The sequence below is a fragment of the Micrococcus sp. CH7 genome (assembly GCF_001595485.1).
GTDB classification, from domain to species: domain Bacteria; phylum Actinomycetota; class Actinomycetes; order Actinomycetales; family Micrococcaceae; genus Micrococcus; species Micrococcus luteus.
In genome coordinates, this window is sequence record NZ_LOSQ01000021.1 from 1 (window position 1) to 115343 (window position 115343).

At 73.6% G+C, this 115343-nt stretch carries 102 protein-coding genes (1 of these 102 running past the window's edge); 71 read left to right on the plus strand and 31 right to left on the minus strand.

The annotated features are described in order from the left end of the window. Nucleotides 1–144 precede the first annotated feature (144 nt). The 4 genes from AUV08_RS05735 to AUV08_RS05750 form a co-directional block, all read right to left on the minus strand. Nucleotides 145–768, minus strand: coding sequence for a CueP family metal-binding protein (locus AUV08_RS05735; RefSeq protein WP_044659994.1), 624 nt, complete (start codon nt 766–768; stop codon nt 145–147). A gap of 182 nt (nt 769–950) precedes the next feature. Next, the gene (locus AUV08_RS05740; protein WP_270618289.1) at nt 951–1286 is read right to left on the minus strand and encodes a metal-sensitive transcriptional regulator; all 336 of its coding nucleotides are present in this window, start codon (nt 1284–1286) and stop codon (nt 951–953) included. Nucleotides 1287–1297: 11 nt separating this feature from the next. Further along, nucleotides 1298–3433, minus strand: a complete 2136-nt coding sequence (locus tag AUV08_RS05745; protein WP_061867686.1) for a heavy metal translocating P-type ATPase — start codon at nt 3431–3433, stop codon at nt 1298–1300. Between the two features lie 89 nt (nt 3434–3522). Continuing rightward, nucleotides 3523–4110 (minus strand): YdhK family protein, encoded by a 588-nt coding sequence (locus AUV08_RS05750; protein WP_036382830.1) that lies wholly within the window; start codon nt 4108–4110, stop codon nt 3523–3525. Between the two features lie 501 nt (nt 4111–4611). On the opposite strand from AUV08_RS05750, the gene dxs reads away from it, so the two are divergent. From dxs to AUV08_RS05770, 4 genes are read left to right on the plus strand one after another with little or no spacing between them, the layout of a single operon-like run. After that, on the plus strand, nt 4612–6627 hold the full coding sequence (gene dxs, locus AUV08_RS05755) for a 1-deoxy-D-xylulose-5-phosphate synthase (RefSeq protein ID WP_049147652.1): 2016 nt from the start codon (nt 4612–4614) through the stop codon (nt 6625–6627). After that, nucleotides 6624–7142 carry a hypothetical protein gene (locus tag AUV08_RS05760; RefSeq protein WP_036317662.1) on the plus strand — a complete coding sequence of 173 codons (519 nt, stop codon included), beginning with the start codon at nt 6624–6626 and terminating at the stop codon, nt 7140–7142. Before dxs ends, AUV08_RS05760 begins: the two co-directional genes overlap by 4 nt. A 3-nt stretch (nt 7143–7145) precedes the next feature. Then, nucleotides 7146–8120: an aldo/keto reductase gene (locus AUV08_RS05765; protein ID WP_061873139.1), complete on the plus strand. Its 975-nt coding sequence runs from the start codon at nt 7146–7148 to the stop codon at nt 8118–8120. Then, a complete protein-coding gene (locus AUV08_RS05770; protein ID WP_020627854.1) occupies nt 8120–8449 on the plus strand; it encodes a PLD nuclease N-terminal domain-containing protein in 330 nt (109 codons plus the stop codon). Before AUV08_RS05765 ends, AUV08_RS05770 begins: the two co-directional genes overlap by 1 nt. A gap of 7 nt (nt 8450–8456) precedes the next feature. Here AUV08_RS05770 and AUV08_RS05775 read toward each other — a convergent pair whose 3' ends face one another. After that, nucleotides 8457–8969, minus strand: a complete 513-nt coding sequence (locus tag AUV08_RS05775; RefSeq protein WP_020627853.1) for a Rieske (2Fe-2S) protein — start codon at nt 8967–8969, stop codon at nt 8457–8459. Between the two features lie 94 nt (nt 8970–9063). On the opposite strand from AUV08_RS05775, the gene AUV08_RS05780 reads away from it, so the two are divergent. After that, nucleotides 9064–9720, plus strand: coding sequence for a hypothetical protein (locus AUV08_RS05780; RefSeq protein WP_036382836.1), 657 nt, complete (start codon nt 9064–9066; stop codon nt 9718–9720). Between the two features lie 41 nt (nt 9721–9761). Here the strand turns inward: AUV08_RS05780 and AUV08_RS05785 are convergent, their stop codons facing one another. The 4 genes from AUV08_RS05785 to msrB form a co-directional block, all read right to left on the minus strand. Continuing rightward, nucleotides 9762–11933, minus strand: coding sequence for a 3-hydroxyacyl-CoA dehydrogenase NAD-binding domain-containing protein (locus AUV08_RS05785; RefSeq protein ID WP_061873140.1), 2172 nt, complete (start codon nt 11931–11933; stop codon nt 9762–9764). A 76-nt stretch (nt 11934–12009) separates the two neighbouring features. Next, nucleotides 12010–13260 carry an HRDC domain-containing protein gene (locus tag AUV08_RS05790; RefSeq protein WP_061867688.1) on the minus strand — a complete coding sequence of 417 codons (1251 nt, stop codon included), beginning with the start codon at nt 13258–13260 and terminating at the stop codon, nt 12010–12012. A 71-nt stretch (nt 13261–13331) separates the two neighbouring features. Then, nucleotides 13332–13946: a DUF3000 domain-containing protein gene (locus AUV08_RS05795; RefSeq protein WP_020627849.1), complete on the minus strand. Its 615-nt coding sequence runs from the start codon at nt 13944–13946 to the stop codon at nt 13332–13334. A gap of 75 nt (nt 13947–14021) precedes the next feature. Continuing rightward, on the minus strand, nt 14022–14537 hold the full coding sequence (gene msrB / locus AUV08_RS05800; protein WP_020627848.1) for a peptide-methionine (R)-S-oxide reductase MsrB: 516 nt from the start codon (nt 14535–14537) through the stop codon (nt 14022–14024). A gap of 87 nt (nt 14538–14624) precedes the next feature. Between msrB and AUV08_RS05805 the strand changes: the two genes are divergently transcribed. Further along, nucleotides 14625–16025, plus strand: coding sequence for a S9 family peptidase (locus AUV08_RS05805; protein ID WP_020627847.1), 1401 nt, complete (start codon nt 14625–14627; stop codon nt 16023–16025). Between the two features lie 6 nt (nt 16026–16031). Here AUV08_RS05805 and AUV08_RS05810 read toward each other — a convergent pair whose 3' ends face one another. Further along, nucleotides 16032–18125, minus strand: coding sequence for a M3 family metallopeptidase (locus AUV08_RS05810; RefSeq protein ID WP_061867324.1), 2094 nt, complete (start codon nt 18123–18125; stop codon nt 16032–16034). 99 nt (nt 18126–18224) lie between these two features. Here AUV08_RS05810 and AUV08_RS05815 point away from each other — a divergent pair, with 99 nt between their 5' ends. The 8 genes from AUV08_RS05815 (at nt 18225) to AUV08_RS05850 (ending at nt 27237) form a co-directional block, all read left to right on the plus strand. Further along, nucleotides 18225–18986: a YebC/PmpR family DNA-binding transcriptional regulator gene (locus AUV08_RS05815; RefSeq protein ID WP_049147641.1), complete on the plus strand. Its 762-nt coding sequence runs from the start codon at nt 18225–18227 to the stop codon at nt 18984–18986. Between the two features lie 47 nt (nt 18987–19033). After that, entirely contained in the window at nt 19034–19669 is a 636-nt protein-coding gene (gene ruvC / locus AUV08_RS05820; RefSeq protein WP_036317938.1) for a crossover junction endodeoxyribonuclease RuvC, read from the plus strand. An 80-nt stretch (nt 19670–19749) separates the two neighbouring features. Continuing rightward, the gene (gene ruvA / locus AUV08_RS05825; RefSeq protein ID WP_049147639.1) at nt 19750–20394 is read left to right on the plus strand and encodes a Holliday junction branch migration protein RuvA; all 645 of its coding nucleotides are present in this window, start codon (nt 19750–19752) and stop codon (nt 20392–20394) included. Continuing rightward, nucleotides 20391–21413 (plus strand): Holliday junction branch migration DNA helicase RuvB, encoded by a 1023-nt coding sequence (ruvB, locus tag AUV08_RS05830; protein ID WP_061867323.1) that lies wholly within the window; start codon nt 20391–20393, stop codon nt 21411–21413. The genes ruvA and ruvB overlap by 4 nt, the downstream gene beginning before the upstream one ends. Before the next feature lie 60 nt (nt 21414–21473). After that, nucleotides 21474–21938 carry a preprotein translocase subunit YajC gene (yajC, locus tag AUV08_RS05835; protein WP_061867322.1) on the plus strand — a complete coding sequence of 155 codons (465 nt, stop codon included), beginning with the start codon at nt 21474–21476 and terminating at the stop codon, nt 21936–21938. A 70-nt stretch (nt 21939–22008) separates the two neighbouring features. Next, nucleotides 22009–23790 carry a protein translocase subunit SecD gene (gene secD, locus AUV08_RS05840; protein WP_061873141.1) on the plus strand — a complete coding sequence of 594 codons (1782 nt, stop codon included), beginning with the start codon at nt 22009–22011 and terminating at the stop codon, nt 23788–23790. After that, complete coding sequence (gene secF / locus AUV08_RS05845) at nt 23787–24827, plus strand: protein translocase subunit SecF (RefSeq protein ID WP_061867321.1); 1041 nt, start codon at nt 23787–23789, stop codon at nt 24825–24827. The genes secD and secF overlap by 4 nt, the downstream gene beginning before the upstream one ends. Before the next feature lie 115 nt (nt 24828–24942). Continuing rightward, complete coding sequence (locus AUV08_RS05850) at nt 24943–27237, plus strand: bifunctional (p)ppGpp synthetase/guanosine-3',5'-bis(diphosphate) 3'-pyrophosphohydrolase (RefSeq protein WP_061867320.1); 2295 nt, start codon at nt 24943–24945, stop codon at nt 27235–27237. Nucleotides 27238–27248: 11 nt separating this feature from the next. On the opposite strand, the gene AUV08_RS05855 is transcribed toward AUV08_RS05850, so the two are convergent. Together AUV08_RS05855 and AUV08_RS05860 are read right to left on the minus strand one after the other, a co-directional pair. Continuing rightward, nucleotides 27249–27866 carry a hypothetical protein gene (locus AUV08_RS05855; protein WP_036380977.1) on the minus strand — a complete coding sequence of 206 codons (618 nt, stop codon included), beginning with the start codon at nt 27864–27866 and terminating at the stop codon, nt 27249–27251. Nucleotides 27867–27951: 85 nt separating this feature from the next. Then, nucleotides 27952–29490, minus strand: a complete 1539-nt coding sequence (locus tag AUV08_RS05860; protein ID WP_061873142.1) for a DUF349 domain-containing protein — start codon at nt 29488–29490, stop codon at nt 27952–27954. A 174-nt stretch (nt 29491–29664) separates the two neighbouring features. Between AUV08_RS05860 and hisS the strand changes: the two genes are divergently transcribed. Next, the gene (gene hisS / locus AUV08_RS05865) at nt 29665–31041 is read left to right on the plus strand and encodes a histidine--tRNA ligase (protein ID WP_036313678.1); all 1377 of its coding nucleotides are present in this window, start codon (nt 29665–29667) and stop codon (nt 31039–31041) included. Between the two features lie 60 nt (nt 31042–31101). Here the strand turns inward: hisS and AUV08_RS05870 are convergent, their stop codons facing one another. Continuing rightward, nucleotides 31102–32394 (minus strand): APC family permease, encoded by a 1293-nt coding sequence (locus tag AUV08_RS05870; RefSeq protein ID WP_061867319.1) that lies wholly within the window; start codon nt 32392–32394, stop codon nt 31102–31104. 145 nt (nt 32395–32539) lie between these two features. Here AUV08_RS05870 and aspS point away from each other — a divergent pair, with 145 nt between their 5' ends. After that, on the plus strand, nt 32540–34354 hold the full coding sequence (gene aspS / locus AUV08_RS05875; RefSeq protein WP_061867318.1) for an aspartate--tRNA ligase: 1815 nt from the start codon (nt 32540–32542) through the stop codon (nt 34352–34354). Nucleotides 34355–34377: 23 nt separating this feature from the next. On the opposite strand, the gene dtd is transcribed toward aspS, so the two are convergent. The 3 genes from dtd to AUV08_RS05890 form a co-directional block, all read right to left on the minus strand. Next, nucleotides 34378–34830, minus strand: a complete 453-nt coding sequence (gene dtd / locus AUV08_RS05880; protein ID WP_061867317.1) for a D-aminoacyl-tRNA deacylase — start codon at nt 34828–34830, stop codon at nt 34378–34380. Nucleotides 34831–34874: 44 nt separating this feature from the next. Next, complete coding sequence (locus tag AUV08_RS05885; RefSeq protein WP_061867316.1) at nt 34875–36614, minus strand: choice-of-anchor I family protein; 1740 nt, start codon at nt 36612–36614, stop codon at nt 34875–34877. A 140-nt stretch (nt 36615–36754) separates the two neighbouring features. Next, nucleotides 36755–37345 carry a DUF1697 domain-containing protein gene (locus tag AUV08_RS05890; RefSeq protein WP_061867315.1) on the minus strand — a complete coding sequence of 197 codons (591 nt, stop codon included), beginning with the start codon at nt 37343–37345 and terminating at the stop codon, nt 36755–36757. A 52-nt stretch (nt 37346–37397) separates the two neighbouring features. On the opposite strand from AUV08_RS05890, the gene AUV08_RS05895 reads away from it, so the two are divergent. From AUV08_RS05895 to AUV08_RS12345, 26 genes are all read left to right on the plus strand, one after another. After that, entirely contained in the window at nt 37398–38795 is a 1398-nt protein-coding gene (locus tag AUV08_RS05895) for a replication-associated recombination protein A (protein WP_061867314.1), read from the plus strand. Between the two features lie 172 nt (nt 38796–38967). Then, nucleotides 38968–39531, plus strand: coding sequence for a general stress protein (locus AUV08_RS05900; protein ID WP_020621560.1), 564 nt, complete (start codon nt 38968–38970; stop codon nt 39529–39531). 282 nt (nt 39532–39813) lie between these two features. After that, nucleotides 39814–40440 carry a 30S ribosomal protein S4 gene (gene rpsD / locus AUV08_RS05905; protein WP_010078585.1) on the plus strand — a complete coding sequence of 209 codons (627 nt, stop codon included), beginning with the start codon at nt 39814–39816 and terminating at the stop codon, nt 40438–40440. 169 nt (nt 40441–40609) lie between these two features. After that, the gene (locus tag AUV08_RS05910) at nt 40610–40999 is read left to right on the plus strand and encodes a hypothetical protein (protein WP_061867313.1); all 390 of its coding nucleotides are present in this window, start codon (nt 40610–40612) and stop codon (nt 40997–40999) included. Next, nucleotides 40996–43707: an alanine--tRNA ligase gene (alaS, locus tag AUV08_RS05915; protein WP_061867312.1), complete on the plus strand. Its 2712-nt coding sequence runs from the start codon at nt 40996–40998 to the stop codon at nt 43705–43707. Before AUV08_RS05910 ends, alaS begins: the two co-directional genes overlap by 4 nt. Beyond that, nucleotides 43667–44236: a Holliday junction resolvase RuvX gene (ruvX, locus tag AUV08_RS05920; protein ID WP_061867311.1), complete on the plus strand. Its 570-nt coding sequence runs from the start codon at nt 43667–43669 to the stop codon at nt 44234–44236. The genes alaS and ruvX overlap by 41 nt, the downstream gene beginning before the upstream one ends. Continuing rightward, complete coding sequence (gene mltG, locus AUV08_RS05925; protein ID WP_061867310.1) at nt 44233–45501, plus strand: endolytic transglycosylase MltG; 1269 nt, start codon at nt 44233–44235, stop codon at nt 45499–45501. The genes ruvX and mltG overlap by 4 nt, the downstream gene beginning before the upstream one ends. Continuing rightward, nucleotides 45501–46424: a shikimate dehydrogenase gene (locus tag AUV08_RS05930; RefSeq protein ID WP_036380989.1), complete on the plus strand. Its 924-nt coding sequence runs from the start codon at nt 45501–45503 to the stop codon at nt 46422–46424. The genes mltG and AUV08_RS05930 overlap by 1 nt, the downstream gene beginning before the upstream one ends. 79 nt (nt 46425–46503) lie before the next feature. Continuing rightward, on the plus strand, nt 46504–47739 hold the full coding sequence (gene aroC / locus AUV08_RS05935) for a chorismate synthase (RefSeq protein ID WP_036380956.1): 1236 nt from the start codon (nt 46504–46506) through the stop codon (nt 47737–47739). A gap of 89 nt (nt 47740–47828) precedes the next feature. Next, nucleotides 47829–48440, plus strand: a complete 612-nt coding sequence (locus AUV08_RS05940) for a shikimate kinase (protein WP_231862079.1) — start codon at nt 47829–47831, stop codon at nt 48438–48440. Continuing rightward, entirely contained in the window at nt 48437–49606 is a 1170-nt protein-coding gene (aroB, locus tag AUV08_RS05945; RefSeq protein WP_036380949.1) for a 3-dehydroquinate synthase, read from the plus strand. Before AUV08_RS05940 ends, aroB begins: the two co-directional genes overlap by 4 nt. 120 nt (nt 49607–49726) lie before the next feature. Further along, complete coding sequence (efp, locus tag AUV08_RS05950) at nt 49727–50290, plus strand: elongation factor P (RefSeq protein ID WP_002857030.1); 564 nt, start codon at nt 49727–49729, stop codon at nt 50288–50290. Further along, nucleotides 50283–50735, plus strand: coding sequence for a transcription antitermination factor NusB (gene nusB, locus AUV08_RS05955; RefSeq protein ID WP_049159157.1), 453 nt, complete (start codon nt 50283–50285; stop codon nt 50733–50735). Before efp ends, nusB begins: the two co-directional genes overlap by 8 nt. Before the next feature lie 169 nt (nt 50736–50904). Continuing rightward, a complete protein-coding gene (pyrR, locus tag AUV08_RS05960; RefSeq protein WP_036380946.1) occupies nt 50905–51513 on the plus strand; it encodes a bifunctional pyr operon transcriptional regulator/uracil phosphoribosyltransferase PyrR in 609 nt (202 codons plus the stop codon). A gap of 3 nt (nt 51514–51516) precedes the next feature. Continuing rightward, on the plus strand, nt 51517–52500 hold the full coding sequence (locus AUV08_RS05965) for an aspartate carbamoyltransferase catalytic subunit (protein WP_036313715.1): 984 nt from the start codon (nt 51517–51519) through the stop codon (nt 52498–52500). Beyond that, nucleotides 52497–53876: a dihydroorotase gene (locus AUV08_RS05970; protein WP_061867309.1), complete on the plus strand. Its 1380-nt coding sequence runs from the start codon at nt 52497–52499 to the stop codon at nt 53874–53876. The genes AUV08_RS05965 and AUV08_RS05970 overlap by 4 nt, the downstream gene beginning before the upstream one ends. Then, complete coding sequence (locus AUV08_RS05975) at nt 53873–54499, plus strand: hypothetical protein (protein WP_036380937.1); 627 nt, start codon at nt 53873–53875, stop codon at nt 54497–54499. Before AUV08_RS05970 ends, AUV08_RS05975 begins: the two co-directional genes overlap by 4 nt. Continuing rightward, nucleotides 54496–55680 carry a glutamine-hydrolyzing carbamoyl-phosphate synthase small subunit gene (gene carA / locus AUV08_RS05980; RefSeq protein WP_061867308.1) on the plus strand — a complete coding sequence of 395 codons (1185 nt, stop codon included), beginning with the start codon at nt 54496–54498 and terminating at the stop codon, nt 55678–55680. The genes AUV08_RS05975 and carA overlap by 4 nt, the downstream gene beginning before the upstream one ends. Nucleotides 55681–55683: 3 nt before the next feature. Then, complete coding sequence (gene carB / locus AUV08_RS05985) at nt 55684–58989, plus strand: carbamoyl-phosphate synthase large subunit (RefSeq protein ID WP_061867307.1); 3306 nt, start codon at nt 55684–55686, stop codon at nt 58987–58989. Next, on the plus strand, nt 58986–59873 hold the full coding sequence (pyrF, locus tag AUV08_RS05990; RefSeq protein WP_036336596.1) for an orotidine-5'-phosphate decarboxylase: 888 nt from the start codon (nt 58986–58988) through the stop codon (nt 59871–59873). The genes carB and pyrF overlap by 4 nt, the downstream gene beginning before the upstream one ends. 138 nt (nt 59874–60011) lie before the next feature. Continuing rightward, complete coding sequence (gene mihF, locus AUV08_RS05995) at nt 60012–60326, plus strand: integration host factor, actinobacterial type (RefSeq protein WP_010078601.1); 315 nt, start codon at nt 60012–60014, stop codon at nt 60324–60326. A 71-nt stretch (nt 60327–60397) separates the two neighbouring features. Then, nucleotides 60398–61048: a guanylate kinase gene (gene gmk / locus AUV08_RS06000; RefSeq protein ID WP_010078602.1), complete on the plus strand. Its 651-nt coding sequence runs from the start codon at nt 60398–60400 to the stop codon at nt 61046–61048. 66 nt (nt 61049–61114) lie between these two features. Next, nucleotides 61115–61555: a DNA-directed RNA polymerase subunit omega gene (rpoZ, locus tag AUV08_RS12340; RefSeq protein ID WP_010078603.1), complete on the plus strand. Its 441-nt coding sequence runs from the start codon at nt 61115–61117 to the stop codon at nt 61553–61555. Between the two features lie 7 nt (nt 61556–61562). Further along, entirely contained in the window at nt 61563–62849 is a 1287-nt protein-coding gene (gene coaBC, locus AUV08_RS06010; RefSeq protein ID WP_061867306.1) for a bifunctional phosphopantothenoylcysteine decarboxylase/phosphopantothenate--cysteine ligase CoaBC, read from the plus strand. Between the two features lie 15 nt (nt 62850–62864). Further along, the gene (metK, locus tag AUV08_RS06015) at nt 62865–64127 is read left to right on the plus strand and encodes a methionine adenosyltransferase (RefSeq protein WP_036313737.1); all 1263 of its coding nucleotides are present in this window, start codon (nt 62865–62867) and stop codon (nt 64125–64127) included. A gap of 112 nt (nt 64128–64239) precedes the next feature. Further along, complete coding sequence (locus AUV08_RS12345) at nt 64240–66303, plus strand: primosomal protein N' (RefSeq protein ID WP_167755869.1); 2064 nt, start codon at nt 64240–64242, stop codon at nt 66301–66303. Between the two features lie 66 nt (nt 66304–66369). Here the strand turns inward: AUV08_RS12345 and AUV08_RS06025 are convergent, their stop codons facing one another. After that, entirely contained in the window at nt 66370–67425 is a 1056-nt protein-coding gene (locus tag AUV08_RS06025) for an alpha/beta fold hydrolase (RefSeq protein ID WP_036336590.1), read from the minus strand. 272 nt (nt 67426–67697) lie between these two features. Here AUV08_RS06025 and AUV08_RS06030 point away from each other — a divergent pair, with 272 nt between their 5' ends. The 6 genes from AUV08_RS06030 (at nt 67698) to holA (ending at nt 77323) form a co-directional block, all read left to right on the plus strand. Beyond that, nucleotides 67698–69023, plus strand: a complete 1326-nt coding sequence (locus AUV08_RS06030) for a membrane protein (protein ID WP_036336588.1) — start codon at nt 67698–67700, stop codon at nt 69021–69023. A 157-nt stretch (nt 69024–69180) separates the two neighbouring features. After that, complete coding sequence (leuS, locus tag AUV08_RS06035) at nt 69181–71688, plus strand: leucine--tRNA ligase (protein WP_061867305.1); 2508 nt, start codon at nt 69181–69183, stop codon at nt 71686–71688. Nucleotides 71689–71734: 46 nt separating this feature from the next. Continuing rightward, nucleotides 71735–72709 (plus strand): DegV family protein, encoded by a 975-nt coding sequence (locus AUV08_RS06040; protein ID WP_036313753.1) that lies wholly within the window; start codon nt 71735–71737, stop codon nt 72707–72709. A 129-nt stretch (nt 72710–72838) separates the two neighbouring features. Next, nucleotides 72839–73696, plus strand: a complete 858-nt coding sequence (locus tag AUV08_RS06045; RefSeq protein ID WP_036313756.1) for a ComEA family DNA-binding protein — start codon at nt 72839–72841, stop codon at nt 73694–73696. Then, nucleotides 73693–76293, plus strand: a complete 2601-nt coding sequence (locus AUV08_RS06050; protein ID WP_223247540.1) for a ComEC/Rec2 family competence protein — start codon at nt 73693–73695, stop codon at nt 76291–76293. Before AUV08_RS06045 ends, AUV08_RS06050 begins: the two co-directional genes overlap by 4 nt. 10 nt (nt 76294–76303) lie before the next feature. Next, nucleotides 76304–77323: a DNA polymerase III subunit delta gene (gene holA, locus AUV08_RS06055; protein ID WP_036317182.1), complete on the plus strand. Its 1020-nt coding sequence runs from the start codon at nt 76304–76306 to the stop codon at nt 77321–77323. Between the two features lie 101 nt (nt 77324–77424). On the opposite strand, the gene rpsT is transcribed toward holA, so the two are convergent. Together rpsT and AUV08_RS06065 are read right to left on the minus strand one after the other, a co-directional pair. Continuing rightward, nucleotides 77425–77691: a 30S ribosomal protein S20 gene (gene rpsT / locus AUV08_RS06060; RefSeq protein WP_002854699.1), complete on the minus strand. Its 267-nt coding sequence runs from the start codon at nt 77689–77691 to the stop codon at nt 77425–77427. Nucleotides 77692–77886: 195 nt separating this feature from the next. Then, the gene (locus AUV08_RS06065) at nt 77887–78549 is read right to left on the minus strand and encodes a type II toxin-antitoxin system PemK/MazF family toxin (protein WP_061867301.1); all 663 of its coding nucleotides are present in this window, start codon (nt 78547–78549) and stop codon (nt 77887–77889) included. A 111-nt stretch (nt 78550–78660) separates the two neighbouring features. Here AUV08_RS06065 and lepA point away from each other — a divergent pair, with 111 nt between their 5' ends. Continuing rightward, nucleotides 78661–80520 carry a translation elongation factor 4 gene (lepA, locus tag AUV08_RS06070; protein WP_036317188.1) on the plus strand — a complete coding sequence of 620 codons (1860 nt, stop codon included), beginning with the start codon at nt 78661–78663 and terminating at the stop codon, nt 80518–80520. After that, nucleotides 80521–81801: a radical SAM family heme chaperone HemW gene (gene hemW / locus AUV08_RS06075; protein ID WP_036317191.1), complete on the plus strand. Its 1281-nt coding sequence runs from the start codon at nt 80521–80523 to the stop codon at nt 81799–81801. A 15-nt stretch (nt 81802–81816) separates the two neighbouring features. Here hemW and AUV08_RS06080 read toward each other — a convergent pair whose 3' ends face one another. Together AUV08_RS06080 and AUV08_RS06085 are read right to left on the minus strand one after the other, a co-directional pair. Beyond that, nucleotides 81817–82236, minus strand: coding sequence for a DUF4870 domain-containing protein (locus AUV08_RS06080; RefSeq protein ID WP_002854682.1), 420 nt, complete (start codon nt 82234–82236; stop codon nt 81817–81819). Nucleotides 82237–82330: 94 nt separating this feature from the next. Further along, nucleotides 82331–83191 (minus strand): DUF3097 family protein, encoded by an 861-nt coding sequence (locus tag AUV08_RS06085; protein WP_036336568.1) that lies wholly within the window; start codon nt 83189–83191, stop codon nt 82331–82333. Nucleotides 83192–83362: 171 nt separating this feature from the next. Here AUV08_RS06085 and hrcA point away from each other — a divergent pair, with 171 nt between their 5' ends. The 10 genes from hrcA (at nt 83363) to AUV08_RS06135 (ending at nt 94013) form a co-directional block, all read left to right on the plus strand. Continuing rightward, nucleotides 83363–84376, plus strand: a complete 1014-nt coding sequence (gene hrcA, locus AUV08_RS06090; protein ID WP_036336566.1) for a heat-inducible transcriptional repressor HrcA — start codon at nt 83363–83365, stop codon at nt 84374–84376. Between the two features lie 75 nt (nt 84377–84451). Continuing rightward, nucleotides 84452–85585, plus strand: coding sequence for a molecular chaperone DnaJ (dnaJ, locus tag AUV08_RS06095; RefSeq protein WP_061867297.1), 1134 nt, complete (start codon nt 84452–84454; stop codon nt 85583–85585). After that, complete coding sequence (locus AUV08_RS06100) at nt 85582–86343, plus strand: 16S rRNA (uracil(1498)-N(3))-methyltransferase (protein ID WP_041103735.1); 762 nt, start codon at nt 85582–85584, stop codon at nt 86341–86343. Before dnaJ ends, AUV08_RS06100 begins: the two co-directional genes overlap by 4 nt. Before the next feature lie 40 nt (nt 86344–86383). Further along, on the plus strand, nt 86384–87457 hold the full coding sequence (locus tag AUV08_RS06105; RefSeq protein WP_036336560.1) for a PhoH family protein: 1074 nt from the start codon (nt 86384–86386) through the stop codon (nt 87455–87457). Then, nucleotides 87447–87920, plus strand: a complete 474-nt coding sequence (gene ybeY, locus AUV08_RS06110; protein WP_010078622.1) for an rRNA maturation RNase YbeY — start codon at nt 87447–87449, stop codon at nt 87918–87920. Before AUV08_RS06105 ends, ybeY begins: the two co-directional genes overlap by 11 nt. 11 nt (nt 87921–87931) lie before the next feature. After that, nucleotides 87932–89257: a hemolysin family protein gene (locus tag AUV08_RS06115; RefSeq protein WP_061867296.1), complete on the plus strand. Its 1326-nt coding sequence runs from the start codon at nt 87932–87934 to the stop codon at nt 89255–89257. Nucleotides 89258–89300: 43 nt separating this feature from the next. Then, complete coding sequence (era, locus tag AUV08_RS06120) at nt 89301–90266, plus strand: GTPase Era (protein ID WP_041103742.1); 966 nt, start codon at nt 89301–89303, stop codon at nt 90264–90266. A 335-nt stretch (nt 90267–90601) separates the two neighbouring features. Then, nucleotides 90602–92335 carry a 2-isopropylmalate synthase gene (leuA, locus tag AUV08_RS06125; RefSeq protein WP_061867295.1) on the plus strand — a complete coding sequence of 578 codons (1734 nt, stop codon included), beginning with the start codon at nt 90602–90604 and terminating at the stop codon, nt 92333–92335. Beyond that, nucleotides 92332–93153, plus strand: a complete 822-nt coding sequence (recO, locus tag AUV08_RS06130) for a DNA repair protein RecO (protein WP_036384710.1) — start codon at nt 92332–92334, stop codon at nt 93151–93153. The genes leuA and recO overlap by 4 nt, the downstream gene beginning before the upstream one ends. After that, complete coding sequence (locus AUV08_RS06135; protein ID WP_061867294.1) at nt 93150–94013, plus strand: isoprenyl transferase; 864 nt, start codon at nt 93150–93152, stop codon at nt 94011–94013. The genes recO and AUV08_RS06135 overlap by 4 nt, the downstream gene beginning before the upstream one ends. Here the strand turns inward: AUV08_RS06135 and AUV08_RS06140 are convergent. Further along, nucleotides 93953–95062, minus strand: a complete 1110-nt coding sequence (locus tag AUV08_RS06140) for an alpha/beta hydrolase (protein ID WP_061867293.1) — start codon at nt 95060–95062, stop codon at nt 93953–93955. The genes AUV08_RS06135 and AUV08_RS06140 overlap by 61 nt on opposite strands. Nucleotides 95063–95117: 55 nt before the next feature. Here AUV08_RS06140 and AUV08_RS06145 point away from each other — a divergent pair, with 55 nt between their 5' ends. Then, a complete protein-coding gene (locus AUV08_RS06145; protein ID WP_061867292.1) occupies nt 95118–96245 on the plus strand; it encodes a quinone-dependent dihydroorotate dehydrogenase in 1128 nt (375 codons plus the stop codon). Nucleotides 96246–96311: 66 nt separating this feature from the next. On the opposite strand, the gene AUV08_RS06150 is transcribed toward AUV08_RS06145, so the two are convergent. Beyond that, nucleotides 96312–96935: a DUF3043 domain-containing protein gene (locus tag AUV08_RS06150; RefSeq protein ID WP_061867291.1), complete on the minus strand. Its 624-nt coding sequence runs from the start codon at nt 96933–96935 to the stop codon at nt 96312–96314. Nucleotides 96936–97015: 80 nt separating this feature from the next. Here AUV08_RS06150 and AUV08_RS06155 point away from each other — a divergent pair, with 80 nt between their 5' ends. The 5 genes from AUV08_RS06155 to AUV08_RS06175 all read left to right on the plus strand — a co-directional run bounded on the left by AUV08_RS06155 (nt 97016) and on the right by AUV08_RS06175 (nt 102233). Further along, nucleotides 97016–98419 (plus strand): dipeptidase, encoded by a 1404-nt coding sequence (locus tag AUV08_RS06155; RefSeq protein ID WP_061867290.1) that lies wholly within the window; start codon nt 97016–97018, stop codon nt 98417–98419. A 118-nt stretch (nt 98420–98537) separates the two neighbouring features. Beyond that, complete coding sequence (gene erpA, locus AUV08_RS06160; RefSeq protein WP_002854644.1) at nt 98538–98930, plus strand: iron-sulfur cluster insertion protein ErpA; 393 nt, start codon at nt 98538–98540, stop codon at nt 98928–98930. A gap of 335 nt (nt 98931–99265) precedes the next feature. Next, on the plus strand, nt 99266–100126 hold the full coding sequence (gene coxB, locus AUV08_RS06165; RefSeq protein ID WP_065423799.1) for a cytochrome c oxidase subunit II: 861 nt from the start codon (nt 99266–99268) through the stop codon (nt 100124–100126). Next, nucleotides 100126–101835, plus strand: coding sequence for a cytochrome c oxidase subunit I (gene ctaD / locus AUV08_RS06170; protein WP_061867289.1), 1710 nt, complete (start codon nt 100126–100128; stop codon nt 101833–101835). The genes coxB and ctaD overlap by 1 nt, the downstream gene beginning before the upstream one ends. Continuing rightward, the gene (locus AUV08_RS06175; protein WP_061867288.1) at nt 101832–102233 is read left to right on the plus strand and encodes a cytochrome c oxidase subunit 4; all 402 of its coding nucleotides are present in this window, start codon (nt 101832–101834) and stop codon (nt 102231–102233) included. The genes ctaD and AUV08_RS06175 overlap by 4 nt, the downstream gene beginning before the upstream one ends. Nucleotides 102234–103352: 1119 nt before the next feature. Here AUV08_RS06175 and AUV08_RS06180 read toward each other — a convergent pair. The 4 genes from AUV08_RS06180 to AUV08_RS06195 all read right to left on the minus strand — a co-directional run bounded on the left by AUV08_RS06180 (nt 103353) and on the right by AUV08_RS06195 (nt 107669). Next, on the minus strand, nt 103353–105047 hold the full coding sequence (locus tag AUV08_RS06180; protein ID WP_061867287.1) for a cytochrome bc complex cytochrome b subunit: 1695 nt from the start codon (nt 105045–105047) through the stop codon (nt 103353–103355). 5 nt (nt 105048–105052) lie between these two features. Next, complete coding sequence (locus tag AUV08_RS06185) at nt 105053–106129, minus strand: ubiquinol-cytochrome c reductase iron-sulfur subunit (RefSeq protein WP_002854534.1); 1077 nt, start codon at nt 106127–106129, stop codon at nt 105053–105055. Nucleotides 106130–106198: 69 nt separating this feature from the next. Continuing rightward, nucleotides 106199–107005, minus strand: a complete 807-nt coding sequence (locus AUV08_RS06190; RefSeq protein WP_036315101.1) for a cytochrome c — start codon at nt 107003–107005, stop codon at nt 106199–106201. Nucleotides 107006–107090: 85 nt separating this feature from the next. Then, nucleotides 107091–107669, minus strand: coding sequence for a cytochrome c oxidase subunit 3 (locus AUV08_RS06195; RefSeq protein WP_020625607.1), 579 nt, complete (start codon nt 107667–107669; stop codon nt 107091–107093). A 250-nt stretch (nt 107670–107919) separates the two neighbouring features. On the opposite strand from AUV08_RS06195, the gene trpD reads away from it, so the two are divergent. Beyond that, nucleotides 107920–108978 carry an anthranilate phosphoribosyltransferase gene (gene trpD, locus AUV08_RS06200; protein ID WP_061867286.1) on the plus strand — a complete coding sequence of 353 codons (1059 nt, stop codon included), beginning with the start codon at nt 107920–107922 and terminating at the stop codon, nt 108976–108978. Between the two features lie 54 nt (nt 108979–109032). Here trpD and AUV08_RS06205 read toward each other — a convergent pair whose 3' ends face one another. Both AUV08_RS06205 and AUV08_RS06210 read right to left on the minus strand, forming a co-directional pair. After that, nucleotides 109033–109314 (minus strand): Lrp/AsnC family transcriptional regulator, encoded by a 282-nt coding sequence (locus tag AUV08_RS06205; protein ID WP_002854527.1) that lies wholly within the window; start codon nt 109312–109314, stop codon nt 109033–109035. 68 nt (nt 109315–109382) lie between these two features. After that, nucleotides 109383–109799, minus strand: coding sequence for a DUF3054 domain-containing protein (locus AUV08_RS06210; RefSeq protein WP_041103767.1), 417 nt, complete (start codon nt 109797–109799; stop codon nt 109383–109385). A gap of 109 nt (nt 109800–109908) precedes the next feature. On the opposite strand from AUV08_RS06210, the gene AUV08_RS06215 reads away from it, so the two are divergent. Together AUV08_RS06215 and AUV08_RS06220 are read left to right on the plus strand one after the other, a co-directional pair. Continuing rightward, the gene (locus tag AUV08_RS06215; RefSeq protein WP_061867285.1) at nt 109909–110559 is read left to right on the plus strand and encodes a hypothetical protein; all 651 of its coding nucleotides are present in this window, start codon (nt 109909–109911) and stop codon (nt 110557–110559) included. 191 nt (nt 110560–110750) lie between these two features. After that, nucleotides 110751–110996 (plus strand): superinfection immunity protein, encoded by a 246-nt coding sequence (locus AUV08_RS06220; RefSeq protein ID WP_002854519.1) that lies wholly within the window; start codon nt 110751–110753, stop codon nt 110994–110996. Nucleotides 110997–111012: 16 nt separating this feature from the next. On the opposite strand, the gene AUV08_RS06225 is transcribed toward AUV08_RS06220, so the two are convergent. Both AUV08_RS06225 and AUV08_RS06230 read right to left on the minus strand, forming a co-directional pair. Further along, nucleotides 111013–111561 carry a hypothetical protein gene (locus tag AUV08_RS06225; RefSeq protein ID WP_061867284.1) on the minus strand — a complete coding sequence of 183 codons (549 nt, stop codon included), beginning with the start codon at nt 111559–111561 and terminating at the stop codon, nt 111013–111015. A gap of 59 nt (nt 111562–111620) precedes the next feature. Beyond that, the gene (locus AUV08_RS06230; RefSeq protein ID WP_061867283.1) at nt 111621–113726 is read right to left on the minus strand and encodes an NADPH-dependent 2,4-dienoyl-CoA reductase; all 2106 of its coding nucleotides are present in this window, start codon (nt 113724–113726) and stop codon (nt 111621–111623) included. Nucleotides 113727–113875: 149 nt separating this feature from the next. Between AUV08_RS06230 and AUV08_RS06235 the strand changes: the two genes are divergently transcribed. Next, complete coding sequence (locus AUV08_RS06235; RefSeq protein ID WP_061867282.1) at nt 113876–114352, plus strand: NfeD family protein; 477 nt, start codon at nt 113876–113878, stop codon at nt 114350–114352. A 61-nt stretch (nt 114353–114413) separates the two neighbouring features. Next, nucleotides 114414–115343, plus strand: partial view of an SPFH domain-containing protein gene (locus AUV08_RS06240; RefSeq protein WP_061867281.1) — the 5' portion only. The gene runs 261 nt beyond the window's last position; the window shows 930 of its 1191 coding nt (coding positions 1–930); it begins with the start codon at nt 114414–114416; the stop codon falls past the right edge of the window.

Genomic DNA, 115343 nt, shown 5'->3' on the forward strand with positions numbered 1-115343 from the left:
TAACCCCAGCCGAGTACGCTCGGCAGTGCACCCATCAAATGGAAACCGACGACTCACAGAACGTCCGGACCGAATGAAGGGGGCGGCTCAGGACGTCTCGACGCCTGATCTGTCGGCGCTGAAGAGGAGCATGAGACCTGGGCCTTAAACCAGCTGAAGACCGGTCAAGCAGGTGGGGTCGTCGGGGCGGGTCGAGATGGCCTTTTTCGCGGTGCGGCCTTCAGCTGAGACAGTGAGAGTAGCGTCAATTCCACGCGGCAGCCAGACCCCGACGAATCCGTTGTCGTACGTCGTCAGCGTTTCATCGAGGAGGGTCTCCCCGGACGTCGCCTCGACCACGGTGACGTGGACGTCAGTATTGGCGAGTTCGCCGGTGCAGGTCGTGAGGCTGTGGAAGTAGCATTCGTGAGTCTGGCTGCGATACGGGGCGATAGAGACGTAGAATTCGTCTTCTGGCATCGGCAGGGTGGTCTGATTGTTCTGGTCGTCGGTCAGTACAAGCTGGTCCGGTTCAATCGACGCGATGAATTCAGACGAGCGATCTGTCACCTTCGTTGAGTCGAGGCGCTTGATGATCTCGCGAGCATTCAATCCGTCTAGATTGTGCTCGACCACCAGTGAGTGATCGGATCCTGCATCAGCGGACGGTCCCGCATCAGCACAGCCGCTGAGCAGGAGGACGGCGCTGGTCGCCAGACCGGTCAAGGCCGCGCAGATCCTCAGGCGGCTCCTGGAGGACTGGATCGGAGCAACAATGGCAAGTGGCATGCCCAACTCTTTTCTCAGGTGAACGTGTTCATGTCGTCAGGTTAGACAGAAGGCATCCCGAGTTCGCCGGTGCCAAGGGCGCGACGACGTGCAAAGCACGCCTGCCCGGAGACATCAAGAGCCTTGTCCTGATCTGGGGCCCACCGGTCCGAGGCACCCTGTGTTGACGAAATCGGATGGTGTCAGGAGCGCACGAGGCGATTGATGGCGTCGGTGGCCTCCTGGATCTTGGCGATGGCCGCGTCTTCATCGCCTTTCTTGGCGGCGTCGAGCACGCAGTGCTTGAGGTGGTCATCGAGCAGACCGGTCGCCACTCCCTGCAGGGCGCGGGTGAGGGCCGAGACCTGGGTGAGGATGTCGATGCAGTACTTTTCGTCGTCGATCATCTTCGTGATGCCGCGGGCTTGGCCTTCGATGCGCTTCATGCGGTTGCGGTAACGGTCCTTGTCACTGATGTAGCCGTGCCGATGGGCTCCGGTGTCGGCACCGGTCTCATCGGCTGCAGTTTCAGTGGTCACGAGTGCGTCCTTCACTTCTGGTGCTCCAGGACGGAGCGGGTGCTGGCATCTGGGGCGAGGTCGATGCGACGCAGCAGCTGGGCGTTGAGCGCGACGACGACGGTGGAGATCGACATCAGGATCGCGCCTACTGACATCGGCATGACGAAGCCGACGGGTGCGAGCACGCCAGCCGCGAGCGGCACAGAGAGCAAGTTGTACCCTGCGGCCCACCACAGGTTTTGCCTCATTTTACGGTATGCGGCACGGGAGAGCTGGATGACCGAGAGGACGCTACGCGGGTCGGAGCTGGCGAGGATGACACCTGCAGAGGCGATGGCGACGTCGGTGCCGGCCCCGATGGCGATGCCGACGTCGGCCTGGGCCAGGGCAGGGGCGTCGTTGACGCCGTCGCCGACCATGGCGACCTTCTTGCCCTCCTTCTGCAGCTGGTCGACCTTGGCGGATTTGTTCTCGGGGCGGACGCCGGCGAAGACCCGGTCGATGCCGAGCTCTCTTCCCACCTCGTTCGCCACGGCTTCCGCGTCGCCGGTGATCATGACGACCTCGACGCCGAGCTGATGGAGCGCATCGACGGCGTCGCGGGACTCTGGGCGAACCTCGTCGGCGAGCTTGAGACCGCCGATGACCTTGCCGTCGCGGAGGACGTGCAGGATGATCGCACCCTCTGCCCGCCATTCGTCGGCGACACCGATCTCGTCCTGGCCGGTCTCCTCGAGCAGACGGGGTCCGCCGACGCGGATCTCATGGTCGGCCACCGTCGCGGTGACGCCGACCGCCGGGGAGGAGGTGAACCCGCTGGCCGGTTCGACGGCGAGGCCCTTCTCCTTGGCGGCGGTGACGATGGACCGGGCGAGGGGGTGCTCACTGTCGGCCTCGGCGGAGGCGGCCAGGGCGAGGACCTGTTCGGCATTCAGGCCGCCGGTCGGCTCCACGCCGGTGACGGTGGGCTCGCCCTTGGTCAGGGTGCCGGTCTTGTCGAAGAGCACCGCGTCGACCTGGCGCATGGACTCCAGGGCGAGGCGGTCCTTGATCAGGACGCCGCCGCGGGCGGCGCGCTCGGTGGCGATGGACACGACCAGAGGGATCGCCAGACCCAGCGCATGGGGGCAGGCGATGACGAGGACAGTGATGGTGCGAACGACCGCGTCGTCGGGGAGCCCGAAGAGCGTCCAGACGACGGCGGTGATCAGCGCAGCTCCGAGGGCGAACCAGAACAGCAGGGCCGCAGCCCGGTCGGCGATGCGCTGGGCACGGGAGGATGATCCCTGCGCCTCGGCGACGAGCCTGTTGATGCCCGCCAGAGCCGTGTCGTCGCCGGTGGCGGTGATCTCTACGCGCAGGCCGGAGTCGGTGGCCACGGTGCCGGCGGTGACGTTCTCGCCCTCGCCGCGGGCGACGGGGTGTGATTCGCCGGTGATCATGGACTCGTCCATGTCGGCGCGGCCGTCGACGATGGTGCCATCGGCGGGGACGCTGCCGCCAGGCCGGACGATGACGACGTCGCCGACGCGCAGCTCTGCCGGGTCGACCTTGACGACGTCGTCTCCCTCTATACGCTCAGCCTCGTCAGGGAGCAGCGCGGCGAGGGAGTCCAACGCCGAGGTGGTCTGGGCCAGTGAGCGCATCTCGATCCAGTGGCCCAGCAGCATGATGACGATCAGCAGCGCCAACTCCCACCAGAACTCGAGCTCGGGGTGGACGAGACCGACAGTGGCGGCCCAGGAGGCGAGGAACGCTACGGTGATGCCGAGCGCGATGAGCAGCATCATCCCCGGCTGGCGGCTTTTCAGCTCGCTGACAGCACCGGTGAGGAACGGGGTGCCGCCCCAGGCGTACATGACGGAGCCGAGGACTGCGGCGACCCAGCCCGCCCAGCTGGGGACCGAGTAGCCCAGGAGCATGGCGAACATGGGGGAGAACGCGACCACCGGGATGGCGATGATCAGGTTGATCCAGAACAGCCGCCGGAACTGGCCGACGTGGTCGCCGTGGCCCGCGTGACCACCGCCGTGATGACCGTGCCCGGCGTGGTCACCGTGTTCCATGGTGTGGTCTTCGTTCTCGGCGCGCGAGTCGTCACGGTGGCTGGACTCGGTGGTCGCGACGCCGGCGTGGTCATGGTGATGCGTGGTCGGGTCCGTCATGCTCTTCGCTTCCCCTCGTCATTCCCCGATCTTTCCTTCGATCGGGTCGTATTTCGCCGCGGACCTTCAGCGCGCCCGCGGCGATCGGCTCAGGAGGCCGGCTTGAGCTCGCTCTCGACGACCCACTTGTGGTTGGTCATCGTCATGCCGTCGGACTCGTAATCGACCATGTAGACGGTCTCCTCGGTGGAGGAGGCGATGGTCGCCTTCGCGCCCTTCATGCCTTCCATGTGTTCGGCCTCGAGAGTGACCTCGGTGCCGTCGGCCAGACGTTCATCTCCGGCGTCCTTGATCTCCTGCTGGACGACCCACTTGTGATCCTTGACCGGCTCCCCGCCTGCGGACGGCGTGAAGTCCACCGCATAGGTGTACGTGTCGTACGCGCCGGCGATCGTCGCGTTCGCACCGTCCATGCCCTCCATGTGGTCGGCGGTGAGCGTGACCTCGGTGCCGACCGGGTATGTGGGCGACGCAGCCGTCTCGATGCCCTCGGGGGCGGGGCCGCCGTCCATCGGATGCTCCATCCCGCCGCTGTCAGAGCTGCTGCCGTGGCCCTCGTGCTGGCTGGTCGTCGAGGGGGTCCCTTGGTCCTGGCCGCCGCCGGTGCTGCAGCCGGTGAACACGAGCGCTCCTCCGAGCACTCCTGCGGCGACGGTGGTCATGAGGTGCTTGCGCATGAAGTCTCCTGTTCGTTCTGGTCCAGTCAACGCTATACCCCTCCCGGGTATCAAGTCGATGTCGATCGGCGGGCGTGGAATCGCCCGGCCAAGATCCAATCGACCCGGGGTGGCAGCGCTGAGGCTGCGATGGAGAACATCGGCTCGGCGGCTCTGGTCGCAGATGGAATCGAGGCCCGAACGGACGGGCTCACCTCGCTCGCCGTCGTGACGGGATCAGCTGCGTCGTCTCGTGAACATCACCGTGGTGAGAAGACGATCCCAGTACCGCCGATCACCCAAGAGAAATTGGTCTTGTACGGTTGCATCGTCGGGCGTCCCATCGAGACAGGGATCCTGAGAGCCGACGGAAGCTGTGCAACTATCGCCAGGCAGAGCGAAGCATGTCTCAGTACGTGCTCCGTCAGATCGCCGCGAAGGCCTGATCCACGGGGCCCGCCCGCGCGGGCCGCCGCCCGCGTCCCGCCCGGGTGCGGAGCCGCGGAGTAGGCTGGTCGCACCATGGAACATCTGCCCCCCACGAGCCCCGGCGCCCCGCTGCTGCCGCAGATCGCCCGCCCGGCGGACCTGTCGGCCCTCACGGAGGACCAGTTGACCGCGCTGGCGGCGGAGATCCGCGCCTACCTGATCGCCCACGTCTCCAAGACGGGCGGCCACCTCGGACCGAACCTGGGCGTCGTCGAGCTGACGCTGGCCGTGCACCGCGTCTTCGAGTCGCCGAAGGACGCGGTCATCTTCGACACGGGTCACCAGTCGTACGTGCACAAGCTGCTCACCGGACGCCAGGACTTCACGACGCTCCGCCAGGAGGGGGGTCTGTCCGGCTACGGCGACCGCACCGAGTCCGAGCACGACGTGGTGGAGTCCTCGCACGCCTCCAGCTCGCTCTCCTGGGCGGACGGCATCGCGCGGGCCTGGGCGCAGACCGGGCAGGGGGACCGCACCGTGGTGGCCGTGATCGGCGACGGTGCTCTCACGGGGGGCATGGCCTGGGAGGCCGTCAACAACATCGCCGCCGGCCGGGACCGTCGCGTGGTGATCGTCGTCAACGACAACGGCCGCTCGTACGCGCCCACCGTGGGCGGTGTCGCCGAGCACCTGGGCGGACTGCGCCGCGGGGTGCTGGACAAGGTGCGCACCCACCACCGCTATGAGCAGACCCTCGACTACCTCAAGCGCCGCCTCCAGGAGGCCGGGCTCGCGGGGGAGCTGGTGTACCGGCCGCTGCACGCGGCGAAGAAGGGCCTCAAGGACCTCTGGGCGCCGCAGGGCCTGTTCGAGGACCTGGGCATGAAGTACATCGGCCCGGTGGACGGTCACGACCTCACCGCCATGGAGGAGGCCCTGGAGGACGCGCGGGCGTACGGCGGGCCCGTGATCGTCCACGCGATGACCGAGAAGGGGCACGGCTATCCGCCGGCGGTCGCGCACGAGGCGGACCAGTTCCACGCGATCGGCGTGATCGACCCCTCCACGGGCGAGCCCATCACCTCGTCGACGGCCCAGTCCTGGACCTCCGTGTTCGGCGAGGAGATGGTCGCGATCGCGAATGAGCGGCCGGACGTCGTGGCCATCACCGCCGCCATGCAGAACCCCGTGGGCCTGGCCCCGATGGCGCTGGCCCATCCGGACCGGGTGTTCGACGTCGGCATCGCCGAGCAGCACGCGGTCACCTCGGCCGCCGGCATGGCCTTCGGCGGTCTGCACCCCGTGGTGGCCGTCTACGCGACCTTCCTCAACCGCGCCTACGACCAGGTGCTCATGGACGTGGGCCTGCACCGTGCGGGCGTGACGTTCGTGCTGGACCGCGCGGGCGTCACCGGGCCGGACGGCCCGAGCCACCACGGCATGTGGGATCTGGCCCTGCTGCAGTCGGTGCCGGGGCTGCGGATCGCCGCGCCCCGCGACGCGGACACGCTCCGGGAGGAGCTGCGCGAGGCCGTCGCCGTCGAGGACGCGCCCACCGTGGTGCGGTTCGCGAAGGGCTCGGTCGGCGAGCCGGTGCGCGCCCTGGAGCGGCTGTCGGACGGCACGGACGTGCTCGCCCGGCGGGGCGAGGCCGGCGGGCGCGACGGCGCCGAGCGGGACGTGCTGATCGTGGCGGTGGGCGCGATGGCCGAGCTCGGCCTCGACGTCGCCGAACGGCTCGAGCGGCACGGCATCAGCGCCACGGTGATCGACCCGCGGTGGGTCCTGCCCGTGGCCCGGTCCGTGATCGACACGGCCGCCCGCCACCGGATCGTCGTGTGCCTCGAGGACGGGGTGCGGGCCGGCGGCGTCGGCTCGCGGATCCGGCAGGAGATGCGCGCGGCCGGCGTGGACACCGCCCTGAACGAGGTCGGCCTGCCGGTCGAGTTCCTCGCCCACGGCAGCCGCGAGCAGGTGCTGGCCCGCGTGGGCCTCACCGCGCAGCGCATCACCCAGGACACCGTCGCCCAGGTCCTCGGCGCCAAGGTCCCGTACGCCCGGCCCGTCCCCGAGGACGCGGCCGCCCCCCACCACCAGGAGCAGGCATGAGCATCGTCCGGCTGTACCGTGAGACCGTCGGCGACGACGGCACCCGGCTCTTCGAGTACCGCGAGGCATGGGCCGACGCGGAGGCCGGGGAGTTCGTGGTCCACCACGGCCGGGTCGGCCAGCCCGGCACCGTCGGGGAGCAGCCCCTGGCCGACCAGGTCGAGGGTGATCAGCTGCTGGCCGCGTTCGTGGCGCAGGGCGCGGAGGAGGGCTTCGCCGAGGCGGACCCCGCGACCTTCGCCGTGCTGCCGGTGGCCTACCGGCTCCGCGGCCGGGAGGCCACGGTGATCGAGCGGCGCACCGTGGAACGGCTGCGCGTCGAGGTGACCCACCAGCTGGCCTGGCGCGGTCTTGGCGAGGTCGAGGACGTCGTCGAGGAGGCCGGTGCCCTCGTGCTGCGCGTCCGGACCCCCCACGCCCGCAAGGCCGCCGCCGAGATCCCGGCGGCCGCCAAGCGCGCCGACGGCGTGCAGCCGAACAAGGTGGACGTCCGCACCGCAGAGCAGGAGGGCTGACCCGTGCGCCACACCCGTCTCGGCCGCTCCGGGCTGACCGTCTCCGTCGTCGGCCGGGGCTGCAACAACCTCGGCCGCCCCGGCACCGCCACGCTGGAGCAGGCCGGCACCGACGCCGTCGTCCACGCCGCGCTCGACGCCGGCATCACCTTCTTCGACGTCGCCGACGTCTACGGCGCCGAGCCCGGCCTGTCCGAGGAGCGGCTCGGCCGCGCCCTGGGCGCCCGCCGCGACGAGGTGGTGATCGGCACCAAGTTCGGCATGGACATGGGCGGTGTCGCCGGCGACGACGGCGGCGCGCGGGGCTCCCGCCGGTACATCGTGCGCGCCGTCGAGGACTCCCTGCGCCGCCTCGGCACCGACTGGATCGACCTCTACCAGTTCCACACCCCGGACCCGGCCACGCCCATCGAGGAGACCCTCCGCGCGCTCGACGACCTCGTGCGCGCCGGCAAGGTCCGCTACGTGGGCCACTCGAACCGGGCCGGGTGGCAGATCGCCCAGGCCGAGTACGTGGCCCGCGAGCTGGGCGTGGAGCGCTTCGTGTCCGCGCAGAACCACTACAACCTGCTGGACCGCCGGGCCGAGCTCGAGGTGGTCCCGGCGGCGGCCGAGTTCGGGCTCGGCGTCCTGCCGTACTTCCCGCTGGCCAACGGGCTGCTCACGGGCAAGTACTCGCAGGGCGACGCCCCCGAGGGCTCGCGCCTGTCCCACGTGCGCCAGCACATGGTGGCCGACGCCGACCTGGAGCAGCTGGCCGCGTTCGGCCGGTTCGCCCGGGAGCGGGGGATCACCGAGGTCCAGGCCGCGATCGGGTGGCTGGCGGCGCAGGGGCCGGTGTCCTCCGTGATCGCCGGCGCCACCCGTGCCGCGCAGGTCGTGGAGAACGCGGCGGCGGCCGACTGGCTCGCCACCGCGGAGGACCTGGCCGAGCTGGACGCCCTGTTCCCGGGCCCGGAGAAGGTCGCGCTCTTCTGATGGCCGGCGCGCTGACCGGCGCGGCCGCCGCGACCCCGCTCGTGCCGACGCCGGGGGAGGCCGCCCTGGGCTGGACCGTGTCCGTCGTGGCCGGTGCGCTGTGGGTGGCCGGCTTCGTCTCGCTGGGCCGCAGCCCCCTGGACGCCCGGGCGCGCCTGCCGTGGGTCGGCCTCATGCTGCTGCTGCCGGTGCTGGGGGCGCTCATCTGGTTCTGGTGGCGGCACCGCTACTACCCGGCGCGGCGGCGCGAGCAGCCGGCGTGGGACCCCAACGACCGCTCCGCCGTCGTGGTGCCCCCGCGCCGGCGCTACGGCGCGCCGGAGGAATGAGCCGGGCTCAGAGCTTGACGACGATGCGGTCGTCGACGACGGCCGCGTCGTAGTCCATGAGGGCCTTGCGGGCCGGGCCGCCGAACGGCTTCCCCGAGGTGACGTCGAAGTGCGAGCCGTGGCAGGGGCAGGCGTAGGCCGGGCCCTCCTGCCGGTCCACGACCTGGAGCAGGCAGCCCTGATGCGTGCACACGTTGGTGAAGGCGGTCACCGTGGTCTCGTCCACGCGATGCATCATCAGCGTCCGACCCTGCACCTGCACCTCCCGGGAGGCGCCCACGGGCAGCTCGGCGGCGGGCAGCGCGTCGACGGCGTCGGAGCCGGTGTAGTGGTCCTGCGCGGTGTCCTTCTCACGCAGCCGGTCCGTGCAGCCGGCCAGCGCGAGTGTGCCGGCACCCGCGGCGGCGACGGCGGCGCCGCGGCCCAGGACGGTGCGGCGGGAGGTGTCCGGGCGGGCGTGGTCGTCGCAGCAGCCGGACCGGGAGGAGTTCGGGGTGAGGGGGGAGTCCTGCGTGGTCATCGACCCATTATCGCCCGTGGCGAGGGCGGATGCGACCGGGCCCGACGGGTGCGAGGATCGGGGGGACGGACCCCCGAGCCCCAGGAGCACCGCCGTGACCCACCCCGCCCCGCGCCCCACCGGCGCCGCCCGTTTCGACCTCACTCCCTTCGAGCGGTGGGAGGCCGTGACCCTCGACGACGTGCACGTCGGCTTCCTGCACCGGGTGCTGGAGGACGGCGTGCTGACCACCCGCATGGGCTTCGCCCCCACGCCCGCCCAGCGCGCCGCCCGCGGTGGACTGCCCGAGCGCTACCTCGCCCAGACGCAGGTCGGCTTCACGCCCGACGGGGACGGCTGGGCATGGACGACCCACGAGGACTCCGCCGGAGCCCAGCGGGTGCGCATCGACCGTGAGCGGGCCGGCATCGACGCCGCGGTGCTGCCCTCGTACGCGGAGTACCTCCTCCTCGCGCGGGTGGCCGCCGAGGGCCCGCTCGCCGTGGACCGGCTCGAGGAGGCCTCGCCCCTGCAGGGCGGGCTGCGCGTGCCCCGCGCCGAGCTGCGCCCGGCGGACGCGGGCGGGTCGGACGTGCGGGTGGCCGTCGTCGCGGACGGCGTGGAGCTGGGGGCGCACCTCGTGCGCGAGGGCGCCGTGGTCGCCTCCGACTGGGGCGGGGGCACCGCCTCGACCCCCGTGGCCGACCAGGCCGCGGCGACCGCCGGGCTCGACGCGCACGTGGTGACGTTCGCCGGGCTGCCGATCGCCTGAGCCGTGGGCCGGGCCGTCGCGGACGGCCCGGCCGGGGCCGGTCAGGCCTGCGCGGCCGGGTGGAAGCGCCGCCCGTTCACCCGCTCGGCGGCCCCGCAGTCGTCCAGGTACGGCGTGATGCCGCCCAGGTGCAGGGGCCAGTTGGCGCCGAGGATCATGCACAGGTCCACGTCCTCGGGGGCCGCGACGACGTGCTCGTCCAGGAGCAGGCCGATCTCCTCGGCCAGCGCGTCCTCGACCCGGCGCAGCAGCTCCTCGGAGGTCTGCGGGGTCGAGCCCTGCTCCAGCAGGGCCGCGGTCGCCTCCGGGATCTGCTCGCCGGTCGCGCCGGCGGCCTCCTCGTCGCGCCGGTCGGGGCGGACGTCCTTGGCCCAGATCGCGGTCTTGCCGGCGTCGATCAGGCGCTGCAGGTTCGCCGAGACCGGGAAGCGCTCCGCGCCGAAGGACGCGGAGAGGGACTCGGACACGTGCTGGGCCACGGGGATGCCGACCATGGCCAGGAGGGTGAACGGCGTCATCGGCAGGGCCAGCGGGTCCAGCGCGTGGTCGGCCTCGTGCGCGTCGGTGCCCTCGTCGAAGGAGTTCTGCACCTCGCCCATCATGCGCAGCAGGACGCGGTTGACCACGAACGCGGTGGCGTCGTGGACGAGCACGCCGGTCTTGCGGAGCCGGCGGGTCAGTTCGAACGCGGTGGCCACGACCTCGTCCGTCGTCGCCTCGGTCCGCACGATCTCCACGAGCGGCATGACCGCCACCGGGTTGAAGAAGTGGAAGCCCACGAGGCGCTCGGGATGCTCGAGGACCTCGGCCATGGCGGCCACGGACAGGCTCGAGGTGTTGGTCATCAGGATGGCGTCCTCACGCACGATGCCCTCGAGCTCGCGGAAGACGGTGCGCTTGACCTCGAGCTCCTCGAAGACGGCCTCGATGACGATGTCGGCGTCCGCGTACACCGCCTTGTCCGTGTCCGCGGTGATCAACCCGGCCAGGGCCTCGCCGTCCTCGGCGGAGAGCCGTCCACGGGAGACCATCTTCTCGACCTGCGCGCGCACGCCCGCCAGGCCGCGCTCGACACGCTCGGCGTCGATGTCCGTCATCACGACGGGCACCCGCAGGTGCCGGGCGAAGACGAGGGCGAGCTGGCCGGCCATCAGGCCCGCACCGACGATGCCGACCTTGCGGACCTCGCGGGCGAGCTCGCGGCCCGGGTCGCCGGCGGGGCGCTTGGCGCGGCCCTGGACGAGGCCGAGGAACGCGTACACGGTGCGCCGGAACTCGGGGGAGTGCAGCAGCGTCCCGAGGGCGTCCGCCTCGGCCTGGGCGGACTCGGCGCGGGTGCGCGTGCGGGCGCCGGTGAACAGGTCCTCCAGGTGACGGCGCGCCGGCAGGTGGCGTCCGGGGCGAGCGGCCTGCAGCCGCTCCAGCGCCGCCAGGGCGCGGTCCCAGGCGGCGTCGGACACGTCGCGGTCGCGGTGGGCGGCCAGTTCGGCCGCCACGGACTCGTCCCCGGCGACCAGGGCGGCGGCGAGCTCGAGGCCCGCGTCGAGGAGGTCCCCCTCCACGATCCGGTCCATCAGGCCGAGCCCGTGCGCCGCGCGGGCGTCGAGCATGCGGTTGTCGTCGAGGGGGTTCTTCAGCACGACGTCGACGGCGGCCTCCGGGCCGATCAGATGGGGCACGCGCCACACGCCGGACCAGCCGGGGATCAGGCCGAGCCGGACCTCGGGCAGGCCGAAGCCCTTCGCATCGGCGGCCACCACGCGGTGTCCGGCGGCCAGGGCCAGCTCGAGGCCGCCGCCGAGGGCGAGGCCGTTCACGAGCGCGACCGTGGGGATCTCGAGGGCCGCGAGCCGGTCGTAGACGGCGTGGCCGAGCAGGGCCAGGTCGCGGCCGACGTCGTCGGTGAGGCCCGCGATCAGGGACAGGTCCGCCCCGGCCGCGAAGGTCCCCTCCACACCGGTCACGGCCAGGGCCTGGATCTCGCCCGCGGCGGCCCGGGCGGCCTGCTCGTCGAGCACCCGGCCGAGGCCGAGGAGCGTGGCCGGGCCCAGGGTCGCGGGCCGGCGGGGTCCCTGCCCGTTGTCCAGCGTGAGCAGCGCGAGCGTGCCCGCACCCTCGGGCAGGGCGTGGTCGGTCACGGTGACGGTGGTGACGACCTCATCCGGGGCCAGGGCGGGCAGGTGGTCGAAGGAAGCAAGAGAAACGGATGTCATGCGGGTCACACTACCGGCGAGTAGCCTCCGCGTCGACGCGACGCGACGGACCGATCCGGCCGGCCGCGTCGGGGGCTCAGGCGTCGGCGGGATCGGGGTCCAGCAGCGCGACCGTGACGATCGCGCCGACGTTCTCCACCTGCCACGGGCGCGCGCCCCGCTCCGTCAGGAACGCGTCCACGGTCTCGGGGGTGATCGGGGCGGGCGGGGTCCAGCAGATCCGCCGGAGGGTGTCCGGGGTGAGGAGGTTCTCGGTGGGCATCCCCAGCTGCTCGGCCCGACGGGCGACGCGGGCCTTGGCCGTGCGCAGGCGGCGGTCCGCCACCGGGTCCCGGTCCTTCCAGGCCCGGGGTGGGGGCGGGCCGTCCCCGGTGCGGACCTGCGCCGCGGGGGCGTCGCCCCGCTCGGCGTCCTCGACGCCGGCCCGGATCGCGGCGATCCACCGCGGAGCCTCGCGGCTCGCGGCGCGGCCGTGGAAGCCGGAGGTCTGGCGCAGGGCGGGGACGGTGCGCGGCTGGGCGGCCGCGGCGGCGACGATCGACCGGTCCGGGATGAGCCGGCCGGGGGCGACGTCGCGGTGGCGGGCGAGGTCCTCGCGGGCCTCCCACAGGCGCTTGAGGACCGCGCGCTGCACGGGGCGGCGCAGTGTCTGGGAGCCCGAGGTGCCGCGCCAGGGGTCCTTCTTCGGCGTGGGCGGCGGGGCCGTGCGCACGTGCTCGAACTCCTGCTCGGCCCACGCGAGCTTGCCGTCGGCCTCGAGGCGCGCGATCAGGGCCTCGCGCAGCGGGACGAGCAGCTCGACGTCGAGCGCCGCGTAGGTGAGCATCGCCTCGGGCAGCGGACGCACCGACCAGTCGGCGGCCGAATGCTCCTTGGCGAGGGTGACCCCCAGCAGCTCCTCCAGGACCGCGGCCAGGCCGACGCGCGGCAGGCCGACCACCCGGGCCGCGAGCTCGGTGTCGAACAGCCGATCGGGGCGCAGCCCCTGCTCGGCCAGGCAGGGCAGGTCCTGGCTGGCCGCGTGCAGGATCCACTCGACGCCCGCGAGGGCCTCCTGCAGCGGGGCCAGCCCGTCGAGGGCTTCGGGATCGACGAGCCAGATGCCGGCGCCCTCGCGCTTGAGCTGGACGAGCATGGCCCGCTGGCCGTACCGGATCCCGGAGGCGCGCTCCGCGTCGACGGCGACGGGCCCGGTCCCCGCGGCGAGCGCCGCGGCGCAGGCCTCCAGGCCCGCGCGGGTGTCGGTGAGCCGGGGGACTCCACCGGCCGGTGTGGCGATCAGCCGCGGGGGCGCGTCCGGGGCGGCCGTCTCGGGGGCGTCGGTCATGCTGCTCCTGTTCGTGGAGGTCGGGGCGGGGACGGGCCGGGGCCCGGTGTGTCGGAGGCGCGGGCGCGCGGTCAGGGGCCGGCCGTGTGGACGTCCGCGGCGTGCTCGGGCGGCAGACCGGCGAACGCGCAGATCATGTCCGACCACGCCTCGAGATGCGAGCCGAGGTCCCGCGGGGCCGGGGTCCACGAGGCGCGCAGCTCGATGTCGGTGGTGTCCGGGGCCGCACTGAGCGTCCCGAAGCCCTCCGCGATGCTGCGCGTCGCGGTGCCGCCGGCGTGGGAGTGCTCGGCGTGGCGGCGCTCGAGCGCCTCCACGAGCCACGTCCACGCGACGGCGCCGGCCAGCTGGTCCAGTGCGACGTCCGGTTCCAGGCTCGCACGGATCCATGTCACCGCCCGGAAGCCTCCCGGCCACCGGGCGTCCGGGGCCGGGTCGTGCAGGAGGACGAACCGCCCCGTGGCCAGCACGCCGCCGGTCGCGCCCGGCCCGTCGCACACGTCGGCGGCGAGGGCGACGGCGAAGGGCGCCTGCCCCTCGGGTGCCGGGATCTCCCGCAGCCGCACCTCGGTCCGTGGCCGCGCATCGCGCAGGTCCGCCAGGGCACGCCGGAACACCCCCGGCGGCACGGGCGCCTCGACCGCCCCGGGGGCGGCGGAGAGGCGACGGGGCCCGATCACGCTCATGCCCGTCAGCCTAGGCTGCGGGGCCCAGCGGGCCGCGGGGGCGCGCCGTGGACGCCACGGCGCTCCCGCACCGGATCAGCGCGCCCCGTCCGGGGCCGCCGCGTCGTCGGCGGGGGCCAGGCGCAGCGAGATCGAGTTGATGCAGTAGCGCAGGTCCGTGGGGGTGTCATAGCCCTCGCCCGCGAAGACGTGACCCATGTGGGAGCCGCACGCCGCGCACCGCACCTCGATCCGCTCCATGCCCAGGGTGGTGTCCTTCAGGTACTCCACCCGGTCCTCCGCGAGCGGTGCGAAGAACGAGGGCCAGCCGCAGTGCGCGTCGAACTTCTCGTCCGAGCGGAACAGCTCGGATCCGCACGCCCGGCACGCGTACACGCCCTTCACGTGCGAGTCCCAGTACTCGCCCGTGAAGGGCCGTTCCGTGCCGGCCCGGCGCAGCACCTGGAACTCCTCGGGCGTGAGCCGTCGGGCCCACTCCTCGTCCGTCAGGCGGGCGCCGCCCGGGGCGGCCAGGGTCTGCTCGGGAGCGGGGACGTCCCGCGCGGGGTCGGGGGTGGGGCCGTCATGGGGGGTGTGGGGAGTCTCGGTCATGCCCGGTGCAACGGTCCGGAGCGCCGTCGTGTTCCCGACCGGCGTCGCATTGGCGGGCGCGCCCGCCCGTGGAGGACAATGGCGCGCATGGCCGCACGACCCCGCCGTCCCCGTCCCCACCCCGCCGACCTGCCGCCCGCCCTGGCCGCCGCCGTCACCGTGGCAGCCCGGCGGGCCGGGGGTCGCGACTCCCGCGTCCGCCGAGCGGGCCGCCTGGTCCGCCGCGGAGTCACCGGATCGGTGCGCGGCGGCGTGGCCGTGGCCTCCCCGGTGGCCCGCTGGGCCCCGCCCGTGCTCAGCGTCGCCGCGGCCTCCGCCTTCGTGCTGGCCGGGGCGAGCTCGGCGCTCGCAGGCGTGTTCGCCCGCACCGTGGTGACCCCCGTGCGCCGCCACGCCGAGTCCACGCCGATCCTCGCCGTCGTCGACACGCCCGCCGGGCAGGACGTGATCCTGCAGGCCGACGAGTACACCACCGTGCCCGGCCAGTACTCCCTCACGTTCGACGACGGCGCCGGATGCGCCCGCATCGGGGAGATCACCTCCTTCGACCCCCGGGACGGCACGGTGCAGCGCGCGGTCGAGGAGGTCTTCTCCGGTGATCTGACGACGGCGACCCGGGGCCGGTTCACCGGCTTCGTCTACCCGACCCCCGCCGACGCCGGGCTCGACGCCGAGGACGTGCAGGTGCCGGTGCCCGGCGGCCACGCCCGCGCATGGCGCATCGAGCCGGACCCCAGCGAGGACGGCGAACCCCGTCCCGCGGAGGGGCTGTGGGCGGTGATGGTCCACGGCCGCGGCGCGCGCCGCAACGAGGGCATCCGCGCCGTGCCGACCGCCCGCCGCCTGGGCATGACGTCGCTGCTGATCTCCTACCGCAACGACGGCGACGCCCCGGACGCCGCCGACGCCCGCTACGGGCTCGGCACCACCGAATGGGAGGACGTCGAGGCGGCCATCCGCTACGCCCTCGACCACGGCGCCCGGGACGTCGTCCTCTTCGGCTGGTCCATGGGCGGGGCCGTGGTGCTGCAGACCGTGGACCGCTCCCCGCTGGCCCCGCACGTGCGCGGCGTGGTCCTGACGGGCCCCGTCATCGACTGGGTGGACGTGCTGCGCCACCAGGCCCGGCTCAACCGGATCCCCGAAGCCGTGGGCCTGCTCGGCCAGTGGCTGCTGGCCAACCGGGCCGGCCGGTTCATCACGGGCCTGGCCGCCCCCGTGGACCTCAAGGCCCTGGACTGGGTGACCCGCGCCGACCACGTGCGTGTGCCCACGCTGATCCTGCACTCCGAGGACGACGAGTACGTGCCCGTCGGCCCCTCGCAGGACCTGGCCGAGCGCAACCCGGACCTCGTGCGGTTCGTCCGCTTCCACCAGGCCCGCCACACCCGCGAGCAGAACGTGGACCCGCGCAAGTGGGACACCACCGTGCGCGGCTGGCTGCGCGCCGTGCTCAGCGCCCCCCGCCCCGGCGGCCGGGGGCGCTGACCGCGCTCAGGCCGCGGCGTCCGCCAGCCCCCGACGGCGCAGCAGCGGCTCGAGCTCGGCGTCCCGGCCACGGAACGCGCGGTAGGACTCCAGCAGGTCACGCGTATCGCCCCGCGAGAGCAGCTCGTCCGCGAACCGGCGGCCGTTCTCCCGCGTCATCCCGCCGTGCTCGCGGAACCACTCCACGGCGTCCGCGTCCAGCACCTCGGCCCACACGTAGGAGTAGTACCCGGCCGCGTAGCCGCCGCCGAAGATGTGCTTGAAGTAGCCGGTGCCGTAGCGCGGAGGCACCAGGTCCGGGTCGATGCCCGCCTCGGTCAGCACCCGGCGCTCGAACGCGGCCGGGTCGGCCGTGGCGGCGTCCACCGTCTCCTCCGTCAGCGAGTGCCAGGCCCAGTCCACGAGCGCCGCGCCCAAATACTCGACCGTGCGGTGCCCCTCGCCCCACAGGTCCGCCGCCTCGAGCCGCTCCAGCGTCCCCGCCGGCAGCGGCTCGCCCGACTCCACGTGCCGCGCGTACGCGGCCAGCAGGGACGGCTCGCGCAGCCACACCTCGTTGACCTGCGACGGGAACTCGACGACGTCGCGCGGCACGTTCGTCCCGGTGAGCGAGGCGTACTCGCCCCGGGCCAGCAGCCCGTGCAGGGCGTGGCCGAACTCGTGGAACAGCGTCGTGGCCTCATCCAGCGTCAGCAGGGCCGGACGCCCCGCCGCCGGGGCCGGCACATTCATCGTGGTGAACACCACCGGGCGCTCGCCCAGGGCGTCCGCCATGTCCCGCACCGTGTGCATCCAGGCACCGCCCGACTTGGTCGGCCGCGCGAACAGGTCCGCGACGAACAGACCCACCCCGGCACCGTCCTCACCCGTCACCTCGAACACCCGGATCCCGGGGCGGTACAGCTGCCGCGCCAGCTCCGGGCGCTCGGCGAACGTGAGCCCGTACAGCGCCGTCGCCGCCGCGAACACGCCCTCGGTCAGCACCCGGTCCAGCTCGAAGTACGGGCGCAGGGCGTCCGCGTCCACCGCGAACTCCTCCCGCGCGTACGCCGCGGACAGCGCCGGCCAGTCCCATGGGGCCACCTCGGCGTCCGTCCGGCCCGCGTGCGCCGCCGCCGTCGCCGCGTCCGCCCGCGCGTTGGCCATCGCCCGCGGCGCCATCGCGGCCAGCAGCTCCTCCACGGCCGCCGTCGACGGCGCCGCCCGGTCCTTCAGCGCCTGCTCGGCCCAGCTCTGCGCCCCCAGCAGCCGCGCCTTGCGCAGCCGCAGCCGCACCATCGCCATCGCCGTCGTCAGCGTCTCGTGCTCCCCGGCCCCGCCCCGGCCCGTCGACGCCTCGAACACCTCGCGCCGCATCCCCTCGTCCTGCAGGGACGCCAGCCACGGCTGCGACGTGAACAGGGACAGCGTCAGCAGCCACGGGCCCGCCGCCGCGTCCCCGTCCCCGTGCCCCGCCTCGGCGGCCGCCCCCGCCGCCGCGGCCAGGTCGTCCTCGCTCAGACCGGCCAGGCGCTCGCGGTCCGTGACGAGCACGGCGCGGGCCGCGGTGTCCGCGACGAGGCGGCGCGTGTAGGCGGCCGAGAGGGACGCCAGCTCCGTGTTGATCCCGCGCAGCTCCTCGCGCGCGGCGTCGTCCAGGTCCGCCCCCGCCAGGGAGAGGCGCAGGCGCAGCGCCTCCAGCAGGCGGGCGTCCTCGCCCGTGAGGCCGCCGTCGTCGATCGCCGCGACGCGCGCCACCAGCCGCGGGTCCAGCAGGATCGCGTCCTCGTGGGCCGCGAGCTCGGGGGAGAGCTCCTCGGCCAGGGCCTGCCGCGCGTCCGTGCCGTCCGAGCCGACGAGCGTGAAGAACATGGCGGCGGAGCGGCGCAGCAGCTGGCCGGACAGCTCGAGCGCGCGGACGGTGTTCTCGAAGGTCGGCGCCGTGGCCGCCCCGAGGATCTGGTCGACCTCGGCGCGCTGGGCCGCCATCCCCGCGCGCACGGCCTCGGCCAGCTGCGCGTCGGAGACGGCGGAGAAGTCGGGCAGCCCGTAGGGCAGGTCGGAGGGGGTCGCCAGCGGGTGGTCGGCGGGCAGGACGGAGGGCGCGGAGGTGTGGGTCATGGGCGCGAGTGTAGTCAGCCGTGATCCGCGCCACCCCACCGGGCGTCGCTAGACTGGGCGGTCGAGCCAGCAGACGAGATCCAGACCTGAGGAGGCGTGATGGCAGGACATTCCAAATGGGCGACCACCAAGCACAAGAAGGCCGTCATCGACGCGCGGCGCGCCAAGGCGTTCGCGAAGTACATCAAGAACATCGAGGTCGCGGCACGTGCCGGCGGACCCGACGTCGCCGGCAACCCCGCCCTCGACCTGGCCGTGTCCAAGGCCAAGAAGGCCTCGGTGCCCAACGACAACATCGACCGCGCCGTCAAGCGCGGCGCCGGCCTGACCGGCGAGGTCATCGACTACGCCGAGATCATGTACGAGGTCCGCGGCCCCCAGGGCTCGGCGCTGCTGGTCGAGTGCCTGACCGACAACAAGAACCGCGCCGCCGCGGACGTGCGCGCGGCCGTCACCCGCAACGGCGGCACCATGGCGGACTCCGGCTCCGTCTCCTTCCTCTTCGAGCGCAAGGGCCTCGTGCGCCTGCCCACCGAGGGCAACACCGAGGACGGCCTGCTCGAGGCCGTGCTCGAGGGCGGCGCGGACGCCGAGGAGGTCGTCGTCTCCGGCGACTCCTTCGAGATCCTCTCGGACCCCTCCGACCTGCAGTCCGTGGCCAAGGCCCTCGACGAGGCGGGCGTGGAGTACGAGTCCGACGAGCTCGAGTTCGTCCCCACCATGAAGGTGGACCTGGACGCGTCGGGCGCCCGCACCTTCCTCAAGCTGGCCGATGCGCTCGAGGACCTCGACGACGTCCAGAACGTCTTCTCGAACGTGGACATCGCCCCCGAGGTCCTCGCCGAGCTCGACGAGGACTGATCGCGCTGAGCGCGCGCCGGCCCGCCGACGTCGTCCGGATCCTCGGGGTGGACCCGGGGCTCACCCGCTGCGGGATCGCCGTGGTGGACGTGGACGCGCGACGGCGGGCCGCGCTCGTCCACGTCGAGGTCACGGGCACCCCGCCCACCGCCCCCCTGGACCAGCGCCTCCTGCGCATCGACGAGGCCGTCTCCGCGGTCCTCGCCGCGCACCGGCCCGATCGCGCCGCCGTCGAGCGCATGTTCGCGAACACGAACACGCCGACCGTGCTGGGCACGGCCCAGGCCGCGGGCGTGGCGATCGCCGCGGCCGCGCGCGCCGGCGTCCCCGTGGGCCTGCACACCCCCTCCGAGGTCAAGGCCGCCGTCACCGGACACGGCGATGCGGGCAAGGAGCAGGTCACCACGATGGTCACCCGGATCCTCCGCCTCGACGCCCCGCCGCGCCCGGCCGACGCGGCCGACGCCCTCGCCTTGGCCATCGCCCACGGCTGGCGCGGCACCGCCCTCGGCGCGGCCGCCGGCCAGACCGGCCTCGACACCGCAGACCTCGCCTCCCGGGCGGGGCGCTCGCAGTTCGCCGCCAAGGCGCCCGCGCGCGCCCGCCCGCGGGGCCAGCTCACCGCCGCGCAGCGGGCCTGGCTCGACGCCGAGCGCTCGGCGGGCGGCGGGCGTCGCCGGTAGGCCGCTGCCGGGCCGGCGTTCGATGATATGTTCGAATCCGCGCCGACCGGCGTCCGTCCGTCCCGACAGGAGGGCCCCTCATGATCGCCTCGCTCAGCGGCACCGTCGAGCACGTGGCCCTCGACCGGGCGGTCATTGCCGTCGGCGGCCTGGGTGTGCAGTTCTCCGCCACCCCGCAGACGCTGTCCACCCTGCACGAGGGCCGGCCGGGGGCGGTGCAGACCCACCTCGTGGTCAAGGAGGACGCCCTGACCCTCTACGGCTTCGCGGACCGCGACGAGCGCGAGGTGTTCGAGGTGCTCATCACGGCCAACGGCGTGGGTCCCCGCCTCGCCCTGGCGATCCTCTCCGTCCACCACCCCGAGACCGTGCGCCGGGCGGTCACCGAGGAGGACGAGAAGACCCTCACCCGCGTGCCCGGCATCGGGCCGAAGATGGCGCGCAAGATCATCGTCGAGCTCTCCGGCCGCCTCGCGCCCACCGGGGAGCCGGTGCCCGAGGCGGAGGCCGAGGCGAGCGCCGAGCCGACCGTCGAGGCGCTCTGGCACGCCGACGTCGTGCAGGCGATGGCCGGCCTGGGCTGGTCCGAGAAGGAGGCGCTCAAGGCCGTCGAGGCCACCGTGGCGGCCCGCCCGGAGCTGGACGAGGGCCGCGACGTCGCCGCGCTGCTGCGCGCCACCCTGCGCGACGTCGGCATGGCCGGCGCGGTGCGAGGCGGGCGATGAGCGCGGAGTCCTCGCCGCTGTCCGCGGCGGCCGTCGACCCGGAGGAGCGCCGGCTCGAGGCCGCGCTGCGCCCCAAGCACCTGGACGAGTTCGTGGGCCAGATGCGGGTGCGCGAGCAGCTGGACCTCATGCTCGCCTCCGCCCGGCTGCGGGACCGCGCCGCGGACCACGTCCTGCTGTCCGGTCCGCCCGGGCTCGGCAAGACCACGCTGGCGATGATCGTGGCCGCGGAGATGAACGCCCCCCTGCGGCTGTCCTCCGGCCCCGCGATCCAGCATGCGGGCGACCTCGCGGCCATCCTGTCCTCGCTCACCGAGGGCGAGGTGCTCTTCCTCGACGAGATCCACCGGATGTCCCGCCCGGCCGAGGAGATGCTCTACATGGCCATGGAGGACTTCCGGGTGGACATCGTGGTGGGCAAGGGCGCCGGCGCCACCTCGATCCCGCTCGAGCTGCCGCCCTTCACGCTCGTCGGCGCCACCACGCGGGCCGGTCTGCTGCCGGGGCCGCTGCGCGACCGCTTCGGCTTCACGGGCCACCTGGACTTCTACACCGAGGAGGAGCTCGAGCGCGTCCTGCGCCGCTCCGCCCTGCTGCTGGACATGCGGCTGGCCACGGAGGGGTACCGGCAGATCGCCCGGCGCTCGCGCGGCACCCCGCGCATCGCCAACCGGCTGCTGCGCCGGGTGCGGGACTGGGCGCTCGTGAAGGGGTTGGCCGAGGTCGGCCCGCACGACGCCGCCGCCGCCCTGGACATGTACGACGTCGACGGGCGGGGCCTGGACCGGCTCGACCGGTCCGTGCTCACCGCCCTGTGCACCACGTTCGGCGGCGGGCCTGTGGGGCTCAGCACGCTGGCCACCGCCGTGGGGGAGGAGGCCGAGACCGTGGAGACCGTGGCCGAGCCCTTCCTCATCCGCGAGGGCATGGTGGCGCGCACCCCCCGTGGCCGCATCGCGCTGCCGGGGGCCTGGGAGCACCTGGGCCTCGCCGCTCCAGAGGCCACGCCGGGGCCGTGACGCCCAGGGCGGGCCCCTACACTGGACAGGCCCGCCCACCCCGAGCATCAGGAGTGCCCCATGCCCGTCGCCACCGCAGCGACCCTGCCCGTGATCGCCCAGCAGGCCCAGGGAGGCGGTGGCAGCTTGCTCATGCTCGTCGCCTTCGCCCTGCTCGCGGTGATGCTCTTCCTCTCCTTCCGCAAGGGCAAGAAGGTGCAGCAGCAGCAGGCGCAGATGCGCAGCACCCTCGCCCCGGGCGTCGAGGTCATGACCGGCGCCGGCATCTTCGGCACCGTCGTGGCCGTGGACACCGAGGCCCAGCGGGTGACGCTGGAGACCGCGCCGGGGACCCGCATGGACGTGCACCTGCAGGGCATCACGACCGTCGTGGAGCCCGAGACGGCCGCGGCGTCCGAGGCCCCGGCCGGTGTCGACCCCGCCGCCGCGCCCACCACGGACCCGTCGCGTCGGGATGACGCCCCCGGCACCGAGTACCGCGCCGACGACGCCGACCCGCGTCCGCGCCGCGACGACCTGGCCTGAGGCCCACCCACCCCTGCACACGCGGCCCCGCCTGGCGGGGCCGCTCGGATGTGACGGAAGCACCTGAGCAATGGCGAAGAGAACACCCACCGGCTCCGCCGGGCGCACCCTGGCCTGGCTGGCCGCCCTCCTCGTGGTCCTGGCCGCGATCCTCGGCGGGGGCGTGGCCTCCGGCGCGGCCTCCTGGGCTCCCAAGCTCGCCCTCGACCTCGAGGGCGGCACGCAGATGGTGCTGGCCCCCGAGACCTCGACGGGCGAGTCCGTCACCCCCGAGCAGCTGGACCAGGCCGTGGAGATCATCCGCCAGCGTGTGGACGGCTCCGGCGTGGCCGAGGCGGAGGTCGCCACGCAGGGCTCCCAGAACGTGGTCGTCTCCCTGCCCGGGGTCCCGGACGAGGAGACCCGCCGCCTGATCCAGGCGTCCGCGGACATGCAGTTCCGCCCCGTGCTGCAGTCCGGCCCGGGGGAGGCCACCCCCGAGGACCAGCGCCTGCCCGAAGACCAGCTGCCCGCGCCCGACGGCGAGCCGGCGGACGCCTACGACCCGAACTGGGTCACCCCGGCCCTGCTGGCCGAGTTCCAGGCCACGGACTGTACCGCCCCGCGGGACCCGGCCGCGCCCCCGCCGCCGTCCGACCGGGCGATCGTCGCCTGCCAGCCCTCCGCGGAGCTCGCGGACGGCGCCGTCACGCCGGCCCAGAAGTACATCCTGGGCCCCGTGGTCATCCCGGGCACCCAGATCAAGGACGCGTCCAACGGCATGGCCCAGACCCAGGGCGGCGTCTCCACCAACCAGTGGGTCGTCAACATCGAGTTCGACGAGGAGGGCGCCAAGACCTTCACGGAGGTCACCCAGAAGCTCACCCCGTACCCCGAGGGCGACCCGCGCAAGCAGTTCGCGATCCTGCTGGACGGGGACGTGATCTCGGCGCCGCAGTCCAACGTGGTCATCACCAACGGCAGCGCGCAGATCAGCGGCCCCACCCTGAACGAGCAGACGACGGCGCAGCTGGCCGAGCAGCTCGACTACGGCTCCCTGCCGATCTCCTTCTCGATCGAGTCCGAGCAGCAGATCTCCGCCACGCTCGGCCGGGACCAGCTCTTCTGGGGCCTGATCGCCGGCCTGATCGGCCTCGGCCTCGTGGCCGTGTACCAGTTCTTCCAGTACCGGGCCCTGGGCCTGCTGACCTTCGCCTCGATCATCGTGGCGGGCGTGCTGACGTGGCTGGCCATCGCGATCCTGGGCTGGACGGACAACTACCGCCTGTCCCTCGCGGGCATCGCCGGGCTCATCGTGGCGATCGGTCTGACGGCGGACTCGTTCATCGTCTACTTCGAACGCATCAAGGACGAGCTGCGCGCGGGCCACACCGTGCCCGTCGCCGTGCACGAGGGCTGGAAGCGCGCCCGGCGGACGATCACCGCGTCCAAGGCCGTGAACCTGCTGGCCGCCGTCGTGCTGTACTTCGTGGCCGTCGGCAACGTGCGCGGCTTCGCGTTCACCCTCGGCCTCACCGCGATCGCCGACCTGATCGTGGTGTTCCTGTTCACCCACCCGCTCATGGTGCTGCTGGCCCAGACCCGCTTCGTGGGCGAGGGACACCCGATGTCCGGACTGGACCCGTCGCTGCTGGGCGGGCCGTCCCTGTATCAGGGCGCCGGCCGCTTCCGCGAGCCCGCCACCGGGCTCCCGGCGGAGGCCGCCGACGCCCCGCGGCCGCTCGTGGCGACGGGCGCCCCCCGCGCGGGCTCGCCCGCCCGGGGGGGCGGCCGCCGCTCGCGCACCGCGCCGCCCATGACGATCGCCGAGCGACGCCGCGCCGAGCGCCGCCGCCAGGAGGAGGACCAGTGAACCGCTTCGCCGACTGGGGCAACGCCCTCTACTCGGGCCGCATCTCCTACCCGTTCATCCAGCGCTGGCGGCGGTGGTTCGCCCTCGCCACCCTGCTGCTCGTCCTCGCCGGCGGCCTGACCGCCCTCCGCGGTGGCTTCAACCTCGGCATCGAGTTCCGGGGCGGCTCCGAGTTCACCGTCTCGCAGACGGCCTCCACCGACGTGGCCGCGGGCGAGCGCGCCGTGACCGACGTGCTGGCCGACGGCCACGCCACCGTCACGAACGTCGCCCCGGGCACCGTGCGCGTCCAGACCGAGCAGCTCGACGACGCCCAGACCCGAGCCGTGGCCGCGAATCTGCAGGAGGCCTACGGCGTCGGCCAGGACCAGGTGACCTCGACCTTCGTGGGGCCGACCTGGGGCGCCGCGGTGTCGCAGCAGGCCCTGATCGGCCTGGTGATCTTCGTGGTGCTCGTGACCCTGTTCATGGCCGTGTACTTCCGCACCTGGAAGATGTCCCTGGCCGCCGTGCTCGGCATGCTCTACGTGGTCGCGCTGACCGCCGGCATCTACGGCGCCACCGGCTTCGAGATCACGCCGTCGGCCATCATCGGCTTCCTCACGATCCTGTCGTACGCGCTCTACGACACCGTGGTGGTCTTCGACAAGATCCGCGAGAACACGATCGGGGCCGAGGAGGACCCGGAGCGCTCCTTCGTCGAGAACGTGAACCTCGCGGTGAACCAGACGCTCGTCCGGTCCATCACGACCTCCGTCGTCGGCATCCTGCCGGTCGGCTCGATCCTGTTCATCGGCGCGGGGCTGCTCGGTGCCGGCACGCTGCGGGACATCGCGCTCGCGCTGTTCGTGGGCATCATCGTGGGCACCCTGTCCACCCTGTTCCTCCAGGCGCCGCTGTACGCCCTGCTGCGCCGCAACGACCCGGACGTGCGCGACCACGACGCCCGGGCCGCGGCCCGCGCCGCCCGGGAGCGTGCCTCAGAGGCGGTCACCGATCCCGACGTCGCCCCCTGGGACGACGGCGCGCGACTCTGACGGAGCCGCTGCGGCCCCGGTGGTCTTCCTGGGGCGGGGTGGGACGGGCGCGGGTAGACTCGCCGATCATCCCGGCCGGAGCGGTCGGGGCCGCACGAGTCAGGAGGCGTGGCCCATGAGCGAGCAGGACCCCACTCCCGCCCCGGCCCGTCCCGCCCCGGTCCGGCCCCGCAGCCGGATCGCACGCCTGACCGGCCGGCACGCCACCGAGTACTCGCCCCTGCTCGAGCCGCTGATGCGCACCGTGCGGCAGCGAGCCACCAAGACCGAGCTGGCCGAGATCGTCCGCGCCTTCGAGGTCGCCCGCGCGGCACACGAGGGGCAGATGCGGCGCTCCGGGGACCCGTACATCACCCACCCCGTCGCGGTCGCCACGATCCTCGCCGAGATCGGCGTGACGGGCCCGACGCTCCTGGCGGCCCTGCTGCACGACACCGTCGAGGACACGGACTACTCTCTGGAGCGCCTCCGCGCCGACTTCGGCTCCGAGGTCGCCCTCCTCGTGGACGGCGTGACCAAGCTGGACAAGGTGACCTACGGCGCCGCGGCGCAGGCCGAGACCGTGCGCAAGATGGTCATCGCGATGGCCCAGGACGTGAACGTCCTGCTCATCAAGCTCGCCGACCGGCTGCACAACGCGCGGACGTGGCGGTACGTCTCCCCGGAGTCCAGCGCCCGCAAGGCCCAGGAGACCTTGGACATCTACGCCCCGCTGGCCCACCGGCTCGGCATGAACACCGTCAAGTGGGAGCTCGAGGACCTCTCCTTCGCCGCCCTCAAGCCCAAGATGTACGCGGAGATCGTGCGCCTCGTGGGGGAGCGCAACCCGGAGCGGGAGAAGCACATCGCGGCGCTGCGCACCGTGATCGAGGAGCACCTGCGCGAGCACCGGATCCGGGCGACCGTCACCGGACGGCCGAAGCACTACTACTCGATCTACCAGAAGATGGTGACGCGCGGGAAGGACTTCGACGACATCCACGACCTCACGGGCATCCGGGTGCTCGTGGACTCCGTGCGTGACTGCTACGCCGTGCTCGGCGTCATCCACGCGCGCTGGAACCCGGTCCCGGGCCGGTTCAAGGACTACATCGCGGTCCCGAAGCTCAACATGTACCGCTCCCTGCACACCACGGTGATGGTGCCGGGCGGCAAGCCGGTGGAGATCCAGATCCGCACGCAGGAGATGCACCGCCAGGCCGAGTACGGCGTCGCCGCGCACTGGCGGTACAAGGCCCAGGTCGCCGGCCAGGCGCCGGTGCAGGCCACGCCGGCCTGGCTGCGCTCGGTGATGGACTGGCAGGCGGACACCCGGGACCCGGACGAGTTCCTCGCCTCGCTGCGCACCCAGATCGGGGCGGACGAGGTGTACGTCTTCACGCCGAAGGGGGAGATCCGCACCCTGCCGGCCGGCTCCACGCCCGTGGACTTCGCCTACGCCATCCACACCGACGTCGGCCACCGCACCATCGGCGCCCGGGTCAACGACAAGCTCGTCCCGCTGTCCACGCCGCTCAGCCACGGCGACACCGTGGAGGTCTTCACCTCGCGCGCCGAGGACGCGGGGCCGAGCCGGGATTGGCTGGGCTTCGTGGTCTCGCCGCGGGCCCGGTCCAAGATCCGTCACCACTTCGCCACGCAGCGCCGCGACGAGCAGGCCGACCGGGGACGCGAGTCGCTGACCCGTCAGCTGCGCAAGGCCGGCATGGCCGTGCAGCAGGTGCTCGGCGGCGAGGAGCTGGTGCAGGTGGCCACGGATCTCGGCTACGCGGACCTCGACGGGCTGTTCGTGGCCCTCGGCGACGGCCACGTGTCCGCCCAGTCCGTGCAGGAACGCGTCGCGGAGCGCCTCGCTCCGCCGACGCCGACGCAGGCCGAGCCGGAGGGCGAGCTGACCGTCGGCGAGGTGGACCTGCAGGAGCTGGTCCCGGCCCAGTCGCGGCGCGCCCCCGCGCGGGCCACCAACGACGCCGGCGTGCTCGTGGACGGCGACGGCGGCGTCATGGCCAAGCTGGCACGGTGCTGCAACCCGGTGCCGCCGGACGCCATCGACGGGTTCGTCACCCGCGGCTCCGGGGTCTCCGTGCACCGGGTCGACTGTCCCAACCTGGCGACCCTGCTCGCGCAGGAGCCGGAGCGCCGCACCCCGGTCAGCTGGGCGCCGTCGCGGGACACCGTCTACCTGGTGGAGATCCAGATCGAGGCGCTGGACCGCAAGTCGCTGCTCTCCGACGTCACCCGGGTCCTCTCCGAGAACCACGTGAACATCCTCTCGGCCTCCGTGAACACCACCCGCGACCGCGTGGCGATGAGCCGGTTCGTCTTCGAGATGGGCGACCCCCGGTTCCTCGGCCACGTGATCGACGCGGTGCGCCGCATCGACGGCGTCTTCGACGTGCACCGCACCTGAGCCTCCCGGCCTCAGTCGGGGACGTCCAGCGCCGCCAGCAGCGCGCCCAGCCGGCGCCGGGCCGCCACGACGCCGGCACGGCGGGTCCGGCGGGCCAGCCGCTCCCGCAGCCCGGCGGCGCCGTGGGCGCCGATCACGGCGGCCGCGCGCCGCGCCGCATCCGGGTCGGCGCTGAGCAGCAGGTCTTCGACTGTCCGGGCGGGCGTCGTGACCCGCACGGGGCCGAAGCGGAGCACGTCGTGCTCGGCGGGGGCGACGCCCGTGGCATCGGCCGCGACGTCCGACTGCGTGAGCGTCCAGGGCAGCAGGCCCCCGCCGGCGGGGCGCCGGTGGAAGTGCGGCACGGCCGCGTGCAGCCGCCCGGGCGCCGCGCCGCCGGCCAGGATCCAGGCCGCCGACGGGCCGATCGCGGTCCAGCCGGCGGCCAGGAGCGGGCCGCCGAGGGTCCACAGGGCAGCGGCCCGGACCGCGGGATCGTCCGCGGCGTCCGGCCGCGCCCACACCCCGGGCAGCAGCGGCCGCACGGCGCCCCGCGCGCCGAGCGCCTGCAGCTCCGGCTCCGTGAAGGGGTCGCCCGCCAGCACGAGTGCCCCGGTCGGGGCGGTCTCCTCGATCGTCACGGTCGTCATGCCCGGATCCTGCCAGAGACGAGGACGCCCCCGCGGCCGCCTGTGGACAGGCGGGCCGCGGGGGCGTGCTCGAGACGGGTGGGGCTCAGCGGAGCTCGGAGGCCGAGGCCTCGAGGGCCTGCTTCCACTGCAGGCGCGCGTCGAGCGCCTCCTGGGCCTTCTTGACGGCGCGCTGGTCGCCCTGGGCCTGGGCCCGGGCGAGATCCGCCTCGAGCCCCGCGATGGTCTCCTCGAGCTGCGTGAGGGCGGAGTTCGTGCGGGCCTTGGTCTCCGGGTCGGTGCGGCGCCAGTGCTCGTTCTCCGCCTGCTTGAGGGCGTCCTCGAGCTTGCGGAAGCCCTCCTCCATCCGGCGGACGTCCCCGCGGGGCACGCGGCCGGCATCCTCCCACCGCCCGCGCAGCTCGTTGAGCGCGCGCCGCCCGGCCTTGACGTCCGTGAAGGGGAGCAGCTTCTGGCCGTCGGCGAGGATCTGCTCCTTCACCTTCAGGTTGGCCCCGTACTCGCGGTCGATCTCCTGGTTCGCGGCCTTGCGGGCGGCGAAGAAGACGTCCTGGGCGGCGCGGAAGCGGGCCCAGAGGGCGTCGTCCTCCTTGCGGGAGGCCCGGGGGGCGCGCTTCCACTCGTCCATCAGGTCGCGGTACTTGCCGGCGGTCACGCCCCAGTCGGTGGACGTGGACAGCTCCTCGGCGCGGGCGATGAGGCGCTCCTTGACCTGCTTGGCCTCGGCCGAGGCGGCGTCCAGCCGGGAGAAGTGGGCGCGGCGGGTCTTGTCGAACGTGGTGCGGGCGCCGCGGAAGCGCTTCCACAGGTCGTCCTCGACCGACTTGGCCAGACGCGGACCGGCCTTCTGGGCGGCCTTCCACTGCTCGAACAGCTCCGTCATGCGCTTGGACGCGGTCTTCCAGGGCATCCGCTCGGCCGGGGTCTGGGCGAAGGTCTCGGCCTCGGCGACGATGGCCTCGCGGGTGGCCAGCTGCTCGGCCTGGGCGGCCTGCCGGGCCTCCTGTTCCGCGGCGCGGTAGTCGCCCAGGAGGGTCTCCAGGGCCGCCAGGCGGGTGCGGAGGGCGTCCATGTCGCCGACCATGTGGCGCTCGTTCACCGCGGTCGTCATCTGACCCAGCGCGCGGCCCAGCTCACCCGAGGGGGCGCCGGCGGCGATGCGCTGCTCGAACAGGGCCATCTGGGCGCGCACGTCGTCGTACTTGCGCACGAAGTACGCCAGCGCGTCCTCGGTGCTCGCGTCCGGCACCTGGCCGACCGCGTGCTCCTCCTGCCCGTCCAGCAGCGTGACGTGGCCGTCCTCGCTCACCCGGGCGAACCTGGCGGCCTCCTCCACCGGGGTGGGCGGCACGGTCGGGGCCACGACGGGGGCCGGGGCGGCGGACGCGGCGGCGGGCGTCGCGGGGCGCACGGCGGCCGGGCTGGCCTTCTTCATCGCGGCCGGGGACGGCACGGCGGGCGCCTCGGCGGGCTGGGAGGAATCACCGTGCGCCGGGGCGTCGGGGACGATCTCGGGGACGGGACGGGCCTCGGCGGGCACGGTCGTCTCGGCGGCCTCGGCCGACGCGGGGGCGGCCTCGGTGGCGGGGGACTGCTGGTCGTCGGGCTGCATGTGATTGGTCACCGCTGGAACTCTCCCTGACTGCGCCGGCACGCAGTCGTCGAGGGATGCGGCCGGTCGGGATGGACACGAACAGGGCCAGCGTACCGGGCCGGACAGCACCCGCGCCTAGAATGGGCCGGTGCGCCGGCGGGGGATCGTCGTGCGTCCCCGCCGTCGTCGTCTCGAAGGATCGCCATGTCCCGCAAGGCCTCCCTGTCCGGTTTCCACGAGTGGCTGCCCGCCGAGCGGCTCGTGGAGCAGCATGTGCTCGACACGCTGCGGCGGACCTTCGAGCTGCACGGGTTCGCCGGCATCGAGACCCGTGCCGTGGAGACCCTGGGCCAGCTGCTGCGCAAGGGCGAGGTGGACAAGGAGGTCTACGCGGTCTCGCGCCTGGCCGAGGACGAGGAGGTCGCCGCGGGCCTGCGCGATCCCAAGGACCCGGCCGACCCCAAGCGCCTGGCCCTGCACTTCGACCTCACCGTGCCGTTCGCCCGCTACGTCGTGGAGAACGCCGGCCACCTCGCCTTCCCCTTCCGTCGCTACCAGATGCAGAAGGTCTGGCGCGGGGAGCGCCCTCAGGAGGGCCGCGCCCGCGAGTTCACCCAGGCGGACATCGACGTCGTCGGCGACGGCGCCCTCTCGCCCCGGTACGACGCCGACGTCGCACTGGTGATGGCCGAGGCGCTCGGCGCCCTGCCGATCGGCGACTTCCTCATCCGCGTGAACAACCGCAAGCTCGCCGAGGGCTTCTACCGGGGCATCGGCCTGGAGGACACCGCCGGCGTGCTGCGCAGCATCGACAAGCTGGAGAAGGTCGGCCCGGAGGAGGTCGCGCGGCTGCTCCAGGAGGAGGTCGGCGCGAGCCCCGAGCAGGCTGCGCAGGCGCTGGCCCTGGCGGACATCCGCACGTCGGACACCTCGTTCGTCGAGCGGGTCCGCGCCCTGGGGGTGACCCACGAGCTGCTCGAGGAGGGGCTGACCGAGCTGGCCGACGTCGTCGCCACCCTGCACCGCCGCGCCCCCGGGCGCGCCGTGGCGGACCTGTCCATCGCGCGCGGCCTGGACTACTACACGGGCACCGTCTACGAGACCGTCCTGGTGGGCCACGAGCAGCTCGGCTCGATCTGCTCGGGCGGCCGCTACGACGCGCTCGCGTCCAAGGGGAACCGCGTGTTCCCCGGTGTCGGACTGTCCATCGGCGTGACGCGGCTGGTGATGCGCATGCTGTCCCAGCAGATGGCCGTGGCCTCCCGCTCCGTGCCGACCGCGGTGTACGTGGCGCTGACGGCGGACGAGGACTGGTCCGAGGCCCAGGACGTCGCGGCCCTGCTGCGGGAGCGCGGCATCCCCGCGGAGGTCGCGGTGTCCGCGGAGAAGTTCGGCAAGCAGATCAAGTATGCGGACCGCCGCGGCATCCCGTTCGTCTGGTTCATGGGTCGGGACGACGCCGGCGCGCGGGTCCACGAGGTCAAGGACATCCGCTCCGGCGAGCAGCACGCCGCGGACCCGGCCGACTGGACCCCGCCGGCCGAGGACCTGCTGCCGCAGGTCGCCCGCGCGCAGGACTGAGCGGACGCGGCCGGTGCGCCGGCCCCGGTGTGCGGCGGCGGTGGGTGTCTGCGCGTCGGGTCACCGGCCCCGGCGCCCGGCCCGCACGAACGCGCGCCCGCCCACCCCGATCAGGAACACGCCCGCCATCGCGGCCACGGACATCGGCGGCAGGCTGAGCGCGAGCAGCAGGCACAGGGCCAGGCCGAGCACGTTGACGGCGCGAGGGACACGCAGCGGGCGCGGCCGGGCCGGGCGGCGGCCGTCGTCGTCCCCGCGCAGGGTCAGGGCGGACAGGTTCGCCACCGCGTAGTAGACGAGCACGCCGAACGAGCTGAACCCCACCACGGTGAGGATGTCCGTGGTGAGCAGGAGCAGGATCACGGCCAGGGCCACCGTCAGCTGAGCCGTCCACGGCGTGCCGGTCCCCGTGTGGACCCGTGCCAGGGGGCGGGGCAGGTCGGCCTCGCGGGCCATGGCCAGGGCGGTGCGGGAGACGCCCGTCAGCAGGTTGAGCATGGCCCCGGCCGCGGCGAGGGCGGCGCCGGCCACGGCCACCCAGCCCCAGCCGGAGCCCAGGGCGGTCTCGAGCAGGTCGCGCACGGGCGCCGGGGACCGGGCCAGCCCGGAGATCCCGAGGCCCGAGATCAGCGCCGTGGCGAGCAGCAGGTACAGCGCCACGGTCACCGCGAGGGCGATCAGGATGGCGCGCGGGATCGTGCGTGCGGGGTCGATGACCTCCTCGCCCATGGTGGCCACGCGCGCGTAGCCGGCGAACGCGAAGAACAGGACACCCGCGCCCATGAGCACGCCCTGCACGGGGGAGTCGACGCCGAGCGCCGCGGCCGAGCCCCCGGGTGCCTCGCGCGTCAGGCCCGCGCCGATGGCCAACACGAGCACGGCGAGCACGGGCACGAGGATCGCCGTCGTCGCCTGCGCGGTCCGCGTCACGCCCGCCATCGCCACCCCGGTGAGCACGACGACGGCGGCCACGCCCGTCCACCGGGCCGCGGCGGCGTCGTCGGGGAAGAGGTACAGGCCGAGGGTGGCCGCCATCGCGGCCACCGACGCGGTCTTGCCCGTGACGAAGCCCCAGCCGGCGACGAAGCCGGCCCACGGGTGCAGCTGCCGCCGGCCGTAGACGTAGGCGCCGCCGGACTCGGGGTGGACGGTGGCCAGCTGCGCCGTGGACAGGGCGTTGCACAGGGCCGCGACGGCCGCGACCGCCAGGGCCGCGTACAGCAGGCCGGGGTGGCCGCCGGTGAGCGCGGCCGCCAGGCCGATCGCGGTGAAGACGCCCGCGCCGATCATCGAGCCGAGGCCGATCGCGACGGCGTGGAGCAGGGTCAGGCGGCGCTGCAGGGCGGCGGTCACGACGGGGTCCTCCTGGGCTGGGGCAGTGCGGACGGGCCACTAGACTGACGGGAACGGCGCGCGCCCGCCCCGCAGGCGTATCACACGGCGTCGACCATCACATGAACCCCGCACATCGTCCGGCGACCGGACGGAGAGGATCCTCGTGCTGCGCACCCACTCCCTCGGCGAGCTCAACGCCTCGCTCATCGGCCAGACCGTCACCGTCACCGGCTGGGTGGCGCGGCGGCGCGACCACGGCGGCGTGGCCTTCGTGGACCTGCGCGACGCCTCGGGCTTCGCCCAGGTCGTGGTGCGGGACGAGGCGGACTTCGATCCGCTGCGCAACGAGTGGGTCCTGCAGGTCACCGGCACGGTCGAGCGCCGCCCCGAGGGCAATGAGAACCCGAACCTGCCCTCCGGTGAGATCGAGCTGATCGCAGAGACCGTGACGGTGCTCAACACCGCCGCCGCCCTGCCGTTCCAGGTGGACGAGCACGTGGAGGTCGGCGAGGAGGCCCGGCTGCGCCACCGCTACCTCGACCTGCGCCGCCCGCAGCCCTCGCGCATCATGCGCCTGCGCTCCGAGGTCAACCGGACGGCGCGCGAGCTGCTGCACGGCGAGGGCTTCGTGGAGGTCGAGACCCCGACCCTCACGCGCTCGACGCCGGAGGGCGCCCGCGACTTCCTCGTCCCGGCCCGCCTGGCTCCCGGCTCCTGGTACGCCCTGCCGCAGTCGCCGCAGCTGTTCAAGCAGCTGCTGCAGGTGGGCGGGATCGAGAAGTACTACCAGATCGCCCGCTGCTACCGCGACGAGGACTTCCGCGCGGACCGTCAGCCCGAGTTCACCCAGCTGGACATCGAGGCCTCCTTCGTGGAGCAGGACGACGTGATCGCCCTCGGCGAGAAGATCGTCAAGGCCCTGTGGGCCCTCGTCGGTGTGGACGTGCCGACGCCGATCCGCCGCATGACCTACGCCGAGGCGATGGAGAAGTACGGCTCGGACAAGCCGGACCTGCGCTTCGGCCTCGAGCTGACGGACCTGACCGAATACTTCAAGGACACCCCGTTCCGCGTGTTCCAGAACGAGTACGTGGGTGCCGTCGTGATGCCGGGCGGCGCCTCCCAGGCCCGCCGCACCCTCGACGCGTGGCAGGAGTGGGCCAAGCAGCGCGGCGCCAAGGGCCTGGCCTACGTGCTCATCCAGGAGGACGGCGAGCTGACCGGCCCGGTGTCCAAGAACATCTCCGAGGAGGAGAAGGCCGGCCTGGCCGCCGCCGTGGGCGCGAACCCGGGCGACTGCGTGTTCTTCGCCGCCGGCAAGCCGAAGGAGTCCCGCGCGCTGCTGGGCGCGGCCCGCGTGGAGATCGGCCGTCGCTGCGGGCTGTTCACCGACGCCGGTGACGGCGTGGCCGCGAAGGACGCCGACTGGGCGTTCGTGTGGGTCGTGGACGCGCCGATGTTCGAGCCGGCGGCCGACGCCGTGGCCTCGGGCGACGTCGCCGTGGGCGCGGGCGCCTGGACCGCCGTGCACCACGCGTTCACCTCGCCCAAGCCGGAGTTCGCGGACACCTTCGACACCGACCCGGGCTCGGCCCTGGCGTACGCGTACGACATCGTGTGCAACGGCAATGAGATCGGCGGCGGTTCCATCCGCATCCACCGTCAGGACGTGCAGGAGCGCGTGTTCGAGGTCATGGGCCTGTCCCCGGAGGAGGCGAACGAGAAGTTCGGCTTCCTGCTCGAGGGCTTCAAGTACGGCGCCCCGCCGCACGGCGGCATCGCGTTCGGCTGGGACCGCGTGGTCGCGCTGCTGGCCGGCACGGACTCGATCCGCGAGGTCATCGCGTTCCCGAAGACCGGCGGCGGCTTCGACCCGCTGACGGCCGCACCGGCGCCCATCACCGCCCAGCAGCGCAAGGAGGCCGGCGTCGACGCGAAGCCGGAGCCGAAGCAGGCCGAGGCCGAGCCGGAGGCCTGATCCGGGCCCGCGGCGTGCCGGCCTCAGCCGCGCCGCGGCCCGGCCAGCTCGTCCGAGTCCACGATCAGCGTGAACGGCCCGGAGTTGGTGAGCGAGACGTCCATCTGCGCGCCGAACACCCCGCGCTCCGCGCGCACGCCGGCGGCCTCGAGCTCGGCCGTGAACCGCTCGTAGAGCGGCTCGGCCTGGTCGCCCTTCGCCGCGCGCGTCCAGGACGGCCGCCGGCCCTTCCGCACGTCGCCGTACAGCGTGAACTGGCTGACGACGAGCGCCGGGGCACCGGCGTCGGTGAGGGACCGCTCGCCGTCGAGCACGCGGAGCCCGGCCACCTTGCGGGCCACCTGGACGGCCTCGGCCTCCGTGTCCGTGACCGACACTCCGAGCAGGATCACCAGCCCTTCACCCTCGAAGGAGCCGACCACCTCGCCATCCACGACGACGGAAGCGGAACGGGCACGTTGCAGAACGGCTCTCATGCAGCCATTCTGCAACGCGCCCGGAACCGGTCCGCGTCAGCGGATCACGTGCGACGGGTCGGATTCACCTCGTACACGGTGGTCGAGCCGGAGACCTCGTTGGCGACGATCAGCAGGGCGGTGCCGGAGGGGGACTCGTCGGCCGGCACGAAGGTCAGGCCCTCGGCGCCCATGTCACCCAGGCCGGCCGCGGCGTCGTCGCCCGCGGCATCCCAGTCACGGTCGTTGACGTAGTCCACGTAGGTGGCGTTCCGCGGGTCGGTGATGTCGAAGACCATCACGCCGCCGATGCGCTCGAGGCCCACGAACGCGTAGGTGCGGCCCTGGATCGTGCCCACCACCACGGACTCGGGCTCGGGGCCCTTGTCATCCGAACGGGAGTCCCCGGACGGGGTCTCGTCGTTGTTCGCGTTGAACGCGTGCTCCGGCAGCTCGCCGGCGGCCACGAGCCGGGCGATCTGCCCCTCGATCATCCCGGCGGAGTCGAACAGGCGGGTGCCGTCCGCGGTGTAGATGGAGAAGGACCGGCCGCCCAGTGTGGTCAGGGAGGAGTGGCACTCGGGCTCAGAGTCGTAGCCGAGGTCGGTGAGCACCTTCAGGCGGCCCAGGGCATCCTTCTTCTGCAGGGCCTTGGCGCCCGGGAACTCGGCGGCGCACAGGTCCAGGTCGCTGACGCGCTCGGAGTCGTTGAAGTCGCCCCACTCCCGCCCGTCACCCTCGTTGGCGGTGACGACCAGGTTCTGACCGCGCCAGCGGTACGTGTCGATGCCGTCGGGCATGGGCAGGCCGTCGACCGGCCAGTGGTCCAGCTCGATGCCGCCGTCCTTGTCCGAGGCGTCCAGCATGCCCTCGGTGGACCAGTCGGTGGGCGTCAGCGCCCAGAGGTCCTCCAGCGTGGCGGACTTCAGGTCCACGACGGCGACGGCGTTGGCCTCCTGCACGGACACGTAGGCGGTGCGTCCGGTCGGGTCGACGGTGACGTACTCCGGCTCGAGGTTGCGAGCCACCCGACCGGCGGGCTCGTGACCGGCGGGCACCGCCACATCGGGGCCGGAGACGCGCACGCCGGCGGGCAGGGCGGTGCCGGCGTCGTAGGCGCGGAAGTCCACGGTGCGTACCGCGTCTTGGGTCAGGCGGGAGAACTGCTGGGCGTTCTTGGGCACGGAGACCACGGAGATCGTGCCCTCCGGGTCGACGGAGAAGTCGTCGGCCGGTTCGCCCTCGTTGGCGACCACCACGTACGCCCCGTTCGGGGAGAAGGCCAGCGAGTCCGGCAGGGCGCCCACCCGCACGCCGCCGAGGTAGCGCAGGGTGGTGGTGTCGAAGAACACGACCCAGCCGTGGTCGGTCTTCTCGGCGGCCTCCACGGCGACGGCCAACACGCCGCCGGAGACGGCCACGGAGTTCACCGTGGCGCCCTTGTCCGTGACGGAGCCGTCCGCGGTGCGCAGGCCCTCGGCGGAGAGGGTCCGCTCGGCCACGGGGGCGGCGTCGGCGCCCAGGCGCATGACGTCGACGGCGCCGCGCTGCGCGTTCACCACGAACAGGCGGCCGGAGACCGCGTCGAAGGCCGGGATCTCGGCGGCGGACTCGCCGAACACGCCGGTCTCGTGGGTGCCGGCGCGGGTGAGCTCGATGCTCTTGCCGGACGGGTTGGCGGCGATGGCGGCGCGCTGGGCCGTGGCCGAGTGCGGGGCGGGCGCGCTGAGGGAGGCCGGGGCGAGGAAGGCCGTGGACAGGGCCGCGGCGGTGACGGCCGTGGCGAGGCGTGCGAGGCGAGGCATGGATGCTCCAGTCAGGGCAGGGAGGCGGAGGACGGGGTCACCCCATCGCACGGATGTGAACGGACCGTGACGTCCCGGCCAGCGCGCGGTGTCCCGCGGGTGTCGGCGTCCCCGGACGCCCCGCGTGCCGTCCGCCGAGGTCAGTCCCCGGCCGGCAGCCCCGCGAGCACCCGCACCGTCGTGAGGTTCCGGGCCGTGCCGCGCACCCCGAGCGCCCGGTCGAGGCGGGCCGGGGTGAGCGGGGAGTCGGCGATCCCCGTGGCGCAGCGCATCCACAGCAGCCGTCCCTCCAGGGCCGTGCGATCCGGCCCTGCGGGTCGGCCGTCCCCGTGGTCGAGCGCGGCCAGGGCGGCGGCCGACTCGGGTGCGGGGTCGTCCTCGAGCACGGTGAGCTGGGTGCGCTTCGGCTCGCCGCCGGCCCAGGGGAGCGCGTCGTGCAGCTCCAGGGCGCGCCGGAGCGTGCCCACGTCCACGAGGACCACGGGGACGTCGAGGCCGCCCTCCTCACGCGCCCGCCGCGCGAACCCCTGCCGCACGCCCTCGGCGGCCGCGTCGGAGGACGCCCGGAACAGGACGTTGCCGCTGGCCAGGTGGGTGGTGACCGCCTCCCCGCCGGCGGCCTGGGCCCAGCGGATCAGCGTGTCCTTGCCGACACGGTTGCTCCGCCCCACGTTGATCCCGCGCAGCAGCAGGACTTGGGTGTGGTCGGTGCGCGGGGCGGCGGGGCTCATGCGGCCATGATGCCACCCACGCCCCCGCGGGCCGAGGACTACCCTGGACCCGATGGACGACCTCTTCAGCGCCGCGCACAACGGGGCCGACGACGACGGCCCGGCCGGCACCGTGGCCGCCCCGCACCCCGGCGCACCGCTGGCCGTGCGCATGCGCCCGCGCACGCTGGATGACGTGCTGGGCCAGCGGCACCTCATGCGGCCGGGCTCCCCGCTGCGCAAGCTCGCCGAGCCCGATCCGGACTCCGCCGCGGGACCGAGCTCGGTCATCCTGTACGGGCCGCCGGGCATCGGGAAGACGACGCTGGCCCACGTGATCGCCCGCGCCCCCGGGCGCACGTTCACGGAGCTGTCCGCCATCACGGCCGGTGTGAAGGACGTGCGGCAGGTGATGGAGCAGGCCCAGCGCGAACGCGACCTCTACGGCCGCACGACCGTCCTGTTCCTCGACGAGATCCACCGCTTCTCCAAGGCGCAGCAGGACGCGCTGCTGCCCGGCGTCGAGAACCGCTGGGTCGTGCTCGTGGCGGCCACCACGGAGAACCCGTCCTTCTCCGTGATCGCACCCCTGCTCTCCCGGTCGCTGCTGCTCACGCTGCGTCCGCTCACGGACGACGACATCGTCGGGCTGCTGGACCGAGCCGTCACCCAGGAGCGCGGGCTCAACGGGGCCGTGGTGCTCGAGGACGACGCGCGGGACTACCTGGTGCGGATGGCCGGCGGCGACGCGAGGCGGGCGCTCACGGTGCTGGAGGCCGCGGCCGGCGTCGCCCTGGACAAGGCGCGCGAGGCCGGCCGGGCGGGGGAGGGCGCCGTCGCGGTCACGGAGGAGGACGCCGCGCAGGCGATGGACCACCACGTCCAGCGCTACGACAAGGACGGCGACCAGCACTACGACGTGATCAGCGCCTTCATCAAGTCCATCCGCGGCTCGGACGTGGACGCGTCGATGCACTACCTCGCCCGGATGCTGGAGGCGGGGGAGGACCCCCGGTTCATCGCCCGGCGGCTGATCATCTCCGCGTCCGAGGACGTGGGCATGGCCGACCCGACCGCGCTGCAGACCGCCGTGGCCGCCGCGCAGGCCGTGCAGCTCATCGGCATGCCGGAGGGGCGGATCATCCTGGCCCAGGCCGTCACCCACCTGGCCACCGCGCCGAAGTCCAACGCCTCCTACACCGCGGTGAACGAGGCGGTCGCAGACGTGCGCGCCGGGCACACCGGCCTCGTGCCGGCCCACCTGCGCGACGCCCACTACCCCGGCGCCGCCGCCCTCGGCCACGGCCAGGGCTACGTGTACAGCCACGACGAGCCGCACGCCGTCGCCCGTCAGCAGTACGCGCCGGACCCCCTGGTCGGGAGGGACTATTACCGGCCCAAGCCCATCGGACACGAGAAGCGGCTCACCGAGCAGGTGGCCGCGCTGCGCCGGATCGTCCGCGGCGACTGAGCGCGCGCCGGGCCCGGGGGCGGACGCCTCGGGCGGCCGCGCGGAATAAAGACGCCCGGATCACCGGTTGTCCAGGGATGAGCGGGGCGGTCGACGTCGGCCCGCCGACTCCTCGCCCGCTCGCGCCCCCATGCACCACCGACGCACAGAAGGAACAGAAGGAGCCGCCCCCATGACCCAGTCCACTCCGCAGCAGTCCACCCCCCAGCACACCGCCGCGCAGCAGCCGGCCCCGTATGGCCGCCCCGGCGCCGGCGGCCCCGCCCTCCCGCAGGCCGACTACCGCATCCTGCGCTCCGTCCCGGCCTACGCCGAGGCCCAGGCCCTCGTGGACCAGCTCTCCGACGCCGGGTTCCCCGTGGAGCGCGTGCGCATCGTGGGCACCGGGCTGCGCTCCGTGGAGCAGGTCCTGGGCCGGATGACCACCGGCAAGGCCGCCGTCCGCGGCGGGCTGCAGGGCCTGTGGTTCGGCCTCCTGCTCGGCCTGCTCTTCTCGATCTTCGCCCCCGGCTTCGGGTTCCTCTGGATCCTGCTGATCTCCCTGGGCCTGGGCGCCCTGTGGGGGGCGGTCTTCGGGGCGATCGGCCACGCGGCCACCGGCGGCAGGCGCGACTTCACGTCCCTGCAGACCATGGAGGCCGAGTCGTACGACGTGCTGGTCGAGGCCTCCCACCTGGACCAGGCCGGTCAGCTCCTCGGCGCGGACCCCGGCACCGCGGCCACGCCGCGCGCCTGAGCCCCGGCCCGCCCCGTCGTCGTCGCTCTGGTAAGGTGGACCGGTCTGGCAGGCGCTGCGCCCCGGACGCATCCCCCTCGAACGGTCCACGGGACGCCCGCGTGCCCGGGCGAGGGACGCGCAGCGCATCAGTGGATGACGGGCGGCGGCACGCCCCTCAGCTCTCCTCAGGATCGCGGGGAGGCCAGGTTCGAGGCCCCTTGACCCGTGCGCCCCGGCGCCCGGACGAGACCTCGAGACAAACCCGAACCGTGCCGCACGTCAAGGAAAGGCAGGTCCACCATGAGTGGCAACCTTCGCACCCGCCGCACCGTGCGGCACTCCCGCGCCCTGGGCATCGCGCTGACCCCCAAGGCCGAGAAGTACATGGAGCGTCGTCCGTACGGCCCCGGCCAGCACGGCCGTGCCCGCCGCAAGCAGGACTCGGACTACGCGGTGCGCCTCAAGGAGAAGCAGCGTCTGCGCGCCCAGTACAACATCCGCGAGGCCCAGATGCGCCGCTACTTCGAGGAGGCCAAGCGCACCGCCGGCCTGACCGGTGAGAACCTGGTCGAGCTCCTCGAGCAGCGCCTCGACGCCCTCGTGCTGCGTGCCGGCTTCGCCCGCACCATCCAGCAGGCCCGTCAGCTCGTCGTGCACCGCCACATCATGGTGGACGGCAAGCGCGTGGACGTCCCCTCGTTCCGCGTGAAGGAGGGCCAGATGATCCACGTGCACGAGCGCTCGGAGAAGATGGTCCCCTTCCAGCTGGCCGCCGCCGGCGCCCACCAGCAGGTCCTGCCCGCCACCCCGGGCTACCTGACCGTGGAGATCGAGAAGCTGCGCGCCACCCTCACCCGTCGCCCGAAGCGCTCCGAGGTCCCCGTGACCTGCGAGGAGCAGCTCGTGGTCGAGTACTACGCGCGCTGATCCGCCCCGTCCGGGCCCGTCCCGGACGACGGCGCCCCGCGCGTCCCGCAGGCCCGGTCACCTCTCGGAGGTGGCCGGGCCTGCGGCGTCCCCGGGCCCGCCGCCGGGGATCGGCGCCGCGCCCGGTAAGGTGGGGCCGGAATCCCTGCCGTCCGAAGGAGGCCCCGCCATGCTCCGATCGCTGCTGCTCGTCGGCGCCGGCGCCGCGTCCGGCTGGTTCGCACACCGTGCCCTCGGCGACCGTGCCCACCCGGCCACGGACGGGACCGACGCGCCGACGTCGGGCCCCGGCTCCGCTGGGGGGCGCGGGGGGTTCTCCGCCCGCCTGGATCCGGAGCGCCTGGCCCGCCAGGCCGGCGAGGCCGCCGCCGACGCCGCGGCGGCCGCCCTGCAGGACGGCGCGCGGCGCCTGGCCGACCGCGTGCGCGCCCAGGCCCCCTGGGCCGCCCCCTACCTGCCCCACACGGGGCCGATCATCTCCGGGGAGACCGTGGAGCCGCCGTCGCACGGCGCCGCCCGCCCCCAGACCACCACCACGCAGAAGGACACCCCCGCATGAAGTCCCAGGAGATCGCCCGCCGCTGGACCGCCTTCTTCGAGTCCAGGGGGCACCGCGTGGTGCCGTCGGCGTCGCTCGTCTCGCCGGATCCGTCGCTGCTGTTCACGGTGGCCGGCATGGTCCCGTTCATCCCGTACTTCCTGGGGGAGCAGACCCCGCCGAGCCCGCGCGCCGTCTCGGTGCAGAAGTGCATCCGCACCGCGGACATCGAGGAGGTCGGCAAGACCGTCCGCCACGGCACCTTCTTCCAGATGTGCGGCAACTTCTCCTTCGGCGACTACTTCAAGGAGACGGCCATCCCGATGGCCTGGGAGCTGCTGACGTCCTCGGTCGAGGACGGCGGCTTGGGCCTGGACCCCGAGCGCCTCTGGGTCACCGTGTACCGCGAGGACGACGAGGCCGAGCGCATCTGGCGCGAGGACGTGGGCGTCCGTCCCGAGCGCATCCAGCGCATGGGCAAGGACGACAACTACTGGAACACCGGCCAGCCCGGCCCGGGCGGCCCCTGCTCGGAGATCTTCTACGACCGCGGCCCCGCGTACGGCGTCGACGGCGGCCCGGCCGCGGACGACACCCGCTACATCGAGATCTGGAACCTCGTGTTCATGCAGTACCGCCTCTCCGCGGTGCGCTCGAAGGACGACTTCGACATCGCCGGCGAGCTCGAGCACAAGAACATCGACACCGGTCTCGGCCTCGAGCGGCTCGCCATGATCCTCCAGGGTGTGGAGAACATGTACGAGACGGACCAGGTCCGCCCCGTGCTCGACCGCGCCGCGCAGCTGGCCGGCCGCTCCTACACCTCCACCGAGGACCCGGCCGACCCGCACTACGACGACGACGTCCGCCTGCGCATGGTGGCCGACCACGTGCGCTCGGCCCTGATGCTGATCAGCGACGGCGTGCGCCCCGGCAACGAGGGCCGCGGCTACGTGCTGCGCCGCCTCATCCGCCGCGTCGTCCGCGCCCTGCGCCTGATGGGCGTCACCGAGCCCGTTTTCCCTGAGCTGCTGCCGGTCTCCCGGGACGCGATGAAGGGCACCTACCCGGTGGTCGCGGACGAGTTCGAGCGCATCTCCCGGATCGCCTACGCCGAGGAGAAGGCGTTCCTGCGGACCATCGCCGCGGGCACGGCCCGCCTCGACGCCGCGGTGGGCCAGGCCCGCTCGGCGGGCGGCGGCATCGCGGGCCCGGACGCGTTCGAGCTGCACGACACCTACGGCTTCCCGATCGAGCTGACGCTGGAGATCGCGGAGGAGGCCGGCGTCGCCGTGGACGAGGCCGGGTTCCGCGCCCTCATGGCCGAGCAGCGCGACCGCGCCCGCGCGGACGCCAAGGCCAAGAAGGCCGGCCACACGGACACCGCCGTGTACCAGCGCCTGCGCGCCGAGGGCCAGACCCACTTCACCGGCTACACCGAGCACACCACCGAGTCCGTGGTGCGCGGCCTGCTGCAGAACGGCGAGGAGGTCGCGTCCGCCGGCGCCGGCACGGAGCTCGAGCTCGTCCTGGACGCCACGCCGTTCTACGCGGAGTCCGGCGGCCAGGCCGCGGACACCGGCCTGATCACCGGCGACGGCTTCCGCCTCGAGGTGCTCGACGTGCAGGCCCCCGTGAAGGGGCTGTCCGTGCACAGGGTCAAGGTCCTCGACGGCGAGGTCGCCGCCGGCGCGCAGGCCCTCGGCGCGATCGACCTGCAGCGCCGCCTCGACGGCGAGAAGGCCCACTCCGGCACCCACCTGGTGCACGCCGCACTGCACCAGATCCTCGGCCCCGAGGCCACCCAGTCCGGCTCCTTCAACAAGGAGGGCTACCTGCGCTTCGACTTCCGCTGGGCCGAGGCGCTCTCGGCCGGGGCCCGCTCCGAGGTCGAGGACGTGGTGAACATCGCCATCCGCGACGACCACGCCGTGCTCACCCAGGAGATGAGCCTCGAGGAGGCGCGCGCACTCGGCGCGATGAGCCTGTTCGGCGAGAAGTACGGCGACCGGGTGCGCGTCGTGGAGATCGACGGCGCCTGGTCCCGCGAGCTGTGCGGCGGCACCCACGTGGGCCGCACCGCGCAGATCGGCTCGCTGACCCTGCTCGGCGAGCAGTCCGTGGGCTCGGGCAACCGCCGCGTCGAGGCGCTCGTCGGCCTGGACTCGTTCCGCCACCTCGCCGCGGAGCGCACCCTCGTCTCCGAGCTCTCGGAGATGTTCAAGGCCCCGGCCGAGGAGCTCAAGGACCGCATCGGCGCCACCCTGGACCGGCTCAAGGCGGCCGAGAAGCAGGTCGCGGAGCTGCGGGCGCAGGCGCTGCAGGCCCAGGCCGGGCAGCTCGCCGGGCAGGCCCAGGACGTCACGACGTCCGCCGGGACGTCGGTGCGGGTGCTGGCCCACCACGCCGGCGACGTGGCCGGGGACCAGCTGCGTTCCCTCGCGCTGGACCTGCGCGCCCGGATCGAGTCGGCCGGCGGCAACGCGGCGGGCACGCCCGTGCTCGTGGCCCTCACGGCCGAGGCCAAGGGCCGGCCCCTCGTGGTCGTGGCGACCAACGAGGCCGCCCGCGCGGCCGGCCTCAAGGCGGGCGCCATGGTCAAGACCGCCACCGGCGTGCTCGGCGGCGGGGGCGGAGGCAAGGACGACGTCGCCCAGGGCGGCGGCCAGGACGTCACGCGCGTCGGGGATGCGCTCGACGCCGTCGTCGCCGCGGTGCGCGCGGCCTGAGGCGGACGTGAGCGCAGGTCAGGACGGGGCCAACGCGGCAACCGACGCCGTGCGCCGGGGGCGCACCCTCGGCGTCGACGTCGGCCGTGCCCGCGTGGGCGTCGCGTCGGCCGACCCCGACGGCCTGATCGCCACCCCCGTGGCCACCCTGCGGCGGGATGCGCGTCGACGTCGTGACGTGGACGAGCTCGTCGCCCACGCACGCGAGCTCGACGTCGTCGCCGTGTACGTCGGCCTGCCGGTGAATCTACGGGGCGAGCACACGCCGTCCACGCAGGACGCCCTCGACTACGCGGACGCCGTCGCCGCCGCCCTGGCCGAGGCGGGCCACCCTGTGCCGGTCCGGCTCGTCGACGAGCGGCTCAGCACGGTCTCCGCGCAGGCCGGACTGCGGGCCGCGGGCCGGTCCGTCAAGGACAGCCGCGGCGTGATCGACCAGGCGGCCGCCGTCGCGATCCTGCAGGCCGCCGTGGACGGGCAGCGCCGCACCGGACGCTGGGCCGGCCAGGACCGGGAGCGGATCCGGTGACCGGCGACCGCCAGCACGCTCGGCGTGAGGACCACTGGGACGATCTGCTCGGCGACGAGGCCGACGTCCACGACGACCTCGACGTGTTCGGCTTCGTCCACGACGAGGCGGACGAGGCCGATCTCGGCGCCCCGTCCCAGCCGGTCGACGCGGCCGGCCCACGCCGGCCTCGCACGTTCCTGCGTCGCCGGGGCACCGGGTCCCACCCGGCCCCGCGGGTCGACCGCGGTGCCGGCCGGCGGCGGACCGCGCTCGTGCTGGGCACGGTGCTCGTGGCGTTCGCCGTCGTGGTCGGGCTGATCGTGCGCGGCTTCCTGAGCGGCCCCGACCACACGGCCGTCGAGGGTGACGAGGTGACGTTCTCGGTGGAGCCGGGCGAGGACGTGGGCTCCGTGGCGGCCCGCCTGGACCGGGCCGGCATCGTGGCCTCCGCCCGTGCGTTCGAGCGCGCTGCCCGGGACACGGACAGCGGTCTCGTGCGGTCGGGGGACTTCGTGCTGCGCGAGCGGATGCCCGCGGCCGAGGCCCTCGCGGTGCTCCAGGGCGCCACGGACGGGGCCGTGCACTACGTGCTCGTGGAGCGCGGCCGGCGACTCACCGAGGTGCTGGACGCCGTCGCCGAGGCCACGGGGCTGCCCCGCGAGGAGCTCGAGGCCGCCGCCCAGGAACCGACCCGCTACGGCGTCCCCGGGGAGGCGGGCACGCTCGAGGGCTGGCTCGACGCGGGGGAGTACCGCCTCCCCGTCGACGCCACCGCCGAGCAGGTGCTCGACGCCCTGATCCGGCCCACCCTCGCCGAGCTCGACGCCCTCGACATCCGCGACCCGGCCGACCAGCAGCGCGTGCTCACGATCGCCTCCATCCTCGAGGCGGAGGCCCTGCCCCAGGACTACCGGCAGGTCGCCGGCGCCATCGAGAACCGCCTCGCCCCGGACAACACCGAGACGCACGGCCTCCTGCAGATCGACGCCACCGTCACGTACGGCCTCGGCGTGCGCAGCCTCAGCTTCACCTCGGGCCAGCGCCAGGACGCCTCGAACCCCTACAACACGTACGTGCACCCGGGCCTGCCACCGGGTCCGATCGGCATGCCCTCCGACGCGGCCGTCGAGGCCGCCCTCGACCCGGCCGAGACGGACGCCTACTACTGGGTGACCACGGACATCGGCACCGGCCACACCGAGTTCTCCCGCACCTATGAGGAGCACCAGCAGCACGTGCGCACCCTGCAGCGCTACTGCGCCTCCAATCCGGGGGTGTGCTGATGCGCCCCGTGCTGCGCGCGGCGGTCCTGGGCCGGCCGATCGCCCACTCGCTCTCCCCGGTGCTGCACACGGCCGCCTACCGGGTCCTGGGCCTCGACGTCGACTACGGCCGCCGTGACCTGGGCGAGGACGAGGTGCTCGCCTTCGCGGCCGAGCACCTCGGCGCCCCGGGCGCGGCCGACGGCGGCGCGGCCGCGGCCCGCGGGCAGGACTGGCTCGGCTGCTCCGTCACCATGCCGCTGAAGCGGGCGGTCGTCGCCGCCGCCGGGCACGTCAGCGACCGCGTCCGCCTCCTGGGCACCGCGAACACCCTCGTGCGCGACCACCCCTCCGCCCCCGGGGTCGTCCACGCCGAGAACACGGACGTGGACGGCATCCTCGGCGCCCTCGCCGCGGCCGGCCTCGACCGTGCCGCCCGGGGCGGGACCGTCGGCGTCCTCGGGAACGGGGGGACCGCGACGGCGGCCGTCCTCGCCGCCGCCACGCTCGGCGCGGACGCGGTGCTCTTCGGCGTCCGCGACGCCGCCCGCGCCGCCGAGGTGACGGCCCTGGCCGACGCGCTCGGGCTGCGCTGGGCGACCCTGACCCAGGCGGATCTGCTCCGGCGGGCGCCGGGGCTGCGTGCCGTCGTCGCCACCCTGCCGCCGCGCGCCGCGGACGCCCTGGCCGCACACGTGCCGGCCGACGCCGCCCTGCCGCCCCTGCTGGACGCGGCCTACGACCCGTGGCCCTCCGTGCTGGCGGCCGCCTGGTCCCGGGAGGGCGGACCGGTGGCGTCCGGGCTGTCCATGCTGCTGCACCAGGGCGTCGAGCAGGTGCGGCTGTTCACGGCCCGGCCCCGCGCCGCGGCCGGGATGCCCGAGCCGGACTGGGCGGCGGTGACGCGCGCCGCGGCGGACGCCCTGGGACCGGCCGCCGGCTGAGCGCCGGACGCCGCATCCGGTGCGTCCCGTCCGGTCACACGTGGCGGCGCGGCGCCCCGTGCGTGAGAGACTGCACGCCATGGTGCGCTGGTTGACAGCGGGGGAGTCTCACGGCCCCGCGCTCACAGGAATCGTAGAGGGACTGCCGGCCGGGATCCCGGTCACGACGCAGGACGTGCAGGACGCGCTCGCGCGCCGCCGCCTGGGGTACGGGCGCGGCGCGCGCATGAAGTTCGAGCAGGACGCGGTGACGATCCTCGGCGGCGTCCGCCACGGCCGCACCCTCGGCTCGCCCGTGGCGATCCAGGTGGGCAACACGGAATGGCCCAAGTGGGAGAAGGTGATGGCCGCCGATCCCGTCCCCGCGGAGGAGCTCGACGGCCTGGCCCGCAACGCGGCGCTCACCCGCCCGCGGCCCGGCCACGCCGACCTGACCGGCATGCAGAAGTACGGCTTCGACGAGGCCCGCCCCCTCCTCGAGCGCGCCTCCGCCCGTGAGACCGCCGCCCGTGTGGCCCTGGGCACCGTCGCCCGCGCCTTCCTCGGCGAGCTCGGCGTGCGGATCGTCTCCCACACCGTGGCCTTCGGGGAGGCCGCCCTGCCGGAGGGCCACCCGTTCCCCGTCCCCGAGGACGAGGCCCGCCTCGACGCCGACCCGGTCCGCTGCCTCGACCCGCAGACCTCCGCGGCGATGGTCGCCGAGGTCGACGACGCCCACCGCGCCGGGGAGACCCTCGGCGGCGTCGTGGAGGTGCTGGCGTACGGCGTGCCGATCGGCCTGGGCTCCCACGTGCACTGGGACCGCCGCCTCGACGCGCGGCTGGCGGGGGCGCTCATGGGCATCCAGGCGATCAAGGGCGTGCAGGTCGGCGACGGGTTCGCCACGGCCGCCCGACGCGGCTCCGCCGCCCACGACGGGATCGCCCGCGGCGCGGACGGCCGCCCCCGGCGCACGACCGACCGGGCCGGCGGCATCGAGGCCGGCATGTCGACGGGCGAGCTGCTGCGCGTGAGCGCCGCGATGAAGCCGATCGCCACGGTGCCGCGCGCGCTGCCCACGGTCGACGTCGCCACGGGCGCGGAGACCACGGCCCACCATCAGCGCTCCGACGTGGCGGCCGTGCCCGCCGCGGGCATCGTCGCCGAGGCCATGGTCGCCCTCGTCCTGGCCGACGCGATGCTCGAGAAGTTCGGCGGCGACTCCGTGGCCGAGACGCGCCGCAACCTCGGGGCGTTCCAGGCCGCGGTCCCCGCCCTGCCGGAGCCGGGCGCCGACGTCGTGGCGGACGGCCCGATGGGCGACCCCCTGCCGTGACCGACACCCCCGGGACCGCGCCGGCCCCGGGACCGGACCCGAGCACGCGTCCCGTCCCCGGGCCCGTCACCGTGTGCCCGTGGGAGGGCATGACCGGTGCCCTCGAGGCGCGCCTGACGGCCGCGGCCACGGTGGCCGGCGCGGCCGACGAGGACCCGGCCGCGCGCCCGGCCCGCCGGGTCGTCCTCGTCGGCCCGATGGGGGCCGGGAAGACGACGGTCGGCCGGGCCCTGGCCGCCGTGACCGGGCTGCCCTTCGTGGACTCCGACGAGCTGTTCACCCAGGTTCACGGCCCGATCCCGGAGTTCTTCGCCGAGCACGGCGAGGCCGCGTTCCGGGCGGAGGAGGCGCGCGTCATCGGCCATGTGCTCGGCCGACCCGCCCCGTGCGTCCTCTCGTGCGGCGGCGGCGCCGTCCTGCATCCGGGCACCCGCCGCGCGCTGGCCGGGCCGGACTCCGACGTCGTCTACCTCGCGGTCGGAGAGGAGGAGGCGCTGCGCCGCGTGGGCGGCGGCGCGGGCCGCCCCGTCCTGGCCGGCGACCCCGCCGGGACCTGGCGGCGCATCCTCGCCGAACGCGAGGGGCTGTACCGCGAGGTCGCCGACCTCGTGCTCGACACCACAGGCCTGACGGCCGCCGAGGCGGCCTGGCGTATCGTGGGGGACGCCCACCGCCCCCGAAGGAGTGAGTCACACCCATGACCGACCGTCAGCCGGACATCACCGAGCAGGAGACCCCGGGGGCGGCGCCCGCGGCCGCTCCGGCCGCACCCGAGGACGTGACGGTCATCCCCGTGGCCGGCGGCCACGAGGCGGCCGTGCACGGCGGCTACGACGTGGTGGTGGGCCGGGGCCTGCTCGCGCGCCTGCCGGACATGCTCGGCCCGACCGTCCGACGCGTGCTGGTCATCCATCCGCGCGCCCTCCGGGCCACCGGCGACGTCGTCAAGAACGACCTCGAGGCCGTGGGCCTGACCGCACTGACCGCCGAGATCCCGGACGCCGAGGAGGGCAAGCACCTGCAGGTGGCCGGGTTCTGCTGGCAGGTGCTCGGCCAGAACGACTTCACCCGGTCGGACGCGATCGTCTCCGTGGGCGGCGGCGCCGTGTCCGACCTGGCCGGCTTCGTGGCGGCCACGTGGCTGCGCGGCGTCCGCGTCGTGCACATGCCCACCACCCTGCTGGGCATGGTGGACGCGGCGGTGGGCGGCAAGACCGGCATCAACACCGCCGAGGGCAAGAACCTGGTGGGGGCGTTCCACAATCCGGCCGGCGTGCTGGCGGACCTGGACACGCTGCTCACCCTGCCGGCCAACGAGCTGATCTCCGGCCTGGCCGAGGTCGTGAAGTGCGGCTTCATCGCCGACCCCGCGATCCTCGACCTCATCGAGGAGGACCCGGCCCAGGCCCAGAACCCGCACTCCCCGCGGCTGCGCGAGCTGATCGAGCGTTCGATCCGGGTCAAGGCGGACGTCGTCTCCCGCGACCCCCGCGAGTCGGGCGCCCGCGAGGCGCTGAACTACGGCCACACGATGGGGCACGCGATCGAGCTCGCCGAGCGCTACCAGTGGCGCCACGGCGCCGCGGTGTCCGTGGGGCTGGTCTTCGCGGCCGAGCTGGCCCGCTCCCTCGGCCGGCTCGACGACGCCACCGCGGACCGGCACTGGTCGGTGCTGACGGCGCTGGGCCTGCCCGTCTCCTACCGCGGGGACCGGTGGCAGACCCTGCTCGAGGGCATCCGCCGAGACAAGAAGAACCGCGGCGACCAGCTGCGCTTCGTCCTGCTGGACGGGCTCGCGCAGCCCACCACCGTGGACATCCCGGACGCGTCCCTGCTCTTCGCGGCGTACCAGGAGATCGCGGAGTGAGCCGCCGCTGACCCCGGCCCCGCGCGGGGCCTCCCGTAGACTGGCCCGCGCACATCCAAGACCCCACCCACTGCAGGCGGACCCGTGACGGTCCGCGAGACCGATCGGGAGCACACACACGTGGCAACGAGCAACGACATCAAGAACGGCGCCGTCCTGAAGCTGGAGGGCCAGCTCTGGAACGTCACCGAGTTCCAGCACGTCAAGCCGGGCAAGGGCGGCGCGTTCGTCCGCACCAAGATGAAGAACATCACCACGGGCAAGGTCGTGGACAAGACCTTCAACGCCGGCGCCAAGGTCGAGTTCGCCACCGTGGACCGCTCCGACTACCAGTACCTCTACCAGGACGGCGCGGACTACGTGTTCATGGACGTCAAGGACTACGACCAGATCACCGTGCCCGGGGCCGTGGTCGGCGACGCCGCGAAGTACATGCTCGAGAACACCCAGGTCGTCATCGCCCTGCACGAGGGCACGCCGCTGTACCTCGAGATGCCGGCGTCCGTGGTCCTGGAGATCACCTACACCGAGCCGGGCCTGCAGGGGGACCGCTCGTCGGCCGGCACCAAGCCCGCCACCGTGGAGACCGGCGCCGAGATCCAGGTGCCGCTCTTCGTGGAGCAGGGCACCCGCGTCAAGGTCGACACCCGCACCGGCGACTACCTCGGCCGCGTCAATGACTGAGCGGGCCTCCGCCGGCTCCGCTGCCAAGCGGGGGACCACGGCGCGCAGCCGCTCCCGGCAGCGTGCGGTGGAGATCCTGTTCGAGGCCGAGCAGCGCGGCTCCACCGCGCTGGAGGGCATCCGCACCCGCCGCGAGAGCACCGACCTGCAGGTGAACGCCTACACCCAGCGGCTCGTGGAAGGCGTCATCGCGGACCAGGAGCGGCTCGACGAGGCCCTGAGCTCCTACTCCCGCGGCTGGTCCCTGGACCGCATGCCCGCCGTCGACCGGGCGATCCTGCGCGTGGGGGCCTGGGAGCTGCTGTTCCAGGACGACGTGCCGGACGCCGTCGCGATCTCCGAGGCCGTCGCCCTGGCCGCCCAGCTGTCCACGGACGACTCGCCCGAGTTCGTCAACGGTCTGCTCGGCCGCCTGCAGCAGGTCAAGCCGACACTGCTCGCCTGAGCCGCCGAGAGCTCCGTCACGAGGCCCGTCCCGCACCGCGTCATCCGCGCCGTGGGGCGGGCCTCGCTGGTAGAGTCGGCGACGTCCCGCACGGGGGCCCACAGGCGCCCGGGGACGAACCACGCATCCTTTAAGAGCCGTCCTGTGAGGCGGGGAAGGAGGCGCCGGCATGGGAACTGATCCCGCCGCACCTCGTGCTGCCCGGACCGTGCTGTCCGCGTCCGAGATCGACCGGGCGCTGACCCGGATCGCCCACGAGATCCTGGAGTCCAACAAGGGCGCCGAGGGTCTCGTCCTGATGGGGATCCCGCGCCGCGGGGCGCCCCTGGCCCGGCGGCTGGGCGCCCTGCTGGCCCGCATCGAGCCGGCCTTCGACCCCATCGCCGCCGTCGGCGAGGTGGACGTGACGCTCTACCGGGACGACCTCCGCCGCGGCACGGCCCGCACCCCGATGCCCACCCGCCTGCCCGAGGTCCCCCTCGACGGCGCCGTCGTCGTGCTCGTGGACGACGTCCTCTTCTCCGGCCGCACCGTGCGGGCCGCCCTCGACGCGATCGCCGACCTGGGCCGCCCCGCCGCCGTGCGCCTGGCCGTCCTCGTGGACCGCGGGCACCGCGAGCTGCCCGTCCGGGCCGACTTCGTGGGCAAGAACCTGCCGACCTCCACCGCCGAACGCGTCCAGGTCCGGCTCATGGAGGTCGACGGCCCCGAGGGCACCGGCGAGGTCACCGAGGACGCCGTGAGCATCGTCGACCGTGTCGCGACCCGGGAGGGCTGAGCCGTGCGCCACCTGCTGTCCACCGCCGACCTCTCCCGCGCCGACGCCCTCGCCGTCCTCGACACCGCCGAGGAGATGGCCGCCGTCAACCAGCGCGAGGTCAAGAAGCTGCCCGCCCTGCGCGGCCGCACCGTGGTGAACCTCTTCCTCGAGGACTCCACCCGCACCCGCATCTCCTTCGAGGCCGCCGCCAAGCGGCTCTCCGCGGACGTGATCAACTTCTCCGCGAAGGGATCGTCCGTCTCCAAGGGGGAGTCGCTCAAGGACACCGTCCAGACGCTCGAGGCCATCGGCGCGGACGCCATCGTGATGCGCCACTGGTCCTCGGGCGCGGCCCGCCAGCTGGCCGACTCCGGCTGGGTGCGCTCCGCCGTCGTGAACGCCGGCGACGGCACCCACGAGCACCCCACCCAGGCCCTTCTGGACGCCTTCACCCTGCGCCGGCGCCTCGCCGCGGCGACGGGAGAGGACCTGGTCGGCCGGGACCTGACCGGCATGCGCGTGGTGATCGTGGGGGACATCCTGCACTCGCGCGTGGCCCGGTCCAACGTGTGGCTGCTCAGCACGCTGGGCGCACAGGTCACCCTGGCCGCCCCGCCCACCCTGCTGCCCGTGGGCGTGGCCGCGTGGCCGTGCCAGGTCACCTACTCGCTGGACGAGGCCCTCGACGCCGGCCCCGACGCCGTCATGATGCTCCGCGTCCAGGCCGAGCGGATGGGCGGCGCCTTCTTCCCGTCCGCGGGGGAGTACACCCGGACCTGGGGCCTGACCGACGACCGCTTCGCCCGCCTCACCGCCGGCCGCGGCGCCCTGCTCGACGAGCCCGTGGTCATGCACCCCGGCCCGATGAACCGCGGCCTGGAGATCAGCCCGGCGGCGGCGGACTCGCCCCGCAACACCGCCCTCGAACAGGTCGCCAACGGCGTGTCCGTCCGCATGGCGGTCCTGCACCTCGTCCTCAACCACGACCAGGAGGTCCGCCCGTGAGCGCCCCCAGCCCCGCCCCCCTGCTGCTGCGCAGCGCGCGCCTGACCACGGGCGAGACCGCCGACGTGCTCGTCGCCGAGGGCCGGATCGCCGCCCTCGGCCCGGACGCCGCGGCCCACGCCGCCGGCCTCGACCCGGCCCCCGAGGAGGTCGACTGCGCCGGCCTGGTGCTGCTGCCCGGGCTCGTCGACCTGCACACCCATCTGCGCCAGCCCGGCAAGGAGGACGCGGAGACGGTCGAGACCGGCACCCGCGCCGCCGCGATGGGCGGTTTCACCTCGGTCCACGCGATGGCCAACTCGACGCCGACGGCCGACACCGCCGGCGTGGTGGAGCAGGTGTGGCGGCTGGGCCGGGACGCGGGCTGGTGCGATGTGCACCCCGTGGGCGCGGTGACCGTGGGCCTGGCAGGCGAGGCCCTGGCCGACCTCGGCGCGATGGCCGACTCGCAGGCCCGCGTGCGCATGTTCTCCGACGACGGCATGTGCGTCCACGACGCCGTGCTGATGCGCCGGGCCCTCGAGTACGTGAAGTCCTTCGGCGGCTTCGTGGCCCAGCACGCGCAGGAGCCGAACCTCACCGCCGGCGCCCAGATGAACGAGTCCGAGCTCTCCGGCGTCCTCGGCCTGGCCGGCTGGCCCGCCGTGGCGGAGGAGGCCATCATCGCCCGTGACGTGCTGCTGGCCCAGCACGTGGACTCCCGCCTGCACGTGTGCCACGTCTCCACGGCCGGCTCCGTCGAGCTGATCCGCTGGGCCAAGGCCCAGGGCGTGGCCGTGACCGCCGAGGTCACCCCGCACCACCTGCTGCTCACCGAGGAGCTCGTCCGCTCCTACGACCCCGTGTTCAAGGTCAACCCGCCGCTGCGCCGCGAGTCCGACGTGATGGCCCTGCGCGCCGGGCTGGCCGACGGCACCATCGACACCGTGGGCACCGACCACGCCCCACACACCGCCGAGACCAAGCAGTGCGAGTGGACGGTCGCGGCGATGGGCATGACGGGCCTCGAGACCGCCCTGTCCGTGGTGCAGCGGGCGATGGTGGACACCGGCCTGATGGACTGGGCCGGCGTCGCCCGCGTGATGTCCACGGCGCCGGCCCGGATCGCCGGCCTGACCGACCAGGGCCAGGCCGACGAGCGCGGCGTCCCGCGCGTCGGCGCGGTGGCCAACCTCGTGCTCGTGGACCCGCAGGCCCGCCGCACCGTGGACCCCGAGCAGCACCTGACGAAGTCCCGCAACAGCCCGTACCGGGGCATGGAGCTGCCGGGCGCGGTGCGCCACACGGTCTATCGCGGTGCCCGCGTCGTCGCCGACGGCGCCCCCGCCCGGCCGTACCGCCACCCGGCCCTGACGGAGACGGGGGAGCGCGCGTGAGCATCACCCCCCTGGCCGCCGCCCTGGCGGCCCGACCCGTCCCCCCGCGGACCCCGACGAAGGACTACGCGGACGTGTGGCTGCCGGTGACCCTGGGCACCCTGGCCGTCGTCCTCGTGCTGCTCGGCCTGCTGGCCCTCGGGTGGCGGGCCCGCCGCCGGGCGCAGGCCGGGATCCCGGCCCCGGCCCCCGTGCCGACGGCCCTCTACGACGCAGAGCCGACGCTGTCCGCGGAGGGCATGCACGTGGGCACGGTGCGCGGCGAGGACCGACTGGACCGCGTGGCGGTGCACGGCCTGGGCCTGCGCTCGCGCGCCGTCCTCGAGGTCCACGACGCCGGCGCCCACCGCGGCCTGCTCGTGCTCCGCCCCGGGGCCGCCAACCTGTTCATCCCCGCGGACGACCTCGTCGAGGCCGGCCTGTCCGCGGGGATCGCCGGCAAGTTCGTCGAGCCGGGCGGGCTCGTCGCCTGGGGCTGGCGCCTCGGCGACGTCGAACTCACCTCCGCCTTCCGCCCCGACCGCCCCGAGGACCGCGACCGGCTCCTCGCCGCCCTGCAGACCATCATCGACCCCGCCCCGGCCGACCCGGCCGGCCGCGCAGGAGAAGGAGACCCCCGATGAGCACCCCCACCGACGACCTGGCCCTGCTCGTCCTCGAGGACGGCACCGTCCACCGCGGCCGGGCCTACGGCGCCCGCGGCCGCACCCTGGGCGAGGCCGTGTTCACCACGGGCATGACCGGCTACCAGGAGACCCTCACCGACCCGTCCTACGCGGGGCAGATCATCGTGCAGACCTCCCCGCACATCGGCAACACCGGGGTCAACGACGCCGACCGCGAGTCGCGGGCGATCTTCGCCGCCGGCTACGTGGTCCGCGACGCCGCCCGGCGTCCGTCCAACTGGCGCGCCGAGCGCAGCCTCGACGAGGAGCTCGAGGCGTTCGGCGTCGTCGGGATCCGCGAGGTCGACACCCGGGCCATCACCCGCCGCCTGCGCACCGAGGGCTCGATGCGCGCCGGCGTGTTCTCCGGTGAGCACGCCGCCCGCCCCGAGGCCGAGCTGCTGGCGGAGGTGCGCGCCCAGCCGTCGATGGCCGGCGCCCGCCTCGCGGAGTCCGTCACCACGGAGGAGCCGTACGTCATCGAGCCGGCCGAGCACGGCTGGGAGGGCGAGCCGATCGCCGAGATCGCCGCCCTCGACCTCGGCATCAAGGCCGCCACGCCGCGGCACCTGGCCTCCCGCGGCATCCGCGTGCACGTGCTGCCCGCGGCCACGGACCTGGCCGGCATCCGCGCCGTGAACCCGGACGGCGTCTTCCTGTCCAACGGCCCCGGCGACCCGGCCACGGCAGACGCCCAGGTGGAGCTGCTGCGCGAGGTCCTCGACGCCGGCCTGCCGTTCTTCGGCATCTGCTTCGGCAACCAGATCTTCGGCCGCGCGCTCGGCTTCGACACCTACAAGCTGAAGTTCGGCCACCGCGGCCCGAACCAGCCGGTGCTGGTCAAGGCCACGGGCCGCGTGGCCATCACCTCCCAGAACCACGGCTTCGCCGTGGACGCCCCCCTCGGCGAGCCGATCGAGGCGCCGGAGTCGCGCTTCGGCCGCGTCGAGGTCTCCCACTGGTCCCTGAACGACCAGGTCGTCGAGGGCCTGCGCCTGCTCGACCGGCCCGCCTTCTCCGTGCAGTTCCACCCGGAGTCCGCGGCCGGCCCCAACGACACCCTCGACCTGTTCGACCGCTTCGTGCAGCTGCTCACCGAGCACCGCACCGCCACCACCCCCGCCACCGAAGGAGCCTGATCCATGCCCAAGCGCACCGACCTGAAGTCCGTCCTGGTCATCGGCTCCGGCCCCATCGTGATCGGCCAGGCCGCCGAGTTCGACTACTCCGGCACCCAGGCCATCCGCGTCCTCAAGGAGGAGGGCGTCCGCGTCGTCCTCGTCAACTCCAACCCGGCCACGATCATGACCGATCCGGAGCTGGCCGACGCCACCTACGTCGAGCCCATCACCCCGGCCGTGGTCGCCAAGATCATCGAGAAGGAGCGCCCGGACGCCCTGCTGCCCACCCTGGGCGGCCAGACGGCGCTGAACACCGCCATCGCCCTCGACAAGGACGGGGTGCTCGAGCGCTTCGGCGTCGAGCTGATCGGCGCGAACATCGAGGCCATCGAGCTCGGCGAGAACCGCGAGCTGTTCAAGGGCGTCGTGGAGCGTGCCGGCGGCGAATCCGCCCGGTCCCACATCGTGCACACGATGGAGGAGGCCCTGGCCGCCGTCGAGGACCTGAAGTACCCCGTGGTGGTGCGCCCCTCGTTCACGATGGGCGGCCTCGGCTCCGGCATGGCCTACGACGAGGCCGACCTGTACCGCATCTGCGGCGCCGGCCTGCAGTACAGCCCGACCTCCGAGGTCCTGCTCGAGGAGTCCATCCTCGGCTGGAAGGAGTACGAGCTGGAGATGATGCGGGACAAGAACGACAACGTCGTCGTCGTCTGCTCCATCGAGAACGTGGACCCCGTGGGCGTGCACACCGGCGACTCCATCACCGTGGCCCCGGCCATGACGCTGACGGACCGCGAGTACCAGAAGCTGCGGGACATCTCGATCAACGTCATCCGCGAGGTCGGCGTGGACACCGGCGGCTGCAACATCCAGTTCGCGGTGAACCCCGTGGACGGGCGCGTCGTCGTCATCGAGATGAACCCGCGCGTCTCCCGCTCCTCGGCGCTGGCCTCGAAGGCCACCGGCTTCGCGATCGCCAAGATCGCCACCAAGCTGGCCCTGGGCTACACGATGGACGAGATCCCCAACGACATCACCCAGAAGACCCCGGCGTCCTTCGAGCCGGTCCTGGACTACGTGGTCGTGAAGGTCCCGCGCTTCGCGTTCGAGAAGTTCCCGGCGGCGGATCCCACGCTGACCACCACCATGAAGTCGGTCGGCGAGGCCATGGCCATCGGCCGCAACTTCACGGAGGCCCTGCAGAAGGCCCTGCGCTCGCTCGAGCAGAAGGGCTCGGAGCTCGCGTTCCCGCAGGACGCCGACCCGCAGGCCCTGCTCGCGGCGGCGAGCACGGCCACCGCCGACCGGCTCTCCCAGACCCAGCAGGCGCTCTACGCCGGCGCCACGATCGAGGAGGCCTTCGAGGCCACCGCGATCGACCCGTGGTTCCTGGACCAGTTCGTGCTCATCAATGAGGTCGCGGACGAGATCCGCGACGCCGAGGTCCTCGACGAGGCCCTGCTGCGCCGCGCCAAGCGGCACGGGTTCTCCGACGCCCAGATCGGCTCGCTGCGGCACATGGACGCCGCGGTCGTGCGCGGCGTGCGTCACGCCCTGGGCGTGCGCCCCGTCTACAAGACCGTGGACACCTGTGCCGCCGAGTTCGAGGCCTTCACCCCGTACCGGTACTCCAGCTACGACCTCGAGACCGAGGTCGCCCCGCACGAGGGCGAGTCGGTGATCATCCTCGGCTCGGGCCCGAACCGGATCGGCCAGGGCATCGAGTTCGACTACTCGTGCGTGCACGCCACCATGGCGCTGCGCGAGGCCGGCTACGAGACCGTGATGGTCAACTGCAACCCGGAGACGGTATCCACGGACTACGACATCTCCGATCGCCTCTACTTCGAGCCGCTCACGCTCGAGGACGTCCTGGAGGTCATCGCGGCAGAGGAGGCCTCCGGCGGCGTGCGCGGCGTCTTCGTGCAGCTCGGCGGCCAGACCCCGCTCAAGCTGGCCCAGCAGCTCGCCGACGCCGGCGTGCCGATCCTGGGCACCTCGCCCGCGGCCATCGACCTGGCCGAGCACCGCGGTGAGTTCGCGCTCGTGCTCGAGCGCGCGGGCCTGGTGGCGCCGAAGAACGGCACGGCCGTCTCCTTCGACGACGCCAAGCGCGTGGCGGACGAGATCGGCTACCCCGTGCTCGTGCGCCCCTCCTACGTGCTCGGCGGCCGCGGCATGGAGATCGTGTACTCCGAGGAGGCGCTGGCCCACTACGTGGAGCACGCGACGGAGATCACCCCCGACCAGCCGATGCTCGTGGACCGCTTCCTCGAGGACGCGATCGAGATCGACGTCGACGCCCTCTACGACGGCACCGAGCTGTACCTCGGCGGCGTCATGGAGCACATCGAGGAGGCGGGCATCCACTCGGGCGACTCCGCGTGCGTGCTGCCCCCCGTCACCCTGGGCCCGGACGTGCTCGAGCGCGTGCACCGCGCCACCGAGCGGATCGCGGCCGGCGTCGGCGTGCGCGGCCTGATCAACATCCAGTTCGCGCTCGCCTCGGACGTGCTGTACGTGATCGAGGCGAACCCGCGCGCCTCGCGGACCGTGCCGTTCGTCTCGAAGGCCACGGGCGTCCAGCTGGCCAAGGCGGCCGCGCGGATCGGCGTCGGCGAGAGCATCGCCGACCTGCGCGCGGCCGGCATGCTGCCCACGGCGTACGACGGCGGCACCCTGCCGATCGGCGCGCCCGTGGCGGTCAAGGAGGCGGTGCTGCCGTTCACCCGCTTCCGCACCGCGGAGGGCCGCGTGGTCGACTCGCTGCTGGGCCCGGAGATGCGCTCGACGGGCGAGGTCATGGGCATCGACAAGCACTTCGACACCGCGTTCGCCAAGTCCCAGTCCGCCGCCGGCGGCCCGCTGCCCACCTCGGGGCGCGTGTTCGTGTCGGTCGCGAACCGGGACAAGCGCACCCTCGTGGGCCAGGCCAAGCGCCTCGTCGACCTCGGCTTCCAGGTGGTCTCCACCGGCGGCACCGCCGAGGTGCTGCGGCGCAACGGCATCCCCGCGGAGGTCGTGGCGAAGATCGCCGACGCCGGGCACGAGGACGGCGCGGGCACCGTGCTGGAGCAGCTGCACGCCGGCACCGTCGATCTCGTGCTGAACACGCCCTCCGGCGGCGACGCCCGCACGGACGGCTACGAGATCCGCGCGGCCGCGACGTCGCTCGGCGTGCCGGTGATCACGACCACGGCCGAGTTCGGGGCGTGCCTGCAGGCCATCGAGGCCATGCGGTCCTACGAGTGGTCCGTCACCTCACTGCAGGAGCACGACGCGCGCCTGCAGCAGGCTGTCGCCGGTCCGGAGGCCGCGGCGTGACCACGACGGCGACGGGCGGCGCGGGGCCCCGCGCCCCCTTCGGGCGGCGGCTGGCCCACGCCATGGAGACGGCCGGTCCGCTGTGCCTCGGCGTGGACCCCCATCCGGGCCTGCTGCGGCAGTGGGGCCTGAGCGACACCCCGGCGGGCCTCGAGGCGTTCTCCCTAACCGCCCTCGAGGCGGCGGTGGGTCCCGAGGGGCCCCGCGTGGCGGCGATCAAGCCCCAGGTGGCGCTGTACGAGCGCCACGGATCGGCCGGCCTGGCGGCCCTGGAGCGGCTGCTCGCGGCCGCCCGGGACGCCGGGGTGCTCACGATCGCGGACGCCAAGCGCGGTGACATCGGCTCCACCATGGACGGCTACGCCGCCGCGTGGATCGCCGACGCCTCGCCCCTGGCCGCGGATGCGGTGACGCTCAGCCCGTACCTGGGTTTCGGCACCCTCGTGCCGACCATCCGCGCCGCCCACGAGGCCGGCCGCGGCGTGTTCGTCCTCGCGCTGACCTCCAATCCGGAGGGCCGCGAGGTCCAGCACGTGGGCGAGGGGTCGGCCGAGGGATCGGTCGCCCGGCGCATCGCCGCGGCGGCGGCCGCCGAGAACGCGGCCCTGCGCGGCGACGACGCGTGGGGGCCGGTGGGACTCGTCTTGGGCGCCACGGTGGCCGCCGAGGCGGACCGCCTCGGCCTGGACCTGCCGGCCCTCGGCGGGCCCCTGCTGGCGCCCGGGTTCGGTGCCCAGGGCGCCACGGCCCGGGGCATGCGGGCCGACTTCGGGACGGCCTGGCCGCAGGTCTTGGCGACCTCGTCCCGCGGCATCCTGAGCGCGGGCCCGTCGGTGGCCTCGCTGGTGGACACGATCGAGGAGAATCGCGCCGCCCTGCGGTGACGCCCGCGTCCTCCCGGCGCGCCCGTGCCGTGTGGACGGGATGGTATCTTCCCTTTCGATCGGCTGTGCTCGTCGTCCTTGACCATGGAAGGGTCACGACGGGGCCGGTGGGGAACGAGAGGCATCGAGGTCAGACCCATGGCGTTGCGGCAGCTCAGTGTGCAGGAGAGGGCGGAGGCCCGGAGGAAGGCCCTCCAGGCCCGCCAGGCGCGGGCGGAGCTCAAGGCGGCCTTCGCCGCCGGTGAGGTCGGCCTGGCCGACATTTTCGCGCGCGCGGACGCCGACGACGCCGTCGCCCGTCTGCGGACCGTGGACCTGCTGCTGGCCCTGCCGGGCGTGGGCGAGGTCCGGGCCCGGGAGGCGATGGCGGGGTGCGGCATCTCGCCGCGGCGTCGGCTGGGCGGCCTGGGCCGTCGTCAGCGCGAGGCGCTGATCGCCTATATTGGCCGGTGACCCCCACATCCCGGCGGGTCGGCGCCGGCCCGGGTGACGGGTCTGCGAGGCCCGCCCCACCCGGAGGATGCGTGACCGACACGTTCGACCCCGGACCCGCCCCCGCCGTCCCGGTGGCCCGCACCGCCGTCCAGGAACGCCCCCCGGGCCCGGGCGTCACCGTCCTGGCCGGCCCCACCGCCGTCGGCAAGGGCACCGTGTCGGCCTATGTCCGCGAGCACTACCCCGAGGCCTGGCTGTCCGTCTCCGCCACCACCCGCCCGGCGCGCCCGGGCGAGGAGGACGGGGTGCACTACTACTTCACGACGCCGGAGGAGTTCGACTCCCTCGTCGAGGCGGACGAGATGCTGGAATGGGCCGTCGTGCACGGCGTCCACCGCTACGGCACGCGGCGCGACCGCGTGATGGAGGCCGTGGCGCAGGGCCGCCACGTCCTGCTGGAGATCGACCTGCAGGGAGCGCGCCAGGTCCGCCGTGCGCTGCCGGAGGCCACCTTCGTGTTCCTGGCGCCGCCGAGCTGGGAGGAACTCGTGTCCCGGCTGCTCGGCCGCGGCACCGAGAGCCCGGAGGAACAGCGCCGCCGGCTCGAAACGGCTAGACTGGAACTCGCCGCGGAACCCGAGTTCGACGCCGTCGTCGTGAACGACCGCGTGGAGCGGGCCGCCGAGGAACTGGTGAGACTCATGGGGCTGGACCCCGAGCGCCGTCCGACCGAGGCCTGAGGACCGGCCGCACCGACGCCGCACCCGGCGCCGACGTGACAGTGAGATGAAGACTTTGGAGACCCCGTGACCGAACAGTACGAAGGCATCGTCAACCCGCCCATCGACTCCCTGCTGGAGCGGGTCGACTCGAAGTACGCCCTGGTGCTCTTCGCCGCCAAGCGGGCCCGGCAGATCAACGCCTACTACTCGCAGCTGCACGAGGGGCTGTTCGAGTACGTCGGCCCGCTCGTGGACACCCAGCTGAACGAGAAGCCGCTGTCCATCGCCCTGCGCGAGATCGAGGCCGACCTGCTCGTGTCCCGCGAGGCCGTCGAGGCCACCCCGGAGGCCGACCTGGCCGCCGAGGACTTCGGCGACTTCTCCCTGCCGGGCGAGGACGACCCGTTCGCCACCCTCGAGTCGGCCGACGCCCACCAGCCGATGGGCGATCCCGCCGCCATCGAGGAGGCCGCCGAGACGGTGCGCGCCGAGGAGGGCACCTCCGAGGACGCCCCGGAGGCCTGAGCCCGTCATGGAGATCGTCCTCGGGGTCGGCGGCGGCATCGCGGCCTACAAGGCGGCGCTGCTGCTGCGCCTGATGACCGAGGCCGGCCACGGCGTGACCGTGGTGCCCACCGCCAACGCCCTCGAGTTCGTGGGCGCGGCGACGTGGGAGGCCCTCTCCGGTCGCCCGGTCCGCACGGACACGTTCGAGGCGGTCGACGAGGTGAACCACGTCCGGCTCGGCCGGCGTGCGGACCTCGTGGTGGTCGCGCCGGCCACCGCCGATCTGCTCGCGCGCACCGCCGCGGGGATGGCGCCCGACCTGCTGGGCAACGTGCTGCTCACCGCCACGTGCCCCGTCGTCCTGGCCCCCGCCATGCACACCGAGATGTGGCACCACCCCGCCACGGTCGCCAACGTCGCCCTCCTGCGCGAGCGCGGCGTCACGGTCGTGGACCCCGCCGTGGGCCGGCTCACCGGGGCCGACTCCGGCGCCGGGCGGCTGCCCGAGCCCGCCGAGATCTGGGAGCGTGTGCAGGCCGCCGCGGCCGCGGGCGCCCCGCGCCGTCCCCGGGCCTCCGGGTCCGACGCCGAGCCGACACCCGGCCCGCTGGCCGGTCGCACCGTGGTGATCACGGCCGGGGGCACCCGCGAGGCGCTGGACCCGGTCCGCTACCTGGGGAACCGCTCCTCCGGCAAGCAGGGGGCCGCCCTGGCGCGCGCCGCCCTCGAGGCCGGCGCCACCGTGCGGTTCGTCGCCGGGTCCATGTCCGTCCCGACGCCCGAGGGCGTCGAGCGCGTCGTGCCCGTGGAGTCCACGCAGGACCTGCTCGAGGCCGTGCTGGCGGAGGCCGCCGACGCCGACGTCCTCGTGATGGCGGCGGCCGTTGCGGACTTCCGACCGGCCGAGGTCTCCGACGCCAAGATGAAGAAGGGCGACGACGGCGGCGCGCCCGTCATCGTGCTCGAGCGCACCCCGGACGTGCTCGCCACGGCCGTGCGGACCCGCTCCGAGGGCGGGCCCATGGCCCCGCTCATCGTCGGCTTCGCCGCGGAGACCGGCGACGCGACGTCCTCCGTGCTCGAGTACGGCCGGGCCAAACTGGCGCGCAAGGGCTGCGAGATGCTCGTGGTCAACGAGGTCGGCACGGACAAGGTGTTCGGCCGGGACGAGACCGCCGTGACCATCCTGTTCGCCGACGGCCGCCCCGCCGTGGAGACCGTGGGCTCCAAGGACCAGGCGGCGGCCGCCGTCGTGCAGGCGATCGTGGATGACCTCGCCGGTCGCGACCCCGCCGGCGCGTCGGGCCGCTGACCTAGACTGTGCGGCATGACCGATGCCGCCTCGCTGAGCCCCGCCCGCCACGCCGACCCGTATTCGGGGGTGGGCGGCGGAGAGCTCCGCCTCTTCACCTCCGAGTCCGTCACGGCGGGCCACCCCGACAAGATCTGCGACCAGATCTCCGACGCCATCCTGGACGCGATCCTCGCCGCCGACCCGTCGGCGAAGGTGGCCGTGGAGACCCTGACCACCACCGGCCTGGTGCAGGTGGCCGGCGAGGTGAACACCTCAGCGTACGTGGAGATCCCCAGGATCGTGCGCGAGACCATCCTGGACATCGGCTACGACTCCTCGGCCAACGGCTTCGACGGCGCCCAGTGCGGCGTGAACATCTCCATCGGCCAGCAGTCCTCGGACATCTTCGCCGGCGTCTCCCGGTCCCTCGAGGCCCGCGAGTACGGCTCGGCGGACGAGGTGGACGAGCAGGGCGCGGGGGACCAGGGCATCATGTTCGGCTACGCCACGGACGAGACCCCGGCGTACATGCCCATGCCCATCTACCTCGCGCACCGGCTCTCCGAGCGGCTCACCGCGGTGCGCCGGGCGGAGAACACGCCCATGCCGTACCTGCTGCCGGACGGCAAGACGCAGGTCACCATCGGCTACGCGCCCGGCCACGTGCCCACCACGGTCGAGGCCGTGGTGGTCTCCACGCAGCACCACGAGTGGGTCACGCAGGAGCAGCTGCGGGCGGACGTGGAGGAGCACGTGATCCGGCCCGTCATCGAGCGCTCCGGCCTCGACACCTCCGGCATGCGGATCATCATCAACCCGGGCGGCAAGTTCGTCATCGGCGGCCCCGTGGGCGACGCCGGCCTCACCGGTCGCAAGATCATCGTGGACACCTACGGCGGCATGGCCCGGCACGGCGGCGGCGCCTTCTCCGGCAAGGACCCGTCCAAGGTGGACCGCTCCGCCGCCTACATGCTCCGCTGGGTCGCGAAGAACGTGGTGGCCGCCGGCCTCGCCTCGCGCGCCGAGTTCCAGGTGGCCTACGCGATCGGTTCGGCCCGGCCCGTGGGCCTGTACGTGGACACCTTCGGGACGGCCACGGTGCCGGAGGAGAAGATCATCGAGGCCGTGAACGCGGTGTTCGACCTGCGTCCGGCCGCCATCGTGAAGGAGCTGAACCTCCTGCGGCCCATCTACCGACGGACCGCCGCGAACGGCCACTTCGGCCGGGACGACGCCGACTTCACGTGGGAGCGCACGGACCGCGTCGAGCAGCTGCGCGCTGCCGCCGGCCTCTGACCCGGAGGCGGGCATCACAGACGCGCTGTTCGCCCTCCCGGAGCCGGAGGACGCGCCCCGACTGCCGGAGCGGGCCGAGGGGTGGCCGGAGCGGCCGATCGCACGCGTCCTGCTGGACTCGCCCGTGCCGCACCTGGACCGCGAGTTCGACTATCTCGTGCCCGTGGCCCTGGACGACCGGGCGGTCCCCGGCTCCCGCGTGTCCGTCCGCTTCGGCGGACGGGCCATGACGGGCTGGCTCGTCTCGCGGGAGCAGGAGCCGGCCACCGGCGCCCAGCTCACCGAGCTCACCGGCGTGCTCACCGTCATCCCGCCGCTGACGGAGGAGGTCCTGGCGACCGCGCGCGCGGTGGCCCGCCGCCAGGCCGGCGTCGTCACGGACGTGCTGCGGGCCGCGGTGCCCCCGCGCGTTGCGCAGGTCGAGAAGGCCGCCCTGGCGGAGGACGCGGAAACCGCCGCGGACCACCCTGTGACGCTGACCGGCACGGACGCCGAGCGCCCGGAGCCTCCCGCGGCGGAGGAGGGCCTCGTGCCCACGGTGTGGGAGTCCCTCGAGGGGGGCACCGCGTTCGTGTCCGCCGTGCTGGCCGGGGACGCCGCGCGGGCGGCCGCCGTCGTGCCCTCGCGCCTGTTCGAATGGGACGAGGCGGGCGCGCTGGCCGCTCTGGCGCGCACGGTGGCCGCCTCGGACGGCGGCGTCCTGCTGCTGGTGCCCGACCACCGCGACCTCGACCGGCTCTGCGCCGCCCTCGACGAGCACGTGGGGGAGGACGCCTACGCGCGGATCGGCTCCGAGGACGGCAACACGCCCCGGTACCGCGCCCACCTGGCCGCGCTGCGCGGCACCCGGCGCATCGTGGCCGGCACCCGGGCCGCCGTGTGGTCGCCCGTGCGCGACCTGAGGCTGGTGGTGCTCTGGGACGACGGCGACGACGCGTGGGCAGAACCCCGCGCGCCCTACTTCCACGCCCGAGAGGTCGTGTTGGAGCGGGCCCGCGCGACCGGCGCGGCGCTGCTCTTCGCCGGGCCCTCCCGGTCCGTCCCGGTGCAACGGCTCGTCGAGTCGGGCTGGCTGCTGCACCTGGGCCCCTCCCGCGCGACCCAGCGCGAGCTCGGGCCACGGGTCGTCTCCACCGCCGACGCCTGGGAGACGGCGCGCGACCCGTTCGCGCAGCGGGCGCGGCTGCCGCAGGCCGCCTGGGCCGCCGCCCGCGCCGCGCTGCTCGGGCCACGGCCGGGCCCGGTGCTCGTGCAGGTGGCCCGGGCCGGCTTCATCCCCGCCCTCGTGTGCGAACGGTGCCGCACGCCCGCCCGCTGCCGCGTCTGCGCGGGGCCGCTGGGCTTCCGCGACGCGCGGGCCGCCCGGCACGGGGAGGTGGCCTGCCGGTGGTGCGGCACCCGGGAGCGCGGCTTCCGGTGCACCGAGTGCGGCGGCACGACGCTGCGGGCCGGCGCCCGCGGCGTGGACCGCACGGCCGAGGAGCTGGGCCGGGCGTTCCCGCGCGTGCCCGTGCACGCCTCCTCGGCGCAGCACATGCTCGGCTCGGTGCCGCCCGGGCCCTCCCTGGTGGTGGCGACCGTGGGGGCCGAGCCGGCGACGCCCGACGGCTACGCGGCCGCCCTGCTGCTCGACGGGGACAGCCAGCTCCAGCGCGAGGGCCTCGACGTGCCGGGCCGCGTGCTCGCCCGCTGGCTCGCGGCCGCCTGCCTGGTCCGCCCCGCCTCCGACGGGGGCGTCGTGGTGGTCACCGCGGACGCGGGGGAGGCGGTGAACGCGCTCGTCCGACGGGACCCCGACGGCTTCGCCGCGCGCCAGGTCGCCGAGCGGCGCGAGCTGCACCTGCCTCCCGCCGGCCGCCTCGCAGAGGTCACGGGGGAGGCCGCCGCCGTCGCGGAGTACCTCGAGCTCGTGGAGGCCGCCCGCCGGGAACGGCCGGACGAGGACGTCCACGAGGATCCGCACTCGGCCCCGCTCGATGGCGGCCCGGCGCGGCTGCCCTGGATTGGGCCGGTGCCGGACCCCGCCGACGAGACCCGCTCCCGCGCCCTGCTGATCTTCCCCTACGCGGCGGCCGAGGCCACCGTCGGCGCCCTGCGCGCCGCCCGGTCCGCAGCGAGCGCTCGGCGGGAGACCGCCCCGGTGCGGGTGCGGCTCGACCCGGCCGGGGTGCTCTGAGGGGGCGGCCGGACCGACCCGCAGCCCGAGGGGCCGGAGCGCGGCGACGCCGGGGCGATGACGGCGTCAGCGGCCGGCGCGGCGGAGCCAGTCGCGGATCAACGCCGCACAGGCGGCCGGCCGCTCGTAGTGCAGCAGATGCCCGACGCCGTCGAGGACGTGCAGCTCCGCCGTGCCGCCCGCGTCGTCGATCGCCGCGGCGAGCGCCTCCTGTGCCGGCACCGAGCCCAGCGGATCCTCCCGCCCCGCGACCAGCAGCACCGGCAGGCTGAGGCGGGCGGCGACGTCGGCCACGGAGCCCGTGCTCGAGGCGCGGTACGCCTCGGAGAGCATGCGTGCGGAGGCGAAGTCCGAGAAGTGGCGCCGGTGCTGGTCATGGGTGTACGCGAGGACATCCCTGTCCCTGGTGCGGGTCATGGCGAGCGTGGTCACCCACACGACCGGCGGCGCGCCCAGCAGCAGCCGCGCCGGGCGCTCGGGCAGGCGGGCGGCGACCTCGTAGTACCCCTCGGCGACGGCCGCCAGCACCCGACTCGACACGGACGCCGACGCCTCCAGCGCGGGTTCGGCGATGGGGTTGAGCAGGACCAGCCGTCCCCACCGGGACGGGTCCCGCGCGACCAGCTCGGCCGCCACCGTCGTCCCGTAGGAGTGCGCGACCAGCACGGGGGTCGCCCGCAGACCCAGGGCGGCGACGACGGTGGCCACCGCGTCCGCGTGATGGGCCACGGTGTGCTCGGCGTGGGGGAAGGGCTCCGAAGCCCCGAAGCCGGGCAGCTCGATCGAGTGGATCGGATGCTCCGGGAGCGCGTCGGCCAGCAGGGCGAGGCCGTGGTGGTCCCCGCGGAAGCCGTGCACGAACACGAGCGGGGCAGCGGCCGCGTCCCCCTCGGGTGCGCCGGGCGATCCCGGCGCGGCCACCGGAACGGGGGTGTACTCCCACACGGCCACGGACGACCGGATCCCGCTGACGGGGTCCGGGACGGCCAGGGTGTGCCGGCGGGGCGTCCGGGCCGGGTGGCCCGTGAGCACGCGGGGATCGGCGGGCGCCGCGGGCGGGCGCAGCAGATCGCGCAGGCGGACGGGCGGGCCCGGGGCGGCGGACGGCGTCGGGACAGGCACGTCCCCACCCTAGCCAGGCCTTCGACCGCCGACGCCGTGGCGCCTCGTCTCCGCTGGACGCGGGGACGGGGTCCGCCGAGATGCTCGGCCTGATCGCGACCGCGGCGTGCCAGCGGGAGGGCGGCCTTGGGGTGGGCCTGAGGCCACGCTGCCCGGAACCCGGCGACGCCTGGTCCTGGCCACGATGGCGCGCGCGTGCCTACCGTACTCCGGCCCGTCCTCGGTCCCGGGGCCCGCACGGGCGCACCCCGTCCCCCACGAAAGGCCCATGCGTGCAGCACCCCGTCGCGCTCAGATCCCTGAAGATCGCCCTCGCCTTCGTCGGCCTGCTCGTCGGCGCCGGCTTCGCCACCGGCGCCGAAGTCATCCAGTACTTCGTGGGCTTCGGCTGGATCGGCGTCGTGGGCGCGGGACTGGCCGGCCTGCTCGTCACCGCCGGCGGCGCCGTCATCCTCCAGCTGGGCAGCGTGTTCCTCGCGGCCGACCACAAGGTCGTCTTCCGCAGCGTCTCGCACCCCGTGATGGCCCGGATCCTGGACGTCGTGGTGACGGTGACGCTCTTCGCGATCGGCGTCGTCATGCTCGCCGGGGCGGGCTCGACGCTCGCCCAGCAGTTCGGCTGGCCGACGTGGGCGGGCTCCACCCTGATGACCCTGCTCGTGCTCGTGACGGGCATGCTGGACGTGGAGAAGGTCTCCGCGATCATCTCCCTGATCACGCCCCTGGTGGTCGTCGCGGTCGTGGCCGGGTTCGTCCACGTCCTGGTCACCCGCGACGGCGGCTTCACCGCCCACGAGTCCCTCGCCGTCCAGGCCACCACGCCGGTGGACCCGTGGTGGCTGTCCTCGGTCAACTACTTCGGCCTCGTCGTCGTGATGGCCGTGTCCATGTGCCTCGTGATCGGCGGGTCCATCACTCACCCCCGGGAGGCGTTCCTCGGCGGCCTCACCGGTGGCCTGATGTACACCGCCCTGCTCCTGATGGCCTCCACGCTGCTCTACCTCGGCTACGCCGAGATCGGCCGCGCCGACGTCCCCATGCTGCGGCTGTTCGCCTCGATCGCGCCCTGGCTGGGCTGGGCGATGGTCGTGGTGATCTACCTGATGATCTTCAACACCGCGATCGGCATGTTCTACGCGCTGGGACGCCGCCTCACGGCCGACCGCCCGGGCCGCTACCGGCCCGTGTTCGCCGGCGTCACGCTGCTGGCCTTCGCGGTGAGCTTCGTCGGCTTCGGCGACCTGATGAACGTCGTCTACCCGGCGCTGGGCCACCTGGGGATCGTGCTCGCGCTCGTGCTCCTCGTCTGGTGGCTCACCCACCGCCGGCAGATCTCCGCCGAGTCGGGGCTGCGTCTGCGCCTGCTCGCGCTGCTCCGCCTGCGTGAGCATCCGGAGAAGACCTTCACGGCCCAGCACGCAGTGCAGCTGCAGGAGGCGGTCGGGGACTCCGTGGCGGCCCCGGACGCGGTGACGGAGGCCCTCGAGGACGAGGTCGCCCAGGTGCTCGAGGAGGACGACGCGCTCACCTCCGGAGGGGCGCGCCCCGGTCCCGACGCCGGGCCCGAGCGTCCGGCAGGCGGCAGCCACTCCGCCTGAAACCGCGTGCCCGGCCGGGCACGGCGTCTCGGAGCGGCCCTGCGGCCGGGCCGGGGCGCCGTCGCCGTAGGATGGGGTGGCCGGCCGTGCCGCCGGCCCCGTCCGCGCCGCCCGAGGGCCGGCGCCCCATCCCGACTGCGTGAGGACTCGAACCGCCGTGAGCCAGACCCCCGACAGCGCCGTGCCGGCCACCCCCAGCATCCCCGCCGACGCGGAGTACTCGTTCCGTGACGTGGAGGCCCGCTGGGCCGGGTACTGGGAGCAGGCCGGGACGTTCGCCCCGCGCGAGGACGGCTCCGAGACCCGCACCGTGGTCGACATGTTCCCGTACCCGTCGGGCGACCTGCACATGGGGCACGCCGAGGCGTTCGCGATGGGCGACGTCGTCGCGCGCCACTGGATGCAGCGCGGCTTCGACGTGCTGCATCCCATCGGCTGGGACTCCTTCGGCCTGCCGGCCGAGAACGCCGCCATCAAGCGCGACGCCCACCCGGCCGAGTGGACCTACGCGAACATCGAGACGCAGAAGCGCTCCTTCCAGCGGTACGGCATCGCCGTGGACTGGTCCCGTGAGCTGCACACCTCGGACCCCGAGTACTACCGGTGGACCCAGTGGCTGTTCCAGCAGCTGTACCGCAGGGGCCTGGCGTACCGGAAGGACTCCCCGGTCAACTGGTGCCCCCAGGACCAGACGGTGCTCGCCAACGAGCAGGTCGTGGACGGCCGCTGCGAGCGCTGCGGCACCGAGGTCACCAAGCGGACCCTGAACCAGTGGTACTTCCGCATCACCGAGTACGCGGACGCGCTGCTGGACGACATGGACCAGCTCACCGTCCACTGGCCCGAGCGCGTGCTCGCCATGCAGCGCAACTGGATCGGCCGCTCCGAGGGCGCCCACGTCGACTTCCAGGTCGAGGACGGCCCCGTCGTCACGGTCTTCACCACCCGGCCGGACACGCTGCACGGCGCGACCTTCATGGTGGTCGCCGCCGACGCCCCGCTGGCCGCCGAGCTCGCCGGCGACGACGTGCGGGCCGAACTCGAGGCGTACCGCGAGGACCTGAAGAAGGTCTCGGACATCGACCGCCAGGCCACGGACCGTCCCAAGAGCGGCGTGTTCCTGGGCCGCCACGCGGTGAACCCGCTGACCGGTGAGCGTCTGCCGATCTGGGCCTCGGACTACGTGCTGGCCGACTACGGCACGGGCGCCATCATGGCCGTGCCGGCCCACGACCAGCGCGACCTCGACTTCGCCCGCGCCATGGGCCTGCCCGTGCGCACCGTGCTGGACACCGGCGAGGAGGACCCGGCGGTCTCCGGCGTCGCGACGACCGGCGAGGGCATCCTGGTGAACTCCGGGGAGCTCGACGGCCTGGACAAGACCGCCGCCATCGCGCGGGCCATCGAGATCGTGCAGGAGCGCGGCACCGGCCGGGGCACCACCACGTACCGCCTGCGCGACTGGCTGCTCTCCCGTCAGCGCTTCTGGGGCACCCCGATCCCCGTGGTCCACTGCCCGGACTGCGGCGAGGTGCTCGTGCCGGAGGACCAGCTGCCGGTCACCCTGCCGACCGACCTCAAGGGCGAGCAGCTCGCCCCCAAGGGCCAGTCGCCCCTGGCCGCGGCGACGTCGTGGGTCGAGGTGGACTGCCCGCAGTGCGGCGGCCCCGCGCGACGGGACACCGACACCATGGACACGTTCGTGGACTCGTCCTGGTACATGCTCCGCTACGCGTCCCCGAACGACGACGCCCGCGTTTTCGACCCCGACGCCCTGCGCCGCTGGCTGCCCGTGGACCAGTACGTGGGCGGCGTGGAGCACGCGATCCTGCACCTGCTGTACGCCCGCTTCTTCACCAAGGCCCTGCACGACCTCGGCCTGGTGCCCTTCACCGAGCCGTTCCGCGCCCTGCTCAACCAGGGCCAGGTGCTCAACGGCGGCAAGGCCATGTCCAAGTCGCTGGGCAACGGCGTGGACCTGGGCGACCAGCTGGACGAGTTCGGCGTCGACGCCGTGCGCCTGACCATGGTGTTCGCCTCGCCGCCCGAGGACGACGTGGACTGGGCCGACGTCGCCCCGGGCGCCGCCGGCAAGTTCCTGGCCCGCGCGTGGCGCCTGGCCCGCGACGTCCGCGCGACGGGCGCCCCGGCCGGCACGGACCCGGCGGGCGGGGCCGTGACCCTGCGCCGGGTGACCCACCGGACCGTGCACGAGGCCCAGCAGCTGCTGGACGACGGCAAGTTCAACGTGGTCGTCGCCAAGACGATGGAGCTGGTCAACGCGGCCCGCAAGGAGATCGACGCCGGCGCCGGCGCGGCCGACCCCGCCGTCCGCGAGGCCGCCGAGGCCGTGGCCGTGCTGCTCTCGCTCGTGGCGCCGTACACGGCCGAGGACATGTGGGTGCTGCTCGGCCACGAGCCCTCCGTGGTCCGCGCCGGCTGGCCCGCGGTGGACGAGGCGCTGCTGGTCGAGGACACCGTCACGGCGGTCGTCCAGGTCAAGGGCAAGGTCCGCGACACCCTCGAGGTGCCCGCGGACATCACCGCCGAGGATCTCGAGGCGCGCGCCCGCGCGTCGCAGAAGGTGCGGAACTTCATCGGGGACGCCGAGATCGTCAAGGTGATCGTGCGCGAGCCCAAGCTCGTGAACCTGGTGATCCGCTGACCGCGTGAGACCGTCCCCGACCGGGCCGGGGGAGAGGAGGCAGGCCGTGGCGAGCATCGAGCAGTGGCGCGACGATGCGCTCGTCCGCCTGCGCTCCCGCCGCTCCCAGCTGGCCGGGCGGGCACGCTACGGGCTGCGCCCGCCCCGCCGGGACCGCACGGCCGTCGTCACGGACTCGGCCGCGGCCCTGCCCGGCGCCGTCCTCGGACACGGTCTGGCCGCGGGGATCCGCCAGGTGGCGCTGCCCGTCATGGTGGGCGAGCAGATCCACACGGAGGGCACGGACGAGCTCGCGCTGGAGCTGCCGCTGGCCCTGGCCGCCGGCACCCCGGTGCGCACCTCACGGCCCTCGCCGGGCGCGTTCCGGACGGCCTACGCCGAGCTGGCCCGCGCCGGCTACGCACGCATCCTCTCCGTCCACCTGTCCGGCGAGCTCTCCGGCACCGTGGAGGCCGCGCGCCTGGCCGCCGCGGAGGCCGAGCGCCCGGTGACCGTGGTGGACTCGCGCACCGTGGGCTTCGCGCTGGGCATGGCCGTGGTGGACGCCGCCGTGGACGCGGGGGTGGGCATGCCCGTGGCCCGCATCCGCGAGCGGCTCGAGGCCACCGTGGACTCCAGCCACGTGCTGTTCACGGTGCCCAGCCTCGAGCAGCTGCGCCGGGGCGGGCGGATCAGCGGGCTGGCCTCGCTGCTGGGCACGCTGCTGCAGGTGCGCCCCGTCATGGCCGTCGACGACGGCGCGATCGGCCTGGTCGACCGCCCGCGGTCCGCGGCCCGGGCCGTCGACCGGCTCGTGGAGCTCGCGACCGAGCGGGCCGGCGAGGACCCGGTGCGGATCGCCGTGCACGAGTACGGCGACCCCGAGACGGCCGTGCAGCTCGCGGAGCGGCTCCAGCCGGTCTCCACCACCCCCGTGCCCGTCGTCGAGCTGCCCGCCGTGCTCGCCGCGCACCTGGGCCTGGGCGCCCTGGGTGTGGTGATCTGCCCGCTGGAATCGCCCACGGGGGGCTCGGGGGACTGAGGCCGCCCGTGCGGGAGCGCCGAGGAGACGGGCGCGTCCGTTCCTGCACACCACCCTGGACCGCGGAGGTCATCCCCAGGTCGGGTGCGGGACGCGCCCGACTCGGCGACGGGGCCGCAGACTGCCCGCATGAGCCCCAGCCACCGCCTCTGCGACGATCCGCCCGCCTTCGCCCCGGACCCCGCGCCCGCGGCCGCCCCCGACGTCGACACAGCCGGCCCGCACGCCGCGTCCCGGTGGGAGCGCACCCCACCTCGGGGCCCGGTGCTGCGGTGGCGGCCGGCCCTGCTGGCCGTCACCGTGCTGCTCGTCGCCGCCACGGCCTGGTGGGCGGTGGCCTGGCTGACCACCCCGGCGCCGCCCGCGGCCATCCCGGCGGCCGCGGCCGGTGCAGGCATCCCGCAGACCGACGCGCCCTCCACCGCCCCGTCGGCGGCGGGCACCGACGCGCGGACGTCCGAGGCGGGGCCGTCGGGGGAGGCGTCCGGCCCCGCCGGGTCCGGCCCGCTGCGGGTGCACGTGGTGGGCGAGGTCGCCCGGCCGGGAGTGGTCAGCCTCGCGCCGGGCTCCCGGGTGGCCGACGCCGTGGGCGCCGCCGGCGGCCCGACCCGGCACGCCCGGGCGGAGCGCATCAACCTCGCGGCCCCGTTGGACGACGGCCAACAGGTCCTCGTCCCCTCCGCCCGCACACCGCAGGACGCCCTGGACCGGGTGGCCGGGGCCGCGCAGGCGCAGCCCACGCCGACCACGGGCAGGGCCGGTGGCGGAGGCGAGCCGGGCGGCGCCGAGTCCGGCGACACCGTGGACCTGAACACCGCCGACGCCACGGAGCTGCAGACCCTGCCCGGCGTCGGCCCCGCCACGGCGGAGAAGATCATCGCCCACCGCGAGACGGTCGGCCCGTTCACCGGCCTGCAGGACCTGGACGCGGTGCCCGGCATCGGCCCGGCCACGCTCGACCGGCTGCGTGACCACGTCTCGTGGTGAGCCCGGCCCCGGGCCCGCCCAGCGATCCCGTGGACCGCCGCGCCCGCCACCGCGAGGTGCCCGGCCCGCTCGAGGCCCGGTGGGTGCCCGCCCTGCTCGTCTGCCTGACCCTCGGGATCCTCGGCGTCGCCTGGGACGCCCCGGCCCGCTCGGCGGCGGCCCTCACCGGGCTGGCCGTCGCCGCGACCACTGTCCTGGGCGCCGCCCGCTCGACCGGTCGGATACGGGGCGTGGCCACCGCGACGACGCTGGCCGGCGTGGCCGCGGCCCTGATGCTGCAGCACTCGGCCGGGCCCGCCGCCGCGGCCAGCGCCAGCGGCTGGACCGGCGCGGTGCACGCCGGCTCACCGCTGCGGCTCGAGCTGACCCTGGACGGGCCCGCCACCCGGAGCGAGGCGACCTTCGGCCCACGCTGGAGCGTGCCCGTGCGGGTCGAGACGTTCGGTCATCCGCCGCGGGCCCCCGAGGCGGCCGTGACGGCCCGACTCACGGGCGGGGGCGCACCGCCCGCGACGATCGCCGCGCCGTTGGACGGGACGGCGGCCCCCGGCGGCGGGCCGGGATCGCGGGTGTGCGTGGTGGCCCGGCCGTCGAGGTCCGGCTCCACCGTGTTCCTGGCCGCCGCGGCCGCCCCGCAGCCGGGACCCTGCCCCGGCGGGGCGGAGCCGGCAGGCGGGGCCACCGACGGCGGCCCGGGCCCGCCGCGGCGGGAGGCGCTGCGCGCCGCGTTCCGTCAGTCCGCGGAGGGCACGGTCGGCACGGCGCCGGAGCTCATCCCGGGGCTGGTGCTGGGCGACCGCTCCGCCCAGGGGGCCGCCCTCGACGACGCCATGAAGGCCTCGGGCCTGTCGCACCTGTCTGCCGTGTCCGGGGCCAACGTGGCCATGATCCTCGGCGCGGTCGCGATCACCCTGCGCAGCGCGCGGGTGCACCGGGCGGTGGTCCTCAGCGCCGGGCTGGCGGTCCTCGGGGTGTTCGTGGTCGTCGTGGGGCCGGAGCCGTCGGTCCTCCGGGCGGCCGTGATGGGCGCTCTCGGCGCCCTCGCGGTGTTCTTCGGCCGCGCGCGGCAGGCGTTCGGACTCCTGACGGTGGGCGGCACGGCCCTGCTCGTCGCGGTGCCGGCCCTCGCCGTGGAACCGGCCTTCCACCTCTCCCTGGCGGCGACCGCGGGCATCGTCCTGGGCGGCGCGCCCCTCGACCGTGCGCTGCACGCCGGGCTCGGCCGGGTGCTGCCCGACGTCGTGGCGCGGTGGCTCTCGGCGTCGCTCGCGGTGACCGTGGCCGCCCACCTGGCCTGCCAGCCGATCATCCTGGCCATGACCGGTGAGGTGTCGGCCTACGCGGTGCCGGCCAATCTGCTGGCCGCCCCGGCCGTGCCGCCCGTGACCGTCCTGGGCACCCTCGCCGCGGCCCTCGCCCTGCCCGCGCCGGGGATCGCCGCCGCCCTCGTCGCCGTGATCCAGTGGCCCGCGGCCTGGATCGGGTGGGTCGCCCACACCAGCGCCTCCCTGCCCGGGGCGCTGCGTCCGTGGCCGGCCGGAGCCCTCGGCGCCGGGCTGGGCGTCCTGCTGGTGGCCGCGACGCTCCTCGGATTCGCCGCCGTGCTCCTGCTCGAACGACGCCGGGCCGCCCCGGTGCGGCGTGTCGGCCGCAGCGCGCCGCGGACCCGCGAGCGCCTCCCCGCCCTGGTCGTGCTCGCCGCCGCGCTGGCCGCGGCCACCACGGGTGCGGTCGGGGCGGTCCTCGTGCCGCGGGCCTCGGGCGCGGCCCCGCCGGACTGGGCGGTGGCGTTCTGCGACGTCGGCCAGGGAGACATGGCCGTGTTCCGGTCCGGCCCGCGCGCGGGGGTCGTCGTCGATGTCGGGCCCGAGCCTGGGCTCGCTCGTCGCTGCCTCGACGACCTCGACGTCGACCGGGTGGACGCCGTGCTGCTCACCCACCTGCACGCCGACCACACCGGGGGACTGCCCGGCGTGGTCGACCGCGCCTCCCGCGGGGCGGTGCACTACGCGACCCGGGACGCGCCGGCGCAGGGCAGGGGAGGGCGCGGCGGCGAGGCGGACGGCGTCGACCGGCCCGCCGACGCGGCACGGCTCCGCACCGGCGCGACGGGCACGGCCGGGCCGGTGCGGTGGCACGTGCTGCTCGCCGACGCGCGGGCCCCCGAGGAGAACGACGCCTCCGCCCAGGTGCTGGTCACCGTCGAGAGCGAGGCCGGTCCGGTCACGACGCTGATCACCGGCGACATGGAGGAGGACGCCTCCGCGGCATGGGTCGCGGGGCACCGGTCCGATGCCGCCGCTCCGCCGCGCGTGGACGTGCTCAAGGTCGCCCACCACGGGGCCCGCAACGGTGGGACGGCCGTGCCGCGCGCGGTCGGCGCCCGCCTGCACATGGTCTCCGTGGGCGCCGACAACCCGTACGGACACCCCCACCGGGCCACGGTGGACGCGCTCGGCCGCCTCGGGCCGGTGGCCCGCACCGACCTGCACGGCACGCTGGCCCTCACGGCCGCGGACGGCCCCGACCCCGACGGCGCGCCCGAGATCACGGCTCACACCGTCCGCCCGCCCTCGAGCGTCCGCACCGGACCCTAGGATGGGACGCATGTCCGCCGCCCGCAGCCCCCGTTCCGGCCGAGCCGGCCGCACCGACCCGCTGGCCTGGCGGCGAGCCGAGCCCGCCCCGCTCATGCTCCTCAAGGGACCCGAGGACCATGCCGCCCGCTGGGTGACGGACCGCGTGACCCAGGCTCTGCGCGAGCGCCACGGCCAGCTGGAGATCCACCGGCTCCGCGCGGGGGAGTACCAGCCCGGCCAGCTGGCCACCGCGGCCAGCCCGTCCCTCTTCGCCGAGCCCACCCTCATCACGGTCGAGGGCCTCGAGGCCATGAACGACGCGTTCCTCGAGGACGCCCTGCGCCTCGTCCAGCAGGGCCCCGGCGCGGACGACGTCACGCTCGTGCTGCGCCACACCGGCGGCAACCGCGGCAAGAAGCTGCTGGACGCCGTCGCCCAGGCCGGCACGGTGGTCGAGTGCGTGCCGCTGAAGAAGGACGAGGAGCGGCTGGCCTTCGTGCAGGCCGAGTTCCGCGACCGGCGTCGGCGCATCGACGAGGAGGCGGCCCGCGCGCTCATCCGCGCCACCGGCGCCTCGCTCACGGAGCTCGCGGCCGCGTGCGCCCAGCTCGTCGACGACACCGAGGGCGTCGTCACCGTCGAGACCGTGGACACCTACTACAGCGGCCGCGTGGAGGCCACGAGCTTCGCGGTGGCCGATGCGGCGCTCGAGGGGCAGGCGGCGAGGGCCGTGTCCCTCGTGCGGCACGCGATGGCCACCGGCGTCCACCCGGTGATGATCACCGCGGCGCTCGCGCTCAAGGCGCGGCAGGTGGCGCGGATGATCGACGCCCGCCGGCCCGCCGCCGAGCTGCCGTCCCTGCTCGGGGTGGCCCCGTTCCAGGTGCGCTACATCCAGCAGGCGGCGCGGCACTGGACGGCGGCCGGCATCGCGCAGGCCGTGGAGTGGATCGCCCAGGCCGACGCCGAGGCCAAGGGCGCCTCCCGCAACCCGGAGTTCGCCGTCGAGCGCGCGGTCATCCGCGTGGCCACCGCCGTCAGCCGCTGACGGCGCCGCCGGACGGCACCCCACGGGGGCAGCCCGGACACGAAACGGCCCCCGCACCGATCGCTCGGGGCGGGGGCCGCGGTCACAGCCGGGGGCGTGGATTAGCCGAGGAGGGCCTTCACGCGGGCGGCGATGCCGGACTTGCGGTTCGCGGCCTGGTTCTTGTGGATGACGCCCTTCGAGGCGGCCTTGTCCAGCTTGCGGGAGGCGGTGCGCAGGGCGGCGGCGGCGGCCTCGGCCTCGCCGGCGGCGACGGCCTTGTCCACGGCGCGGATGGCGGTCTTCAGCTCGGACTTCACCGCGACGTTGCGCTGGCGCGCCTTCTCGTTGGTGAGGATGCGCTTCTTCTGGGACTTGATGTTAGCCAAATCGGGTCCTTCGTCGTCGGCGGCGCGGACGAGGGTCCGGGCGCCGCATGAACAGGGGGTCGTGGAGGGTGCCCGGATCCGTGGACTGAGCGGCGTGGGGAACACCGATGATGACCCGTTCCGGGGGTGCCCGTCGACCGGCGGACACAATGCGGACGATCCTACCACCCAGACCCCGCGATCCGCGCGGCCGACTCAGCGCACCCGCCTCCGGGCGCGGGCCAGCGCGGCCGTGACCCGGTCGAAGGCCGCCCGGTCCAGGACGCCGCCCTCCCGGCGCACCGCGGCCGGATCCACGCGGACCACCCGGTCCAGCTTCACCTCCGAGGCGCGGCCGGACCGGTCCCAGGCGCCTGCGCCCACGTCCACGTAGTCCTCGTCGCGGGTCAGCGCGTTGTTCCGGTCCCGGCTGGTCAGCATGAGCCCGAGCAGGAGCGCCCCGTCCCGGCCGATCAGGAGCACGGGGCGGTCCTTGCCCCGGCCGTCCATCTCCTCGTACGGCACCCAGGTCCACACGACCTCGCCCGGCCCGGCCGTCGGCCCGGGCGCGGGCGCGTATTCGACGCGGACGGTCCCGGTGAAGTCCGGCAGGGACACGTGGCGGTCGGTGTCCTGTCGCCGGGGCAGGCGCTCCTGCCCGGGCCCGGGCATCGGCCACGAGTCGGTGGGCTCCGTGGGGTCCCACGCGGGCCCGGGAGGCCCGGGCGGGCCCGGGAAGGGCGACGGGCCGCTCCGTTCGCCGGCCCGTCGACCGGCCTCAGAGGCGGCTCGACGCGGCCGGGCGTCGTCGCGGAGGGCGCCGATCAGGCGTGCCGTCCGGCGGCCGAGGGACAGGGCGCGATGCAGGTCGAAGGCCATGGGCGTGAATCTAGTGGACGCGCGGGCCCGGCGTCCGGGTCGGGTCGGCGGCGGGACATGAGAGACTAGGCGGTCAGAGTCCCGTCCCCGTCACCCGTAGAGGAAGTGCCCGTGTCGCCCCTGGCGTCGAACCCCCCGGTGCCCGCTGCCACCGACCCCTCGGTGATCCGCAACTTCTGCATCATCGCCCACATCGACCACGGCAAGTCCACGCTGGCGGACCGCATGCTGCAGGCCACCGGCGTCGTGCAGCCTCGCGACATGAAGGCCCAGTACCTGGACCGCATGGACATCGAGCGTGAGCGCGGCATCACCATCAAGTCCCAGGCCGTGCGCATGCCCTGGTCCGTGGACGGGGTGGACTACGCCCTGAACATGATCGACACCCCCGGGCACGTGGACTTCACCTATGAGGTCTCCCGCTCGCTGGCCGCATGCGAGGGCGCGATCCTGCTGGTGGACGCCGCCCAGGGCATCGAGGCCCAGACCCTGGCGAACCTCTACCTCGCCATGGAGCACGAGCTGGAGATCATCCCCGTGCTCAACAAGATCGACCTGCCCGCCGCGGATCCGGACCGCTACGCGGCCGAGCTGGCCTCCCTGATCGGCTGCGAGCCCGAGGACGTGCTGCGCGTCTCCGGCAAGACGGGCGTCGGCGTCGAGGACCTGCTGGACCGCGTGGTCCGCGCCATCCCCGGCCCGGAGGGGGACGCGGACGCCCCGGCCCGCGCGATGATCTTCGACTCCGTGTACGACACCTACCGGGGCGTCGTCACGTACGTGCGCGTCGTGGACGGCCGGCTCTCCCCGCGGGAGAAGGTCCGCATGATGTCCACGGGCACCACCTACGAGCTCCTCGAGATCGGCGTCTCCTCCCCGGAGCCCGTGCCCACGAACGGTCTGGCCGCGGGCGAGGTGGGCTACCTCATCACCGGCGTGAAGGACGTGCGTCAGTCCAAGGTGGGCGACACGGTCACCAACCACGCCCACCCGGCGGAGCAGTCCCTGGGTGGCTACGAGGACCCCAAGCCCATGGTGTTCTCGGGCCTGTATCCCATCGACGGCTCGGACTATCCCGTGCTGCGTGACGCCCTGGACAAGCTCAAGCTCAACGACGCCGCGCTCGTCTACGAGCCGGAGACCTCGGTCGCGCTGGGCTTCGGCTTCCGCGTCGGCTTCCTCGGTCTGCTGCATCTGGAGATCGTGCGCGAGCGCCTCGAGCGCGAGTTCGACCTCGATCTCATCTCCACCGCGCCCAACGTGGTCTACGAGGTCACCCGGGAGGACCGTGAGGTCGTCACCGTGACCAACCCCTCCGAGTTCCCCGAGGGCAAGATCCTCGAGGTGCGCGAGCCCATGGCCTCGGCCACGATCATCGTGCCGGCGGAGTTCATCGGCGCCGTCATGGAGCTGTGCCAGGCCAAGCGCGGCAACCTCAAGGGCATGGACTACCTCTCCGAGGAACGCGTGGAGATCCGCTACTGGATCCCCCTGGCCGAGATCGTGTTCGACTTCTTCGACCAGCTCAAGTCCCGCACCAAGGGGTACGCCTCGCTGGACTGGAAGGCCGACGGCGACCAGGTCGCCGACCTCGTCAAGGTGGACATCCTGCTCCAGGGCGAACAGGTGGACGCGTTCTCCTCCATCACCCACAGGGACAACGCCTACGCGTACGGCGTGATGATGACGGGCAAGCTCAAGGAGCTGATCCCGCGCCAGCAGTACGAGGTGCCGATCCAGGCCGCCATCGGCTCGCGCATCATCGCCCGCGAGAACATCCGCGCGATCCGCAAGGACGTGCTCTCCAAGTGCTACGGCGGAGACATCTCCCGCAAGCGCAAGCTGCTCGAGAAGCAGAAGGAGGGCAAGAAGCGCATGAAGATGGTCGGCCGGGTCGAGGTCCCGCAGGAGGCCTTCATCGCCGCCCTATCCTCGGACGGCGCCGGCGCCGACCAGGCCGCGAAGAAGTAAGTGCCCGCCCTGCCCCTCGGCGAGCCCGTCCCCGACGACGGCCGGCTGCCGGCCGACGTCGGGCAGCGGGTGCGCGCGGCCGCCCGCGACGGCGCGGCGCGCACCTTCAGCCTGTACGTCCACGTGCCGTTCTGCACGGTGCGCTGCGGCTACTGCGACTTCAACACGTACACGGCCGTCGACTTTGGCCCCGGCGCGGGTCGCGGCGACTACTGGGAGTCGGCGGTCGCGGAGCTGGACTTCGCCGCGGACGTGCTCGCGTCCTCGGACGTGCCCGCCCGCCCGCTGCACACGGTGTTCTTCGGCGGCGGCACGCCCACGCTCCTGCCGGCCGCGGACCTCGTGCGCATCCTCCAGGCGGCGGTGGACCGGTTCGGGATCGCGCCCGGCGCGGAGGTGACCACCGAGGCCAACCCGGACACGATCACCCCGGAGTACGCCCGCCAGCTCGCGGCCGGCGGCTTCACCCGCCTCTCCCTGGGCATGCAGTCCGCGATGCCGCACGTGCTCGCCACGCTCGAGCGCACCCATCGGCCCGAGTCCGTCCCCGCCGCCGTCGCCGCGGCCCGCGAGGCCGGCCTGGAGGTGTCCCTGGACCTGATCTACGGGACCGCGGGGGAGTCCCTCGCCGACTGGCGGGCCACGCTCGAGGCCGCAGTCGTCCTGGCCCCGGACCACGTGAGCGCGTACTCGCTGATCGTGGAGGAGGGCACCAAGCTCGGGGCCCAGGTGGCCCGCGGCGAGGTGGCGGACGTGGACCCCGACGACCAGGCGGACAAGTACCTGCTCGCCGAGGAGCTGCTCAGCGCCGCCGGCTACCGCTGGTACGAGGTGTCCAACTGGGCGCGGGATCCGCGGGGGTCCGGGGTCCACCGCGCGCGGCACAACGTGGCGTACTGGGAGGACCAGGACTGGTGGGGGATCGGCCCGGGCGCGCACTCGCACCTCGCCGGCGTCCGGTTCTGGAACGCCAAGCACCCCGCCGCCTACGCGCAGCGGCTGGCCACGGGGGTCACCCCCGCCGTCGGCCGCGAGCGGCCCGACGCCGACGCGCGGCGCCTCGAGCGCATCATGCTCGCGGTGCGCACGGTGGGCGGGCTCCCGACCGCGGAGCTCGTCTCGGAGACGCCGGGGGAGGCCGCGCGGATCCGCGGGGCGATCGCCGAACTCATCGCCGCGGGCCTGCTGGACGGGCGCGCCGCCGTCGACGGGCGCATCATCCCGACGCTCGAGGGGCGGCTGCGCAACGACGCGATCGTCCGGGCGCTGGCCGGCTTCTGACCGGCCGGCCCCGGGTCAGCGCAGGATGCGCAGGTTGAACGGGTACCGGAACGGACGGCCCTTGGACACGTGCGAGGCGCCCATCACGCCGTAGACCGCCATGGCGGCCCACGTGAGCGCGCCGAGGATCGCGAAGATCGGGCCGACCACCGGCAGCAGGGACAGGAAGAAGAACAGGAGCGTGATGAGCGTGGGCGGCCCGGAGAAGTTCAGGGCCTCGCGCGACTCCTGCGAGGTGAACGGGCCGCGGTCGCGGTAGAGCAGCCACACGACCAGCGGGCCGAGCACGCCGAACGCCAGACTGAGGTGGGCCAGCGCCGCGCGGTCACGGTCCTGCTTCGCCGTGAGCGGGGCGCCGCGGCCGCCGGCCGAGACGAGCCAGGCGGGCGGGCCGTGGCCGGTGCGGCCGGCGTCGGGCTGCGCGCGGGTGTTCACGAGGGGCTCCTCCTGGATCGCGGGACCCGCGCGCCGGGGACCGGGCGCAGGGCATGGGCCAGCATAGCGCGGGCGGGCGGGGGCCGCGCCGAGATCAGTGCTCGGGTGCTGCGGTGAGGAAGTCGATGAGCTCCTCCACGCGGCCCAGCAGGGACGGCTCGAGGTCCGCGTACGTGGTGACGTGGGAGAGCAGCCGCTTCCACCCCAGCCCCGTGGCCTCCTTGCTCCCGTGCGGCCAGCCCAGTCCCCGCAGGATCCCCGTCTTCCAGTCCTGCCCCTTCGGCACGACGGGCCACGCGGGGATGCCGAGGACGGAGGGCTTGATGACCTGCCAGACGTCCACGTAGGGGTGGCCGAGGATGAGCACGTTGCCCGCGGCCCCCGGCACGCGCATGGCCTCGGCCGCGAGGCGCTCCTCCTTGGACCCGGTGACGAGGTGGTCCACGAGGATCCCGAGCCGGCGCCGCGGGCCGGGGGCGAACGTGCGGATCGCCCCGGCGAGGTCGTCCACGCCGTGCAGGGGCTCCACGACGATGCCCTCGAGGCGCAGGTCCTCGCCCCACACCTTCTCCACCAGCTCGGCGTCGTGCACGCCCTCCACCCAGATGCGTGAGGCGCGGGCGGTGCGGGCGCGCGCCCCCTCGACCCGTCGCGAGCCGGAGGCGGTGCGGGCCGGCGCCGCCGGGGCCGCGGCGGTCGGGGGGACCAGGGTCACGGGCTCGCCGTCGATCCAGAAGCCGCCGCCGAGGGGGAAGCCGCGGCGCACGCCGCGGTGGTCCTCCAGGACCACCACGTGCACGCCGCCGGAGCGCTCGATGCCGATCACGGCCCCGGTGAACCCGGAGGCCACGTCCTCGACCACCGTGCCGGGGGCGGCGGGCACATCGGGGACGGTCCGGGCGGGGCGGCGCGTCAGGTCGTCGTGGCCCGCGGGGCCCCAGCTGCTCCAGTCCATGGGAGAGCACGGTAGCAACGGGGCCGGGCGATCACCGTGAGCGAAGCCGTGCGGACCGGTCGGGTGGTCCACCCGGGTCGGACGGTAGCATTGGCACTTGACCCGCCGGAGTGCCAGTCAGGGGCACCTCCGGGGTCGCCCCGGATCCCGACGGACCAGAGGAGGACCGAGATGTCGGAGCAGCCCCGCCGCCTGCAGGTGCTCCAGGCGATCGTGGAGGACTACGTGGCGCTGCGCGAGCCCGTGGGCTCCAAGGCGCTCGTGGAACGGCACGCCCTGGGCGTGTCCTCCGCGACCGTGCGCAACGACATGGCGGCGCTCGAGGAGGAGGGCCTCATCGTGGCCCCGCACACCTCCGCCGGGCGCGTCCCCACGGACAAGGGCTACCGCGTGTTCGTCGACCGCCTCTCCGAGGTGAAGCCGCTGTCCCCGGCCGAGCGCCGGGCCGTGAGCACCCTGCTGGACCCGGAGACGGACACCGAGCACATGATGGAGTCCACGGTGCGCCTCCTGGCCCAGCTGACCCAGCAGGTCGCCGTCGCGCAGTTCCCCCACGAGGACGGCTCCACGATCCGCCACCTCGAACTGGTCTCCCTCACGCCCACGCGCCTGCTCGTGGTCCTCATCCTGTCCACGGGACGGGTGGACCAGCGGCACGCCGTCCTGGACCGGCCGGTCGACGAGGCGGAGCTGTCCGTGCTCCGCGGCCTCCTGCTGGACGCCCTGCTGGGGCTCGGTCCGGTGCAGGCGGCCGCCGTGATGGACGACGTCGTCACCCGGGTCCGCCCGGAGCACCGGCCGGCCGCGGCCCTCGTGGCCGCGGCCGTCCAGGACCTGCTCGAGGCCGGCCGGCAGGACCGCATCGTCCTGGCCGGCACCGCCAACCTGGCCCGCTCCCCGGGGGACTTCGGCGCGTCCATCGGGCCGATCCTGGAGGCGCTCGAGGAGCAGGTGGTGCTGCTGCGCCTGCTCACGGAGATGGAGCAGGACGCCCACGGGGTGTCCGTGCGGATCGGCTCCGAGAACGCCGGATCGCTCGCGGACACCTCGGTGGTCGCGGCCGCCTACGGCCCCGGCGCCGTGGCGAAGCTCGGCGTCATCGGTCCGACCCGGATGGACTATCCGGGCACCATGGCCGCCGTCCGGGCGATCGCCCGCTATCTCTCCCGCATCCTGACCACCTGACGTGCCTCCGCGCGTCCTGGCGGGCCCCGTCCCGCACCGCCCCACGTCCCGCTCGCCCCGAGAGGAATCCCCACCGTGACCGACCACTACGAGACGCTCGGCGTCAGCCGTGACGCCAGCACCGAGGAGATCCGCCGCGCCTACCGCAAGCTCGCGCGCACCCACCACCCGGACGTCAACCCCGACCCGGAGGCGGCCGAGCAGTTCAAGCGCATCTCCCACGCCTATGAGGTGCTCTCGGACGAGGACCGGCGTCGGGCCTACGACACGACGGGCAATGAGAACGGCCAGGCCGGCTTCCCGGGCGGCTTCGGTGGGGCGGGCGGCTTCGGGGGCTTCGCCGACATCTTCGAGACCTTCATGAACGCGGCCGGCCAGGGCGGCCGCGGTGGCCCCGCCAGCCGCGCCCGCCGCGGCCAGGACGCGCTGGTGATCGCGCGGATCGACCTGCGCGACGCGGTCTTCGGCGGCGAGCAGACCATTGAGCTGGACACGGCCGTGCGCTGCGAGCGGTGCGGGGGCTCGTGCTGCGAGCCCGGCACCCAGCCGGAGACCTGCCAGACCTGTCAGGGCCACGGCATGATCCAGCGCCCCGTGCGGTCGCTGCTGGGCACCGTCATGGCCACCGAGGCCTGCCCCGCCTGCCAGGGGTTCGGCACCGTCATCCCGACGCCCTGCCACGAGTGCGACGGGCAGGGCCGCGTCCGCACCCGGACGCCGCTGACCCTGCGCATCCCCGCGGGCGTGGACGACGGCACCCGCATCCACCTCGCCGGCCGCGGCGAGGCCGGCCCGGGCGGCGGCCCGAACGGCGACCTCTACGTGGAGATCGCGGTCCGCCCGGACGAGACCTTCCGCCGCGAGGGCGACCACCTGGCCACCACCGTGACCGTCCCCATGGCCGCCGCGGCCCTGGGCACCACCGTCACGCTGGACACCCTGGACGGCAAGCAGTCCCTCAGCCTGGACCCGGGCGTGCAGTCCGGCCACGTCGAGGTCCTCCACGGCCTGGGCGTCGGTCGCCTGCGCGGGCAGGGCCGTGGCGACCTCAAGGTGGACGTGGTGGTCACCACGCCCACCGACCTGGACGACGAGCAGCGCCAGCTCCTGGAGCGCCTGGCCGAGGTGCGCGGCGAGGAGGTCGTGCACGGCGCACCCCAGGCCAAGGGCATGTTCGCCCGGCTGCGGGAGAACCTGAGGAACCTGTGACCGCCCCCCTGTTCCACCTCGAGCCGGGCGCCCTGGCCGGCGCGAGCGCGGGCGCGGAGGTCGTCTTCGACGGCGCCGAGGCCCGGCACGCCGCCGCGGCCATGCGCCTGGCCCCCGGGGAGGCCGTGCTCCTGGCCGACGGGTCGGGCACGCTCGGCCACGGCACCGTGCTCGCGGCCGCCCCGGACGCGGTGTCCGTGCGGCTGGACGCGGTGGCGGAGGAGCCGGCGCCCACCCCGGCGCTCGTGCTCGTCCAGGCCCTCGCCAAGGGCGACCGGGACCTCATGGCGGTCCAGGCCGCCGTCGAGCTCGGCGTGGACGCCGTGGTGCCCTGGGAGGCGGAGCGCTCGATCGTCCGCTGGAAGGGCCCCAAGGCCGCCAAGGCCCGCCAGAAGTGGGCGGACACGGCCCGCGCGGCCGCCAAGCAGGCGCGTCGCGCCCGGGTGCCCGCGGTCCGGGACCACGTCTCCGGGACGGCGGTCGCCGGGCTGGCCTGGGACGACGACGGCGGCCGGCTCGTCCTCGTACTGCACGAGGACGCGGAGCACGGGGTGTCCGCGGTGCCGGCGGAGCGACTCTCCGCGGCCGTCGAGATCGCCGTCGTCGTGGGCCCCGAGGGCGGGATCGGCCCGGCCGAGCTCGAGGCCTGCGTGGCCGCGGGGGCCGTGCCGGTGCGGCTCGGCCCGCACGTGCTGCGCGCCTCCACGGCCGGCCCCGCCGCCCTCGCCGTGCTCCAGCACCGGCTCGGCCGCTGGTGAGCCCCGGCAGGACGGCGCGCCGACGCCTAGACTGGTCGGGATGTCCCGCCCCCGCGACCCCGAGGTGATCCGCCCCATCGTGACCGTGCCCCCCACGACCCCGACCCCGCCCGCCACCGCGCACGAGGGGGTGGCGTTCGAGTCCGCCGACCTCATGGTCCGCACGCTCGGACCGCAGGACGCCCTGCTGCGGATCCTCGGCGGCGTGTTCCCCACCGTGGACGTCACGGTCCGCGACCAGCGGCTGGACCTGGCCGGGCCGGTGGCCGAGGTGGCCACGGTGCGGCGCGTCGTCGAGGACCTGCGCTCGATCGCCCGCCGCGACCAGGCCGTCACCCCCGAGGTGATGGGCCAGGTGGTCCACCACGTCCGCGACGCCGCCACCGGGCGCGGCGCGGGTCAGCTGCACCTGGACTCGATCCTCTCGGGCCGGGGCCGCCGCATCCGCGCGAAGACCCTGCACCAGCAGGACTACGTGGAGGCGATCGACCGCTCCACCGTCGTCTTCGGCATCGGCCCGGCCGGCACCGGCAAGACCTACCTGGCGATGGCCAAGGCGGTGCAGGCGCTGCAGGCCAAGGAGGTCAACCGGATCATCCTCACCCGCCCGGCCGTCGAGGCCGGCGAACGGCTCGGCTTCCTGCCCGGCGGGCTCTCCGAGAAGATCGACCCGTACCTGCGCCCCCTGTACGACGCGCTGCACGACATGATCGAGCCCGAGTCGATCCCGCGGCTGATGGAGGCCGGGACCATCGAGGTCGCCCCGCTGGCGTACATGCGCGGCCGCACCCTGAACGACGCGTTCGTGATCCTCGACGAGGCCCAGAACACCACCGGCGAGCAGATGAAGATGTTCCTGACCCGCCTCGGCTTCGGTGCGCGCATGGTCGTCACGGGCGACACCTCGCAGGTGGACCTGCCGCGCGGCACCCAGTCCGGCCTGGCCCAAGCCGTCGAGGTGCTCGAGGGGATCGAGGGACTGGAGATGGTCCGCTTCGACTCCTCGGACGTGGTCCGGCACTCGCTGGTGAGCGCCATCGTGGACGCCTACGACGCCGCCCGCGGCCCCGCGGAGCGGTCCCAGAAGCGAGGAGGGGCCCGCCGTGGCCGTTGAGATCCTGAACGAGTCGGGGATCGAGGTCCCCGAGGACGCGCTGCTGCGCATGGCCCGGCACGTGTACGCGCGCCTGCACGTCCACGAGCGCGCCGAGACGGCCGTGACCGTCGTGGACGCCGCACGCATGGCCGAGCTGCACGAGGAGTGGATGGACCTGCCCGGGCCCACCGACGTGATGAGCCTGCCCATGGACGAGCTGACCCCCGGCTCGCCCGAGGCGCCGGCCGAGGGCGTGCTGGGCGACGTCGTGCTCTGCCCCGAGGTCGCCGCCGAGCAGGCGGCGCGCGGCGGGCACTCCCGTGACGATGAGCTGCTCCTGCTGCTCACCCACGGCATGCTCCACCTGCTCGGGTACGACCACGTCGAGGACGCCGAGCGCGAGGAGATGTTCACGCTCCAGGATCGGCTCGTCTCCGAGGTCCTCGGCCGGCCCGCCCCGGCCCCCACCGTCGAGGATTGACGGCACCGCCCATGCTGACACCCGCCGTCCTCTTCGCCCTCTTCCTGGTCTTCCTCGGCCTGACCTGGACGCTGTCCCTGGCCGAGTCCGCGTTCTCCTACCTCTCCCGGCGGGACGCGGAGGACATCGTCCGCGAGCGGCCCGGCTCCAAGGTCCTGGAGATCGCCCGCGAGCGGGAGAGCCACCTCGGCGCCCTGCGGGTCTGGCGCTTCGTGGCCGAGGCCCTGTCGGCCGTCTGCCTGACCGCGGCCGCCGACGCGGTGGTGGACGACACGTGGCTCGCCGTGGCGATCGCCGCGGTCGTGCTCGTGGGCGTGGCCGCCCTGCTGGGCGTCTGGAGCCCGCGGCCGATCGGCTCCCGCAACGAGGCCGCCGTCGCCCGCCGCCTGGGCGGCCTCGTGTGGGTGCTCCGCCGGGCCCTGGGCCCGCTCGCCGCCCGCCTGGACCGGGACCGGCGCCGTCGCGAGGTCGAGCCGGAGGACGAGGACGACTTCCAGGAGCGCCACCTGCGCGAGTTCGTCGCCCGCGCCCACGACGCGGACGTGCTCGCCGACTCCGAGGCGGAGCTGATCCAGTCGGTGTTCTCCATGAACGACACCATCGTCCGCTCCGTCATGGTGCCGCGCACCGACGTCGTCACGATCGACGCCGACCACACGCTCGGGCAGGCCATGGCCCTGTTCCTGCGCTCCGGCAACTCCCGCATCCCGGTGATCGGCGAGGACGCCGACGACATCCGGGGCATGCTGCACCTCAAGGACGTCACCCGCGCCCTGCACCACGACGGCGCTGCGACCGACACCCCCGTCACCGAGGTCATGCGCGACGTCCGCTTCGTCCCCGAGTCGAAGTCCGTGGCCACCCTCCTGCAGGAGCTGCAGCGCGAGTCCACCCACGTGGCCGTGGTGGTGGACGAGTACGGCGGCACGGCGGGGCTCGTGACCCTCGAGGACCTCATCGAGGAGATCGTCGGGGAGATCTACGACGAGGACGACCAGCCGGACCGCCCCGAGGTGGAGTTCGTCGCGCCCGGCGTCTACTCCGTCGACGCGCGCATGGGCATCCACGACTTCCGGGAGGAGTTCGAGCTGCCGGAGGAGGACGAGGACGACGACGTCGACACGGTCGGCGGCCTCCTCGCCAAGGAGCTCGGCCGCGTCCCGATCCAGGGCTCGCGCGTCGTGGTCCAGGGGATCGAGCTCGTCGCGGACACCCTCGAGCCCCGCCGCAACCGGGTCGCGCGCCTGCGCGTCTCCGAGACCCCCGACCGCCCGGTGCGGCTGCGCCGGCGCGAGGAGCAGGCCCACGGCGCCGCACCCGCCGACCCCGTGGCCTGAGCCGGCCGCCCCACCCCACGCCCCGCCTGACAAGGATGACCCCATGACCGATCTCGTCGATCCGGCCCGCGCCGCGGACGGCTTCCGTTCCGGCTTCGTCTCGCTCGTGGGCCGGCCGAACGCCGGCAAGTCCACACTCACCAACGCGCTGGTGGGGGAGAAGGTGGCGATCACCTCCTCCAAGCCGCAGACCACGCGCCACACCATCCGCGGGATCGTCCACCGCGAGGACTTCCAGCTCGTGCTCGTGGACACCCCGGGTCTGCACCGGCCCCGCACCCTGCTCGGCGAGCGCCTCAACGACCTCGTGGCGGAGACGCTCAACGAGGTCGACGCCGTGGGCATGTGCCTGCCGGCCGACGAGGCGATCGGCCCGGGCGACCGGTTCATCGCCCAGCAGCTCTCCTACCTGCACCGCACCCCGGTGGTCGCCGTGGTGACGAAGACGGACAAGGTGGGCCCGGAGCAGCTCATGGCGCAGCTCGTGGCCGTGACCGCGCTGGGCGACGAGGTCCTCGGGCCGGAGAACGGCGGGGAGGGCTTCGCGGCCGTCGTGCCGGTCTCGGCGGTGGCCGGCCGCCAGGTCGACGACGTCCTGGGCGTCTTCGCGGGGCTGCTGCCGGCCGGGCCGCCCCTGTACCCCGACGGCGAGCTCACGGACGAGCCGGAGGCGGTCATGGTCGCCGAGCTCATCCGGGAGGCGGCCCTGGAGGGCGTGCGCGACGAGCTGCCGCACTCGGTGGCCGTGATGGTCGAGGAGATGTCCCTGCGCGAGGACCGCCCCGCGGATCGGCCCCTCATGGACGTGTGGGCGAACGTCTTCGTCGAGCGGGACAGCCAGAAGGGCATCATCATCGGCAAGGGCGGTTCCCGGCTGCGTGAGATCGGCGCGCAGGCGCGGGCGGGCATCGAGCGCATGCTCGGCACCAAGGTGCACCTGGACCTGCGGGTCAAGGTCGCCAAGGAGTGGCAGCGCGACCCCAAACAGCTCGGCCGACTCGGCTTCTGAGCCGGAGGCCCGACCCGGGCGCGCACGCGCCGGAGCGGGCCGCCGTCGTCGTGCGTCACACGGGGACGGCCTCCTGTGGCCCGGCCCACCTCGGTGCTAGGGTCGGGGCATGTCCCTCCGCCGCGCGACGACAGCGCCGGCCACGGCCCGCCTGCTACTTCCCGGCCGCACGGGGTCCCCGTGCCAGGCCGTGATCCACGCCGCCTGAGCGCATGCGGAGGCAGGACGCCTCCCACCGGACCGGACACCCCGTGCGGAGCCCCTGACCTCCCGGTCCGGCCACCGACCACCCACCTTTCGCGCGCCCGCCGCGCGCACGTCGAGGGAGAACACGCATGAGCGCCCACCTGCAGAAGTCGTCGGGGATGAAGTTCCACAAGTACGTCCCGTTCCAGGACCAGATCGAGGTCGCCCTGCCGGACCGCACCTGGCCGGACAAGGTCATCGAGAAGGCGCCGCTGTGGTGCGCCGTGGACCTGCGCGACGGCAACCAGGCCCTGATCGACCCCATGGGCCCCGAGCGCAAGCTGCGCATGTTCCAGCTGCTCATCGGCATGGGCTTCAAGGAGATCGAGGTCGGCTTCCCGTCCGCCTCGCAGACCGACTACGACTTCGTCCGTCAGCTCATCGAGGGCGACCACATCCCGGACGACGTCACCATCCAGGTCCTCACCCAGTCCCGTGAGCACCTGATCGAGCGCACCTTCGAGGCGCTCGAGGGCGCCGACCGGGCCATCGTGCACCTGTACAACTCGACGTCGGTGCTGCAGCGCCGCGTGGTGTTCCGGCAGGACGAGGACGGGATCGTGGACATCGCGACCTCCGGCGCGCGCCTGGTGAAGAAGTTCGAGGAGCAGCTCGAGGGCACGCAGATCACCTACGAGTACTCGCCCGAGTCCTACACGGGCACCGAGCTCGAGTTCGCCCGGCGCATCTCGGACGAGGTGGCCACGGTCCTGGAGGCCTCCACCGACCGCAAGATGATCCTGAACCTGCCGGCGACGGTGGAGATGTCCACCCCGAACGTGTACGCCGACTCGATCGAGTGGATGCACCGCAACCTGGAGCACCGCGACTCGCTCATCCTCTCCCTGCACCCGCACAACGACCGCGGCACGGGCGTGGCCGCCGCCGAGCTGGGCTACCTGGCCGGGGCGGACCGCATCGAGGGATGCCTGTTCGGCAACGGCGAGCGCACCGGCAACGTCGACCTGGTGACGCTGGGCATGAACCTGTACTCGCAGGGCGTCGACCCCATGATCGACTTCTCCGACATGGACCACATCAAGCGCACGGTCGAGTACTGCAACCAGCTGGCCGTGCCCGAGCGCTCGCCGTGGGGCGGCGACCTCGTCTTCACGGCCTTCTCCGGCTCCCACCAGGACGCCATCAAGAAGGGCTTCGAGGCCATGGAGGTCGACGCGAAGGCGGCCGGCACGGACGTGGACGGCATCCCGTGGGCCGTGCCGTACCTGCCCATCGACCCGAAGGACATCGGCCGCTCGTACGAAGCCGTCATCCGCGTGAACTCGCAGTCCGGCAAGGGCGGCGTCGCCTACCTGCTCAAGTCCGAGCACAACCTGGACCTGCCGCGCCGCGCGCAGATCGAGTTCTCCCACGTCATCCAGGATCTGGCCGACGCCCAGGGCGGCGAGGTCTCCGGCGCCGACCTGTGGCGCGTGTTCCAGGACGAGTACCTGCCCGCCGACGCGGCGGAGGCGCAGTGGGGCCGCTACCGGCTCCGCTCGGTCTCCTCGGCCTCCGGCGAGGACGGCACGTTCCGGATGGAGGCCGAGCTCGAGGTCGACGGCGTCACGCAGACCCGCGCGGCGCAGGGCAACGGCCCGATCGACGCGTTCCTGCGCATCCTCGGCGAGGAGGGCGTGGACGTCCGCGTGCTCGACTACTCCGAGCACGCACTGTCCGAGGGCGGCGCGGCCATGGCCGCCGCCTACGTGGAGGCGGCCGTGGGCGACCGTGTCCTCTGGGGCGTCGGCCTGGACCACAACACCACCACCGCCTCGCTGAAGGCCGTGGTGTCCGCGGTGAACCGCGCCCTGCGCGCGTGAGCGGCTCCGGCTCCTCCCGGCGGGGTGCGCGGCACGGCGGCTACGCGGCGAACTCGTTCCGCACCGAGGCCATCGTGCTGCGCACCCACCGTCTGGGGGAGGCCGATCGCATCATCGAGGCGCTCACCCCCGAGCACGGCCTGGTCCGGGCCGTGGCCAAGGGGGTGCGCAAGACGTCCTCCCGGCTGGGCTCGGTGGTGGAGCCGTTCATGCACTCCACGCTCCAGCTCGCACGCGGCCGGGGGGAGCTGCACACCGTGAGCCAGGCGCAGCTGCTGCACCCGTACGCGACGATGCTGGCCGCCGACTACGACGCCTACACCGTCGCCGGCGCCCTCGCCGAGGCCGTCGAGCGGGTCCCCGCGGTCGACGACGACGGCCGGCGCGCCCAGTACCGCCTGTTCCACGGCGCGCTGGCCGCGCTGGCCCGCGGCGCGCACGACCCGCGCCTGATCCTGCACTCGTTCCTGCTGCGGGCGCTCGCCCAGGCCGGCTGGGCCCCGACCTTCGACCGGTGCGCCCGCTGCGGCGCCCCCGGCCCGCACACGGCGCTGCACGTGGGCCTCGGCGGGGCCGTCTGCCCCGAGTGCAGGCCACCCGGTGCCGCGCACCCCGCCCCGGAGACCTTCGACCTGCTCTCGGCCCTCGCGGCGGGGGACTGGGCCACCGCGGACGCCTCCGGGGCCCCCGCCCGCCGCGAGGCGGCCGCTATCGTGGCGGCGTACCTGCAGTTCCACGCCGAGCGGCGCCTGGTGTCCCTGTCCGTCCTGGACCAGGACCTCGGCCTCCCCGCCCCGCGCGTCGAGAGGAGACCATGAGCGCCGACCGTGCCCCGCAGCCCCCGCCGCCGCACCCCTCGGGTGCGGTCGCCCCGCGGATCGACCCGCGTCTCGTGCCCCGGCACGTGGCGATCGTGATGGACGGCAACGGACGGTGGGCCAACCAGCGCGGCCTGCCCCGCACCGAGGGCCATCGGGCCGGCGAGGCGGCGCTGCTGGACGTCGTCGCCGGGGCGGTGGAGCTGGGGATCGGCCACGTGTCCGCGTATGCGTTCTCCACGGAGAACTGGCGGCGCTCGGCGGAGGAGGTGCGCTTCCTCATGGGCTTCTCCCGGGACGTGCTGCGCCGGCAGCGGGACACCCTGCACTCGTGGAACGTGCGGATCCGGTGGAACGGGCGGGCCCCGCGCCTCTGGACCCCCGTGATCCGGGAGCTGCAGGAGGCCGAGGAGCTCACGCGCCACAACACCGGCACCACGCTGCACATGTGCGTGAACTACGGCAGCCGGGCCGAGATCCTGGACGGCGTCCAGGCCATCGCCGAAGAGGTCCGGGCCGGCCGGATGCGGCCGGGCGAGATCAGCGAGGACGTCATCACCCGCTACCTCGACCGCGGTTTCCGCACGGGTCAGGACGTCGACGTCGTCCCGGACGTGGACCTGTTCCTGCGGACCTCGGGGGAGCAGCGCCTGTCCAACTATCTGCTGTGGCAGTCCGCCTACGCGGAGCTGCTGTTCCTCGACGTGCTGTGGCCGGACGTCGACCGGCGGACCCTGTGGGCCGCCGTCGAGACCTACGCCCGCCGGGACCGCCGCTACGGCGGCGCCGTGGACACCCCTCAGCCGGCGCCGTCGTCCGGCGCGCCGGACTCGGCCTCGGACGCCGACGGAGGCGCGTAGGCCCCCAGCCACGTGAGCGTCGCGGCACCGGCCGCCTCGCGCACCGACGCGGGGGAGGCGAACACGTCGTGCAGCGCGTCGGGGAGCCGGTGGACGGTCACCCGGTTGCCGAGCCGCAGGGAGCGTCGGGCCATGGCGTCGGGGTCCAGGACGATGTCCGAGGTCAGCATCGCCTCGGCGTAGGACGTGCCCCGATGCCCGCGCGCGGAGACGAGCACGAGGATCGGCACGGAGACGTCGAGCCGCCCGGCCACGGCCCGGTGCCCCGAGAGGACCGCGCTCAGCCAGGCGGCCGGCACCTCGAACGCGTGCGGAGGACGCCAGAGCGGGTGCAGGTCCCATTCGCCCTCGGCCTGGTCCGAGAGGGTGCGCCAGTAGTGGTCGATGCGCGGCAGCGTGAGCACGGCGTAGGGCTTCATGGCGGAGACGGGCCCCACGATGGACTTCGCCAGCAGGCGCACCCCCGCGCTGCCCTGCATCTCCAGCCAGGGGCTGTTGAGCACGAGCGCGGCGAGGCGGCCGGGATTCCGGTCCGCCCACAGCGCGGCGATCAGCCCGCCGGTGGAGTGCCCCATGAGGATGGGCGGCAGCGGGTGATCCTGGGCGATGGTCTCGAGCGCGGCCTCGAGGTCCGCGTCGTAGCGGGTCAGGTCGTCCGTCCAGCCGGGCGTCTGTCCCGCGCGCAGCGAGCGGCCGTAGTGGCGGAGGTCGACGGCGTGGAAGGCGTAGCCAGCGGCCTCGAACGCGTGGGCGAGCGGGGCGTTGTAGAAGTAGTCGCTCCAGCCGTGCACCGAGAGGATGGGCCGCCGGGCCGGGTCACGGGGGGCGTCGGTGCGCGGACGCACCACTGTGACAAGGTTTTGTCCTTGTTCATCGGTGTCGAGGCCGAGGGTGCATCGTTCGAAGCCCGGCAGTCCGTCCGGGACCCAGCCCAGGCCCGGCGGGTCGTCGAGGAACGGGCGGGTGTCCTCCTCCGTCGGTCCGCCGGCGGGGGCGCCGTGCGGGGCGGAGGGGTCCGGGGGCGGCGGCTGGATCGGGTCACGGGCCATCCGACCACTGTAGGAGGACCCTGGGCGGGCGGGAGGCCCGTGCGAGGATGGGGGCATGCAGCTGCCTGATCCCAAGTCCGCCGTCGACGGCCTCCTGACCTCCCGCGCGCCTCGCCTGTACCCGCCCTTCTTCCGTGCCGTGTTCGGCGGCATGGACGCGGAGCAGGCGCACCATCGGGGCTTCGACGCGATCCGGCTGGTCGAGCGCACCGGGGCGTCCGCCGCCCTGCGCGCCGCCTTCCGCCCGGACCCGCTGCTCGCGCGCACGGTCATGGGCCTGCGGTTCCCGACGCCCTTCGGCCTGGCCGCGGGGTTCGACAAGGACGGCCGGGGGACCGCCGCCCTGGCCGACCTCGGGTTCGGCCACATCGAGGTCGGCACGATCACGGCGCAGCCGCAGCCCGGCAACCCGCAACCGCGACTGTTCCGTCTCGTGGACGACCGGGCGCTGGTCAACCGCATGGGCTTCAACAACGACGGCGCGGCGGCCGTCGCCCCCCGCCTGGCGCGGACCCGGCAGACGCTGGAGCGCCGCTTCGGTCCGACCCGGCCGGTCCTGGGCGTGAACATCGGCAAGACCAAGGTGGTCCCGCTCGAGGACGCGGCGGACGACTACCGGGCCTCGACCCGCCTGCTCGCGCCCCACGCCGACTACCTGACGGTCAACGTGTCCTCGCCGAACACGCCGGGGCTGCGCCAGCTGCAGGAGATCGACGCGCTGGAGCCGATCCTCACGGCGGTGCGCGAGGAGGCCGACCGTGCGGTCCCGGACCGTCGCGTGCCGCTGACCGTGAAGATCGCCCCGGACCTGGCGGACGACGACGTGCGCGCCGTCGGGGCGCTCGCCGAGCGCCTCGGGCTGGACGGCGTCATCGCGACCAACACGACCGTCTCCCGGGAGGGTCTGCGCACCCCGCGTGCCGACGTGGACGCCCTGGGCGCGGGCGGCCTGTCCGGCGCCCCGCTGCAGGAGCGGTCGATGCGGGTGCTGGAGGTCCTGCGGGCGGCGCTGCCGACGGGCACCGCCGTCGTCAGCGTGGGCGGGGTGACGGACGCCGACGACGTCCAGGCCCGGCTCGACGCGGGCGCGGACCTCGTCCAGGGATACACGGCGTTCCTGTACGAGGGCCCGTTCTGGGCCGGCCGGATCACCGCCGGGCTGGCCCGGTCCCTGCGGGGCTGACGGTCTGCTCGCCGGGGACGCGACGGCCCGGACCCACCGGGGTCCGGGCCGTGGCGCGGTGTCGTGTCAGGCGGGGTACTCGCCCCGCTTGACCTGGGGCTTGGGCAGACGCAGGCGGCGGAACTGCAGGGCCCGCATGATGCCGTAGAAGCCGGTCCCGGACTCCGGCGTGCCGAAGCGCTCCGTGAGGCCCTTCTTGATGTGCCGGCTGACCAGGAAGCTCTCGATGAGCACGAGGGCCACGAGGACGTACAGGCTGATCATCAGGATCAGCTGCGCCTCGCGACCGGGGATGAACATGAGCAGGACGTAGGCGAAGACGACGGGCATGAGCCACTCGCCGATCCCGGTCCGCGCGTCCACGTAGTCACGGACCCAGCGCTTCTGCGGCCCCTTGTCGCGTGCCGGGAGACCGCGCTCGTCCCCGGTCTCCAGCGCGGCGCGCTGGCGCATCCGCTCCTGGGCCATCGCCTGGCGCTCGGCCTTGCGAGCCGCTTTGCGATCTTCGGGGACCAGAGTGCGACGGCGCGCAGCCTCCTGGTCGCGGCGCCGCGGAGTCGGGCCCTTCTTGCCCTGCGAGCGGTCGCGCGGCCCGTCCTCGGCCACGGCGGCGCCCTCGGCGGGAGCGGCCGAGGAGCCGTGAGTCGAGGGGGCGGGCGCGGTCTCGGGGGTCTTGTCTCGCTTGAACACCCGTCCAGTCTAGTGGTGGGGCGGGTCCGGACCGCCCGGGGGCACGACCCTCGGCCCGGCCGCCGTCTACGCTGGCCGTCATGACTGACATCACCTCCCGTGCGCCGCAGGACGCGGCCCTCGTCTCCGCCGTCCGTGAGGCCGTCGAGGCCCGTTTTCCGACGACCCTCCAGACCCTCACCGACCTCGTGGCGATCCCGGGCATCGCCTGGGACTCCGCGGACCGCACCCAGCTCGAGCGGTCCGCCGAGGCCGTCGCGGGCCTGCTGCGCGAGGCGGGCCTGCAGGAGGTGGAGATCGTGACCGAGACCCGCGACGACGACCGGCCCGGTGGGCCGGCGGTGATCGGCGAGAAGCCCGGCGCCTCTGACAAGCCCACCGTCTTGTTGTATGCCCATCATGACGTGCAGCCGATCGGGGACGAGGACCTCTGGGACACCCCGCCGCTCGTGGCCACCGAGCGCGGCGGGCGGCTGTACGGCCGCGGCGCCGCCGACGACAAGGCCGGCATCATGGTCCACCTCGCCGCCCTCGCCGCCCTGCGGGACGTCCTGCCCGACGCCGGCGTCGGCGTCCGCGTCTTCATCGAGGGCGAGGAGGAGGCCGGCTCGCCCACCTTCCGCACCTTCCTGGAGAAGCACCGGGCGCGCCTCGACGCCGACGCGATCGTGGTCGCGGACTCGTCCAACTGGGCCGTGGGGGAGCCCGCGCTGACCACCTCCCTGCGTGGGCTGGTGGACGGCACGGTGACCGTCCGGGTGCTCGACCACGCCGTGCACTCCGGCATGTTCGGCGGGCCGGTCCTGGACGCCGTCGTCCTGCTCTCGCGGCTGATCGCCACGCTCCACGACGCGGACGGCGCGGTCGCCGTGCCCGGCCTCGAGCCGCGGCAGACCGCGGGCCTGGACTACCCCGAGGACGTCTTCCGTGCGGACGCGGGCGTGCTGGACGGGGTGACCCTGGCCGGCCGCGGCCCGGTCGCGGACCGGCTGTGGAACGCTCCCGCGCTGAGCATCATCGGGATCGACGCGCCCTCGGTCGCGGAGTCCTCGAACACGATCCAGCCCGCGGCGCGCGCGAAGTTCTCGCTGCGCCTGGGCCCCGGCATGGAGCCCGCGGAGGCCTTCGAGGCGCTGCGCACCCACCTGGAGGCGCAGTCCGCGGCGGTGCTCGGCGCGGAGACCACGGTCACCGCGGGGGAGTTCGGTCAGCCGTTCACGACGGACACCTCGGCCCCCGCCGCGGCCGCGATGATGGCCGCCCTGGAGGACGCCTGGGGCGTCGAGCCCCGGGCGATCGGCATGGGCGGCTCCATCCCGTTCACCGCGGACCTCGCCGAGGTCTTCCCGGAGGCCACCCTCCTCATCACGGGCGTGGAGGACCCGGACACGCGGGCGCACTCGGCCAACGAGTCGCTGCACATCGACGACTTCCAGCGGGCCGTCGTGGCCGAGGCGCTCTGGCTCGCGCGGCTCTCGGCGTGAGCGCCGCCCGGCCCGTCGGTGCGGCGGGCCGGGAATGCCCCGTGGGCGGCTAGTGTTGCCCGGGAGACCACACGCGCGTGACGGCCCCGTCCGCGCCCCATGATCTGAGGAGGTCACGATGGCTCTGTCCGCAGAGGAGACCGGCGTCGAGATCGGCGCGACCCAGGACGCCGAGGGCCTGCCCCCGCACGAGGTCGAGCTGACCGACGTGGCGGCCGGCAAGGTGCGCTCGCTGCTCGAGCAGGAGGGCCGCACGGACCTGCGGCTGCGCGTCGCCGTGCAGCCGGGCGGCTGCTCGGGCCTGATCTACCAGCTCTACTTCGACGAGCGCGTCCTCGACGGCGACACCGTCCGTGACTACGACGGGGTCGAGGTGATCGTCGACAAGATGAGCGTGCCCTACCTCATGGGCGCGACCATCGACTTCGAGGACACCATCTCGAAGCAGGGCTTCACGATCGACAACCCCAACGCAGGCGGCTCGTGCGCCTGCGGCGACTCCTTCCACTGATCTGCGGGCGCCCGGAGCGCCACGGACCGCGAACCGGCGGGTCGGCCTCGGCCGGCCCGCCGTCGTCGTGCCCGGGCACCGCGCCCAGGATGCTCGGACCCGACTCCCAGACACGATCGGCACGTGTCACGGTGCGGAGAATCCGCGTGTTTCGGCTTAGACTGGCTCTGAATCATCAGGGCATACCCGTGCTCCCTGCGAGGACGCTGCGAGAAGCCGCCGAATCGCCGGGGGAGCGGGGACGCCCCTCGCACACGAGATGAAGAGGAAGGCCGTCTGTGAGAGCACAGAATGACGCCGGACGTCGGACCCGCCGCCGCTGGACCGCCGGTGCCGTGGGCACCACGGCGCTCCTGGTGCTGACCGGCTGTTCGGCAGAGGTCCAGCGCGGCTGGTACCCCGGCACCCGGGACACCACCAACCACAACGCCCAGCTCACCGACCTGTGGGTGAACTCCTGGATCGCGGCCATGGTCGTCGGCCTGCTGGCCTGGGGCGCCATGATCTGGTGCATGGTGGCGTACCGCCGCCGCAAGAACGACCAGGGCTTCCCGAAGCAGACGGCCTACAATGTGCCGCTCGAGACCATGTTCACGGCCATCCCGATCCTGATGGTCTTCACTTTCTGGGGCTTCACCGACCGCGTCCAGACCGAGGTCGACCGCCCCGTGGACGACTCGCCGCTGACCGTCACCGTGTACGGCAAGCAGTGGTCCTGGGACTTCAACTACTCCTACGAGCAGGAGAACGGCGAGGTCATCGAGGCCTACTACTCCGGCATCCAGGCCCAGCTGGACGGCACCGAGGGCGTGCGTGACACCCTTCCGGTCCTGTACCTGCCGAATGACGTGCCGGTGCACTTCGAGCTGAAGTCCCGTGACGTGGCCCACTCCTTCTGGATCCCGCAGTTCCTCCAGAAGCGCGACATGGTGCCCGGCAAGACCAACCACCTGTACCTGACCCCCCAGGAGCTGGGCAGCTACGACGGCAAGTGCGCCGAGCTGTGCGGCGAGTCCCACTCCGAGATGCTCTTCAACGTGGAGGTCGTCGACGAGGCGGAGTTCGTCCAGCGCCTCGAGGAGATGGAGCCGGGTCAGGTGGGCGACGAGTACAGCCGCAATCCCAACAACAACCCTGACGGCGCCGGGACGATGGAGCGCGATCTCCAGACCCCCCGCGGTGGAGGTAGCCACTGATGACCACTTACGAGTACGCAACGGATGAGGTGCGCTCACAGGCGCAGCCTCGTGTGGTGCCCCGTTCGCTGGGCAAGATCGTCGTCAGCTGGCTGACGACGACCGACCACAAGGTGCTCGGGTACATGTACCTGATCACGTCCTTCGTCTTCTTCTGCATCGGCGGCGTCATGGCCCTCATGATCCGCGCGGAGCTCTTCGAGCCCGGCATGCAGATCCTGCAGACGAAGGAGCAGTACAACCAGCTGTTCACCATGCACGGCACGCTCATGCTGCTCATGTTCGCGACCCCGCTCTTCACGGGCTTCGCCAACGTGCTGGTGCCGCTGCAGATCGGTGCTCCGGACGTGTCCTTCCCGCGTCTGAACGCCTTGGCGTTCTGGTTCTTCCTGTTCGGCTCCCTCATCGCGACCGCCGGGTTCCTCACCCCGCAGGGTGCGGCCTCGTTCGGCTGGTTCGCCTACGCCCCGCTCTCCAACACCACGTTCTCGCCGGGCGTCGGCGGTGACCTCTGGGTGTTCGGTCTGGTCCTCCAGGGCTTCGGCACGATCATGGGCGGCGTCAACTTCATCACCACGATCCTGACGATGCGTGCTCCTGGCATGACGATGTGGCGCATGCCGATCTTCACCTGGAACACGCTCATCACCAGCATCCTGATCATGATGGCGTTCCCGCCGTTTGCCTCCGCGCTCTTCGCGCTGGGCCTGGACCGTCGCTTCGGCGGCCACATCTTCAACCCGGAGAACGGCGGCGCCATCCTGTGGCAGCACCTCTTCTGGTTCTTCGGCCACCCCGAGGTGTACATCATCGCCCTGCCGTTCTTCGGCGTCGTGTCGGAGATCATCCCGGTGTTCTCCCGCAAGCCGATCTTCGGCTACAAGTCCATCGTGTTCGCGACGACGGCGATCGCCGCGCTCTCCGTGACGGTGTGGGCGCACCACATGTACGTGACCGGCGCCGTGCTCCTGCCGTTCTTCTCCGTGATGACCATGCTCATCGCGGTCCCGACCGGCGTGAAGTTCGTGAACTGGATCGGCACCATGTGGCGCGGTTCGATCACCTTCGAGACCCCGATGCTGTGGACGCTCGGCTTCATGGTCACCTTCCTGTTCGGTGGCCTGACCGGCGTCATCCTGGCGTCGCCGCCCCTGGACTTCCAGGTGTCCGACACCTACTTCGTCGTGGCGCACTTCCACTACGTCATCTTCGGCACCGTGGTGTTCGCGATGTTCGCCGGCTTCTTCTTCTGGTGGCCCAAGTTCACCGGCAAGATGCTGAACGAGCGTCTCGGCAAGATCCAGTTCTGGCTGCTGTTCGTGGGCTTCCACGGCACGTTCCTGATCCAGCACTGGCTCGGTGTCATCGGCATGCCCCGTCGCTACGCGGACTACATGGTGGAGGACAGCTTCCAGGCGATGAACGCGTTCTCCTCGGTGTTCTCCTTCGTTCTCGGCGCGTCGCTGATCCCGTTCTTCTGGAACGTCTACATCACCTCGCGCTATGGCAAGAAGGTCACCGTGGATGACCCGTGGGGCTTCGGCGGCTCGCTCGAGTGGGCCACCTCGTGCCCGCCGCCGCGGCACAACTTCCACTCCCTGCCGCGCATCCGCTCCGAGCGTCCGGCGCTGGATCTGCACCACCCGGAGCTCTTCCCGCACTCGCCTCAGAACACGTCTGAGGCCTTCGGAGAGAAGGTCGCACAGTGAAGGTCGCAGCCAACATCTTCTGGATCATCGGCCTGTTCTTCATCGCAGCCGCCACCCTCTACGGGTTCTGGGTCGAGTGGACCGAGTGGGCAGGCATCCCGGCCATCTACGCCGTGGGCGGGATGTCCTGGATGATCGCGTGGTACCTGAACGTCGCCGAGCGCAAGTACGGCGTCGGGCCCGCCGATGACGAGGACGGCCAGATCGTCGAATACGCCGGCACCTACGGCACCTTCGCTCCCTGGAGCTGGTGGCCGCTGGGCCTGGGCCTGGCCTGCGCGATCATCGTGACCGGTCTGGCCGTCGGCTGGTGGATCTTCATCATCGGCGTCGTCGCGGGCACCTACTTCACCTTCGGGTGGGTCTACGAGTTCTCTCGGGGCAAGTACGCCCACTGACCTGGCCGTCGTCGAACGCCGCAGGCCGGACCCCTTGGGGTCCGGCCTGCGGCGTTTTCATGCCGCGTGTGCTGCGGAGCGACACGGCGCCGTCGCGGGCAGCCAGCTCCTGCGCCGCGGGGCCGGTCACGGCGACCGGCCTACTCGCCGCTCGGGGGCCAAGCGTGGTGCCCGGGTGAAGGGTTCGCCTGGTGGCCCGTCCCGCTGTCTCGTGGTCTCCGTAGGCCCGGGCATCGACCGCCGCGCAGAGTCAGCGGCGCGCCAGGAGCGCCTCACCGCGCTGCCCATGACGACGTCTGCGTGCCGCGGCGGCACTTGAATGGGCCGTCCCGTCGCGCGTCCCGTTGATGCCCGTGCCCGCGACTCCTACGCCGCTCTCAGCGGCCGGAACGAGCCTCGTCACGTAGAGACCGGGCAGGGGAGTCGCACGGGGTGCAGGCCAGCAGGGCCGTCGCTTGTGACGGTCCACGTGGCGAGGTGAGGGTGACACTTTCGGTGGGCGCCGGACGAGGCCCCCTCCGCCCCCTCTGCACCGTCCGAGGGGGCGGGGCCGGCCCGGCCTCCGGAGAGCCCGTGGCCGCGTCCGCACGGGCACCTGCCACGCACTGTCGACAGCTCCTCGGTCAGGAAGAAAGGGCTGGCCGGTGGTTGCGGCGATGGGCCTCATCATCACCATCGGTGCATCGGTGCATCGGTGCAGCGGAGTACGGCTTGGCTCTGCACCGGTGCCCACCATGTTGACCGTGACGCCGTGGCCTGCATCCGGGCCGTCGTCCATCTCGGGGCCCAGGGGTGGCGGATGGCCACCCTGCCGGGACAGCCCCCGCCGCCAGGACACACCGTCGGGCACGGGCCCGCGGCACCTGGGAGTCCGGAACCGGGCACGTGGCCGTCAGCAGGGGCCGGGCACGTCCCAGGCTGGCGGGAAACGCTGGGCAGGCCCACGGGGGTGGCCCGGGACCGGCGGGCCTGAACCCTTCGCCGTCCATGCGGGCCGATGTGCGCCGCGGCGTCGGGGCTGCTCAGGGCAGCGCGTCCTCGAGGTCACCCTGGGAACGTCGAAGGGCCCCACGCACCATGGTGCGTGGGGCCCTTCGTCAGGGAATCAGCCGCTCGGGATCAGCGATCCAGGTGAGGGGCGTGCGAGCCGTGCTCGAGCTCGACCGCGGACTCCTCGTGGCCGTGCTGCCCGTGGGTGCGAGCGTCCACCAGCTCCTGGCGGGACACGGGGGCGACGCGGTCCTGGTAGAACATGCGGTTCAGGCCGGCACGAGCCTTCTCGATCATGCCCACCTTGCCGTTGCGGCTGGGGATGGCAGCCACCGGACGGCGGTCCTCGAAGGACACCAGGCGGTACAGCTCGTAGTCGGTCAGCTGACGGTGCCGCTCGTGGAAGCCGCCCTCGGGGGACATCTCGATGACACCGGCCTCGTGGCCGTGGAGCACGAGCTCACGGTCCTTGCGCTGCAGGGAGAGGCAGATGCGGCGGGTGACGATGAAGGCGATCACCGGGCCGAGGAAGAACAGCGCGCGCAGCACGTACAGCACGTCGTTCAGGGAGAGGCGGAAGTGGGTGGCGATGAGGTCCGAGGACGCGGCCGCCCACATGACGCAGTACCAGACGACGGCGGCCACGCCGATCCCCGTGCGCGCCGGAGCGTTGCGCGGACGGTCGAGCAGGTGGTGCTCGGTGTCGTCCTTGGTGATCCACCGCTCGATCCAGGGCCAGGTGACCATGCCGATGAGCAGGACGCCGACCGGGATCAGCGGCACCAGCACACCCATGGGCAGCGACACCGAGGAACCCCACGGCATCGGGACGTTCCACAGGAAGGAGTAGTCGCCGATCATGCCCGGCATGAGCCGCAGGGCGCCGTCGAACACGCCGATGTACCAGTCGGGCTGAGTGCCGGCCTGCACGGGGGAGGGATCGTACGGACCGTAGTTCCAGTTGGCGTTGATCGTCACCGTGGAGGCGATGAGCGCGAGCACACCGAACACGATGAAGAAGAAGCCGCCGGCCTTGGCCGCGTACACCGGGCCGACCGGGTAGCCGACCACGTTGTTCTCGGTGCGGCCCGGGCCCGGGTACTGAGTGTGCTTGTGCACGACCACCATGAACAGGTGGATGCCGATCAGCAGCAGGATGGCGGCCGGCACGACCATGATGTGCAGGGCGTACAGGCGGCCGATGATCGAGTGGCCGGGGAACTCGCCGCCGAAGAAGAAGGCGGAGAGGTAGGTGCCCACGATCGGCAGCGACTTCAGGATGCCGTCGATGATGCGCAGGCCGTTGCCGGAGAGCACCTCGTCGGGCAGGGAGTAGCCGGTGAAGCCGGCGGCCCAGCCGGCCATCAGCAGGAAGCATCCGACCACCCAGTTCAGCTCACGCGGGCGACGGAACGCGCCGGTGAAGAACACGCGCAGCATGTGGACGGACATGGCCGCCACGAACATCAGCGCCGCCCAGTGGTGCAGCTGCCGCATGAACAGACCGCCGCGCACGTCGAACGAGATGTCGAGGGTCGAAGCGTAGGCCGCGGACATCTCGATGCCGCGCAGCGGGGCATAGGCCCCGTTGTAGACGACCTCCGACATGGAGGGGTCGAAGAAGAACGTGAGGAACGCGCCGGACAGCAGCAGGATGACGAAGCTGTACAGGGCGACCTCGCCGAACATGAACGTCCAGTGGTCCGGGAAGATCTTGCGGGCGAAGAACTTCACGATCGGCGACATCCCCGTGCGGGTGTCGACGAAGTTCGCGATGCGGCCGGTCGAGGTCGCCGGCTGGAACTCATTCACGGTGGTGCTCATAGGTGTCAGCCACGCTCCCAGTAGACAGGCCCGACGGGCTCATGGAAATCGCTCTGGGCCACGAGGAAGCCCTCGTCGTCCACGGTGATCGGCAGCTGCGGCAGCGCGTGGCTGGCCGGGCCGAAGATGACCTTGCACTCCTGCGTCAGGTCGAAGGTCGACTGGTGGCAGGGGCAGAGCAGGTGGTGGGTGTGCTGCTCGTACAGGGCGATCGGGCAGCCCACGTGCGTGCAGACCTTGGAGTAGGCGAAGATGCCGTCCACGTTCCAGTCCTCGCGACCCGGGGTGATCTTCACCTTGGCGGGGTCCAGGCGCATGAGCAGGACGACGGCCTTGGCCTTCTGGTTGAGCTTGTCGGGGCCCAGATCGTTCAGGCCGTCGGGGATGACGTGCACGGCCGAGCCGAGCGTGACGTCCGAGGCCTTGATGGGGGAGCCGGTGGGGTCGCGCACGAGGCGCACGCCCTCGGCCCACATGGTGTGGCGCAGACGCTCAGGGCCGAAGTTGTGAGCCTCCTGGTCCGAGAAATTGTCCGAGTCGTCCAGATCGCGGAACACGGCGATGAACGGCAGGGGGGCCAGCAGGGCGGCGCCGATCAGGGTGTTGCGCAGCAGGGGGCGGCGCTTGATCTGCGACTCGTCCAGGATCTCGGAGATCATCCCGGTGGCGGCCACGCGGTCGTCCTCCGAGCGGATCTCGTGACGGTCCTCCACGGTCTCGTGGTCCGGCATCAGGGTCTTGGCCCAGTGCACCACGCCGATGCCGATGCCGAACATGGCGAGGGCGGTGCCCAGGCCGAGCAGCAGGTTCTGCAGGTAGATCTTGCTGAACGCCTCACCGTTGCCGATCTGCCCCACACCGAAGTAGCCGATGAAGAAGAGCACCGTGCCCACGATGGAGATGAGGAACATGACCGAGACCTGACGCTCGGCGCGCTTCGCAGCCTTCGGATCCTCATCGGCCAGACGCGGACGGTGCGGAGGCAGGCCCGGGTTGTCGATCGCGTACCGGGGCGCGTCCTCGCCGGCGTGCTCGAGGGAACCCGAGCGATGCTCGGTCCCTTCAAAGCCTTTCTCGCCCATATGTCCTGTTTCCTTTACTCGAGTGATGAATGTCGATGACGGGTGGTCGGCGCGCCTGCGCCGACGGGATCAGGAGGACCGGCTGGTGAGCCAGACCATGAAGCCGATGATCAGCGCCAGGCCAGCGGTCCAGATGAACAGGCCCTCGGAGACGGGGCCGAGCGAGCCGAGGGCGAGGCCGCCGGGGGAGCCCTGGTTCTCGATGGTCTTCAGGTAGGCGATGATGTCGCGCTTGTCCTCGGGCTTGATGTTCGAGTCGGAGAACACCGGCATGTTCTGCGGGCCGGTCTCCATGGCCTCGTAGATGTGCTTCTCCTCCACGCCCTGCAGAGAGGGGGCGTACTTGCCGCGGGTGAGCGCACCGCCGGCCGCGGCCGCGTTGTGGCACATGGCGCAGTTGATGCGGAACAGGTCGCCGCCGCGGGTGATGTCCACGTCCTCGTGGTTCACATCCAGGTACTCGTCCTCGGGGACGGCGGGGCCGGCACCCAGCGAGGCGACATAGGCGGCGAGCTGGGCCGTCTGCTCGTCGTTGAACTGGTTCGGCTTGACCTGGGCCTGCGGGCCGTTCATCTGCATCGGCATGCGGCCGGTGCCCACCTGGAAGTCGACGGAGGCGGCGCCGACACCGATCAGGGACGGGCCGGAGGGGCCCCCCGCGGCACCCGTGCCGTGGCACGAGGCGCAGTTCGCGTTGAAGAGCTTCTCGCCCTCGGAGATGTCATCAGCCGAGGCGGCCGCGGTGACCTGCGTGGCCGCCTGCGCCTGGTTCACGGTGCTCGCGACGGAGTACAGTCCGCCGGTCACCAGGAGTCCCAGCAGGAGGAGCGCCAGCCCCATCAGGGGATGGCGTCGGTTCTGCGAAAGTGCCTTCACGGGGGTTTCCTATCGTTCTCTTCCCGGGCGGGCCGCTCATGCTGCCGGCCCGGGCCTGAAGTCGGTGCGGTGAGTGGGGGTCGTCTTACTTCAGGAAGTAGACGATGAAGAACAGGGCGATCCAGACGACGTCCACGAAGTGCCAGTAGTAGGACACGACGATCGCCGACGTCGCCTCGTGGTGGCCGAAGCGGCGGGCCATGTAGGCGCGGCCGATGATGAAGAGGAACGCGATCAGGCCGCCGGTCACGTGGATGGCGTGGAAGCCGGTGGTGATGTAGAACGCCGAGCCGTACGCGTTCGCCGCGACGGTCACACCCTCGGAGACGAGAACCGCGTACTCGTAGGACTGCACCGCCACGAAGATCGAGCCCATGATGAAGGTCAGGATGAACCACTCGACCATGCCCCACTTCCCGAACTGCAGGAAGCCGCCGGTGCGGCGGGGCTGAAGGCGCTCGGCGGCGAGGACGCCGAACTGGGCGGTGACGGAGGAGAGCACCAGGATCGTCGTGTTCACCGCGGCGAGCGGGACGTTGAGGATCGCGGTGTGCTCGGCCCAGAGCTCCGGAGACGTGGAGCGCAGGGTGAAGTACATGGCGAAGAGCCCACCGAAGAACATGAGCTCGCTGGCAAGCCACACCATGGTCCCGACCTGCACCATGTTCGGCCGGCTCGGGAGCCCCGTGGTGGGCTGATGGAGAGTGGGGTTAGCTGTGGTCACCCAGCCATTATGGCCCCAAACACCGCCCGGGCGGTAAATCGAACTTACCGTGTCGCAGGACAGGTCGTCAGCACCGTCGGGGGGTTTCAGTGTCAGTCGGAGGCTGGCGTCCAGGGGATGTCCAGGTTCACGGCGGGCGGCGCATGACACGACGCGGTGCCGGGTGCGGCCGGGCCGCTAGGCTCAGTGCGTGAGCACCCCCGAGAACACCGCAACAGTCCTGGGGACCTCCTGGCCGGAGGTCTTCCGCGCCCTCACCGTCGGTGAGGACCTCAGCGACGACGTCGCCGCGTGGGCCATGGGGGAGATGATGGCCGGCGATGCCACCGAGGGGCAGGTGGGCGGATTCCTCCTCGCCCTGGCCGCCAAGGGGGTGACGGTGCCGGAGCTGCGCGGCCTGACCGAGGCGATGGTCCAGGCGGCGAACCCGGTGCACGTGCCGGGGGAGACCCTCGACGTCGTGGGCACGGGTGGCGACCGCCTGGGCACCGTGAACCTCTCCACGATGTCCTCGCTCGTGGCCGCCGGTGCGGGCGCGCGGATCGTCAAGCACGGGAACCGCGGCGCCTCGTCCACCGCCGGCGCGGCCGACGTGATCGAGGCCCTCGGCGTGGACTTGTCCATGCCGACCCGGAAGGCCGAGGAGTGCGCCGAGGCCGTGGGCATCACGTTCCTCTTCGCCCAGAACTACCACCCGTCCATGAAGTATGTGGCCCCGGTGCGCAAGCAGCTCGGCGTGCCCACCGTGTTCAACTTCCTCGGCCCCCTGAGCAATCCGGCCCAGGTCACCGCCCAGGCCCTGGGCTGCTCGAGTGAGGCCATGGTCCCGCTGCTCGCGCAGGTGCTCGCGGACCGGGGGGTGCGCGGCTTCGTCTTCCGCGGGGCGGACGGCCGGGACAAGATCACGACGTCGGGGCCGTCGACCGTCATGGAGGTCCGGGACGGTGTGCGCACCCACGAGCTCGATCCCCGGGAGCTGGGCATCGACCTGGCCCCCGTTCAGGCCCTGGCCGGGCGGGACGGTGCCTACAATGCGACCCTCGTCCGCGCTCTGCTGGCGGGGGAGAAGGGTCCGATCCGCGACGCCGTCCTCCTCAACGCGGCCGCGGGCCTGACGGCCTGGGACCGTGACGCGGACGCGCCGCTGATGGAGCGGCTGGCGGCCAACATGGCGCGGGCCGCCGAGTCGATCGACTCCGGCGCCGCGCGTGACGTCCTGGACCGCTGGGTCGCCTTCTCCCGGTCCTGATGGTGCGACGACGGGCCCTCGCCGGCGAGGTGGGGCCCGTCGTGGGGAGGACGCTCAGGAGTCGAAGCCGAGCGCCCATCCCTCGCCGAGGTCCTCGGACGAGTAGGTCCGGAAGGCCAGCATGGTCTCGGTGTCCTGGATCCCGTCGACCTTGGAGAGGTGGTCGGCGATCACGTCGGCGAGGTCCTCGTAGCGGCGCACCTTGACCATCGCCACCAGGTCCCACGCGCCGGTCACGGAGTAGACCGACCCGACCCCCTCGAGCGCGGCGAGGGTCTCGGCGGTCTCCGGGATGCTGGATTTGTCGGTCTTGATCAAGACGATGGCGGTGACCACGGGCGGTCCTCATTTCCTCGATGCTGTGGGTCCGGTGTCCGGGATGATCCTAGCTGCGCGCCGGGCCCTCACCTCCGGGTGCGGCGCACCAGCCAGGCGGTCACGGCCCGGCGGCCCAGGAGCAGGACGCCCAGCACCCCGAGCGCCACGAGCACGAAGGACACGGGTGCGCCACCGAGGCCGAAGGCCACGCGTAGGACCATCCCGACGGCGACGGTCCCCAGCCACACGATCACGCCGTGGGGCCACACGCGGGCCCAGGTCCGGTGTCCGGCGGTCAGCCCGGTCATGACCAGGAGACCCGCGAGGAACGGCGCCGCCGTGACCAGCAGCCCCAGCGGCCCGCGCTCTGTCGCGTGCTGCCCCTGGCCCAGAGCCACGAAGAGGAGGGTGAGGAGGAGGTCGACGGCAAGTGCCGGCTGGGCGCCGCGCGGGTCACGGTGCTCGGCGGGCACGGCACGACGGGCGGTGGGGGAGGACGTCATGCATCCAGTCTGGCCCACCGCAAGGTCGAGGCGGCGCGTCCAGCCACAGGTGACTCGGTGGACGGGGCCTATGACAAGATGCCAATGTTGTCAGAGGTAGGCTCTCTGTATGGTGTTCGTGCATCTGGTGCCCATCCGACCGACCGCTGCCACGGCCGACGACGCCCGACGTCTGGCAGCGGTGCTGCTCGATGATCCTCACCCGGACGCGTCCGTAGCCGCGGCGGTGTGGCGTGGCGACGAAGGGAACCCCGACGCCGATGCAGCGCCGGGCGACGGCGAGCTGGCCGTCACTCTCGACGGCATGGCGGCGGGGGTGGGCCTGGCACTGTGGGCCGTGCGGTCTGGGTCCTGGGCGGTGCTGCTGGATACAGAGGGCAACTACGACAAGCAGTCAGCCTTGTCACATATCACAGCCGGGGAGCGGCGCCGCGCCCGGCGGGCACCGGGACGGCTGGTGCTGCCGCACGGACGACGCCCGGGCCGCGCCTCGGAGACCGGCCGAGAGGCTGATCTGCGCTGTGCAGAGGCCACCCTGCAGCTGGTCGCCACGGTGGAACGGCGCCGGTCCGCTGATCAGCACGCGGCGGGGCGGCTGGTCGAAGCCGGCGCCAGTCAGCGAGAGGCGGCGGCGGAGCTCGGGATCAGTCAGCAGGCCGTCCATTCCCGGTTGCGGCACGGGCTCTGGCACGAGAGCCGGACGGCGGTGGCGGCTGTCCTGCCGTTGCTGGAGCGGCTGTCCGCAGACCCGGGGGAGTGAACCCCGGCACGCGGTGTCGGTGCCGCCCGGCGCGACCTCCTGGGCCAGGTCCCGACGCGGCGCGTGCCGTGCAGGCGGCCTCCGAAGGGGAGGCGAAGAACGGGCTAGTTGACATAATGTACATTATCGGCGCACTGCGGAACGGTGGACAGGGCGCCCTCCGCGGCGGGTCTCGCGCGTAGCCTGGACCCATGACGATCATGACCGACCAGCGCGACCGCCCCCTGCACGCGACGATCGCCGTCGTCCTGGCCATCGCCACGGCGGGCTACCTGGCTCCGTGGGCCGTCGCCGCCGTCCGTGGCCGTTCCAACGTGTGGGCGGTGTTCTGGGTGAACCTGCTCACCGGGTGGACCGTCCTCGGCTGGTGCATCGCGCTGTACATGTCGCTCACCAGCCATCGTCGGCTGCGGTCCTGGGGTCCGCGCGGCCTCTGACCGCGCGGACCGCCCCTCAGGTAAGACGCGCGACGACGGCCCGCACGCCGTCTCCCTCGGCGACGAGGCACCGCGGGCCGTCGAGGTCCGCCTCGTCCGTCTCCGACAGCTCGACCGGCACCTCGAGCTCCCCCGTCGCATCGACGCCGATCACGCGGAGGGTGAGATCCGGGGCGCGCGTCTCGAGGTAGGTCCCGGACTCGTCGTGCATCTCGAGCCGGGCCTGCGGGATCTCGCCGCGCACGCCCGCCGCGAGGATGCGGCGCGCGTCCGGGTCGGTGGCGGCGTCCACGACCCAGCGGCGTCCCAGGACGGAGTGCTCCGCCTCGGCCACGACGTCCCCTTCGGCGGGTGCGTCGCCTCGGTAGGCGAACGCGGTCTGGTAGAGCCGGTCCCCCACGCGCACGAGCATCGACTCGACGCCGATCTCGCCGGTGGGATCGTCGAACCGGTACGAGCCGACCTTCTCGGCGGTCACGTCCTCGGGCAGTCCGTGCGCCACGAGGCGGCGGCGGATCCAGTCGGGCTTGTCCGGGTCCAGGCGTGCGGTGTAAATGAGAGCCATGCCCCGACCGTAGCCCTGACGTCGTCCGCCCGCGAGGGCCCGCCGGCCGGCGGCGCGGATCAGCCCTGCACGGCCCGCACGGCGTGGTCCATGGCCCGGTAGGCGTCGAGCTCGCGGGCTTCGGCCGCGCCACCGATTAGGCGCACCGCCTCCGGCGCGTAGCCCGCGGCCACCAGGTCCTCGACGAGATCCGTCTCGGACTCCTGCCCGGCGCACACGACGACGTCCGTCACATCCAGGGTCAGCGGCACGCGTGTCTCGGGGTCCTCCGGGGATGGCGCGGTCACGCGCAGGCCGTCGGGGCCGAGGCCCTCGTAGGTCACACCGGAGTGCAGGTGGACCCCGTGCCGCCGCAGCTCGGCGCGGTGCACCCAGCCGGTGGTGGGGCGCAGTCGCACGCCGATCGGTCCGGGGCTGCGCTGGAGCAGGTGGACCTCGCGTCCGGGGTCGGCCGCGGCCGGCTTCGCCAGCTGGCCCGGCGTCTCCGAGGTCAGTGCCACGCCCCAGCGGGCCCGCCAGTGCGCCTGCGTCTCGGGTGTCCCGTCCGGCCGTTCCGTGCCGGCCGCCAGGGCCTCGGCGACATCCACGCCCACGCCGCCGGCGCCGATCACCGCGACGCGCGGACCGACGTCGACGTGCCCCAGGACCACGTCGTCGTACGCATGGACGGCGGGCGCACCCGGCTCCCCCGCCCCGGGCAGATCGACGGACCGGGGCCGCACGCCGGTGGTGAGGAGCACCTCGTCGTAACCCGGCCGCCCGTCGTCGGTCAGGAGTGTCTGTGCGGACACCTCCTCCCCGGTGACGAGCGTCACCCCGGACGCCGCCGCGCGGGCCGCCAGGTGCTCCAGCGCGGGACCGAACTCCTCCTTGCCGGGGATGCGCCGGGCGAGCCGGAACTGCCCGCCGGGCTCGGCGTGCCGGTCGAACAGGGTGACCTCGTGCCCGAACCGGGCCGCACGCTCCGCGGCCGTCAGGCCCGCCGGCCCGGCACCGACCACGGCGATCCGGCGCCGGCGGCCGAGGGCCACCGGGACGGGCGCGGCGTACTCCGGCTCCGTCTCCCGCCCGGCGCGGGGGTTCATCAGGCACGAGACCTTGGCCCCGGTGAACACGTGGTCGAGGCAGGCCTGGTTGCAGGCGACGCACGGGGTCAGGGTCCGAGCGCGCGGGTCGCTGATCGCGGCCATCCACTCGGGGTCCGCCAGCAGGGGCCGGGCCAGCCCGACGAGCGCGGCGGCCCCGGACGTCAGCGCCTCCTCCGCCTCGGCGGGGGTGGTCAGCCGGTTGGAGGCGATCACCGGGATGTCGACGGCGGCGGTCAGGTCAGCCGAGGCGGCGAGGAACGCGGCGCGCGGCACGGAGGTCACGATGGTCGGCACGCGGGACTCGTGCCACCCGATGCCGGTCATCAGGACATCCGCTCCGGCGGCCTCGAAGGCCCGGGCGGTGTCCGCGATCTCCGCGCGCGTCTGCCCGTCGGGGACGAGGTCCGCCGCCGAGGTGCGCACCGAGAGCACGCCGCGCTCCCCCAGCGCCTCGCGCACGGCCGCGACCACCGCCACCGGGAACCGGCGTCGGCGCTCGGCGTCACCCCCGTACTCGTCCGACCGTCGGTTCGTCGCCGGGGCGAGGAACTGGTTGAGGAGGTAGCCCTCCGAGGCCATGATCTCCACGCCGTCGTATCCGGCCTCCAGGGCCAGCGTGGCCGCGCGTGCGAACGCGCTCACGGTCCGCTCGATGTCCGCGGTCGTCATCTCCCGGGGCGTGTGCCGGGAGATCGGGGCTCGCACCGCGGAGGCCGAGACCAGGTCGGGGCTGGGGGCGTAGCGCCCGGCGTGCAGCAGCTGGGCGAGGATCCTGCCCCCGGCTGCGTGGACGGCGTCCGTGACGACGCGATGGGCGCGCGCGTCCTCCTCGCTGGCGAGCATCCCCCCGCCCAGCGTCACCGTGCCCTCGGGGACGACCCCCAGGCCCCCGGTGACGATGAGTCCGACGCCGCCGCGTGCCCGCTCCGCGTAGAACGCCGCCAGCTGCGGCAGGTCGTCGTGCCGATCCTCCAGTCCCATGTGCATCGAGGCCATGACCACCCGGTTGGGCAGCGTGAGGGGGCCCAGAGTGATCGGCTGGAGCAGGGGCGAGACCGCGACGGGTGAAGATGTCATGCAGCTCACATTACCGGGCGGTAGCCCCCTCCTTCCAGGACCGCCTGGGGACAGGCTGTGTCCTGCGGCACTGCGTAGGGCAGGATGGGGATCACACGTCGACGCGCGGCAGACCCGACCGCGCACCCGACACGGAGGGGAGCGCACGCATGGAGTGGATCGAGGCGAACGCGGGCTGGCTGTGGCTGGTGCTGGCCGCCGGCCTGGCCGGCGTCGAGCTGCTGACCCTCGACCTCGTCTTCCTGATGATCGCCGCCGGGGCCGGCGCGGCGGGGGTGGTCGCGCTCGTGGGCGGCCCGCTGGCGCTCCAGCTCGCGGCGTTCGCCGCCGTCGCCCTGCTGATGCTCGCCGCCGTGCGCCCCGTCGCCCTGCGCCACCTGCGCAAGGACACCGGCGCCGGTGCCTCCTACCTGGACACGCTCCCGGGGCGTCGCGTCGCGGCCCAGGGCGCGATCACCGGCGACGCCGGCACGCTCGCCGTCGACGGCGACACCTGGTCCGCCCGCGTCGAGCCCGGGGCGCCCGACGTCGCCCCCGGCGACGAGGTGACCGTCCTGCGCATCGACGGGGCCACCCTGGTGGTCCGCCCGCTCCCCCGCATCGACTGGGAGGCGGACGGCGCCTGAGCCGCCCCACGTCCTCGTTCCGACCGCACCGACCGCACCGACCCCAGAAGAAGGGACCCCGATGGAAACCCTCATCGTCCTCGTCGTCCTCGCCGTCCTCGCGGCGGTGATCGTGGCCTCCTCGGTCAAGATCATCCCGCAGGCGCGGACGGCCAACATCGAACGCCTCGGCAAGTACAACCGCACGGCCGGCGCCGGGCTGACCCTGATCATCCCGTTCGTGGACCGCATGCTCCCGATGGTGGACATGCGCGAGCAGGTCGTCTCCTTCCCGCCCCAGCCGGTGATCACCGAGGACAACCTCGTCGTCTCCATCGACACGGTCGTCTACTTCCAGGTCACGGACGCCAAGGCCGCGACCTATGAGATCGCCAACTACATCCACGCGGTGGAGCAGCTCACCACCACCACCCTGCGCAACGTCGTGGGCGGCATGAACCTCGAGGAGGCGCTGACCTCTCGCGACTCCATCAACTCCCAGCTGCGCGGCGTGCTGGACGACGCCACCACGCGCTGGGGCCTGCGGGTCTCGCGGGTGGAGCTCAAGGCCATCGACCCGCCCATGTCCATCCAGGACTCGATGGAGAAGCAGATGCGCGCCGAGCGCGACCGCCGCGCCGCCATCCTCACCGCCGAGGGCACGAAGCAGGCCGCCATCCTCACGGCCGAGGGCGAGCGCCAGTCCCAGATCCTCTCCGCCGAGGGCGAGGCTCAGGCCCGCGTGCTGCGCGCCAACGCCGAGGCGGAGGCGATCGAGGTGGTCTTCGACGCCATCCACTCCGGCGGCGCCGACTCCGAGGTCCTGGCCTACCAGTACCTGCAGTCCCTGCCCAAGATCGCCGACGGCCAGGCCAACACCATGTTCGTGGTCCCCGCCGAGCTCACCCGCGCCCTGCAGGGCCTCGGTGAGGCGTTCGCCCCCGGCGACGGCGACCGCCCCGCCCCGGAGCACGCACCCCGGCGTCGGGACTCCGGGGACCGCGCGGGCGAG

Bases quoted from the DNA above. Each gene is read 5' to 3' on its own strand.
- AUV08_RS05735 (WP_044659994.1), bottom strand. From the start codon at position 768: ATGCCACTTGCCATTGTTGCTCCGATCCAGTCCTCCAGGAGCCGCCTG.
- AUV08_RS05745 (WP_061867686.1), bottom strand. From the start codon at position 3,433: ATGACGGACCCGACCACGCATCACCATGACCACGCCGGCGTCGCGACC.
- AUV08_RS05750 (WP_036382830.1), bottom strand. From the start codon at position 4,110: ATGCGCAAGCACCTCATGACCACCGTCGCCGCAGGAGTGCTCGGAGGA.
- dxs (WP_049147652.1), top strand. From the start codon at position 4,612: ATGGAACATCTGCCCCCCACGAGCCCCGGCGCCCCGCTGCTGCCGCAG.
- AUV08_RS05760 (WP_036317662.1), top strand. From the start codon at position 6,624: ATGAGCATCGTCCGGCTGTACCGTGAGACCGTCGGCGACGACGGCACC.
- AUV08_RS05770 (WP_020627854.1), top strand. From the start codon at position 8,120: ATGGCCGGCGCGCTGACCGGCGCGGCCGCCGCGACCCCGCTCGTGCCG.
- AUV08_RS05775 (WP_020627853.1), bottom strand. From the start codon at position 8,969: ATGACCACGCAGGACTCCCCCCTCACCCCGAACTCCTCCCGGTCCGGC.
- AUV08_RS05785 (WP_061873140.1), bottom strand. From the start codon at position 11,933: ATGACATCCGTTTCTCTTGCTTCCTTCGACCACCTGCCCGCCCTGGCC.
- AUV08_RS05790 (WP_061867688.1), bottom strand. From the start codon at position 13,260: ATGACCGACGCCCCCGAGACGGCCGCCCCGGACGCGCCCCCGCGGCTG.
- AUV08_RS05795 (WP_020627849.1), bottom strand. From the start codon at position 13,946: ATGAGCGTGATCGGGCCCCGTCGCCTCTCCGCCGCCCCCGGGGCGGTC.
- msrB (WP_020627848.1), bottom strand. From the start codon at position 14,537: ATGACCGAGACTCCCCACACCCCCCATGACGGCCCCACCCCCGACCCC.
- AUV08_RS05805 (WP_020627847.1), top strand. From the start codon at position 14,625: ATGGCCGCACGACCCCGCCGTCCCCGTCCCCACCCCGCCGACCTGCCG.
- AUV08_RS05810 (WP_061867324.1), bottom strand. From the start codon at position 18,125: ATGACCCACACCTCCGCGCCCTCCGTCCTGCCCGCCGACCACCCGCTG.
- AUV08_RS05815 (WP_049147641.1), top strand. From the start codon at position 18,225: ATGGCAGGACATTCCAAATGGGCGACCACCAAGCACAAGAAGGCCGTC.
- ruvA (WP_049147639.1), top strand. From the start codon at position 19,750: ATGATCGCCTCGCTCAGCGGCACCGTCGAGCACGTGGCCCTCGACCGG.
- ruvB (WP_061867323.1), top strand. From the start codon at position 20,391: ATGAGCGCGGAGTCCTCGCCGCTGTCCGCGGCGGCCGTCGACCCGGAG.
- yajC (WP_061867322.1), top strand. From the start codon at position 21,474: ATGCCCGTCGCCACCGCAGCGACCCTGCCCGTGATCGCCCAGCAGGCC.
- secD (WP_061873141.1), top strand. From the start codon at position 22,009: ATGGCGAAGAGAACACCCACCGGCTCCGCCGGGCGCACCCTGGCCTGG.
- AUV08_RS05850 (WP_061867320.1), top strand. From the start codon at position 24,943: ATGAGCGAGCAGGACCCCACTCCCGCCCCGGCCCGTCCCGCCCCGGTC.
- AUV08_RS05855 (WP_036380977.1), bottom strand. From the start codon at position 27,866: ATGACGACCGTGACGATCGAGGAGACCGCCCCGACCGGGGCACTCGTG.
- hisS (WP_036313678.1), top strand. From the start codon at position 29,665: ATGTCCCGCAAGGCCTCCCTGTCCGGTTTCCACGAGTGGCTGCCCGCC.
- dtd (WP_061867317.1), bottom strand. From the start codon at position 34,830: ATGAGAGCCGTTCTGCAACGTGCCCGTTCCGCTTCCGTCGTCGTGGAT.
- AUV08_RS05885 (WP_061867316.1), bottom strand. From the start codon at position 36,614: ATGCCTCGCCTCGCACGCCTCGCCACGGCCGTCACCGCCGCGGCCCTG.
- AUV08_RS05890 (WP_061867315.1), bottom strand. From the start codon at position 37,345: ATGAGCCCCGCCGCCCCGCGCACCGACCACACCCAAGTCCTGCTGCTG.
- AUV08_RS05895 (WP_061867314.1), top strand. From the start codon at position 37,398: ATGGACGACCTCTTCAGCGCCGCGCACAACGGGGCCGACGACGACGGC.
- AUV08_RS05900 (WP_020621560.1), top strand. From the start codon at position 38,968: ATGACCCAGTCCACTCCGCAGCAGTCCACCCCCCAGCACACCGCCGCG.
- rpsD (WP_010078585.1), top strand. From the start codon at position 39,814: ATGAGTGGCAACCTTCGCACCCGCCGCACCGTGCGGCACTCCCGCGCC.
- AUV08_RS05910 (WP_061867313.1), top strand. From the start codon at position 40,610: ATGCTCCGATCGCTGCTGCTCGTCGGCGCCGGCGCCGCGTCCGGCTGG.
- alaS (WP_061867312.1), top strand. From the start codon at position 40,996: ATGAAGTCCCAGGAGATCGCCCGCCGCTGGACCGCCTTCTTCGAGTCC.
- ruvX (WP_061867311.1), top strand. From the start codon at position 43,667: ATGCGCTCGACGCCGTCGTCGCCGCGGTGCGCGCGGCCTGAGGCGGAC.
- AUV08_RS05930 (WP_036380989.1), top strand. From the start codon at position 45,501: ATGCGCCCCGTGCTGCGCGCGGCGGTCCTGGGCCGGCCGATCGCCCAC.
- aroC (WP_036380956.1), top strand. From the start codon at position 46,504: ATGGTGCGCTGGTTGACAGCGGGGGAGTCTCACGGCCCCGCGCTCACA.
- AUV08_RS05940 (WP_231862079.1), top strand. From the start codon at position 47,829: ATGACCGGTGCCCTCGAGGCGCGCCTGACGGCCGCGGCCACGGTGGCC.
- aroB (WP_036380949.1), top strand. From the start codon at position 48,437: ATGACCGACCGTCAGCCGGACATCACCGAGCAGGAGACCCCGGGGGCG.
- nusB (WP_049159157.1), top strand. From the start codon at position 50,283: ATGACTGAGCGGGCCTCCGCCGGCTCCGCTGCCAAGCGGGGGACCACG.
- pyrR (WP_036380946.1), top strand. From the start codon at position 50,905: ATGGGAACTGATCCCGCCGCACCTCGTGCTGCCCGGACCGTGCTGTCC.
- carA (WP_061867308.1), top strand. From the start codon at position 54,496: ATGAGCACCCCCACCGACGACCTGGCCCTGCTCGTCCTCGAGGACGGC.
- carB (WP_061867307.1), top strand. From the start codon at position 55,684: ATGCCCAAGCGCACCGACCTGAAGTCCGTCCTGGTCATCGGCTCCGGC.
- mihF (WP_010078601.1), top strand. From the start codon at position 60,012: ATGGCGTTGCGGCAGCTCAGTGTGCAGGAGAGGGCGGAGGCCCGGAGG.
- coaBC (WP_061867306.1), top strand. From the start codon at position 61,563: ATGGAGATCGTCCTCGGGGTCGGCGGCGGCATCGCGGCCTACAAGGCG.
- metK (WP_036313737.1), top strand. From the start codon at position 62,865: ATGACCGATGCCGCCTCGCTGAGCCCCGCCCGCCACGCCGACCCGTAT.
- AUV08_RS06045 (WP_036313756.1), top strand. From the start codon at position 72,839: ATGAGCCCCAGCCACCGCCTCTGCGACGATCCGCCCGCCTTCGCCCCG.
- holA (WP_036317182.1), top strand. From the start codon at position 76,304: ATGTCCGCCGCCCGCAGCCCCCGTTCCGGCCGAGCCGGCCGCACCGAC.
- AUV08_RS06065 (WP_061867301.1), bottom strand. From the start codon at position 78,549: ATGGCCTTCGACCTGCATCGCGCCCTGTCCCTCGGCCGCCGGACGGCA.
- AUV08_RS06085 (WP_036336568.1), bottom strand. From the start codon at position 83,191: ATGGACTGGAGCAGCTGGGGCCCCGCGGGCCACGACGACCTGACGCGC.
- hrcA (WP_036336566.1), top strand. From the start codon at position 83,363: ATGTCGGAGCAGCCCCGCCGCCTGCAGGTGCTCCAGGCGATCGTGGAG.
- AUV08_RS06105 (WP_036336560.1), top strand. From the start codon at position 86,384: ATGTCCCGCCCCCGCGACCCCGAGGTGATCCGCCCCATCGTGACCGTG.
- AUV08_RS06115 (WP_061867296.1), top strand. From the start codon at position 87,932: ATGCTGACACCCGCCGTCCTCTTCGCCCTCTTCCTGGTCTTCCTCGGC.
- era (WP_041103742.1), top strand. From the start codon at position 89,301: ATGACCGATCTCGTCGATCCGGCCCGCGCCGCGGACGGCTTCCGTTCC.
- leuA (WP_061867295.1), top strand. From the start codon at position 90,602: ATGAGCGCCCACCTGCAGAAGTCGTCGGGGATGAAGTTCCACAAGTAC.
- AUV08_RS06135 (WP_061867294.1), top strand. From the start codon at position 93,150: ATGAGCGCCGACCGTGCCCCGCAGCCCCCGCCGCCGCACCCCTCGGGT.
- AUV08_RS06140 (WP_061867293.1), bottom strand. From the start codon at position 95,062: ATGGCCCGTGACCCGATCCAGCCGCCGCCCCCGGACCCCTCCGCCCCG.
- AUV08_RS06145 (WP_061867292.1), top strand. From the start codon at position 95,118: ATGCAGCTGCCTGATCCCAAGTCCGCCGTCGACGGCCTCCTGACCTCC.
- AUV08_RS06155 (WP_061867290.1), top strand. From the start codon at position 97,016: ATGACTGACATCACCTCCCGTGCGCCGCAGGACGCGGCCCTCGTCTCC.
- erpA (WP_002854644.1), top strand. From the start codon at position 98,538: ATGGCTCTGTCCGCAGAGGAGACCGGCGTCGAGATCGGCGCGACCCAG.
- ctaD (WP_061867289.1), top strand. From the start codon at position 100,126: ATGACCACTTACGAGTACGCAACGGATGAGGTGCGCTCACAGGCGCAG.
- AUV08_RS06180 (WP_061867287.1), bottom strand. From the start codon at position 105,047: ATGAGCACCACCGTGAATGAGTTCCAGCCGGCGACCTCGACCGGCCGC.
- AUV08_RS06185 (WP_002854534.1), bottom strand. From the start codon at position 106,129: ATGGGCGAGAAAGGCTTTGAAGGGACCGAGCATCGCTCGGGTTCCCTC.
- AUV08_RS06195 (WP_020625607.1), bottom strand. From the start codon at position 107,669: ATGGTGCAGGTCGGGACCATGGTGTGGCTTGCCAGCGAGCTCATGTTC.
- AUV08_RS06210 (WP_041103767.1), bottom strand. From the start codon at position 109,799: ATGACGTCCTCCCCCACCGCCCGTCGTGCCGTGCCCGCCGAGCACCGT.
- AUV08_RS06215 (WP_061867285.1), top strand. From the start codon at position 109,909: ATGGTGTTCGTGCATCTGGTGCCCATCCGACCGACCGCTGCCACGGCC.
- AUV08_RS06220 (WP_002854519.1), top strand. From the start codon at position 110,751: ATGACGATCATGACCGACCAGCGCGACCGCCCCCTGCACGCGACGATC.
- AUV08_RS06225 (WP_061867284.1), bottom strand. From the start codon at position 111,561: ATGGCTCTCATTTACACCGCACGCCTGGACCCGGACAAGCCCGACTGG.
- AUV08_RS06230 (WP_061867283.1), bottom strand. From the start codon at position 113,726: ATGACATCTTCACCCGTCGCGGTCTCGCCCCTGCTCCAGCCGATCACT.
- AUV08_RS06235 (WP_061867282.1), top strand. From the start codon at position 113,876: ATGGAGTGGATCGAGGCGAACGCGGGCTGGCTGTGGCTGGTGCTGGCC.